The sequence below is a fragment of the Streptomyces sp. NPDC041784 genome (genome assembly GCF_055591025.1).
Genome location: NZ_JBVJAB010000003.1, coordinates 89,354 through 189,500, shown reverse-complemented (window position 1 = coordinate 189,500; position 100,147 = coordinate 89,354). Strand labels below are relative to the sequence as shown.

The window sequence follows — 100,147 nt, the reverse complement described above, 5'->3', positions numbered from 1 at the left end:
AGGTGCGTCAGGTGCGTCAGGTGCGTCAGGTGCGTCAGGTGCGTCAGGTGCGTCAGGTGCGTCAGGTGCGTCAGGTGCGTCAGGTGCGTCAGGTGCGTCAGGTGCGGGCGGGCGTACCGCCCGCCCGCACCGTTCGCTCACCCTTCCCTCACCGTGCTACGGCGTCGCCGCCACCGCCGGTGCCGGGGCGTACCCCGTCGGCCGGGCCGTGAAGGTGCCGCGGCCCTGGGTGCGGCTGCGCAGCCGGGTCGCGTAACCGAACAGCTCCGCCAGCGGCACGGTCGCGGTGACCACGGCCGAGCCGCCGCGCACACCCGAGTCGGTGACCCGGCCGCGCCGGGCCGCGAGGTCGCCGAGGACCCCGCCGACGGCGTCCTCGGGCACGGTGACCGTGACCTCGACCACCGGCTCCAGCAGGACCATCGCGCAGGCCCGCAGCGCCTCTCGGAGCGCGAGCCGACCGGCCGTGCGGAAGGCCATCTCGGAGGAGTCCTTCACATGGGTCGCCCCGTCCGTCAGGGTGACCCGCAGCCCGGTCACCGGGTGCCCGCCCAGGGGACCCTCGGCGAGCGCGTCCCGGCAGCCGGCCTCGACGGCCCGGACGTACTCCTGCGGCACCCGACCGCCGACGACGGCGGACCGGAAGTCGAACCCGTCCTCCAGCGCCTCCACATCGAGCACGACGTGCGCGAACTGCCCTGCCCCGCCGTCCTGTTTGACGTGCCGGAAGACCAGACCGGTCACGCCCCGGCCGACGGTCTCGCGGTAGGTCACCCTGGGGCGGCCGACGTTGACGTCCAGTCCGAGGCTGCGGCGGATCTTCTCCACCGCGACCTCCAGGTGCAGTTCACCCATGCCCGACAGGACCGTCTGACCGGTCTCGGGGTCGGTCCGCACGACCAGCGAGGGGTCCTCCTCGGCCAGCCGGGCGAGCGCCGAGGCCAGCCGGTCGGTGTCGGTGCCGCGGCGTGCCTCGACCGCCACGGAGACCACCGGGTCGGGGACACCGGGCGGTTCGAGGACGAGCGGCGCCTGCGGCGCGCACAGGGTCGAGCCCGCGCGGGCCGACTTCAGCCCCACGACGGCCACGATGTCCCCGGCCACCGCCCGGTCCAGCTGGGCGTGCCGGTCGGCCTGGACGCGCAGGATCCGGCCGATCCGCTCGGTGCGCCGCGAGCCGGACTCCCATACCGCGTCTCCCTTCTCGATCGTTCCCGAGTACACCCGCAGATACGTGAGGCGTCCCGTCGGTGTGGCGCTCACCTTGAACGCCAGCGCCGCCAGCGGGGCCGCCGGATCGGCCGCCCGTTCCTGCTCCGCCCCCTCGTGGGTGCCCCGCACGGCGGGCACGTCCAGCGGGGACGGGAGGTAGGCCACGACGGCGTCGAGGAGCGGTTCGATCCCGCGGTTGCGGTACGCCGAGCCGCACAGCACGACCACACCGTCACCGGTGCGGGTCAGGTCGCGCAGGGCTGCCGCGAGCGTGCCGGCGGAGAGGGTCTCCCGGTCGCAGAACTCCTCCAGCGCGGCCGGGTGACGCTCCGCGACGCTCTCCTCCAGCAGTCGGCGCCGACGCAGCGCCTCCTCCCGCAGTTCCTCCGGTACGACGCCCTCGACGGCGGTGTCACCATCGTCGCCCCAGGTCAGGGCCCGCATGCGAAGCAGGTCGACCACGCCGGTGAAGCCGTCCTCGGAGCCGATCGGCAGCTGGACGACCAGCGGGACCGGGTGGAGGCGGTCACGGATCGACGCCACGGCGGTGTCGAGGTCGGCGCCCGCCCGGTCCAGCTTGTTGACGAACGCGATCCTCGGCACGCCGTACCGGTCGGCCTGCCGCCACACGGACTCGCTCTGCGGCTCCACGCCCGCGACGGCGTCGAACACCGCCACCGCGCCGTCGAGCACGCGCAGCGCCCGCTCGACCTCGTCGGCGAAGTCGACGTGCCCGGGCGTGTCGATGAGGTTGACGCGGTGACCGTCCCAGTCGCAGCTCACGGCCGCCGCGAAGATGGTGATGCCCCGGTCGCGTTCCTGGGGGTCGAAGTCGGTGATGGTGGTGCCCTCGTGGACCTCGCCGCGCTTGTGCGTGGTCCCGGTGGCGTACAGGATCCGCTCGGTGACGGTGGTCTTCCCCGCGTCGACGTGGGCGAGGATGCCCAGGTTGCGCACGGCGGCGAGCTGACGGTCGAGGGTGTCGAGGTGGTTGCGCACGGCCCTTGGCCTTTCGGGTGTTCCGGTGAACGGGCAGCGCGATTGACCGGACGACGGCATGAGGATCAGCACGAAAAGGACACACCGTCACCTGCTGTTGGGTGCGGGACGGTGGTTCGGTGCGCTCAGGCGGTCGTCAGGACATCCGGTGCCGGCCGCGCAGCGGACACCGGACGGCCCGAGACACGAGGATCACCTCGTAGCGGGCACGGGGAGCGACGGCAGCGGTGTGGTCACGCATGGCCGGCTCCCCTCGTTCGTCAGGTGTCGCGCGGCCCCCTGTCGTGGGCGGCGCGTGATCTTCGGTGAGTGTAGAGGCGAACGGGGCCGCCCCGCACGGGATTTATCCGGACCGTGCGGCGCGCCCCCGGGTCTCGCGGTCAGGCGGGCGTGTCCCGCGGCGTGTAGAAGTGGCGTCGCACCCGGCGCAGCCACGCGTCGGCGGCCGTCTCGTCGGGCTGTTCGGGCAGGACACTGCGCGTCGTGCCGAACTTCTCCTCGAAGTCGCGCAGCAGCGGCAGCGCGGCCTCGGGGTCGGCGGCCACCTGCTCGCCGAAGGTGTGGTAGCTCTCCGGGTCCTCGACGCGGATCGTCAGCCGGCCCGTGGCGTACAGCTCGTAGCCCTGGGTGCACAGCCGCTTGAGGTGCCGGGCGTGCTTGGCGGTCCGCTTGGGGATGTCCGCGGAGAGGCCGCCCTCGCCCCGGTTGCGTATCTTGCGGAACTGCTGGGTGGCGTAGCCGAGGTAGGCGTCGCGGACCCGGCGGGCGCTCGGCAGGGTCGCCCGGATCGCGATGAGTTCGTCGCCGAGCGGGGTGCGGACCTCGTACAACTCCTCGGGCAGCCAGACGAGTTCCATCACCGTCGGGTTGCCGCCGAGGGCGAGCCGACACCACTTCGCGGCCTCGTGCAGGGTGCGGTCGGGGGCCGTGGTGACGTGCGAGTCCTGGGGGCGGCGCAGGCCGTGCAGTTCCTCCGTGGGGGCGGCGAACATGCCGAGCCGGTCCACGTCGGAGCCCGGACGGGCGAGCCCGTAGGCGGTCGAGCCGACGATGCCGGACAGCAGGATGTTGGTGACGGTCACAGGTGCCCCCGTTGGTGGTGCCGCGCTCCCGCCCGCACGCCCTCGTGCGTGCCGGTGGGCTCCAGGTGGTGGTGGTCGCCGTCCCGGCGGAGGGGCGACGGACCGCCATGATGCCCCGGTGTGCGGGCCGTCCACCTCACATTTTCCGGGCCCGCGCGGGCACGCGGAGGCCTGCGGGGGGGCCTGCGGGGTGGGCCCGGTGGGGCGGACCCGCTCACCCGTACGGCTCAGTCGGCTGGTCACGCGGGCGGGCCGGTGGTGCCGTGGAGGGACAGGGCCGGCCCGGCCCGCCGGCCGTCCCGCTCCTGGGAGGAAACCTTGCCCGCTCCTCGCCCACCCCGTGCGCCCCGCGCATCGCGCGGCCCCCGTCCGTCCGGGCCGTCACGGCCGCCGTCCCCGGCTCGCCCGTCCGGCCCGTCAGGCCCGCCGGGCCCGCTCCGGCCGACCCGCGTGCCGGGGTAGCCGCCGGCTCCGGCGCCCTGCTCAGCACGGCGTACGCGGCACGTCGTACGCCGTGTTTGGCGTTCGGTGTTCGTTGTTCGGTGTTCGTTGTTCGTTGTTCGGCATTCGACGTGCGGTACGTCCCGCGTGCCACGGGCCCTCCGCCCCGCGCCCGCGCCCGTCCCGTTCCCCCGAATGCGCCGCGCTCCCGCCCTGTTCCCCCGCACAGCGCCATGTGACATATTACTGGCGTGACCAACGGACCCAGCGGTGACGTGGTGGTCGTCGGCGCCGGCATGGTGGGCGCCGCCTGTGCGCTGTACGCGGCCCGTGCCGGGCTCGACGTGATCCTGGTGGACCGGGGCCCGGTGGCCGGCGGCACGACGGGAGCGGGCGAGGGCAACCTCCTCGTCTCCGACAAGGAACCGGGGCCCGAACTCCGACTGGCCCTGCTGTCCGGCCGGTTGTGGGGTGAACTCGCCGAAGAGCTGGGCACGGCGGTCGAGTACGAACCCAAGGGCGGGATCGTCGTGGCGTCCACCCCCGAAGGGCTCACCGCCCTCGCCGGACTCGCCGCCGGACAGCGCGCGGCCGGAGTGGCGGCGGTCCCCGTCGACGCGGCCGAACTCCCCTCCCTGGAACCCGACTTGGCGCCCGGTCTGGCGGGCGGTGTGCTGTATCCCCAGGACGCCCAGGTGATGCCCACCCTGGCCGCCGCCCACCTCGCCCGGGCCTCCGGGGCCCGTCTGGAGACCGGCCGGACGGTGACGCGGGTGCTGCGCGGCGCCGACGGTGCCGTGCGCGGGGTCCGCACCGACCGGGGCGACCTCCTCGCCCCGGCCGTGGTGAACGCGGCCGGAACCTGGGGCGGCGAGGTCGCCGCGCTCGCCGGGGTCTCCCTGCCGGTGCTCCCCCGCCGCGGCTTCGTCCTGGTCACCGAGCCGCTGCCGCGCCGCGTACGGCACAAGGTGTACGCCGCCGACTACGTGGCCGACGTGGCCAGCGACTCCGCCGCCCTCCAGACCTCGCCGGTCGTCGAGGGCACCGCCGGCGGTCCGGTCCTGATCGGCGCGAGCCGCGAACGGATCGGCTTCGACCGCTCCTTCTCCCTGCCCGTCGTCCGCGCCCTCGCGGCCGGGGCGACGCGCCTGTTCCCCTTCCTGGAACACGTACGGGTGATGCGCACGTACCTCGGCTTCCGCCCCTACATGCCCGACCATCTGCCCGCCCTCGGCCCGGATCCACGCGTGCCGGGCCTGTACCACGCGTGCGGGCACGAGGGCGCGGGCATCGGGCTCGCCACCGGCACCGGGCATCTCATCGCCCAGGCGCTGACCGGCAGGACGCCCGAGCTGGACCTCACCCCGTTCCGCCCCGACCGCTTCGCCGAGGAGGCCGCCCCGTGAACCCCCTGGACCTGGTCCGGGCCCGCCCCGGAGCCCCGTTCACCGTCCGGTTCGACGGCCGGGAGATCGAGGCACTGCCCGGCCAGACGGTGGCCGCCGCGCTGTGGTCGGCGGGGGTCACGGCCTGGCGCACCACGCGGGGCGAGGGGCTGCCGCGCGGGGTCTTCTGCGGGATCGGGGTGTGCTTCGACTGCCTCGTCACCGTGGACGGCCGGCCCAACCAGCGCGCGTGCCTGGTTCCCGCCGCCCCGGGCGCCGACATCCGGACGCAACAGGGGACGGGCCACGGGACAGGGACGGGAACGGGAACGGGAACGGGCCACGATGAGTGAGCGCCGCCCGGTCCTCGCGGTGATCGGCGCCGGCCCGGCCGGGCTCGCGGCCACCCTGGCGGCGGCCGCGCGGGGCGTGCGCGTGACGCTCATCGACTCCGCCGCGCAGCCGGGCGGCCAGTTCTACCGGCAGCCCGCCCAGGGCCTCGGCGCCCGTCGCCCGCAGGCGCTCCACCACCGGTGGCGCACCTGGGAACGTCTGCGTACCGGCCTCGACACCCACCTCGCCACGGGCCGCGTCGCCCTTCTGAGCGATCGTCATGTGTGGTGCGTGGAACGGCGGTCGGCCGAAAGCCCGACCACGTCTCCCGCCTTCACGGTCCACGCGTTGCTCGGCCCCGAGCAACGCGAGTCCGTCGCGATCCACGCCGACGGGGTGCTGCTGGCGACCGGCGCCTACGAGAAGGTCCTGCCCTTCCCCGGCTGGACCCTGCCGGGCGTGGTCACCGCCGGCGGCGCCCAGGCCCTGCTGAAGGGCGGACTCGCGCTGCCCGGCCGTACGGCGGTCGTGGCCGGCACCGGCCCCCTGCTGCTGCCGGTCGCCACCGGCCTCGCCGCGGCGGGCGCCGACGTCGTCGCGCTGGTCGAGTCCGCCGCCCCGAGGGACTTCGCCCGCCGGGCGCGCACCCTCGCCGGAGCACCGGACAAACTCGCCGAAGGCGCCGGGTACGCGGCACAACTCCTGCGTCACGGGGTACCGGTGAAGGTCCGTCATACGGTGGTGGAGGCGCACGGCACCGAACGACTGGAGTCCGTGACCGTCGCCGCGCTCGGCCCCGACGGCCGTCCGGCACCCGGCACCGCGCTGTGCCTGTCCTGCGACACCCTCGCCGTGGGCCACGGGCTGCTGCCGCACACCGATCTCGCGGACGGTCTCGGCTGCCGTCTCGACGGACCGGCCGTGTCCGTGGACGACGAGCAGCGCACCGACGTCCCCGGTGTGTGGGCCGCCGGCGAGTCCACGGGCATCGGCGGCGCGGTCCTGTCGCTGGCCGAGGGGCACATCGCGGGACGGTCGGCGGCGGCCCGGCTGCGCGGCACGGCCCCGGACCCCGCGCGGTGGGCCCCGGCCGCCCGGACCCGTACCCGACTGCGCGCCTTCTTCGCGGGACTCAACGGCGCGTACGCTCCCCCGGCCGCCTGGGCGGAGGGGGTGACGGACGAGACGGTCGTGTGCCGCTGCGAGGAGGTCACCGCCGGCGCGGTCCGGGAGGCCGTCGGCTCGCTCGGGGCCGGCGACCTGCGCACGGTGAAGCTGCTGACCCGGGCCGGGATGGGCTGGTGCCAGGGCCGGATGTGCGAACCCGGTGTGGCGGGCGTCGCGGGCTGCGCGCCCACCCCGGCACGCCGACTGCTGGCCCGCCCGGTCCCGCTGGGCGTCCTGGCCGCGCCCACCGACCCCCCGGCGGACCAGTGATCCCCGCGCGGCCCCCGGTGATCGCCCGGGCGGGCGGCGACCAGCTGCAAGTGATATGTCACACGCCACTGTTGAAAGAGAGGCCCTCTGCCATGACCACCCCCCAACCGTCCCGCCCCTGGCGCGGTGTCCTCGTCGCCACCGCGCTCCCGCTGGACGACGACCTCGCCGTCGACCACGACCGGTACGCCGCACACTGCGCCTGGCTCGTGGAGAACGGCTGTGACGGCGTCGTACCGAACGGTTCCCTGGGCGAGTACCAGGTCCTCACGCCCGAGGAGCGGGCCCGGGTGGTGGAGACCGCGGTGGCCGCGGTCGGCGGGGACCGGGTGATGCCGGGAGTCGCCGCCTACGGCTCGGCGGAATCGCGGCGCTGGGCCGAGCAGGCGCGCGAGGCCGGCTGTGGAGCCGTCATGCTGCTGCCGCCCAACGCCTACCGCGCCGACGAACGCGCGGTGATGGCGCACTACGCGGAGGTCGCCGAGGCGGGCCTGCCGGTCGTGGCGTACAACAACCCGATCGACACCAAGGTCGACCTCGTGCCCGAGCTGCTGGCCCGGCTGCACGGCGAGGGGCTCATCCAGGGCGTCAAGGAGTTCTCGGGAGATGTCCGCCGCGCTTACCGGATCGCCGAACTCGCCCCGGAACTCGATCTGTTGATCGGCGCCGACGACGTACTGCTGGAGCTGGCGGTGGCGGGCGCCAAGGGCTGGGTGGCCGGGTACCCCAACGCGCTGCCGAGGGCCTCGGTCGAGCTGTACCGGTCCGCGGTCGCCGGGGACCTCACCACCGCGCTGCCGCTCTACCGGCAGCTGCACCCGCTGCTGCGCTGGGACTCGCGCGTGGAGTTCGTGCAGGCGATCAAGCTGTCGATGGACGTCGTGGGCCGGCCCGGCGGCCCCTGCCGTCCGCCCCGCGTCCCGCTGACGCCGGAACAGGAGGCGGCCGTCCGAGCGGCCACCGAGAAGGCCGTCGCGGCGGGGCTCGCCTAGAGCCGTTCCGGCACCCGGCTACAACTCTCCCGCACAGAAGGGGACTTCATGCGCAGCAAGCTCGTCCTGCACGCCGTCGACTCGCACACCGAGGGCATGCCCACCCGGGTGATCACCGGCGGGATCGGCACGATCCCGGGCGCGACGATGAACGAGCGGCGGCTGTACTTCCGTGAACACCGCGACGACATCAAGCAGTTGCTGATGAACGAGCCGCGTGGCCACTCCGCGATGAGCGGCGCGATCCTCCAGCCGCCCACCCGGCCCGACTGCGACTTCGGCGTCGTGTACATCGAGGTCTCCGGCTATCTCCCGATGTGCGGGCACGGCACCATCGGGGTGGCGACCGTGCTGGTCGAGACGGGCATGGTCGAGGTCGTGGAACCGGTGACCACCATCCGGCTGGACACCCCGGCCGGGCCGGTGGTCGCCGAGGTGGCCGTCGAGGACGGCGCCGCCCGGTCCGTGACCCTGCGCAACGTGCCGTCCTTCGCGGTCGGCCTGGACCGCAAGGCCACCCTGCCCGACGGCCGTACGGTGACGTACGACCTGGCGTTCGGCGGGAACTTCTACGCGGTCCTGCCGCTGGAGGAGTTCGGGCTGCCCTTCGACCGCGCCCACAAGGACGACATCCTGCGGGCCGGCCTGGCCCTGATGGAGGCGGTCAACTCCGAGGCCGAGCCGGTGCATCCGGAGGATCCGTCGATCCGCGGCTGCCACCACGTCTACCTGGCCGCACCCGGCTCCACCGCCCGCCACTCCCGGCACGCGATGGCCATCCACCCCGGCTGGTTCGACCGCTCCCCCTGCGGAACGGGGACGAGCGCGCGGATGGCGCAGCTGCACGCGCGGGGTGAACTCCCGCTGGACACCGAGTTCGTGAACGAGTCCTTCATCGGCACCCGGTTCACGGGCCGGCTGCTCGGCACGACGGAGGTCGGGGGCCGTGCGGCGGTGCTGCCCAGCATCACCGGCCGCGCCTGGATCACCGGCACCGCCCAGTACCTGCTGGACCCGACGGACCCGTTCCCGGCGGGGTTCGTGCTCTGACCCACGCGCGCTCCACCGCCGTAGAGGCCGTGGATGCCGTGAGATGCCGTGAGATGCCGTGAGATGCCGTGGATACTGGTGGCACGTGACATTGCACAGCACCGGGTGCACAGCGCAGTACACGACACAGCCCAGCACCGCCCAGCACGGCACCCGCCTTCGAGGAGACCCGCCATGGCCGCCCCGCGCCCCAGCAGCCAGCCGCCCGCCGCAGCCGAGCCCGGCCCGGCCCTGCCGGTACTCGGCGGCCGGCGCAGCAGCTACCGCGAGCGGGTCGCCGACGCCCTGCGGGCCGCGCTGATCGCGGGCGAACTGCGGCCCGGCGAGGTGTACTCGGCACCGACCCTGGCCGCCCGGTTCGGCGTCTCGGCGACCCCGGTGCGCGAGGCGATGCTGGACCTGGCGAAGGAGGGCCTGGTCGACGCGGTCCCCAACAAGGGCTTCCGGGTCACCGAGGTCTCCGACCGGCAGCTCGACGAGTACACGCACGTCCGGGCGCTCATCGAGATCCCCACGGTGGTGGCACTGGCCACCACCGCCGACCCGGTGTCGCTGGAGGCGCTGCGCCCGGCCGCGCGGGAGATCGTCGCCGCCGCGGTGGCGGGCGACCTCATCGCCTATGTCGAGGCCGACACCCGCTTCCACCTGGGCCTGCTCGCCCTGGCCGGCAACGCCCACCTCGTCGAGGTGGTCCGCGGGCTGCGCGGCCGGGCCCGCCTCTACGGTCTCACCGCCTTGTCCGCGTCCGGCCGACTGCTGGCCTCCGCCGAGGAGCACCTGGAGCTCCTGGACGCCCTGCTGGCCCACGACGAACGGGCCGTGCACGAGATCATGACCCGGCATCTGGGGCATGTACGCGGGCTGTGGGCCTCCGCCCGGGAATGACCGGCCCGGCTCCACCGGTTCCCGGACCCGACACCGACCCGTGAAGCCAGTTCCTCCCGCCGCCTCGACTCCTCCCGCCGTCCCGGCTCCCCCGCCGTCCCAACTCGTCCCGCCGAAACCGACTCGTCCCACCGAACCCGACTCGTTCAACTCGTCCCGTCGCGTCCCCCGTACCCGTCTCCACCTGCCCCGGCACCCGTGCGCCCGCCGCACGTCTGTGATCCTTGTCGCCGTCGGGCAAGGAGTGGGGCGCGTGCCGCATGGGCAGTCAACTGCGGGTGCGCGAAAGGATGGTGTCTTTCCTGTGGGGGAAGCCGTGCGTGTGTGTCTCATCGGTGCGGGTCTGTCGGGGCTCGCGGCGGCTCACGCCCTGAAGTCCGAGGGGCTCGACTTCGTCTGTCTCGAGCGGGCCTCCGACGTCGGTGGCCTCTGGCGGCAGCCCCAGGCCGGCGAGCGCGGCCCGGGCTACCTCTCGCTCCACCTCAACACCAACAAGCGGCTCACCGGTTTCGCCGACCACCCGATGCCGGCCTCCTACCCGGTCTATCCCCGGCACAGCGACTTCGCCGCCTATCTGCGGTCCTTCGCCGAATGGGCCGGCGTCCTCGGGCACATCGAGCTGGAGACGGCCGTCGAGTCCGTACGGCAGGAGCCGGGCGGCGAGTGGACGGTCGTCAGCCGGGACGCCCGAGGGGTGCGCCGCACCCGCGGTTTCGACCAGGTGATCGTGGCCTCGGGGCACAACACCGAGCCGGTGCTGCCCGCGCCCGCGCCCGGCTCCGACACCTTCGAAGGAAGGATTCTGCACGCCCTGGACTACCGGGACGGCAGCGACTTCGCCGGCCGTCGGGTCGTCGTCGTGGGGCTCGGCGCCTCGGCCGTGGACATCGCCGCGGACCTCTCCCGGTACGCCGAGCAGACCGTGCTCTCCGTCCGCCGGGGCCTGCACATCCTGCCCAAGCAACTCTTCGGCATGCCCCTGGACGACGTGGCCGAGGCCTCGTGGTGGACGACCATGTCCCTGGACGAGCAGCGCACGTTCATCGAGCAGGCCCTGCTGGTGGCCCGGGGCAAGCTCGCGGACTACGGCCTGCCCGAGCCGGACCACCGGATCTTCGCCTCGGCCGTGACCATCTCCGACGAGATCCTCACCCGTATCCGCCATGGCGGGGTCACCCCCAAGCCCGCGATCGAGCGCCTGGACGGCGAGCGGGTGGTGTTCACCGACGGCACCTCGGTGCGAGCCGACGCCGTCGTCTACTGCACCGGCTACCGCATGGCGTTCCCCTTCCTGCCCGACGGCTGCCCCTTCGGGGCACAGGGCTCGGTCGAGCTGTACAAACGGGTCGTCGCGCCCGACCGTCCGGGACTGCACTTCCTCGGTCTGGTCCGTCCGCACGGGTCCATCACCCGGCTGGTGGAGGCCCAGGCGCGCTGGGTGGCCCGGGTCCTCGCGGGCAAGGCGGTCCTGCCGGAGCCGGAGGTCATGCGCAAGGAGATCAGCGCCTACCTGAGCGGTATCGCCGGCCAGTACGGGCAGGCGCAGAGCGCGTCGATCCAGGTCGACGTGGCACCGTACCTGGAGGAACTGCGCGCGGAGTGACCGTCGCGCCCGGTGGCGCGTGGAGCGGGAGGGTTCGGTGCGCGGAGGTCTCCCCCCGCGCGGCCGGACCCTTCGCCCTGCCACCGCCCGGGCGGCCGGGGCGGCTCACGCGTCAGGGGCCGTGTTCAGGGGCCGTGGGTGTGGGTGGGAGGGGAGCGGTTCGACAACGTCGGCGTACGGCTCCCCTCGCGCTTCCGGGCTGCGCGGGGTGGGGACTACCGTCCGGCCGTGACCTCGGCGGGGCGGGGTGCGGCAGGCGGGCGGACCTGGTACGCCTCCGAGGAGATGTACGTCATGATCCGGGGCGGACGGCCCTGCTGGTGGGCGAGGCCCAGGTAGGCGACGAGTCCCACGCCGTCCTCGGGCTGCCGCGGGGTGACGGCGGCCAGGGCCTGATGCAGCGGAGCGGGGTCCATGCCGTAGCGCTTGAGCAGGTCCGTGGCGCGGGCCAGGGCCTCTCCGTCGTGGGGGGCGTGGTCCCGTACCGGTACGTAGAGGGTGAAGCCGCTGGGCAGGCCGGCCCTCGTGTTGGTGAAGGCATGACAGGTCTGGAGCGGTCGGCGGACGAGCCGTGGTTCCCTTCCCTCGTCGGCACCGGTGCCGGTGTCACTGCCGGTGGCGATGCGGAGGAACTCCTCGATCTCCGCGGGGCCGGGGCCGCCATCCATCCGGGACAGATCGGCCACACGCGGGGCCGGGAGGTCGTGGTGCGCGAGGTAGACCTTCACCCGTGGCTCGTCCCAGTCGCCGAGGTCCAGGGCGAAGAACAGATGACGGTCGCCGTCGGGGAGTGCCGTGAACGCCTGGCGGTGGCCGAGGCGTTTCAGGGCCTTGCGCACCGTCCTGGCCGCGTGCCGCGTGCCGTTCGCCGCGGGGTTCAGGTACGCCTTGACCCGGGGCACGCCTCCGGGCCGCAGTTCGAGCGCGCACCACAGCGCCAGGGGCCCCTCGGGCGAGGGCGGGAAGAAGAGGTCCTCCAGCTCGTCGAGCCGGCCGGTGGAGAATCCCCAGCGGCCCGCGAGTTCGCGCAGGACCCGCAGACCGGTACGGCCGTTCTCGGCCGGCCCGACGGCATCGGCGCCCGGTTCCAGCAGCACCCGCAGGGTCGGGGCCGCGCCCGGCTCGAAGGAGAGCGAGAACTCCACCGGGGTGTGGTCGTCGGAGATGAAGCTGTCGCTGGGCGGCGGTAGGTGCAGCGGCCGCTCGGCGACGGGGCCCAGCGCCTCGACCAGGGTGCGCGCGTAGACCTTGGAGTCGGCTCCGGGCAGCCCCGCGATCTCCCCGAGCCGCAGCAGCTGCCGGGCCGCGTGGCCGCCGAGCGTACCCACGCCGGGCGTCCCCGTGGCGTCGTATCCGGAGGCGGTCACCGTCCCTCCCCCGCCGGGACGGGGCGGACATGAAGATACCCGCCTGGCGGGGCGGGTATCAGGGGGTGCACGAGGGATGGGAGTGGTATGAAAACGGCGTCGATGACTATGTGGTCCACGACACCTCCTCTGATGTGTGAGCAACACGGAATGCCGCGTTCCTCACTACCCCCGAGGTTGAACTGTCATGCAGTCGTGCAGAGTTGACGGATGTTGTGTGAATCACCTCGTCAGCCAGTTGAGGAACTGGCTCCACACACCCCCTCGTTCGGCCTTGCCACCCCGCGCGGTCCGGTCCTGGTGCGTCTGCGCCTCACCGGCGGCCGGGGCCTGCGGGGCGGGCCGGCGCACCGGCTGGACCGGGGTGAACTTGGCGGGCAGCGCGGCGAGTCCGCGATTGAACGGCCCGGGCCGCCAGGTCAGGCTCTCGGTCGGGACGGCGAGTTCAACGTCCGGGAGCTTGTTGAGCAGGTTCTCGATCGCCGTCACCGTGATCTGCCGGCCGGGCTCCTTCGACGGGCAGGCGTGCGGGCCCGCGCTCCACGACAGATGGGCGCGGTTGCTGCCCGCCTGCCGGGCCGCCGACAGCGCCGGGCCGGTGTTGGCCGCGCCGAAGCTGACCAGCACCAGATCGCCGGCCTGGAGCTTCTGCCCGGCGAACTCCATGTCGGAGGCCGGGTAGTGGGCGGCGAGGTTCTGCATGGGCGGGTTCTCCCACAGCGTGTCGTCGATCGCCTCGTCGATCAGACCGCCCTGGTTGGCGTACGCGTCGTGGGTGAGCAGCCGGTGCAGGGTGTTGCCGATGAGGTTGCGCAGCGGTTCGTTGCCCGCGACCATCAGCAGGGCGAGCTGGTGGACCATCTCCTCGTCGGTCAGCTTCGCCTGGTGCTGCATCAGCCATGAGGTGACGTCGTCCCCGGGCCGGGTCCGCTTCAGCCCCACCAGTTCGCCGATGGCCCCGAACAGCACCTCCATCGCCTTCTCGGCGTTGATGCCGTCGAACATGCCGGTGATGCCGAACACGATCCGGTCACCGATGTCCGCGGGGACGCCGAAGAGTTCGTTGAACACGAACAGCGGCAGCTGCTTGGCGTAGTCGCCGAGCAGGTCGGCCGAACCGCGCGAACCGAACTGGGAGATGAGGAAGTTGGAGACCTGCTCGGTGCTCTGGCTGAGCCGGCGCGAGTCGACGCGTGCCATGCTGTCCGTGATCGCCTGACGCAGCCGCAGATGCTCGGCGCCGTCGGTGAACATGGCGTTGGGCCGGTAGGCGAGCACGGGCGCGATCGGGCTGTCCGGGGGAATCCGGCCCTCGTTGAGGTCCCGCCAGCGGCGCGCGTCCTTACGGAAGGAGCCGGAGTCCTGGAGGAGCTGGAGCGCGGTGGCGTAGTCGGTGACGAGGGTGGCCTCGACCCCCGGGGCCAGCTCGACGGGCGCGGTGGGCCCGTAGTGCCGCAGGAAGGCGTAGTAGGCCTGCGGGTCAGCCGCGAACTCCGGGCCGTGCAGCGGCACTCTGCCGCCGCTGTTGTGCGCCGGGCACCCGGGCGGGGGCACGGGGGCGGTGGGTTGGTCCATTTCTGCTCCTAGTGGGCACGGTCCTGCAGGTGACGGACGAGAGTGATCAGCGCTTCGGCCGACGACCTCTCGTCGCGTGCGTCGCAGGTGACGACGGGGGTGTCGTCGAGCAGGTCCAGTGCGTCGCGCAGGGCCATCTCGTCGCGCAGCGGCGAGCCGTCGAAGTGGTTGACGGCGATGGCGTAGTCGAGTCCGTACTGCTCGATCAGATCGATCACGGCGAAGGAGTCCGCGAGTCGCTCGGGGTCGACCAGCACCAGCGCGCCGAGCGCGCCGCGCGCCATGTCCTCCCACATCTGTACGAAGCGCTGCTGGCCCGGAGTTCCGAACAGGTAGAGCACGACACGGTCGCTGATGGTCAGCCGGCCGAAGTCCATGGCGACCGTGGTGGTGGTCTTGCCCTGGACGCCCTTGAGGTCGTCGACCGACTCGGCGGCCCGGGTCATCGTCTCCTCGGTGGACAGCGGCTCGATCTCGGAGATCGCACCGATGAACGTGGTCTTGCCCACCGCGAAGTGGCCGACCACGAGGATCTTCACCGCCGTCTGTGTGGCGCCCTCACGGACGTACGCGTGCTCATCCAAACTTGGCCCTGAGACCATTCAGCACCTCCTCCAGGATCTCCCTGTCGGCGAGCGGAGCCCGCTGCACGGGCGGGCGGGTGACGAGGTAGCCGCCCTCGGTCAGGGCGGCGAGGAGGATCTTGACCACACCGAGGGGCAGTTGGGTGTGCCCCGCGATCTCGGCGACCGAGAGATAGCCCGCCGAGCACAGGTCGAGCAGGCTCTGTTCCTCGGGGGACAGCCGGGTGGGCCGCTGCTGGTGGTCGGCGGCGGCCGTGACCAGCGTGATGAGGGAGAGCTGTTCCTCGTCGGGCAGTCCGCGTCCCTTGGTGATGACGTACGGACGCACTAACTCCGGCGTCTGCGACTCCAGTTCGTCGAAGCCCGTCATGACCGGGCGCCGAGGTTCTCGCGCGGCGGCGTGGTCAGCGCCTTGCCGAGCTGGCCGACGAGCTGCTGCATACGGAAGGTGATGTCCTGCATGTCGACGTCCGGCGACGCCGAGACGCCGAGGTAGGCACCCTCGCCCGCGGAGATCAGGAAGACCCAGCCGCCGTCGAACTCGACGAGCGTCTGGCGCCACTTCTGGCTCGTGTCCTCGCAGAAGAAGGCGAGCGAGCGGCTGAGCGACTGCACACCGCTCATCGCCGCGGCCACCCGGTCCGCGTCGTCCTTGCCGAAGTCCTGCGTCCGTGCCATCAGCAGGCCGTCGGCGGAGATCAGGACGGCGTGCAGGGCCCCGGGAATCTCCAGGGCGCTGTCAAGCATCCATGACAGATCGTCGTTCACGAGAACTCATGCCCTTCGCTGCTTGCACCACGGGTGCTGCTCGACTGTTCCGCGGGATCCGTCTGCGTGGCCCGGCCCGACTTGGTGCCTCGCTGGAAGGCGCCCATGATGGCGGCCGTCTCCGCGCCCGAGCGGGTGGCGGGGCCGGAACCGTTGGACGCCGTGCCGGGCACGATGGCCATCGGCCGCTTGCGGCGGCGCTTCGGCAGGCCGTCGGAGGTGGTGGTCATAGGCATGGCGGACTCGGGACCACCGCGGCCCTGAGGTGCCACGGCGGGGACGACCGGGGCCGGCTCCTTCTGCTCGGGAGCGCTGGTGAGCAGGTCGTGCGGCAGGAGCAGGACGGCGCGGACACCTCCGTAGGGGGAGCTGGAGTCCACGGACACCTCGAAGCCGAAGCGTTCGCTGAGGACGCCGATCACCGCGAAGCCGAACTGCGGCGGGTTGCCGAGTGCGGAGACGCCCGAGACGCGGTCACTGGTGAGCAGCTTCTCGGCGCGGGCCCGCTCTTCGTCGTTCATACCGACACCCGCGTCGTCGACGACGATGCAGATTCCCTTGGGCACGGTACGAATGTTGATTTCGACGACGGTGTCGGGGCTGGAATAGCTCGTCGCGTTGTCCAGCAGTTCCGCGAGGGCCAGTGCCACGGGTTCCACGGCACGGCTGGTGATACCGAAGTCCACCTGCGAGAGAATCTCCACCCGCCGGTAGTGACGGACCCTGCCCTGCGCGCTGCGCACCACGTCGTACACCGACGCGACATCGCGCTGACGTCCCAGCCAGCCGTCGCAGAGCACGGCGATGGACTGGGCGCGACGGCCGAACTGGGAGTTCGTGTGGTCGATCTCCAGGAGGTCCTGGAGAATCACCGACTCGCCGTATTTGTTCTGGAGCCGCGAGACAATCAACTGCTGTTCCGCGGCGAGACCCTGAAGCGTCCGCATCGCGGACTTCAGGACCGTTTTCGTAGCCTCGTCGGCTCTTTCCTGAGCTGCCTCGACGGATTTCGCGTACCCGTTCTCGAGCTCGGTGTGACGAGCCCGGAGATCTGCGAACTCCTGCCTTAACGTCCGCGCCGCCCTGCGCTGACGAACAATGAGGGCGACGGCGACGAGTACGGCGACGAGGAGAGCCCAGAGTACCGGGTTCTGTATGTAATCAGTCATAAGACTCTCTTCAGGCGACTGACGGCCAGTTGCTGAATTCCCGTCAATTGCGGGTGGACCGGCGGACCGCCCGTACCTGGGTTGCCGCCCGGACTGTCCCCGTAGTCGGAGATGTCGTCTTGCACCCATCCGCCCGCTCTACAAGCGAGCGTGATCGTATCACCACAAGAACGGATCACAGACCGTCAAGAGCGGGGACACTGATGAACATTGACGGTCCGTCAGTCGCACCCGAGGAGGAGTTCCCGAGGCCGCCGAGAGGACATGCGACAGGGCAACCGATAAACGGCCTTCCGGTACATTCGGGCGACAACAGAGCAATCGATGCATACCGGGAACGACAAAACCCGCATCCGGCGGAACGCCGAATGCGGGTATCGAGCACTCACCGAGCGGAATCGCTCGACACGGAGAGTGAGAGTGTCCGAGGGGGGACTTGAACCCCCACGCCCGATAAAGGGCACTAGCACCTCAAGCTAGCGCGTCTGCCATTCCGCCACCCGGACAAGGTGTCTGTCGTGCGGGTTCCCCCGCGGCGACATGGACAACAATACCAAGGTTTCGGAGTGCGTTTCACCTGCATATCCGCCTGCCGGGACCCCCGTCGCCCGGTGGGTCGGGGGATCACCGTGGGTGACCGGGCGGTCACCTCGTCACGGTTCCGGCCGGTGGGCGTGGGGTCAGGGCATCAGCTGGTACTCCGGGAAGTTCCCCGGCAGCCGCTCCCCCGCCGGGCCCCGGGTGACCGCGCGGACCAGCAGCTCGCCGCCGACGAACGCGCCCCGCCAGGACGCGCCGAAGCCGCCGAACAGCTCGTCGCGGTCGCCGCGCGAGCGGGGCCGGCCGTGGCCGACCTTGAAGACGCGGATGTGCGGGGCCAGTCGGTCGTAGGTGGCCCGGTCGTCCGTGGAGAGCGTGGCGACCAGGGCGCCGTTGGACGCGTTCATCGCGGCCAGCAGCTCCGCCTCCGTGTCGACCAGGACGATGGTGTCGACCGGACCGAACGGCTCCGCGTGGTGCAGCGGCGAGGACGGCGGCGGATTGAGCAGCATGACCGGCTGGACGTACGCCGAGGTGTCCTGGCCCGGCAGGAAGCGGGCGTCGGCCAGGCTGCCGCGGTACAGCGGGACCGCGCCGCGGTCGATGGCCTCGGCGACCTGGTCGTGCAGCTCCTTCGCCTTGGCCGCGTTGATCACCGGCCCGAGGTCCAGCCGTGGGTAGGGGTCCGCGCGCTGTTCGACGGCCAGCGGGTGGCCGACCGTCAGGGTGCGCACCGCCGGGAGGTAGGCCGCGAGGAAGGCGTCGAACAGAGTGCGCTGGACGACGAAGCGCGGGTACGCCGTGCAGCGCTGCTTGCCGTAGTCGAAGAGCTTGGGGATCACCGCCCCGAGGGTGTCCCAGTCCGAGTAGTTCCAGATGCCCCAGGTGTTGAGTCCCTCCTGTTCGAGGACGTGCCGTTTGCCGAGGTCGGCGACGGCGGTGGCCACGGCGGCGCCGGTGTCCCGGCCGCCGACGAAGGAGACGCAGCCGATCTCGGGCGCCCGCACCAGCGCCTCGGACAGTTCGCCGCCGCTGCCGCTGACGAGGGTGACCGGGACGCCCTCGCGGGCGGCGAGCGCGCAGGCCAGGGTCAGACAGGCGACCCCGCCGTCGGTGGGGGCCTTGGCGATGACCGCGTTGCCGGCCAGGGCCTGCACCAGCATCGCGTGCACGAGCACGCTCATCGGGTAGTTCCAGCTCGCGATGTTGGAGACCGGGCCGTCCAGCGGGGCCCGGCCGGCCGTCATCGCCTCGATGCCGTCGACGTACCAGCGCACCCCGTCGACGGCCCGGTCGACATCGGCCTGGGCCGACCGCCAGGGCTTGCCGATCTCCCAGACGAGCAGCAGGGCGAGGAGTTCGCGGTGTTCGGCGAGGGCGTCGAGGGTGGCGGCGACCCGGGCCCGGCGTTCGGCCGGCGGCACGTGCCGCCAGGCGCGGTGCTGGTCGAGGGCAGCCCGGACGGCCCGGTGCGCCGTGGCCCCGTCGAGGCGCGGCGGGCCCGCGACGGGGCCGCCGTCGACCGGGCTGGTGGCGGGCAGCGGACGGCCGTCCGCCTGCCAGCCGGCGTTCCAGAGGTTGAGGACCCGGTCGTCCCGGAAGGCCTCCGGGGCGACGGCGAGGCAGCGGCGCCAGGCGTCGGTCCAGGAGGTGCCGGACTTGAGGGTGAGGGTGGTGGCCATGGGGATGCTCCGCTCTCGGTGCACGGTCGAGAGGAATCGAGTCGAGGGAATCGAGTGGAGAGGAATCGAGTCGAGAGGAATCGAGTCGAGAGGAAGTCGATGGGAAAGGACGTTCGAAGGGAGAGGGTGTTCGAGGGGAGACGCGCGTCGGTCGGCGGGACGGGAGGGCCCGGGCGGGCGGCCTCGGGCCCCGCCCAGGTCAGGCCTCTCCCTCCAGTACGGCAAGGGCGAGGCGCGCGGTCTCCGTCGGTGTGCCGCCCACCCGGACGCCCACCGCTTCCAGCGCGGCCTTCTTCGCCCGCGCGGTCCCGGAGGAGCCCGACACGATCGCGCCGGCGTGTCCCATCGTCCTGCCCTCGGGCGCGGTGAACCCGGCGATGTAGCCGACGACGGGCTTGCTGACGTGGTCGCGGACGAAGGCGGCCGCGCGTTCCTCGGCGTCGCCGCCGATCTCGCCGATGAGGACGATCAGTTCGGTCTCGGGGTCGTCCTGGAAGGCGGCCAGGCAGTCGATGTGGCTGGTGCCGACGACCGGGTCGCCGCCGATGCCGACACAGGTGGAGAACCCGATGTCCCGCAGCTCGTACATGAGCTGGTAGGTGAGCGTGCCGGACTTGGAGACCAGGCCGATCCGGCCCGGCTTGGTGATGTCGGCCGGGATGATGCCCGCGTTGGACCGGCCGGGGGTGATCAGGCCGGGGCAGTTGGGGCCGATGACCCGCGTGCCGCGTGCCCGCGCGTACGCCGTGAACGCGACGGAGTCGTGGACCGGGACGCCCTCGGTGATGACGACGGCGAGCCCGATGCCGGCGTCGGCCGCCTCGGTCACCGCCGCCCGGACGAAGGCGGGCGGGACGAAGACGACGCTCACGTCGGCGCCGGTCGTCTCGATGCCCTCGGCGACGGATCCGAGGACGGGGACGGCGCGGTCACCGAAGTCGACGGTGCGGCCCGCCTTGCGCGGGTTGACGCCGCCGACGACGTTCGTGCCGGCCGCGAGCATGCGCCGGGTGTGCTTCATGCCCTCGCCGCCGGTCATGCCCTGGACGAGGACCCTGCTCTCCTGGGTGAGGTAGATGGCCATGGTCTGCGGTCTCCTCAGGCTGCGGTGGCGAGGTGGGCGGCACGGCGGGCGGCGCCGTCCATGGTGGTGGCCTGCTCGACCAGGGGATGCCCTTGGGCGTCGAGGATCGCCCGCCCCCGGGCCGCGTTGTTGCCGTCGAGCCGGACGACGAGCGGTCTGGTCAGCCGTACGGTGTCCAGGGCCCGCACGATGCCCTCGGCGACGGCGTCACAGGCGGTGATGCCGCCGAAGACGTTGACGAAGACCGACCGCACGGCCGGGTCGGACAGGATGACGGAGAGGCCGTCGGCCATGATCTGCGCGGACGCCCCGCCACCGATGTCGAGGAAGTTGGCGGGCCGGGCGCCGCAGCCGGCCACCACGTCGAGGGTCGACATGACCAGGCCCGCGCCGTTGCCGATGACGCCGACCTCGCCGTCGAGCTTCACGTAGGTGAGGCCCTTGGCGGCGGCCACCGCCTCCAGCGGGTCGGCGTGCCCGGCCACGTCGGCGCCCCAACGGGCCTGCCGGAAGGACGCGTTGTCGTCGAGGGTGACCTTGCCGTCGAGGGCGAGGATCCGGCCCCGCGCGGTGCGCACGAGCGGGTTGACCTCGACGAGCAGGGCGTCCTCGCGGACCAGCACCTGCCAGAGGCGGACCAGGACGTCGACGGTCTGCGCCGGAAGGCCGGCCGCCGCGGCGATCTCGGCCGCCTTCGACGGGGTGACGCCCTCCGCGGGGTCGATGGGGATCCGGGCGACGGCCTCGGGCCGGGTGGCGGCGACCTCCTCGATGTCCATGCCGCCCTCGGCGGAGGCGATCGCGAGGAACCGGCCGTCCGCGCGGTCCAGTACATAGGAGACGTAGAACTCGGTCTCGATGTCGACGGGTTCGGCCAGCATCACCGTGCCGACCGTGTGCCCCTTGATGTCCATGCCCAGGATCTGACGGGCCGTGATCTCGGCGGCGGCCGGGTCGGCGGCGACCTTGACCCCGCCCGCCTTGCCCCGGCCACCGGTCTTCACCTGCGCTTTCACCACCACACGACCGCCCAGCCGGCGGGCGATCCCGCGCGCCTCCTTGGGCGAGTCGGTGACCTCCGCCCTCGGCACCACGATGCCGTGTTCCTCGAAGAGTTGCCTTGCCTGGTGCTCGTACAGGTCCATCTCGGCTCCCGTCTAAAAGTGCCGCACGCCCCCTGGACACCACCCACCGGATGCGGGATAACAAGCTTCATACAGTATTCGTCGACTGTATGCAATGTACCGCGAGAGCCTTCCAACCCCCTACGAAGGGACGGGACTTCGCCATGCCCGACGACACCCAGGACGTGATTTCCGGTGGTCATCTCGTTGCCAAGGCACTGAAGGCCGAGGGGGTCGACCGCATCTACACCCTCTGCGGCGGCCACATCATCGACATCTACGACGGCTGCGTCGACGAGGGCATAGAAGTCGTCGACGTGCGCCACGAACAGGTCGCCGCCCACGCCGCCGACGGCTACGCCCGCGTCACCGGCAAGCCCGGCTGCGCGGTCGTCACGGCCGGCCCCGGCACCACCGACGCCGTCACCGGCGTCGCCAACGCCTTCCGCGCGGAGTCCCCGATGCTGCTGATCGGCGGTCAGGGAGCGATCACCCAGCACAAGATGGGCTCCCTCCAGGACCTCCCGCACGTCGACATGATGGCGCCGATCACCAAGTTCTCGGCGACGGTGCCCGACACGGCCCGCGCGGCCGACATGGTGTCCATGGCGTTCCGCGAGTGCTACCACGGCGCGCCCGGCCCCTCCTTCCTGGAGATCCCGCGCGACGTCCTGGACGCCAAGGTGCCCGTGGCGAAGGCACGCGTGCCCCAGCCCGGCGCCTACCGCGCCTCCACCCGCTCGGCCGGCGACCCCGACGCGATCGAGAAGCTCGCCGACCTGCTCGTGCACGCCGAGAAGCCCGCGATCCTGCTCGGCAGCCAGGTCTGGACGACCCGCGGCACCGAGGCGGCCGTCGAGCTGGTGCGCACGCTGAACATCCCGGCGTACATGAACGGCGCCGGCCGCGGCACCCTGCCGCCGGGCGACCCGCACCACTTCCAGCTCTCCCGGCGGTACGCCTTCTCGAACGCCGACGTCATCGTGATCGTCGGCACGCCCTTCGACTTCCGCATGGGCTACGGCAAGCGGCTCTCGCCGGACGCGACCGTCGTGCAGATCGACCTCGACTACCGCACGGTCGGCAAGAACCGCGACATCGACCTCGGCATCGTCGGCGACGCCGGCCTGGTGCTGAAGTCGGTGACCGAGGCGGCCTCCGGACGGATCGACGGCGGCGCCTCGAAGCGCAAGGAATGGCTGGACGAGCTGCGCGCGGCCGAACAGACCGCCCTCGACAAGCGGCTGCCCCAGCTGCGCTCGGACGCCTCCCCCATCCACCCCTACCGGCTGGTCAGCGAGATCAACGACTTCCTCACCGAGGACTCGATCTACATCGGCGACGGCGGCGACATCGTCACCTTCTCCGGACAGGTCGTCCAGCCCAAGTCGCCGGGCCACTGGATGGACCCCGGCCCGCTGGGCACCCTCGGCGTCGGCGTCCCCTTCGTGCTCGCGGCCAAGCAGGCACGGCCCGACAAGGAGGTCGTCGCCCTCTTCGGCGACGGCGCGTTCTCCCTCACCGGCTGGGACTTCGAGACGCTCGTGCGCTACGACCTCCCGTTCGTCGGCATCGTCGGCAACAACTCCTCCATGAACCAGATCCGTTACGGCCAGGCCGCCAAGTACGGCCTGGAGCGCGAGCGGGTCGGCAACACCCTCGGCGACGTCCACTACGACAAGTTCGCCCAGATGCTGGGCGGTTACGGCGAGGAGGTGCGCGACCCCGCCGACATCGGCCCCGCGCTGCGCCGCGCCCGGGAGTCCGGGAAGCCCTCGCTGATCAACGTCTGGGTCGACCCGGACGCGTACGCCCCCGGAACCATGAACCAGACCATGTACAAGTGAGGTGAGCCCGTGACCACGAAGGCCCTCGAAGGCATCCGCGTCCTCGACATGACGCACGTCCAGTCGGGTCCGTCCGCGACCCAGCTGCTCGCCTGGCTCGGCGCGGACGTCGTCAAACTGGAGGCGCCGTCCGGTGACATCACGCGCGGGCAGCTGCGCGATCTCCCGGACGTCGACTCCCTCTACTTCACGATGCTCAACTGCAACAAGCGGAGCATCACCCTCAACACCAAGACCGAGCGCGGCAAGGAAATCCTCACCGAGCTGATCCGGCGCTCCGACGTCATGGTCGAGAACTTCGGTCCGGGCGCGGTCGACCGCATGGGGTTCACCTGGGACCGCATCCAGGAGATCAACCCGCGGATCGTCTACGCCTCCATCAAGGGGTTCGGGGACGGCCCGTACACCAACTTCAAGGCCTACGAGGTCGTCGCCCAGGCCATGGGCGGATCGATGTCGACCACGGGCTTCGAGGACGGACCGCCGCTGGCGACGGGGGCCCAGATCGGGGACTCGGGGACGGGGGTGCACGCCGTCGCGGGGATTCTCGCCGCGCTGTACCAGCGCGAGAACACCGGGCGCGGGCAGCGGGTCAACGTGGCCATGCAGCACGCCGTGCTCAACCTGTGCCGGGTGAAGCTGAGGGACCAGCAGCGCCTGGCGCACGGGCCGCTCGCCGAATACCCCAACGAGGACTTCGGCGACGAGGTGCCCCGCTCCGGCAACGCCTCCGGCGGCGGCCAGCCCGGCTGGGCGGTCAAGTGCGCGCCCGGCGGCCCCAACGACTATGTGTACGTGATCGTGCAGCCCGTCGGATGGCGGCCGCTGAGCGAGCTGATCGGGCGGCCCGAGCTGGCCGACGACCCCGAGTGGGCGACCCCGCAGGCCCGGCTGCCCAAGCTGAGCAAGATGTTCCAGCTGATCGAGGAGTGGTCCTCGACCCTGCCCAAGTGGGAGGTACTGGAGCGACTCAACGCCCACAACATCCCGTGCGGGCCGATCCTGTCCACCAGGGAGATCGTCGAGGACGAGTCGCTGGCCGCCAACGAGATGGTGGTCCGCGTCCCGCACCCGCGGCGCGGCGAGTTCGTGACCGTCGGCAGTCCCCTGAAGCTCTCCGACTCCCCCGTCGAGGTGACCACCTCACCGCTGCTCGGCGAGCACAACGAGGAGATCTACGTGGGCGAGCTGGGCCTCGGCGACGAGGAACTGCGCCTGCTCAAGTCGAACGGGGTGATCTGACGTGATGGCCGAGGACCGGATCCTGCGGGTGCGGACGCTGCTCGACGAGGTGCGGGCCGCGGGACGCACCGCGCTCACCGCGCCCGAGGGCAAGGTGATCGCCGACGCGTACGGGATCGCCGTACCGGGAGAGGAACTGGCGACCGACGTCGAGGAGGCGGTGGCGTACGCGGCGCGGTTCGGCGGGCCGGTGGTGATGAAGATCGTCTCGCCGGACATCCTGCACAAGACCGACGCCGGCGGTGTGGTCGTGGGCGTCGAGGGCGCGGCGGACGTACGGGCCGCGTTCCACCGGATCGTTCGGAACGCGCGGGCCTACGACGGCTCGGCGCGGATCGAGGGCGTGCAGATCCAGGAGCTGCTGCCGAAGGGGCAGGAGGTCATCGTCGGGGCGGTCACCGATCCGACGTTCGGGAAGGTGGTGGCGTTCGGGCTCGGCGGGGTGCTGGTCGAGGTGCTCAAGGACGTCACCTTCCGGCTGGCGCCGGTGGACGCCGACGAGGCGCTGTCGATGCTGGACTCGATCCGGGCGGCGGAGATCCTGCGCGGGGTGCGCGGGCAGGCCGGGGTGGACCGGTGGGCGGTGGCCGAGCAGATCCGCCGGGTGTCCCAACTGGTCGCGGACTTCCCGGAGATCGCCGAGGTGGACCTCAACCCGGTGATCGCCACGCCGGAGGGCGCGGTGGCCGCCGACATCCGGGTGATCCTCGCCGAGTCGCGGCCCGCGCCGCGCCGGACGTACACCCGCGAGGAGATCCTCGTCTCGATGCGCCGGCTGATGCAGCCCGCGTCGGTCGCCGTGATCGGCGCCTCCAACGAGCAGGGCAAGATCGGCAATTCGGTGATGCGCAACCTCGTCGACGGCGGATTCGCCGGCGACATCCATCCGGTGAACCCCCGGGCCGATGACATCCAGGGCCGCAAGGCGTACAAGAGTGTCACCGACGTTCCCGGTGAGGTGGATGTGGCGGTCTTCGCGATCCCCGCCAAGTTCGTGGCCACGGCCCTGGAGGAGGTGGGACGCAAGGGGATCCCCAACGCGGTGCTCATCCCCTCCGGTTTCGCTGAGACCGGCGAGCACGAGCTCCAGGCGGAGATCGTGGCGATCGCCGAACGGTACGGCGTGCGCCTCCTCGGCCCGAACATCTACGGCTACTACTCGACGTGGCAGGACCTGTGCGCCACGTTCTGCACGCCGTACGACGTCAAGGGCGGGGTGGCGCTGACCTCCCAGTCGGGCGGCATCGGGATGGCCGTCCTGGGGTTCGCGCGGACCACGAAGACGGGGGTGTCGGCGATCGTCGGGCTAGGCAACAAGTCGGACCTGGACGAGGACGACCTGCTGACCTGGTTCGGCGAGGACCCGCACACCCGGTGCATCGCGATGCACCTGGAGGACCTCAAGGACGGGCGCGCGTTCGTGGCGGCCGCGCGGGAGACCGTCCCGAGGAAGCCGGTGGTGGTCCTCAAGGCGGGGCGGACGGCGGCGGGCGCGAGGGCCGCCGGCTCGCACACCGGGGCGCTCGCGGGCGACGACGCGGTGTACGACGACATCCTGCGCCAGGCGGGCGTCATCCGGGCGCCCGGGCTGAACGACATGCTGGAGTACGCGCGCGCGTTGCCGGTGCTGCCCACCCCCCAGGGCGACAACGTCGTGATCATCACCGGCGCGGGCGGCAGCGGGGTGCTGCTGTCGGACGCGGTGACCGACAACGGCCTGACGCTGATGGAGATCCCGCCGGACCTCGACGCGGCCTTCCGGGAGTTCATCCCGCCCTTCGGGGCCGCGGGCAACCCGGTCGACATCACCGGGGGCGAGCCGCCGTCGACGTACGAGGCGACGATCCGGCTGGGTCTCGAGGACCCGCGGATCCACGCGCTGGTCCTCGGCTACTGGCACACCATCGTCACTCCCCCGATGGTGTTCGCGGAGCTGACCGCGCGCGTGGTGGCCGAGTTCCGGGAGCGCGGCATCGAGAAGCCGGTGGTGGCCTCGCTCGCCGGGGACGTCGAGGTCGAGGAGGCCTGCCAGTACCTGTACGAGCGGGGGGTCGTGGCGTACCCGTACACGACCGAACGACCGGTGGCCGTACTCGGCGCCAAGTACCGGTGGGCGCGGGCGGCGGAGAGGCTGGGGGGCGGTTCATGACGTGAGCGAGAGGGGGCCGGCCGACGGGTGCGCGTCGGCCGGCCCCGGGACCCGTGCGCGCACGAAAGGCATTGGACAGGGGGCGCTGGCCAGAACTTTCGACGCAAGGGGTGCTACACAGACATGACAACCACCGACTTCTCGACGTCCCTCCCCTACCGGGAGGTGACGGACCGCAACGGCCGCGTGTACCGGATCGGCGAGACCGACCGGGACATCATGGGGCGGCCACGCTGGACCATGGTGCTCTTCCCGTGGATGGGCATGCTCGGCATCAGTTCCTCGGAGTACGCGTTCACCTCGGCCGAGGACACCCTGCACGAGGCCCATCTGTGGAACAGCGGGCACATCTTCTGGCTGATGGGCGTCTGGGTGTTCTTCCAGGCGGCCGTCGCCTTCCCCGCCGGGCAACTGCGGGAGAGCGGCCGGCTCCCCGCGCGGTACGCGATGATGCTGGGCGCGCTGGGCACGGTCTGCGGCTATGTGTCGCTGGCGTTCGCGCCGCATGTGATCGTCGCCTACATCGGCTTCGGCATGTTCAGCGGCATCGGCGCCGGCCTCGTCTACGCGACCTGCGTGAACATGGTCGGCAAGTGGTACCCGGAGCGCAAGGGCGGCAAGACGGGCCTGGTCAACGGCGGTTTCGCCTACGGCTCGGTGCCCTTCGTGTTCCTCTTCACCTCGTACATGGACCTGAGCAACTACCAGGGCGTCCTGGTGATGGTCGGGCTCATCTGCTGCACGGTCGTCGCGGTCGCCGGCTGGTTCTTCAAGGACCCGCCGAAGAACTGGTGGCCCGCGCACGTCGACCCGCTGCGGATGACCGACGACCCGAAGATCCGCCGGGCGCTGGAGAAGAACCCGCCGGCGGTGAAGCAGTACACCCCGAAGGAGGCCGCCCGTACCCCCGTGCTGTGGATGATGTGGTTCTGTCTGCTGTGCACGGCCGGCATCAACATCTTCGGCATCGCCTTCCAGGTGCCGTTCGGCAAGGACATGGGCTTCGCGGGCGGGATCGTGGCCACGGCGATGTCCCTGAAGGCGATCGTCAACGGCACCGGGCGCGGCGTGATCGGCTGGATCTCCGACCGCTACGGCCGCCGCAACACACTGATCATCGTCTGCATCGTGCTGGGCATCGCCCAGTTCGGCGTGCTGGTCTCCGGCCAGATGGGCAGCATGCCGTTCTTCCTGTTCTGCTCCATGGTCTCGGGCTTCGGCGGCGGCGCGATCTTCCCGCTGTTCGCCGCGATGACCGCGGACTACTTCGGCGAGAACAACAACGCCTCCAACTACGGCATGGTCTACAGCTCGAAACTGATCTCGGGCCTCGTGGGGTCCGGGATGGGCGCGGTGGTGGTGAACGCGTGGGACTACGAGGGCGCGTTCGTCATCGCGGGCTCCATCGGGCTGGCCTCCGCCGTACTGGCGCTCTTCCTCAGGGCTCCGGACCGGCCGAAGACCCGGGACGTGGTCCCCAACCCCCAGCCGCTCGGCGAGGAGATGGCGTGACACGTCCTCGTCCGGCGACCGGCTGACGCCGCACGCGCGTGTGGAGGCCCTCCCCCGTGGCACGCCGGGAGGGCCCCACGCGCGCGTGGGGGGGCCCGGGCCCGGTGATCCTGTCAGTCCTTCGCCCGCGCGTGGTACGAGCGGCGGGTGTGTTCCGTGTGCTCGCGCATGAGGTGCGTCGCGCGCTGCTCGTCGTGGTCGGCGATCGCCGCGATGAGGTCGCGGTGTTCGATCCAGGACTGCTGGCCGCGCCGGCGGGCGATGGGCGTGTAGTACCAGCGGACGCGGCGGTCGACCTGGGCCGCGAGTTCGGCGAGGACGGCGTTGCCCGCCAGCTCCATGATCTTGGCGTGGAAGCGGGCGTTGAGGGCGACGGCCGCGTCGACGTCGTCGCCCTCCACCGCGCCCATGCCCAGGGCCAGGATCTCCTCCAGGGCCCCGATGCCGGCCTCGTCCGCGTGCGCGGCGGCGAGTCGGGCCGCCTCGGCCTCCAGCAGCGTACGGACGGTGAGGAGTTGGTCGGCCTCGTCCTCCGTCGGCTCGTGCACGAACGCGCCCTGCGCGGGCCTGAGGTCCACCCAGCCCTCGGTGTTGAGCCGCTGGAGCGCCTCCCGCACCGGCTGCCGGGACACGCCCAGGTGCCCGGCCAGCTCGCTCTCCACGAGGTGCTGGCCGGGCCGCAGGGCCCGGGTGGTGATGAGTTCGAGCAGTGCCTCGTAGACGCGGTCGCGCAGTGGTCCGGGCCGTTCGAGCTTGGGCACCGCACCCTGCGGCAGTCCTGTCGACAACATCGGTCGGTCCCCTCCTGGGCAGCACGCGGGCAACCGCAGCCGGAAAGCCACGTGTTCGGCCGTACGCGGGCCGCCGTACGCGACGGCGCACCGCCTACAGCCGAGTATCGATTGTCTTTCGTCTACAGTCTACGGCGCACCGGGGTCCAGAGCCGGGCGCAGTCGGCTCCGTCACATCACCGGTCAGGGGCAGCGCACGACCTGTCCGGCGTACGACAGGTTGCCGCCGAAGCCGAAGAGGAGCACCGGGTCCCCGGTGGTGAGGACGCCCTGCTCGACGAGCTTGGAGAAGGCCAGCGGGATGCTGGCGGCGGAGGTGTTGCCCGACTCCGTGACGTCCCGCGCGACCACCGCGTTGACGGCACCGATCTTCTCCGCGAGGGGCTCGATGATCCGCAGGTTCGCCTGGTGCAGGACGACGGCCGCGAGGTCCTCGGGCCCGAGCCCCGCCCGCTCGCAGGCCTGCCGGGCGAGCGGCGGCAGCTTCTGGGTGGCCCAGCGGTAGACGCTCTGCCCCTCCTGCGCGAACCGCGCCGGCTGCCCCTCGATGCGCACCGCGTTGCCCATCTCGGGCACCGACCCCCACAGCACCGGCGCGATCCCGGGCTCGGCGCCGTCGGGACAGGCCTCGACGACGGCCGCCCCCGCCCCGTCGCCCACGAGCACACAGGTCGTGCGGTCGGTCCAGTCCGCCACCTCTGACATCTTGTCGGCGCCGATGACCAGCGCACGGGTCGCCGCACCCGCCCGCACGGTGTGGTCGGCGGTGGCCAGCGCGTGGGTGAATCCGGCGCACACGACGTTGACGTCCATCGCGGCCGGGCTCGGGACGCCGAGGCGCGCGGCGACCCGGGCGGCCATGTTGGGCGAGCGGTCGACCGCCGTGGAGGTGGCGACCAGCACCAGGTCGATGTCCCCGGGCGTGAGGCCGGCCGTGGCGAGGGCCTTGGCGGCGGCGTGCGCGGCCAGCTCGTCCACGGGCTCGTCGGGGCCGGCGATGTGGCGGGTGCGGATGCCCACCCGGCTCCTGATCCACTCGTCACTGGTGTCGACCATGCCCGCCAGGTCCTCGTTGGTGAGCACCCTGGCGGGCTGGTAGTGGCCGACTGCGGCGATGCGCGAGCCGTTCATGTGGGAGTCCCCCTCGTTGCCGTGGGTTGCGGGATCCACCAGTCTGATCAGTGACTCACGGGTACGAGGACAGGTGTTGCGACAGGAAACGGGCGCCGGGCTTGTCGGCTTCCCGCTATCCCTCGGACGCCCGAACACTTCCCGAACGCCTGCCCGCGAGCAGCGCGAACGCCGACGGCACGAGACGTCTCGGCCGGTCAGCCGGTGAACAGCTTCGTGGCCTTCTGCACCAGCTCGTACAGACCGTAGGCGAGCGGCAGGCCCACCCACAGCCAGGCGAAAGCGATCAGTGGCCGCCGGTCAGGCGGACTCGGGCTGCTGTCGGGCTGCGACATCGACGGCCTCCTTCGGGGCGGGGACATGGTGGCGGGGGTCGACGGGGCGGACCAGCTCGTTGGCGACGAAGCCGACGGCGAGCAGTCCGATCATGATGAACAGGGACAGGGAGTAGAGGTCCGCGCCGTGCTTGCCGGCCTCCTCCTGCCGGTCGGCGATCCAGTTGACGATCAGCGGGCCGAGCACGCCGGCCGTCGACCAGGCGGTGAGCAGCCGCCCGTGGATCGCGCCGACCTGGTAGGTCCCGAACAGGTCCTTCAGATAGGCGGGGATCGTGGCGAAGCCGCCGCCGTAGAAGGAGAGGATCACCAGGGCGCAGAGGATGAACAGCGGCTTGGAGGAGTCGCCGAGCAGGGCGATCAGGCCGTACGTCAGCGCGCCCGCGCCCAGGTAGACCCGGTAGATGTTCTTGCGGCCGATCAGGTCGGAGGTGGAGGACCAGCCGATGCGCCCGGCCATGTTGGCGGCCGAGAGCAGGGCGACGAAGCCCGCGGCGGCCGTGACGGAGACCGGGGTGGAGGTGTCGGAGAAGAAGTCCGTGATCATCGGGGCGGCCTTCTCCAGGATGCCGATGCCGGCGGTCACGTTCATGCAGAGGACCACCCACAGGCACCAGAACTGCGGGGTGCGCACCGCGGCGGCGGCCGAGACCTGCACCCCCGTCGCGGCGGCCGGTCCCGCCGCGCCGGCCCCGGCCGCCTCGGTCGGCTGGACCGCGCGCGGCACCCGCACCAGCAGCACGCCGAGCGTCATGAAGACCGCGTACGACAGCCCGTGGACGAGGAAGGCGAGCGCGATGCCGGAGTGGTCGGCGCCGAAGGACTCCAGCATCTGCGCCGACCAGGGCGAGGCGATGAGCGCGCCGCCGCCGAAGCCCATGATCGCGATGCCGGTGGCCATGCCGGGCCGGTCGGGGAACCACTTGATCAGTGTGGAGACGGGTGAGATGTAGCCGATGCCGAGGCCGATGCCGCCCACGAAGCCGTAGCCGAGGACGATCAGCCAGTACTGCTCGGTGGCGGCGCCGAGCGCGGAGATCAGGAAGCCGGAGGAGAAGCAGACCAGGGCGACGGTCATCGCCCAGCGCGGCCCGTGGCGCTCGACCAGCGTGCCGCCGAACGCGGCGGACAGCCCGAGCATGACGATGGCGAGCTGGAAGGGCAGCGCGCTCTGCGTGCCGCTGAGGCCGAGCGAGGCCTCCAGCGGCGGTTTGAAGACGGACCAGGCGTAGGCCTGGCCGATGGAGAGGTGGACCGAGAGGGCGGCCGGGGGGACGAGCCAGCGGCTCCAGCCGACCGGTGCGACAGGGGGACTCATGAGTCCCGAACGGTAGGAAGGATCACCGGCGTTGAGAAGGCGGCGCGTCGACCGTATGCGGTGAGCGGTATGCGGACTGCGCCGAACGGTCGGACCGTCCGGTTCGCCTCCGCCTCCGGGACCGCGGTGTGCTCGCGGCCGGTCCGAGACGTCGCTGCGCGAACCCTTGCCGCTCCCACCACCATACTGTAGACAATATTCAGTCGACAGAGTTCGGCAGTTCCTCGGTACCCTCGACCGAACGGAGCTCCCTCACCATGAAAGTCGCAGTCCTCGGCGCCGGTGCGATCGGCGCCTACGTCGGCGCAGCGCTCCACCGCGCGGGCGCCGACGTGCATCTCGTCGCCCGTGGACCGCATCTCGCGGCCATGAGGCGGGACGGGGTGCGGGTGCACAGTCCACGCGGTGACTTCACCGCCCGCGCCCACGCCACCGACGACCCCGCCGAGATCGGCCCGGCCGACTTCGTCTTCCTGGGCCTGAAGGCCAACTCGTACGCGGCGTGCGGGCCGCTGATCGAGCCTCTGCTGCACGACGGCACGGCGGTGATCGCCGCCCAGAACGGCATCCCCTGGTGGTACTTCCACCGGCACGGCGGACCCTACGACGGCCATCGCGTCGAGAGCGTGGACCCCGGCGGCGCGGTCAGTGCGGTGCTCGCGCCCGAACGGGCCGTCGGCTGCGTCGTGTACGCGGCGACCGAGCTCGAAGGACCGGGCGTCGTACGGCACCTGGAAGGCACCCGGTTCTCGATCGGCGAGCCCGACCGCAGCGTCTCGGCGCGGTGCGCCGGGTTCAGCGATGCCATGCGGGCGGGCGGGCTGAAGTGCCCGGTGGAGCCGGACCTGCGCAATGACATCTGGCTCAAACTGCTGGGCAACATCTCCTTCAATCCGATCAGTGCCCTGTCCCGCGCCACCATGCGGCAGATGTGCCTGCACGGCGGCACCCGCAAGGTGATCGAGACCATGATGGCCGAGACGCTCGCCGTCGCCGAGGCCCTCGGCTGCGAGATCGGCGTCTCCATCGAACGCCGGATGGCCGGCGCCGAGAAGGTCGGCGACCACCGCACCTCCACGCTCCAGGACCTGGAGCGCGGCAAGCCGCTCGAACTCGACGTGCTCCTCGCGGCGGTCGTCGAACTGGCGGAGATCACCGGCGTCCAGGTGCCCACCCTGCGCACCGTGCACGCCATCTCGGACCTGCTCGCGCTGAGGAGCGCCGCATGAACGCTGAGGAGCGCCGCATGAACGCTGGGGAGCAGCGCATGAGGAAACGCGACCGAACTCCGAAGACCTACACCCGGCTCACCCACCCCCTGGTGCGCGACTCCCGCGACGCGCCCTTCCGGCCGGCGACCTGGGAGGAGGCCCTGGACCGCGCGGCCTGGGGCCTCGCCCGCCATCGCGGCGCGTTCGGCATGTTCTCCTGCGCCCGGGCCACCAACGAGATGAACTACGTGGCGCAGAAGTTCGCCCGGGTCGTCATGGGCACCAACAACGTCGACTCCTGCAACCGCACCTGTCACGCGCCGAGCGTCGCGGGTCTGACGGCCGCCTTCGGCTCCGGCGGCGGGACGTCGTCGTACGAGGAGATCGAGCACACCGACGTCATCGTGATGTGGGGCTCCAACGCCCGCTTCGCGCACCCGATCTTCTTCCAGCACGTGCTGAAGGGCATCAGGAACGGCGCCCGGATGTACGCGGTCGACCCGCGCCGCACCTCCACCGCCGAGTGGGCGGAGAGCTGGCTCGGGATCGACGTCGGCACGGACATCCCGATGGCACACGCGATCGGCCGCGAGATCATCCACGCGGGCCTGGCCAACGAGGCGTTCGTCCAGCGGGCGACGAGCGGCTTCGAGGAGTACCGGAAGCTGGTCGAGCCCTGGACCCTGTCGCTCGCCGAGAAGGTGACGGGCGTACCGGCCGCCGCCATCAGGGAGTTGGCGCACGCCTACGCCCGCGCCGAGCGCGCCCAGCTGTGCTGGACCCTCGGCATCACCGAGCACCACAACGGCACCGACAACGTGCGGGCGCTGATCAACCTGTCGCTGCTGACCGGCCATGTCGGGCGGTACGCCTCCGGGTTACAGCCGCTGCGCGGGCAGAACAACGTGCAGGGCGGCGGCGACATGGGCGCGATCCCCAACCGCCTGCCCGGATTCCAGGACATCCTCGACCCCGAGTCCCGGCTGAGGTTCGAGTCGGCGTGGGACACCGTCATCCAGCCGCACTACGGGCTGAACCTGACGGAGATGTTCGAGGCGATGGAGGAGGGCACGCTGAAGGCCGTCTACTGCATCGGGGAGAACCCGGCGCAGTCGGAGGCCGACAGCGAGCAGGCCGTACGGCGGATGCGGCAGCTGGACTTCCTCGTCGTGCAGGACATCTTCCTCACCAGGACGGCCGAGCTGGCGGACGTCGTGCTGCCGGCGACCGCCGGCTGGGCGGAGACGGACGGCACCACCACCAACAGCGAGCGGCGGGTCCAGCGGGTGCGCCGGGCCCTCACCCCGCCCGGCGAGGCCCGCGAGGACATCGACATCCTCTGCGAGCTGGCGGGCCGCCTCGGCCACGACTGGAAGTACGCCGACTCCGAGGCCGTCTGGAACGAGCTGCGCTCGGTCTCCCCGGACCACTACGGGATGACGTACGAGCGCCTGGAGGAGCACCAGGGCATCCAGTGGCCCTGCCCGAGCACCGAGGAACTCGAACCCACCTATCTGCACGGCCGGTTGTGGGAGACGGATCCCCGGCGACGGGGCGGGCGGGCGCCGTTCGGGATCGTCCGGCACGATCCACCGGTCGATCTGACCGACGAGAGCTATCCGATCCGGCTGACCACCGGACGGCGGCTCGACTCCTACAACACCGGCGTGCAGAGCGGGAGTTTCGCCTCCCCGCTGCGCCGCGGCGAGTTCGTCGAGCTGTGCCCGGAGGACGCCGAGCGCTACGGGGTCGTCGTCGGCGAGGAGGTACGGGTCGCCTCGCGGCGCGGGGCGGTCGTGGCCCCGGTGTGGATCGACACCGCGCTGCGCCCCGGGCTCGCCTTCATGACCATGCACTTTCCCGACGAGGTGGACACCAACCAGCTGACGATCGAGGCCAACTGCCCGATCGCGGGGACGGCGGAGTTCAAGGCGTCGGCGATCCGGATCGAGAAACTTCCGGTAGTGACCTACGTGAGGTGACGCAAGTGGACCTGCGCTTCGGTGACAGCAAACCCACGGATGACGAACGGGCGGCCGTGGACGCCCTGCTGGGCCCGCCCGAGTCCTCCTGGGAGGGCGCGGACCGCTCCGACGCCGACCTGAGGTGGGCCCGTGGCGGGCGGGCGGCCCGGGACCGCCGCGACCTGCTGCTGCCGGGGCTGCACGCGATCAACGACCGGGTGGGCTGGATCAGCGAGGGCGCCCTCGACTACCTGTGCCGACGGCTGACCGTGCCGCCGGCGGAGGCGTACGGCGTCGCCACCTTCTACGCGATGTTCTCGGTGAAGCCCCGCCCGGCGACCGTGCTGCACGTGTGCACGGACCTCGCCTGCGCGACCGCCGGGGCGAGTGAGCTGTGCGCGGGCGTCGAGTCCCGCCTGGGCCCCGGCAGCGGGGTCGCGGTCGAGCGCAGCCCCTGCCTCGGCCTGTGCGAACGCGCCCCGGCGGCCCTCGCGGTCAAGGCGGGCGACCCGGTGCGTACGGCGGTCTCGGCGCCGGCGACCGTCGAGGCGGCCGTTCTCGCCGCGAGCGCGCCGGACTCGGCGCCCGAGGAGGGGCCGGCGTCGCTGGCGGTCCCCCAGGCGGGGCAGGACGGCCTGGTCCTGCTGAAGCGGGTGGGGGTCGTCGACCCGTCGTCGCTGGACGACTACCGCGCCCACGGCGGCTACACCGCCCTGCGCCGGGCCTTCGCGCTCGGCCCCGCCGGGGTGATCCGCGAGGTCACCGACTCCGGGCTGGTCGGGCGGGGCGGCGCCGCCTTCCCCACCGGCCGCAAGTGGCAGGCCACCGCGTCCCAGCCCGACCGTCCGCACCACCTGGTGTGCAACGCGGACGAATCGGAGCCGGGCACCTTCAAGGACCGGGTGCTCATGGAGGGCGACCCGTACGCGCTGGTGGAGGCGATGACGATCGCGGGGTACGCGACCGGAGCGCACCACGGGTACCTCTATCTGCGCGGCGAGTACCCGCGGGCGCTGCGCCGGATGCGGCACGCCGTCGAGCAGGCGCGGGCCCGGGGGCTGCTCGGCGACGACGTCCTGGGCCAGGGCTACGCCTTCGACATCGAGATCCGGCGGGGTGCGGGCGCGTACATCTGCGGCGAGGAGACCGCCCTGTTCAACTCGATCGAGGGCTACCGGGGCGAGCCCCGCTCGAAGCCGCCGTTCCCGGTGGAGAAGGGCCTGTTCGGCAGGCCGACGGTCGAGAACAACGTGGAGACCCTGGTCAACGTCCTGCCGGTCCTGACGATGGGCGCGCCGGCGTACGCGGCGATCGGCACCGAGAAGTCCACGGGCCCGAAGCTGTTCTGCGTGGCGGGGAGCGTGGCGCGCCCCGGCATCTACGAGCTGCCGTTCGGCGCGACGCTGGGCGAGGTGCTGGAGCTGGCCGGGGTGCGCCCGGGGCTGCGGGCGGTCCTGCTCGGCGGGGCGGCCGGCGGGTTCGTACGGCCCGACGAACTGGCCGTCCCGCTCACCTTCGAGGGCACCCGGGCGGCGGGCACCACGCTCGGCTCGGGCGTCGTCATGGCCTTCGACGACACCGTCCCGCTGCCCCGGCTGCTGCTGCGGATCGCCGAGTTCTTCCGCGCCGAGTCCTGCGGGCAGTGTGTGCCCTGCCGGGTGGGGACGGTACGGCAGGAGGAGGCGCTGCACCGGATCGTGGAGCGCACGGGGGCGGCCGCCGCCGACGACATCGCGCTGCTCAGGGACGTCGGCCGCGCGATGCGGGACGCCTCGATCTGCGGTCTCGGGCAGACCGCGTGGAACGCCGTGGAATCCGCCATCGACCGTCTGGGGGCGTACGAATGACCGTGACACCGCTGGGGATCCCGCGCCGGCTGCTGGAGTTCACCGTCGACGGCGAGGCGGCCCGGGTCCCGGAGGGCTCGACGATCCTCGCCGCCTGCCGGGCGGCCGGGAAGGACGTCCCGACCCTGTGCGAGGGCGACACGCTGCGGCCGAAGAACGCGTGCCGCGTGTGCGTGGTCGAAGTGGAGGGCGCGCGCACGCTCGTGCCCGCCTGCTCCCGCCGCGCCGAGCCGGGGATGGTGGTGCGCACGGACACCGAGCGCGCCCGGCACAGCCGCAAGATCGTCCTGGAGCTGCTGGCCTCCTCGGTCGACCTGTCCACGACACCGATGGTCGCTGAGTGGATCAAGGAGTACGAGGCGAAGCCGGACCGGTTCGGCCCGGACGCGGCCCGGCTGAACGAGGAGCCGAAGATCGACAACGAGCTGTACGTCCGCGACTACGACAAGTGCATCCTCTGCTACAAGTGCGTCGACGCCTGCGGTGACCAGTGGCAGAACACCTTCGCGATCTCCGTGACCGGCCGCGGTTTCGACGCCCGGATCGCCGTGGAGCACGACGCGCCGCTCACCGACTCGGCGTGCGTGTACTGCGGGAACTGCATCGAGGTGTGCCCGACGGGGGCGCTGTCGTTCAGGTCGGAGTTCGACCGGCGCGAGGCCGGAACCTGGGACGAATCTGCACAGACCCGTACCACCACGGTGTGCGCGTACTGCGGAGTGGGCTGCAATCTGACCCTGCACGTGCAGGACAATGAGATCGTGAAGGTCACCTCACCGCACGACAATCCGGTGACCCACGGCAACCTCTGCATCAAGGGCCGCTTCGGCTACCAGCACGTACAGAACCGGGGCTGATCACATGGGACGTGTCACCGAACGACGCAAGGTGCTCCGCATACGCGACGGGGCGGTCTCCACCCGGCCGGACACCCTGGTCGCGGAGGAACCGATGGAGATCCGGCTCAACGGCAAGCCACTGGCCATCACCATGCGCACGCCCGGTGACGACTTCGCGCTGGCCGCGGGTTTCCTGGTCAGCGAGGGTGTCCTCGCCGAGCAGGACGACCTCCAGAACATCGTGTACTGCGCGGGCGCAACCGCCGACGGCTCGAACACCTACAACGTGGTGGACGTGCGCACGGCCCCCGGTGTCACGATCCCCGACATCACCCTCGAACGGAACGTGTACACCACCTCGTCCTGCGGCCTGTGCGGCAAGGCGAGCCTGGACGCGGTCCGTACGACGGCCCGCTGGCCGATCGCCGACACTCCCCCGGTCCGGGTCGAGACCGAGCTGCTCGCGAGCCTCCCCGACCGGCTGCGCGCGGCCCAGCGGGTGTTCGACCGGACCGGAGGGCTGCACGCGGCGGCCCTGTTCGCCGAGGACGGCGAACTGCTCGACGTCCGGGAGGACGTGGGCCGGCACAACGCGGTCGACAAGCTGGTCGGCCGCGCCCTGCAGAGCGGCGCCCTGCCGCTGTCCCGGGCGATCCTGCTGGTGTCGGGCCGGGCGTCCTTCGAGCTGGCGCAGAAGGCCGTGATGGCGGGCATCCCGGTCCTGGCGGCGGTCTCGGCGCCCTCCTCGCTGGCGGTGGATCTGGCCGCCGAGTCGGGGCTGACGCTGGTGGGCTTCCTGCGGGGCAGTTCCATGAACGTGTACGCGGGGGAGGACCGCATCGCCCTGCGGACCGCGGCCGCCCGCGGGTGACCCGGTCTCCCCGCGGCACGGCGGCGGGGCCCCGGCCGGCGGGGAGCGCCCCCTGCGCCGCGGGGCCCCGCCTCAGCCTCCGGAGCCTCCGGTGAGCCGCAGCCGCTCGGCCCGTACGACCGACCCCAGCCGGGGGAAGTCGAGCCGGACCGACGCCTCGTGCTCGGCCTCGGTGAACGCGGTCATCGCGTCCTCGACGAAGACGAGGTCGTAGCCGAGGTCGCCGGCGGCGCGGGCGGTGGACTCGACACCGAGGTTGGTGGCGATCCCGCCGAACACCAGGGTGGTGACGCCGCGTTCGCGCAGCCGGCCGTCCAGGCCGGTGCCCTGGAAGGCGCCGATCGTCCGCTTGACGATCTCCACGTCGCCGGCCCGGAGCAGCCCGGGGACCAGTCCGCTGCCGGGGGGCTGCTCGGCGACCCCGGGGCGTTCGACGCGGACCAGGACGACGGGCGCGCCGGCCGCGCGGAAGGCGTCCGCCAGCTTCTCGGCGACGGACAGCACTTCGGTGCCCTTGTGGGGCGCCAGGGGAAGCGCGACGATCCGGTCCATCAGGTCGACGAGGACGAGGGCGGTGCGCGCGGGGTCGAGTGCGACAGGTGCGGTCATGACGGAACGTTATCCGCCATGAGCCCTCCGTACCGGACATCCGGCTCGAATGTCCGGGAAATCGAATGTGTCCGGGAACCGGAGGCCGTCCGCGTCCCCGACCGGGGTTCCGGCTCACCCCCCGACCGGGTCATGGCGCGTTCCCGAGCGCGTCCCGGCTCACGCCGCGGCACGGGTCCGCCCGGTGACCGGCTCGCGCGGTGGGTCCAGGGGATCGCGGGCCCGCCGCTTGGCGATGACCGCGCACACCATGAGCTGCATCTGGTGGAAGAGCATCAGCGGCAGCACCGCGAGGGAGGCGTGCGCGCCGAACAGGACGCTCGCCATGGGCAGTCCGGAGGCCAGGGACTTCTTGGAGCCCGCGAACTGGATCGCGATCCGGTCCTCGCGGTCGAACCGCAGGGCCTTGGCGCCGTACCAGGTCAGGGCCAGCATCACCGCGAGCATGACGGCCTCGACGGCCAGCAGCCCGCCGAGCCGGACCGGGCTCACCTGGTGCCAGATGCCCTGGACCATGCCCTCGCTGAACGCGGTGTAGACCACGAGGAGGATCGAGCCCCGGTCGACGAGCCCGAGCGCCTTCTTGTGCCGGGCGACGAAGCCGCCGATCCAGCGCCGCGCCACCTGGCCCGCCGCGAACGGCACCAGCAGCTGGAGCACGATCTCCACCAGGGAGTCGGCGGAGAACCCGCCGCCGCTGCCGCCGAGCAGGGCGGCCGCCAGCAGCGGGGTGACGACGATCCCGACCAGCGAGGAGAAGGAGCCCGCGCAGATCGCGGCGGGCACGTTGCCCCGGGCCATCGAGGTGAACGCGATCGACGACTGGATCGTCGAGGGGACCAGGGTGAGGAAGAGCAGCCCCTGGTAGAGCGGCTCGGTGAGGAACACCGGGACCAGTCCGCGGGCGGCCAGGCCCAGCAGCGGGAAGATCACGAAGGTGCAGACCAGGACCGTGAGGTGGAGCCGCCAGTGCCGCAGCCCGTCCAGCGCCTCCCGGGTGGACAGCCGGGCGCCGTACAGGAAGAAGAGGAAGGCGATGGCGGCCGTGGCGGCGCCGGAGGCCACGTCGGCGCCGGTGCCGCGGGCCGGGAACAGGGCCGCGAGCCCGACCGTGCCGAGCAACAGCAGGATGTAGGGGTCGACCGGCATCCGACTCGGCCACGTCAGGCGTTTCACGGTGCTCCACGTACGGATGAGAAGGGGTGCGAAGGCGTTGAGAAGGGGTCGAGAAGGGGTGGGAAGGCGTTGCGTCGGGGGCCGGAGGGCCCCTCTCCATCGTCCTCCTCGGGCCCGTGATCGGGAATCCGGCATACCGTTCTGACTGTCATCACGAATCGCGATCACCAGGGGTACGGTGGCCGGTATGTACGAGCCCTCCCATCTGCGGACGTTCCTCGCGGTGGCGCAGACGCTGAGCTTCACCCAGGCCGCCCGGCGGCTCGGGCTGCGCCAGTCCACCGTCAGCCAGCACGTACGGCGGCTGGAGGACGCCACCGGGCGGACCCTGTTCAGCCGGGACACGCACTCGGTGGAGCTGACCGAGGACGGCGAGGCGATGCTCGGCTTCGCGCGCCGGATCCTGGAGGTGCACGAGCAGGCGGCGGCGTTCTTCACCGGCACCCGGCTGCGCGGACGGCTGCGCTTCGGCGCGTCCGAGGACTTCGTGCTGACCCGGCTGCCGGAGATCCTGGAAGGCTTCCGGTACGACCATCCCGAGGTCGACCTGGAGCTGACGGTGGAGCTGTCCGGGACGCTGCACGAGCAGCTGGCCGCCGGGAAGCTGGACCTGGTGCTGGCCAAGCGGCGCCCCGAGGACCCGCGCGGCGAGCTGGTGTGGCACGACGAGCTGGTGTGGATCGGCGCGGAGCGGCTGCGCCTGGACCCCGAGCGCCCGGTCCCGCTCATCGTCTTCCCGCCGCCCGGCATCACACGCGCACTGGCCCTGGAGGCGCTGGAGCGGCAGGGACGGGCGTGGCGGATCGTCTGCACCAGCGGCAGCCTCAACGGGCTGATCGCGGCCGCCCGCGCGGGGCTGGGCGTGATGGCCCACTCCCGGGGCTTCGTCCCGCCGGGTCTGGTCCGGGTCCAGGAGCGGGCGGGGCTGCCGGAGCTGGGCCAGGTGGACTTCGTGCTGGTGCACGGCCGGCGGCAGGCCTCCGCCCAGGGCGCCGCGGACGCGCTGGCGGCGGCCATCCTGGCGGGCGGCGACCGGCTGCACCGACGGGGGCCGGCCGGTGCGCGAGGGACCGCCCGAGAGACCGGCCGGGGGACCGACCGGTGAGCGGTCCGGGCCCTCGGCGGGCGCCCCGCCCGTGGCCCCGACCGGTGAGCGGTCCGGGCCGTCGGCGGGCGCCCCGCCCGTGGCCGCCGCCGGGCCGTCGGGGGGGGCGTAAGCGGGTCGGGCAGATTCGGTGGAGATTACGGCACCGAAACTTACTCATCCGTCAGTTTCCTGTCCGACCCTTCCCCATGTGGCCCCATTTTCCGGCACTGACCAGCGCAGACGAGAGCATCGCTCGCTTTCCGCCCCCCTCCCGCCCCGCCCGAGGGTGGGGTAGCTTTCACGGCGCTGTGCAGCTATGAGATGCGGGGTGCGGGTTTGCGCGAGTTCACCAACCCTCCGTTGGCGTTGGCACCGCCGGTCGGCGGTCTGGCCGACGTGGTCTTCCAGCACGCCCAGGAGGACCCGCTGCACGTGGCGCTCGGCCGCAAGGACGAGCGCGGCGAGTGGCGGGACGTGACCTCGGCCGAGTTCCGCGACGAGGTCCTCGCCCTCGCCAAGGGCCTGCTCGCCCAGGGCGTCCGCTTCGGCGACCGGGTCGCCCTGATGTCCCGCACCCGCTACGAGTGGACCCTGTTCGACTTCGCGCTGTGGACGATCGGCGCCCAGGTCGTGCCCGTCTACCCGACGTCCTCGGCCGAACAGTGCTTCTGGATGCTGTACGACGCCGAGTGCACGGCCGCCATCGTGGAGCACGAGGACCACGCGATGACGATCGCCACCGTCATCGACCGCCTCCCCCGGCTGCGCCGGCTGTGGCAGCTGGACTCCGGCTGTGTGCAGCAGCTGTACGACGCGGGCGCGGCCATCGAGGACGAGGTGGTGCACCGGCACCGGGAGGCCGTCACCCCCGACTCGGTCGCCACCGTCATCTACACCTCGGGCACGACCGGCCGCCCCAAGGGGTGCGTGATCTCGCACGGCAACTTCATGTTCGAGGCGGACACCGTCATCGACCGCTGGGAGCCGGTGTTCCACTCCAAGAAGGGCGACGAGGCGGCGACCCTGCTGTTCCTGCCGCTCGCGCACGTCTTCGGACGGATGGTGCAGATCGCCGCGGTCCGCGGCAAGGTCCGCTTCGGCCACCAGCCCCAGCTGCACGCGGCCGCCCTGCTGCCCGACCTGGCCGCGTTCCGGCCGACGTTCTTCCTGGCCGTGCCGTACATCTTCGAGAAGGTGTTCAACGCGGCCCGCCGCAAGGCGGAGCGGGAGGGCAGGTCGGGGCCGTTCGAGAAGGCGGTCGAGGTGGCCGTGGCCTACGCGGACGCGGTGGAGGCGAAGGCGTGGGGCATCGGGCCCGGCCCGTCGGCGGGGCTGCGGATGCAGCACCAGTTCTTCGACAAGGTCGTCTACTCCAAGGTGCGCGCGGCGATGGGCGGCCGGGTCCGGCACGCCATGTCGGGCGGCTCGGCGATGGACCGCCGGCTGGGCCTGTTCTTCGCGGGCGCGGGCGTGCAGATCTACGAGGGGTACGGCCTGACCGAGTCGACGGCGGCCGCGACCGCCAATCCGCCCGGCCGCACCCGCTACGGCACCGTCGGGCAGCCCATTCCGGGCATGACCGTGCACATCGCGGACGACGGTGAGATCTGGCTGCACGGCGACAACGTCTTCCAGGGCTATCTGAACAACCCCAAGGCCACCGACGAGACCCTGCACGACGGCTGGCTGGCCACCGGCGACCTGGGCGCCCTCGACGAGGACGGCTACCTCACCATCACCGGCCGCAAGAAGGAGATCCTCGTCACCTCCGGCGGCAAGAGCGTCTCGCCGGGGCTGCTGGAGGAGCGGGTGCGCGACCATCCGCTGGTCAACCAGTGCATCCTCGTCGGCAACGACCGGCCGTTCGTCGCCGCCCTGATCACCCTCGACCCGGAGGCCGTCGAGCACTGGCTCCAGATGCGCGGCAAGCCGCCGCTGCCCCCGGCCGAGCTGGTGCGGGACGCGGACCTGGAGACGGAGGTGCGCCGGGCCGTGGTGGCCGCGAACACGCTGGTCTCCCAGGCCGAGTCCATCCGCACCTTCCGCATCCTCGCCCAGCCCTTCACCGAGGAGCACGGCCTGCTGACCCCGTCGCTGAAGCTCAAGCGCAAGGCCATCGAGAACGCCTACGCGGACGAAGTGGACGCCTTGTACCGCACGTGAGGCTCTGGGGTACGAATTCCGGGGTCAGGAATGCATCACGGGCCGTGATCGTTGACGATGGCAGTACCACTTTGACGGCCAACCGAAGGATCAAGAGCTCGTGAGCAGCAAGGTCCCCCCGATCATCCTCAACAACGGCGTCGAGATGCCCCAGCTGGGCTTCGGTGTCTGGCAGGTGCCGGACGACGAGGCGGAGCGGGCGGTCTCCACCGCGTTGGAGGCCGGGTACCGCAGCATCGACACAGCGGCGATCTACGGCAACGAGGAGGGCACCGGCAAGGCCATCAACGCCTCCGGCGTGCCCCGCCAGGACATCTTCGTCACCACCAAGCTCTGGAACAGCGACCAGGGGTACGACGCCACGCTCCGCGCCTTCGACACCTCGCTGGAGAAGCTGGGCCTGGACTACCTCGACCTGTACCTGATCCACTGGCCGCTCCCGGCGCGCGAGAAGTACGTGGACACGTACAAGGCGTTCGAGAAGCTGTACTCCGACGGCCGGGTCAAGGCCATCGGTGTCTCCAACTTCCTCCCCGAGCACCTCCGGCGGCTGATCGAGCAGACGTCGGTCATCCCGGCGGTCAACCAGATCGAGCTGCACCCGCACCTCCAGCAGCACGCCCTGCGCGAGCTGCACGCGGAGCAGGGCATCGCCACCGAGGCCTGGTCCCCGCTCGGCCAGGGCAAGGGCCTCCTGGAGGTCCCGGCGATCGTGGCCATCGCCCAGAAGCACAACCGCACCCCGGCCCAGGTCGTGCTGCGCTGGCACCTCCAGCTGGGCAACGTGGTGATCCCGAAGTCCGTGACGCCGTCGCGGATCCAGGAGAACATCGACGTCTTCGACTTCAGCCTGGACACCGAGGACCTGGCTGCGATCAGCGCGCTCAACGAGGACCGGCGCATCGGCCCGGACCCGGGCACCTTCGACATGGGCTGACCGGACGGACCGGACGGACCGGACGGACAGAGCGGGGGCGTGACCGTCGGGTCACGCCCCCGTCCTCGTCCGGTGCGCGTCAGTTGGGCTGCCCGATCGGCCGTACGACGACGGTGTTGACGTCGACGCCGTCGGGCTGGCGGATCGCCCAGACGACCGAGTCGGCGATCTGGTCGGCGGTGAGGAGATGGCCGGGCGGCAGGCTGCCGTAGCTGTCCCAGAACGGCGTCTCCACGCGGCCGGGCGCGATCAGGGTCACGCCGACGCCCCACTCGGTGACCTGGCGGCGGGTGTTCTCCGCGAGCCCGGTGACCGCCCACTTGGTGGCGCCGTAGAGGTTGCCGGGCGTGGGCACGAACCCCGCGACGCTGCCGACCAGCACGATCCGGCCCCGGGTCTCCTTGAGGGCGTCGATGGACGCCCGGACGAGGAGGGCGGGGCCGAGGACGTTGGTCAGCACCATGTCGGTCCAGCCGGCCGGGTCGCCCTCCGCGACGGAGTCGTGGGTGGCGGTGCCGGCGTTGGCGACCACGGTGTCGATCCGGCCGAACTCCTTCAGCGTGACCTCCACCGCCCGCCGCACGTCCGTGTACTCGGCCGTGCTGCCGGCCAGCGTCAGCAGGCCCTCCGGGTCACCGAGGTCCGCGGCGAAGGCGCGCAGCCGCTCCTCCCCCCGGCCCGTGACGGTGACCCGGTACCCGTCGTCCAGCAGCCGGCGCGCGACGGCGGCGCCGATACCGCTGCCGCCGCCGGTGATCAGTGCGACCGGAGAGTTGCTGCTCATGATGTACCCCCATGGTGTTGCGTGGACGGCGGGAGTCCATCACTTGGAGCGCTCTCGAAGTCAAGTCACCTTGTTCTAGACGGACTTCACCGCGGTGTGGACGGTGTGCGCCGCCAGCACGAAGAGGTCCGCCCTGCGGTTGACGCCCGCCGGGTCCGCCGGGTCGAGCAGCCGGTCCAGCGTGGCGCGGTCCTCGGGGTCCATGACGTCGCCGAAGCCGTCCCGCAGCCGGGACAGCGACGCGGCGACATAGGCGCGGGCCCGGTCGGAGGCGGGGGCGGGCAGGTCGAGCAGGAAGCTGCGGCTGCGGGCGTGCCGCAGTCCGGCGGCGGCGAGCAGGGCCGGCCAGTCCTCGACCTCGTCGACCGTGCCGGGCAGGTCGGCGCGCATCCGCGCGAACCACTCGGCCTCCAGGGCGTCGAGCCGGGCCTCCAGGCCGGGGCGGCCGATGCCGAGGTCGCGCGGCAGGAACCGGGACGGCAGACCGCCCTCCATGATCGCCAGCGTGCCGCCGGGGGCCAGCCGCTCCGCGAAGGCGGCGAGGGCGGTCCGCTGGTCGCCCAGGTGGTGCAGGCTGTGCCCGGCCCAGAGCAGGTCGGCCGGGTAGTCCAGCTCGCCGAGCACACCGGGCAGATCACCGGCGAGGGTGCCGAAGCGGTCGGTGTACCCGAGCCGGGCGGCCCGCTCATCGGCCCGCTGGAGCAGCGGCTCGGAGCCGTCGACGGCCAGCACCCGGGCGCCGGGGAAGGTCTCGGCGAACAGACAGGAGACGACACCGGGCCCGCTGCCCACGTCGACGATCAGTCCCGGCTCGGTGACCTCCTTGGCGAGCCAGGTCAGGGCCCGCTCGTACAGGGGGGTGAACAGTTCGGCCTGGGCTTCGAGATGCTGGGCCATCTCGGCCCAGTCGATGTCGGTGTCGTGGCCGTGCCCGTGGCTGTGGCTGTGGCCCTGCCCTTGGCCTTGGCCGTGACCAGGGCCGTCACCGTGGCCGTGGCCGGGGGCGTCGTCGTGTGCGTGCGGGTGCGGGTCGTGCGCCATGGGGTCAGCCTCTCGCTCGGTGTGCCGACAGCGTGCGCCGACGCACCGGACGAGGGCCACTCCTGTTGCCGGGACGGCAAAATACTCCCTCCCCCACGGCAAAAACGCGATCCGCCGGGGACCGACCCGGGAGGGCCGGGCCCCGGCGGCGCAACCCGCTACGGCAGCGGCGGGTAGGCGTTCTGCATCAGCTGCTGGAACTGCGCCGAGAACCAGTGCCCGGACAGCGGGGCATTGGCCAGGGCACCCGACAGGTTGTTGCCGTTGCGCGGGTTGCCCGTGTACGTCGGGTCGCACATCCGGTCGAAGCCCTTGCCCTCGTCGTTCGGGATGGCGGAGCTGGAGCCGTCCGACTCGCCCGGCGGCTTCATCCACACATAGGCGTCGATCCCGGTGGCCGGGGCGGCCTGCGGGCGCTCGCCGAGACCGGCTCCGGACTGGTTGCACCAGTTGCCGATGTGGATCCGGCGGTCGTAGCGGCCGCCCTCGACATAGGTGTCGACGCTGGTCGTGGCGCCCGGTCCGGTGGGCCGGGCGGTGCCGCCCCAGCCGTTGCGGGAGGTGTCGATCAGCATGCCGATGGTCGACCGGAAGCCTGCCGTGACCAGCTGGCCGCGGAAGGCCTGGGCGTACGACAGCTCGTCGACGTACCGGTTCCAGTCCACCCACTTCGACTCACGGACCGACTTGCCGGCCACCGAGTCGTTGATGGTGAAGTTGTTCTCCTTCAGGGCGCTGTAGTTCGCCGTGTTGGTGATGAACCCGTGCACGTCGTCGACGGTCGCACCCTCGGCCGTGGCGGCCTGGTGGAAGAGCTGGGCGGACGGGGCGAAGTTGTCGTCCCAGCCGAGCCAGCCGTGGTGACCGGCGTCGATGTAGTTGTAGATGTTGGGGATCGCGCCGAGCTTGTTCAGCGCGTAGCCGACACCCTTCACGTAGTTGCCGTTGGCCTTCATCGTGTCGCAGGCCGCGGTGGCGGTGGGCCGGCTGCCCGTGTTGGTGACCAGGTTGGGCAGCGAGTCGATCTCGATCGTGGTGACGATCCGCAGCGAGGCGTACTTGCTGTCGGCGAGGATCGCCGCGATCGGGTCGATGAACTGCGTCTTGTAGCGGTCGATCTCCGTCGGGCCCAGCTCACCGTTGGAGGCGAGGGCCGAGCAGTCGCGTCCGGGCAGGTCGTAGACGACCAGCTGGACCACTTCCTCACCGCTGCCCTTCTGGGCGAGGGCGGCGTCGAGGTGGTCGCGCAGGCCCATACCGCTGCCCACGCCCTCGATGGCGGCGATCCGGTCCAGCCAGACACCGGTGGGCTGGTTGGAGATCCGGCTGCCGCCCGGCTCGGCGGCGGCCTTCGCGGACCACTCCGGGTTCACGTACACCTTGGCGCCGGAGTACGGGTTGTCGACCCGGGTGGAGGGGGTGCCCGGGTCGGTCGGGCCTGGGTCGGTGGGTCCGCCGGTGCCGCTGTCGACGTTGCACGTCACGCCGTCGAGCGTGAACGTCGTCGGCAGCGCGTTGGTGCCGCTGTAGGAGGCCTGGAACCCGAAGCTGACCGAACCGCCGTTCGCCAGCGTCCCGTTGTAGGACTCGTTGTTGGCGGTGACGGCCGTGCCGGACTGGCTGATCTTCGCGTTCCAGCCGTTGGTGATCTGCTGGTTGCCGGCGTACGCCCACTTCACCGACCAACTGGTCTTCGCGGCCGAGAGGTTGGTCACGGTGACGTTGGCGGTGAAGCCGGTGCTCCACTGGTTCTGCACCTGGTAGTCGACGGTGCACGGGATGGCGGCGATGCCCGGGTCGCCGGGGACCACCGCCAGCGCGGTCCCGGAGGCGCCGGCGACCAGCGCCAGCGCGGCGAGTATCGGTGTTCTGCTACGGCTCATGAGTGCGGGTTTCCTTGTCCGTTGCGGGTGTTGTGCGTTGCGGGTGTTGTGCGTTGCGGGTGTTGTGCGTTGCGGATGCTGTGCGTTGCGGATGCTGTGCGTTGCGGGTGTTGTCCGCCCGGTCGGTCGGCGGTGGCGCCTGTCCGTCGAGGGCGCGCAGACGGTCGCGCAGCCCGATGCCGAACGCGGTGGGTGTGCCGTCGTAGCCGGAGATCAGGGCCGGGCCCGAGGAGCAGTCCCAGGTGTTCCAGGTCCAGCCCAGGTACGACAGCGCGCGGTCGTCGAACCAGCGCATGACCTGGTCGACGAACCCGTGCGCGCAGGTGTTCTCCCCGATCTCCCCCGCCACGAGCGGCACCTGGGCGGCGACCGGGGCGAGCGTGGAGTTCCAGCAGCTCTCGCCCACACAGGAGTTGAAGTTGTAGACGTGCCAGGCGGCACCGAGATTGCCGGCCGGGTCGGTGGGCCGGTATGTGAGCCACTGGCTCAGGTCGTTGGAGTACGCGAGTCCGCCGGCCAGGATCACGTTGCGCGCGCCGGTGGCCCGGACGGCGTCCACGAGGTCCTGCATCCCGGCGACCTCATAGCCGATGCCGGGGCAGCTGCCGCCGTCCCGCCAGCACTGCCAGGCCTGGGCGGCCGTGGCGGTGGCGCGGTCCGGGTAGGGCTCGTTGAACAGGTCGAACACGACAGCCCGGTCGTCCTTGAAGGTGTTCGCCACCGAGGTCCAGAACGCCGGTGTGTACTGCATGTTCGGCATCGGCTTCTGGCAGCTCGCGTGCACGTCGGAACAGCCGGCCGAGTTGCCGGTGTACTGCCCCCAGGACCAGTGCAGTTCGACGACCGGTGTCATGCCGTGCGCCTCGACCCGGGCGACCAGCGTCACGGCGCCCTGGAAGCCGGTGTCCCACTGGCCGGTGACGGCGTACTCCACCGTGCACGCGGGCGTGGCTCCCTGCGCCGCCATGACCGGCCACGTCACGCCCGTCCCGAGGGCGAGCAGGCCGGCCACGGCTAAAAGCACTGAACGAGGGGGATGTCGCATGAGCGACTCCTTGCAGCTCAGCGCGTCGTGACGGACGCGTCGACTGATGGAATCGCTCCCACTGGTGTCTCGAAGTTAGCGCCAAGTGCTGGCAAAGAACAGGGGAGTTGCTGACTTTCCCTCAACAACGCACGTCGAATCTTTTCGACTCTTCAAGCACCTTGACCGCCCTCACCCCCGTCCCCACTATGGGAGCGCTCCCACTGGTTCAAGGCTTGTTGCTCCTCCCCCCACTCCCCGAGCCGCAAGGAGGAACCAGCACCATGGATCCCGTACGCGGACGCCGCGGGGCGCGGCGCCTGTGGACCGCCGTCGTGGCGGCCCTCGCGCTCCCCCTGGCCATGCTGAGCGCCACGTCGACCCCCGCCCAGGCGGCGGCGCTGCAGTGCAGCGTCGACTACCGGACCAATGACTGGGGGTCCGGTTTCACCGCGGACCTCACCCTCACCAACCGCGGGACGGACCCGATCAGCGGCTGGGCCCTGACGTATTCCTACGCGGGCAACCAGAAGCTGACGAACGGCTGGAACGGGACCTGGTCGCAGTCCGGTCAGCAGATCACGGTGAACAACGCCACCTACAACGGGACGATCGCCGCGGGCGCGGCGGTGAGCACGGGCGCGCAGTTCACCTACAGTGGCGCCAACGCCGCCCCCACGAGCTTCGCCGTCAACGGCACCACCTGCGTCGGCGCACACCAGCCGCCGGTCGCCGTGCTGACCAGCCCGGCCGCGGGCGCCGTCTACACGCAGGGGGACGCGGTGCCGCTCGCGGCGACCGCCGCGGCCGCCGACAGCGCGACGATCACCAAGGTCGAGTTCTACGACGACACGACCCTGCTGGGCACGGACACCGGCGCGCCGTTCACCCTGTCGGCCACCGGGCTCACCGCGGGCAGCCACTCCCTGGTGGCGAAGGCGTACGACAGCCTGGGCGCGTCGGCGTCCTCGACGCCGGTCGGCATCACGGTCGCCTCGGGACCGGCGGTCGTCGCCTCCGCCACCCAGCTGGCCGTGCAGCAGGGCAAGACGGGCAGCTACCAGCTGCGCCTGTCCACCCAGCCGTCGGCCAACGTGACCGTGACGACCGCCCGCACCGGCGGCAACACCGGCCTCACGGTGACCGGCGGGGCGTCCCTCACCTTCACCCCGTCGAACTGGAACACCGCGCAGACGGTGACCGTCACCGCCAACGCCTCCGGCACGGGCGCGGCCACCTTCGAGTCGACGGCGACCGGGCACGCGAAGGCCTCGGTCACGGTCACCCAGATCGCCGGCGCCAAGGTGTACGACGCCCGGTTCCTGGACCTCTACGGCAAGATCACCAACCCGGCGAACGGCTACTTCTCCCCCGAGGGCATCCCGTACCACTCGGTCGAGACGCTGATCGTCGAGGCGCCGGACCACGGCCACGAGACCACGTCGGAGGCGTACAGCTACCTGCTCTGGCTCCAGGCCATGTACGGCAAGATCACGGGCGACTGGACCAAGTTCAACGGCGCGTGGGACCTCATGGAGAAGTACATGATCCCCACCCACGCCGACCAGCCGACCAACTCCTTCTACAACGCGTCGAAGCCGGCCACCTACGCGCCGGAGCTGGACACTCCGAACGAGTACCCGGCACGGCTCGACACCGGGGTCTCGGTCGGCCCCGACCCGATCGCGGCGGAGCTGAAGTCCGCGTACGGCACGGACGACGTGTACGGCATGCACTGGCTCCAGGACGTCGACAACGTCTACGGCTACGGCAACTCCCCCGGCAAGTGCGAGGCCGGCCCGAGCGACACCGGCCCGTCGTACATCAACACCTTCCAGCGGGGCGCGCAGGAGTCGGTGTGGGAGACGGTGCCGCAGCCGACCTGCGACGCCTTCAGGTACGGCGGCACGAACGGGTATCTGGACCTGTTCACCGGCGACGCGTCCTACGCCAAGCAGTGGAAGTTCACCAACGCCCCGGACGCCGACGCACGGGCCGTGCAGGCCGCGTACTGGGCGGACGTCTGGGCCGAGCAGCAGGGCAAGGGCGGTGACGTCGCCGCGACCGTGGGCAAGGCCGCGAAGATGGGCGACTACCTGCGCTACTCGATGTACGACAAGTACTTCAAGAAGATCGGCAACTGTGTCGGTCCGACCGCGTGCGCGGCCGGCACCGGCAAGGACGCCTCGCACTATCTGATGTCCTGGTACTACGCCTGGGGCGGCGCCACCGACACCAGCGCCGGCTGGGCCTGGCGGATCGGCTCCAGCCACGCGCACGGCGGCTACCAGAACCCGCTGGCCGCCTACGCGCTCAGCTCCTACGCCGACCTGAAGCCCAAGTCGGCGACCGGACAGGCGGACTGGGCGAAGTCGCTGACCCGGCAGCTGGAGTTCTACCGCTGGCTCCAGTCCGACGAGGGTGCCATCGCGGGCGGGGCGACCAACAGCTGGGCGGGCCGCTACGCGACTCCGCCGGCCGGGAAGCCGACCTTCTACGGCATGTACTACGACCAGCAGCCCGTCTACCACGACCCGCCGTCCAACCAGTGGTTCGGCTTCCAGGCGTGGTCGATGGAGCGGGTCGCCGAGTACTACCAGCAGACGGGGAACGCGCAGGCCAAGGCGGTCCTCGACAAGTGGGTGGACTGGGCGCTGTCCAAGACCACGGTCAACCCCGACGGCACCTACCGGATCCCCTCCACGCTCCAGTGGTCGGGTCAGCCCGACACCTGGAACGCGTCAAGCCCCGGCGCGAACACGGGACTTCACGTCACCGTCGCCGACTACACCGACGACGTCGGCGTGGCCGCCGCGTACGCCAAGACCCTGACGTACTACGCGGACCGCTCCGGTGACACCCGGGCGGCGACGACCGCCAAGGCGCTCCTCGACGGCATGTGGAGCCACCACCAGGACAGCCTGGGCATCGCCGTCCCGGAGACCCGTGCCGACTACAACCGCTTCGACGACTCGGTCTACGTCCCGAGCGGCTGGAGCGGCACCATGCCGAACGGCGACCCGGTCAACGCGTCGTCGACCTTCGACTCGATCCGCTCGTTCTACGAGGACGACCCGGCCTGGTCGAAGATCGAGAGCTATCTCGCGGGCGGTGCCGCGCCCGTGTTCACGTACCACCGGTTCTGGGCCCAGGCGGACATCGCCCTGGCCATGGGCTCGTACGCGGAGCTGCTCGAGTAGTCCCCGCTGGGCCCGTCGGCCGGGCCCGGCTCCGCGTACCGCGCCGGGCGGCCCTTCCCGCATGGGGGCCGCCCGGTCGTCGCACGTCCCGCACCTCTCGCACCTTCCCTCTCCCCCCGCACACATGGCTTCGCGAGGAAGGACCCCACCGTGCGAAGAACCCGCATCCTCACGGCCGTACTGGCGCTCGCCGCCGGCCTGATCGCGGGCAGCCCGCCCGCGCTGGCCGCGGACGGCACCCCGAAGACGACGCTGGCGGCAGAGTCGTACACCTGGAAGAACGCCCGGATCGACGGCGGTGGATTCGTGCCGGGCATCGTCTTCAACCGCAAGGAGAAGAACCTCGCCTACGCGCGCACCGACATCGGCGGCGCCTACCGCTGGCAGGAGTCGGGCAAGACCTGGACGCCGCTGCTGGACTCGGTCGGCTGGGCGAACTGGGGGCACACGGGCGTGGTGAGCCTGGCCTCCGACTCCGTCGACCCGAACAAGGTGTACGCGGCGGTCGGCACGTACACCAACAGCTGGGATCCCGGGAACGGGGCCGTGCTCAGATCCGGTGACCGGGGCGCGAGCTGGCAGAGGACGGACCTGCCGTTCAAGCTCGGCGGCAACATGCCCGGCCGGGGCATGGGCGAGCGGCTCGCCGTCGACCCGAACCGCAACAGCGTGGTGTACCTGGGCGCGCCCAGCGGCAAGGGCCTGTGGCGGTCGACGGACTCGGGCGTCACCTTCTCGCAGGTGACGAACTTCCCCAACGTCGGGAACTACGTGCAGGATCCGAGCGACACCAGCGGATACGCGTCCGACAACCAGGGCATCGTCTGGGTCACCTTCGACGAGTCGACCGGTACCTCCGGCACGGCGACGAGGACGATCTACGTCGGGGTCGCGGACAAGGACAACGCGGTGTACCGCTCGACGGACGCGGGCGCGACCTGGTCGCGGCTGGCCGGACAGCCCACCGGATACCTGGCGCACAAGGGCGTCCTGGACACGGTCGACGGCCACCTCTATCTCGCCTACAGCGACAAGGGCGGTCCGTACGACGGCGGCAAGGGCCGGCTGTTCCGGTACGCGACGGCGACCGGCACCTGGACGGACATCAGCCCGGTGGCGGAGGCCGACACCTACTACGGCTTCGCCGGGCTGACCCTCGACCGGCAGAAACCCGGCACGGTCATGGCCACCGCCTACAGCTCCTGGTGGCCGGACACCCAGATCTTCCGCTCCACGGACAGCGGCGGCACCTGGACGAAGGCGTGGGACTACACCTCGTACCCCAACCGCGCCAACCGGTACACGATGGACGTCTCCTCGTCGCCCTGGCTGACCTGGGGCGCGAACCCGTCGCCGCCCGAGCAGACCCCCAAACTCGGCTGGATGACCGAGGCGTTGGAGATCGACCCGTTCAACTCCAGCCGGATGATGTACGGAACGGGCGCGACGATCTACGGCACCGAGAACCTCGCCAACTGGGACAGCGGCGGCCAGTTCACCATCAGGCCGATGGTGCAGGGGCTGGAGGAGACGGCGGTCAACGACCTCGCCTCGCCCCCGACCGGGGCGCCGCTGCTGAGCGCGCTCGGTGACATCGGCGGCTTCCGCCACACGGACCTCACCAAGGTGCCGTCGATGATGTTCACCTCGCCGAACTTCACGACGACCACCAGCCTGGACTACGCCGAGACCAACCCGAACACGGTGGTCCGCGTGGGCGATCTGGACGCGGGCCCGCATGTGGCGTTCTCGACGGACAACGGCACCAACTGGTTCGCGGGGACGGACCCTTCGGGCGTCAGCGGCGGCGGGACGGTCGCCGCGGCGGCGGACGGCAGCCGGTTCGTGTGGAGCCCGGCGGGCACCGGCGTGCAGTACACGACCGGTTTCGGCTCGTCCTGGGCGGCGTCGAGCGGCATCCCGGCCGGTGCGACCGTCGAGTCGGACCGCGTCGACCCGAAGACCTTCTACGGCTTCAAGTCCGGGAAGTTCTACGTCAGTTCGGACGGCGGGGCGACCTTCACGGCGTCCTCGGCGACCGGCCTGCCCAGCGGGGACAGCGTGCGCTTCAAGGCGCTGCCCGGCACCAAGGGCGACATCTGGCTTGCGGGCGGCGCGAGCGACGGGGCGTACGGGCTGTGGCACTCCACCGACTCCGGCGCGACCTTCACCCGGCTGTCGACGGTCGAGCAGGCCGACACCATCGGCTTCGGCAAGGCGGCGGCCGGCGCCTCGTACCAGACGCTCTACACCAGCGCGAAGATCGCCGGCGTGCGTGGCGTCTTCCGCTCGACCGACAAGGGCGCGACCTGGACCCGGATCAACGACGACGCCCACCAGTGGGGCTGGACGGGCGCGGCCATCACCGGTGACCCGAGGGTGTACGGCCGCGTGTACATCGCCACCAACGGGCGGGGGGTCGTCTACGGCGACACCTCCGACACCAGCGGGGGCGGAGGCGGGGGGACCGACCCCACGGACCCCACCGATCCCACCCCGACCGGTGCCTGTGCCGTGACGTACACCGTCACCAACCAGTGGTCGGGCGGCTTCCAGGCGGACGTGAAGCTCGCCAACACGGGCACGAGCGCCTGGTCCGGCTGGAGTCTCGGCTGGTCCTTCGCCGACGGGCAGACGGTCTCGCAGCTGTGGAACGCCGACTTCACCCAGTCGGGCGCGGCGGTGACGGCGAAGAACGTCGGCTGGAACGGGAACGTGGCGGCCGGGTCGTCCGTGAGCTTCGGGTTCACGGGCAGCTGGTCGGGATCGAACACGGAACCGACCGCGTTCAAGCTGGGTGATCAGAGCTGCACGGTCGTCTGATCACCCAGGACGGTTGAGTACGCCTACTCATGAGGAGGTGCTCTCCTGTCGCGCAGGCTGGTCGCACACACCGACGACAGGGAGTCACCCGTGCGTATGACCAGCCGCCCCCGCCTGCTGCCGCTCCTCGCCCTGGCCGGTCTGACCGCCGCCCTGACGACCGGCTGTTCCCTGCAGCAGGACGCCGTCTGCGCCGGCGGCCAGTACCCGGTGCTGGCCGTGAACGACGCCGGATCCGACTGCGTCGACGACGGCCGGGAGCCGGCGCAGGGCTGGGCCCGCTATCCGCAAGGCAAGGTCCCCGAGCACGTCGGCGACGAGTGGTACGAGTACTGGCGGACCCGGACCCTCGACGAGAACGGCCGGATCGTCGCGGCGCCCGAGGTGTGAGCGGCGCACCAGCGCCAGCCGACCAGGTTGCCGCTGTCGGTGTGGACGCTGACCACGCCCCGGTCGAGGGCCTCGACCTGGCGGGCGGTGGCGGCCTCGGCCTTGCCGGTGCCGAGGGCGGTCAGCCCGGCGGCGACGAGGGCGGTCGCCGCGGTCGCCGCCGCGAGGAGGGCTCGGCGGCGGCGGTGCGCGTGCGGGGGCCGGTGCGGGTGCGGGTGCTGCACGGGACGAACCTCCAGAGAGGACGGACGGGTTCCGCCCCTCAGTCGCCGCCGGCTTCGGCCACGTTGCCGTATCTTTCGGCCAACTCCGCCACCGTACGGGCGATGCGCCGGCGCAGCTCGGCGGGTTCCAGGACCTCGACGCCGGTGCCGAGGCGCAGGAACTCGCCATGGGCGTGGTCCACGGACTCGATGGGGACCGTGGCCCGCACCCAGCCGTCCGCGTCCGCCGGCCCCTCGACCGTCACCGGGCGTCCGAGCGTCACGCCCGGCGCCAGCCGCACCACCGCCTGTGCCGTGTGGAGGCGCTGGTGGAAGTCGCGCTGATGGGCACTCCAGTGGGCGGCCAGGTCGAAGTCGCCCGGGCGGGTGAACTCGGCTTCGGTGACGGTGAGTTCGAGGATCTGGTCGACGCGGTAGGTACGCGGGCCGGGCCCGGCGACGACGTACCAGCGGCCCGCCTTGAGGACCAGGCCGTACGGTTCGAGGCGGCGGCGCACATCGGTGGGCTCGCGCCAGCGGCGGTAGGAAACATCCAGAACGCGGTTGTTCCACACGGCGTCGGCGACCGCCGGCAGATGCGGCACCTCGTCGGCGTCCGCGTACCAGCCCGGCGCGTCGAGATGGAAGCGGCCGCTGATCCGGTCGGCGTGCTCCCGCAGCGGCGCCGGCAGCGCGGCCCGGACCTTCAGCCGGGCGGCCGCCAGCACCGGGCCGAGGCCCAGGTCGGCGGCGGGTCCCGGCGCCCCGGCGAGGAAGAGGGCCTCGGCCTCGGCCGTGGTCAGGCCGGTGAGACGGGTGCGGTAGCCGTCGAGGAGCCGATAGCCGCCGGCGTGCCCGGCGTCGCCGTACAGCGGGACGCCCGCGGCGGCCAGCGCCTCGACGTCCCGGTAGACCGTGCGCACCGAGACCTCCAGTTCCCCGGCGAGCTGGGCGGCGGTCATCCGGCCCCGGGTCTGGAGCAGCAACAGGATCGACACGAGTCGGCTGGACTTCACTGACACAGGATGTCAGTGGAGCAGGCCTAGCGTCCCGCCATGACCTCCACGACCTCCACGAACTCCGCGGCTTCCACAGCCTCCACGGCCTCCACGGCTTTCCAGGAGAAGCTGCTGACCGTGCCGCCGCCGATCCAGGTGGCGGGGCGGTGGATCAAGCGCTACCACGTCACCGCCGACCCGGCGGGCATCGCGCCCGAGGTGGAACGGGCGGCGTACGCGATCCTGCCCGAGCTGCTGCCGGAGCCGGACGACACCCCGCCGGCCACGTTCGTCGTGCTGCACCGGGGCGGGGACACCGGCGCCTACCTCAACGCGTACAGCTGGGTGTGGGACAACGTGCTGCACTTCCGGGGCGCGGCGGCGGGCCAGCCGGTGCTGGGCTGTCCCGACCTCGACCCCACGCGTTTCGTCCGCCACGACCTGCCGTGGATCGGCTGCGTCTGGGAACTGCCACCCGTCCTGCACGAACGGGACGCGTGGGTCCGCCACGTGCTCTCCACCGACGTACCCGACCTTCAGGCCTACGTGGCCGACACCCTGCCCGACGGAACCACGGGAGACCGCGCATGAGCAGCCCGCACGACTTCGACTTCCTGCACGGCGAGTGGCATGTCCACAACCGCCGCCGCACCGATTTCCTCGACCCCGCCGGCGCGTGGGAGGAGTTTCCCGCCACCACCCGCTGTCTGCCGCTGTTCGACGGGGCCGCGAACCTCGACGAGATCGACATGCCGCACCTGGGCTCGAAGGGGCTGACGCTGCGGCTGTTCGACCCGGCGAGCCGCACCTGGTCGCTGAACTGGTCGTCCAGCACCACGGGAACACTGTTTCCGCCGGTCATGGGGCGCTTCGAGGGCGGGCGGGGGCTCTTCCACGGCGACGACACCTATGACGGGAAGGACGTGCGGGTGCGTTTCGTGTGGTCCGGGATCTCCCCCGGCGCCGCTCACTGGGAGCAGGCGTTCTCGGTGGACGGCGGAGGGATCTGGGTGACCAACTGGACCATGGCGTTCAGCCGCCCGGCTTCCGGAACGCGCGCAGGGTGAACTCCGGTTCCGGGCGCGGGCGTTCCTGATCGGGGAGGGCCGCGAGCCGGGCGGCGAAGTCGTCGGCGAGGGGGTGGCCGGGCGGGAGGGTGACGAACCAGCCCCGGCGCAGGTCGGCGATCGCGCGGCGTGGACTGCGGCCCTGGCCCCGGCCGGGGAAGCGGGCCTGCCCGGCCGGGAGCAGCCCGCAGTCGGCGGCGTACCCCTCGACCAGGGCGGACGCGTCGGACGCGGCCCGGCGGGGCCGGGAGGAGAGGACGACATCGATGTCGCTTCCCACGTTGTGCGAGGCGCCCTTGTCGACCGTGGTGACGTAGACACCGCCGGGCCGCAGCACCCGGGCGCACTCGGCGACGATCCGCCGTGCGTCGCCGGCGTCCTCGACGAGATGCAGCAGCCACACACTGCTGACGGCGTCGAACCCACCGCCGCGGAAGGGCAGTCGGCGGCTGTCGGCGCGCACGATGGTGCCGGGCAGCCGGGCGGCGGCCTGCCCGGCCATCGCCGGGGACAGGTCGACGCCGGTCACCCGCAGGCCGGGCCGGCCGGCCGCGAGCCGCCGGGTGACGATGCCGGTGCCGCAGGCGACGTCCAGCAGTCGGCCGGCATCCGGCGGCAGCAGACCGAGGACGGCCTGCGCGGCGGCGGCCGCCCGGGGCTCGCCGCCACGCAGGCCGTCGTAGCGTTCGGCTTCCTTGTCGTAGTCCAGCACGCGCGCTCCCCCTCCGCTCCCCCTGTCCCCCCGCGGGTCAGCGCGCGCCGTGGGCGGGCGCCGCCGCCTCCACCCGACGGGCGAGCCCGACGTCGAGGTCGGTGACGGCACCGCCCGCGCTGTGGGTGTGCACGGCGAGCGAGACCGTGTGGTAGCCGAGGGTGATCTCGGCGTGGTGGTTCAGCTCCTCCTGGATCCTCGCGACATGGACGACCAGGGCGGTCGCGGCGAAGTGGGAATCCAGCCGGTAGGAGCGGGTGAGCCGGCCGCCCTCCAGGGACCAGCCGGGCAGCTCGGACAGGCGGTCCTCGATCTCCTTGTGCGAGAGCGCTTCCACGGCCATGACCGGACTCCCTTCGTGGGTGTCGCGTACCTGTCCAGCGTGCCACAGGTGGGCGGCGACGGCCCTGGTCAGATCGCCCGCGGGGCCCGGCGCACGGGGCGCACGGAAGCCCGGCCCGCGGCCCGCCGCGCGCGGGGCGCGGGCGCACGCGGGCGGGGTCCGGGGCCGCACGGGGCCGCCCTGGGCTTGTAGTGCACGCGATGCCTCTCGACCGCCCGGGGTGTACGAGATCCCGCTCGGCTACGGTCGTACGCATGGCCTCCGTCGCGACCGGTACGCACGCCCCCCACACCGCCCCCGCCGCCCCCACCGTCTCCGCCGCCTCCGCCGCCTCCGCCGCCTCCGCCGGCCCGGGTGTCGGCCCGCTGCTGCGGGCCTGGCGGGAGCGGCGGCGGATCAGTCAGCTGGAGCTGGCGTTGCGTGCCGACTCCTCCGCCCGGCACATCAGCTTCGTCGAGACGGGCCGCTCCCGGCCCAGCGAGGAGATGGTGCTCCGGCTGGCCGAGCACCTCGACGTCCCCGTCCGGGAGCGCAACGCGCTGCTCCTGGCCGCGGGGTACGCCCCGCACTACCCGGAGACACCGCTGGACGACCCGGCCCTGGAGGCGCTGCGGGCCGGGGTGGAGCGGCTGATCCAGGGCTACGAGCCGTACCCGGCGCTGGTGGTGGACGCGACGTACGACGTGGTCGCGGCGAACCAGGGGATCATGATGCTGCTGGACGGCGTCCCGGAGTCCCTGCTGGCGCCGCCGCTCAACGCCATGCGGCTGACCCTGCACCCCCAGGGGCTCGCGCCGCGCATCCTCAACCTCCGTGAGTGGCGCGGCCATCTGCTGCACCAGATGGAGCGGCAGATCGCCCTGCACCGCTCGGCGCCGCTGCGCCGGCTGTACGAGGAGGTCGCCGCGTACCCCGTTCCCGAGGAGCCGGCGGACGAACCGGCCGAGCCCGTCCCGCACTTCGCGCTGCCGCTGCGCATCGAGCACGGGGGCCGGACCCTGTCGTTCGTCTCGTCGATCTCCACCTTCAACACACCGATGGACGTGACGGTCGCCGAGCTGGCCATCGAGACGTTCCTCCCGGCCGACCCGGCGACGGTCAAATACCTTCATTCACTGACCGATTGACGCACCCTCAGGAAACGCGACGGTAAAAAGACCGGGTTCCGGAGCGGAGTGCGCCGGCCCGGAACCCGGTGCCTCCACGATCCCGCCCCCGGGGCCCGCCCGTCGATTACCTGCGACGTCATGCCCGTGGCCGCGAGCGGGCGGCCGCACCCGGCGGAACGCTCCGCTCCGCACGTGGCGAGGACCTCATTCCCGTGCCGGTGAGGGCACAGCCGGAACATGACACACTGGCCCGCGTGCTTCGACACGTAGGGGAGACGTGGCGTGAGTGAACGACGGCCCGCGCCCACGGTGGGCCAGGTGGTTCTCGGCAGACGGCTCCAGGAGCTGCGCGAGGCGGCAGGACTGGGCCGCGAGGAGGCGGCCCGCGCCCTGCGGGTGGCCCCCGCGACGGTCCGGCGCATGGAGACGGCCGAGGTCTCGCTGAAGATCCCGTACGTGCAGGTGCTGCTGGACACGTACGGCGTACCGGCGGGCGAGGCGGCCGCGTTCGTCACGCTCGCCGAGGACGCCAACCGGCCCGGCTGGTGGCAGCGGTTCCACGACGTGCTGCCGGAGTGGTTCAGCCTGTACGTGAGCCTGGAGGGCGCGGCCCGGCTGATCCGCTCCTACGAACCGCACTTCGTGCCGGGCCTGTTGCAGACCGAGGACTACGCCCGCGCCGTGCTGGAGGCCGGGACGGTCGGCCGGACCACCCCCGAGGCGATCGAGCGGCACGTGTCGCTGCGCATGGCCCGGCAGCGGCTGCTGGACGGCCCCGACCCGCCCCATCTGTGGGCGGTGATGGACGAGACCGTGCTGCGCCGCCCGGCGAGCCTGGAGCCCGGGGTGATGGCCGCGCAGCTCGACCGGATGCTGGAGCTGGCCGAGCGGGACCGGATCACGCTCCAGGTCGCCCGGTTCGCCGACGGTCCGCACCCGGGCACGTCCGCGCCGTTCTCGCTGTTCCGGTTCGCCGAGCCCGAGCTGCCCGACATGGTCGTCACCGAGTATCTGACCGGCGCCCTGTACCTCGACTCGCGCAAGGAGGTCTCCGCGCATCTGGAGGTCCTCGACCACATGACCACGCACGCCGCGTCCGCCCAGCGCACCACGGAGATCCTGCGGGAGGTCCGCGAAGGCCTCTGAGGTCCGCGAGGATCTCCGAGGTCCGCCGCCCCGTCCTCACCCCACGCACCAGGTCCCGCCCCGCACCGCGTCCCGCCCCGAGCACCACCGCCCCGCACCGCGACCGCGTCCCGCCCCACGCCCGAGGAGAAGACCCAGCATGACCGAGTCCGCAGCGCCCCGCATCGACACCAGCCGACCGCACCCGGCCCGCGTCTACGACTGGTGGCTGGGCGGCAAGGACAACTACCCCGTGGACGAGGAGCTGGCCCGGAAGATCCTCGCCGTCGACGGCACGGTGCTGCGCGGGGCACGGGCCAACCGCCGCTTCATGATCCGGGCGGTGCGGACGGCCGCCGAGGCCGGGATCCGCCAGTTCCTGGACATCGGCACCGGCATCCCCACCGAGCCCAACCTGCACCAGGTCGCGCAGGGCGTGGCGGCGGAGGCGCGGGTCGTGTACGCGGACAACGACCCGATCGTGCTGCGGCACGCGGAGGCCCTGCTGCACGGCTCGGCCGAGGGGTCCACGCAGTACGCGCACGCCGACGTCCGCGACCTCGACATACTGCTCGAACAGGCGGCCGAATCCCTCGACCTCGCGCGGCCCGTCGCGCTGTCCCTGGTGGCGCTGACGCACTACCTGGACGACGCCGCGTACGAGCTGGTGCGGGAGTACATGGCGCGGCTCGCCCCGGGCAGCTGGCTGATCCTCTCCCAGGTGACCCCGGACCTCAGCCCGGAGGCCATCGAGAAGGCGGCGAACGCCTTCCGCCGCAGCGGCACCCCCTTCTATCCGCGCTCCCTCCCCGAGTTCGCCCGCTTCTTCGACGGCCTGGAGCTGCTCGGCCCGGGCCTGATCCCGGTCTCCGGCTGGCGGCCGGACCCCGAGGACGTGGCGATCCAGGCCGAGGGCATCGTCCCGGTGTACGCGGGGGTCGCCCGCAAGCCCTGAGCCCTGAGCCCTGCACCCCGCCGCCCTGCGCCCTGCGCCCTGCGCCCTGCGCCACGGCACCCGTACGGGTGCCGTGAACGGGTGCGCTCCCGCGCCCGCCCCTAGCGTCGTAGACCGGGGCGAGCAAGGGAGCGCAGGTGACCGACACGCGGATACCGCCCACCGAGCCGGGCGCGGCACTGCTGCGGGAGAAGCTCGCCGCGATGCGCTCCCGCCTGCGGGCGACCGACCTCGGCAGGGGCGCGCCGCGCCGGCGGCTGTCGACGGACGACCCGAAGGAGGCGTGATGCCCTCGGACGCCGTGCTGTACCAGGCCGCCGCGCTCTGTCTGACGTACCCCGACGAGGATCTGCTCGCCCGGCTGCCGCTGCTGCGCGAAGCGGCCCCGCAGCTACGGGAGTTCGCCGACCACGCGGCCGTCACGCCGTTGCGGGAGCTGGAGGCGCAGTATGTGCGGGTCTTCGACTTCACGCACCGGCACAGCCTCCACCTGAGCCGGTGGCGGGACGGCGACACCCGGCGGCGCGGTGTGCCGCTGGTCCGCTTCAAGGACCTCTACCGGGCGCACGGTCTGACGTTCACCGGCGAGGAACTGCCCGACTTCCTGCCCGCGGTGCTGGAGTTCGCGGCCCGCACCGGGGACACCGGGCTGCTCACCGAGCACCGCGACGGCCTGGAGAAGCTCCGCTCCCGGCTCACCGACGCCGGCACGCCGTACGCGTCCGTCCTGGACGCGGTGTGCGCCGCGCTGCCGACCGCGAACACCGGAACGCGCCCATGACAGGCCCTCAGGCGGCACCAGTTGGGGCATCAGCTGCGGCGGGTGTGGGAGCGGATCGGCGACCGACGCTCCGGTAGCATCGGCGGCTGCGAAGGATCGGCACGTCCGGACGAGCGCTGCGGGGAAGGCGGGCATGGTCAGGCGGTACGTGGTCGCGCCGCACGGGGGCTGGGGCGTCTACGCCGACATCACCTCCGCCCTGCGGTCCGCCGAGCGGGGCGGACCGGCGCGCATCGAGATCATGCCCGGTCGCTACGACGAGCCGCTCACCGTCCACGGCACGGTCGAGCTGGTCGCGCTCGGCGAACCCGGCTCGGTGGTGGTGAGCCCCTCGCAGGGCGGCGCGCTGACCGCGTCCGGGGCGGTGGCGGTGCGCGGTCTGGTGCTGGTGGGCCGTGACGCCGACGTGGTCGACTGCCACGCGGGCACCCTCACCCTCGACCGGGTGGAGGTCCACGCCCACGGCGGGCTCTCCGTGCGCGCCCGGCGGGGCACCTCCGTGGCGCTGACCGGCGGCGAGTTCCGGTACGGCCGGACCCTGTTCGCCGGGGCGACCGGCGTCGTCGAGCGCTGCCGGTTCGTGGACGCCGCCGACAACGCGCTGGCGGTGATCGAGGGCGCCCGGGTCACCGTGCGCGACTGCCGGTTCGACGGCAGCCGGATCCACGGCCTGCGGGTCAGCGACGCGTGGGCCTCGGTCACCGGGTGCGAGTTCACCGGCACCGAGAAGGCGGCGCTGGCCGCGGACACCCGGGCGGAACTCGTCGTGGGGCACTGCACGATCACCGGCGTGCACGCCGACGCGCTGTACTTCGTCGAACAGGCCCGGGGCCTGGTCCACGACACCCGGGTCACGGACGCGGAGATCGGGATCTCGCTGGAGAGCGGCGCCGACCCGGTGGTGCGCCGCTGTGTGTTCACCGGCTGCCGGGACAGCGGGATCAACGTGCAGTCCGCGGGCCGGGGCACGTTCGAGGACTGCGAGGTCGTCGACGCGGGCGGTGTCTCGGTGTTCTCGGCCAAGGGCGCCACGCCGCGGGTCGACGGCTGCCGCGTCTCGGGGGGCAATGTCGGCGTCGCCGTGGTCGACAAGGGCCGGGGCCATTTCGCGCGGATCGACGTCGAGGATCTGACGAGCGTCGCCCTGCGGGTGCGGGAGGGGTCCCGGGCCGTGTTCGAGGGAGTGGACGTCCGACGGTGCGCGGTGGGGCTGGAGACGCTGGGCGACGCCGCCACCACGGTCGAGCTGGCCGACGGGCGGTTCAGCGGGTGCGCCATGGGCTCGGTGACCGCCGGCGGTCAGTCCCGGGTCACGCTCCGGGACGTCTCCGTGGAGCGCGGGCTGTTCGGCTTCGCCGCCGGCGACGAGTCCCAGCTGCAGCTGCGCGACTGTGCCGTCACCCGGGCGCGGGTGGGGGCCGTCGCGATCGGCTCGGCGATGCTCCACGCGCGCGGCCTCGACGTCACCGACGCGGAGGCCATCGGCCTGCTGGGCCGGGACTCCGCCTACCTGGACGTGGCCGGGAGCCGGTTCGCCGACTGCGCCGTCGTGGGGATCGCCGCCCAGGGAGCGAGCGGCGGCCGGCTGGTGGACTGCTCCGTGCCGGGAACGCGGGGGCAGGCCGTGCAGCACAACGGCCGGATCGACCTGGAGTCCCTCGACACCTCCCTCGCCGTCGTCGAGACCGAGCCCGAACCGGCCGAATCCTCGCCGGCGACCGTCATCAACCAGACCAATCACTACTACGGGCCGGTGATCAACGCCGCCGTCCACAACGCCCAGTTCGCCTGGAACAACGCCCAGGTCACCCAGATCCAGCAGATCGACCAGAACGGAGCCGGCGCGTGAGCGAGCCGCAGCACGTGAACAACTACGACGGCCCGGTGTTCAACGGCCCCGCCTCGGGCAACCAGTTCGCCTGGAACAACGAGAACGTCACCCAGAACCAGCAGAACAACGCCACGGTCGCCCCCGGCTTCGAGGCCCTCGCCGAGCTGGTGGCGGACCTGCGCCGCCGGCTGCCCGAGTCCGGCCTCGCCGACCAGGACCGCCAGGACGCCGACGCGGCGGCGCAGGAGGTGCTCGCGGAGATCACCGGGACCGACGCCCCCGAGCCCGGCCGGCTGCGCCGCGCGCTGAACGGCCTCAGGGGAGCCCTGGCCCCGGTCGCGACGGGCGCCGCGGCCGGCGCGACGGTGGGCGCGCAGGAGTGGGCGCAGGAGGCGATCCGCGGGCTGACGGGCCTGCTCTGAGCCGCCGGGGAGCCGCTTGCCTGCCGGCGGCCTCCCCGGTCCGGCGCCGGTGGCTGGGACCTGTCCTAGGCGGCACCCCCGCGGCTGTCCCGTTCGTCGTCCACGATCTCCGCGTCGACGACCTGGTCGTCGTCCTGGGCCGCCGTGTGGTCCTCGGTGGGCCGGGCGGTGGCGTCCTGCTGCGGCTGGGCGTACATCGCCTGGCCCATGCGCTGGCTGACCGCGGCGAGTTTCTCGACGCCGGCCCGCAGGGCGGTGGTGTCGGCGTCGCTCCGCAGCAGTTCCTTGAGTTCGTCGGCCGCGGCCCCCACCTCCGACCGGGTGTCGGCCGGCACCCGGTCCTCGTTCTCCCGGACGAACTTCTCCGTCTGGTAGACGAGCTGCTCGGCCTGGTTGCGGGTCTCGGCGGCCTCCCGGCGTGCGCGGTCCTCCTCGGCGTACTGCTCGGCGTCCCGCATCATGCGGTCGATGTCGTCCTTGGGCAGCGCCGAGCCGCCGGTCACGGTCATCTTCTGCTCGCGGCCGGTCGCCAGGTCCTTGGCGGAGACGTGCATGATCCCGTTGGCGTCGATGTCGAAGGCGACCTCGATCTGCGGGACCCCGCGCGGGGCCGGCGGCAGCCCCGTGAGGTCGAAGACGCCGAGCTTCTTGTTGTACGCGGCGATCTCGCGTTCGCCCTGGTAGACCTGGATGCCGACGGAGGGCTGGTTGTCGGCGGCCGTGGTGAAGATCTCCGAACGCCGGGTGGGGATCGTGGTGTTGCGCTCGATCAGCTTCGTCATGATGCCGCCCTTGGTCTCGATGCCGAGGGACAGCGGGGTCACGTCGAGCAGCAGGACGTCCTTCACGTCCCCGCGGATGACACCGGCCTGGAGGGCGGCGCCGACGGCCACCACCTCGTCGGGGTTGACGCCCTTGTGCGGGTCCTTGCCGGTCAGCTCTCGGACCAGGTCGGTGACGGCGGGCATCCGGGTGGAGCCGCCGACCAGGATGACGTGGTCGATCGCGGACAGCTTCACGTTCGCGTCCTTGACCGCCTGGTGGAAGGGGGTCCGGCAGCGGTCGAGGAGGTCGGCGGTGAGTTCCTGGAACTGGGCGCGGGTCAGCTTCTCCTCCAGATGGAGGGGGCCCTGCGCGGTGGCGGTGACGTAGGGCAGGTTGATGCTCGTCTCGGAGGACGAGGACAGCTCGATCTTCGCCTTCTCGGCGGCCTCGCGCAGCCGTTGCACGGCCATCTTGTCGTTGCCGAGGTCGATGCCGTGCTGTCCCTTGAACTTCTTCACGAGGTACTCGACGACCCGGTGGTCCCAGTCGTCGCCGCCGAGGTGGGTGTCCCCGTTGGTGGCCTTGACCTCGATGACGCCGTCGCCGATCTCCAGCAGGGACACGTCGAAGGTGCCGCCGCCGAGGTCGAAGACCAGGACGGTCTGCTCCTCGCCGCGGTCGAGGCCGTAGGCGAGGGCGGCGGCGGTCGGCTCGTTGATGATCCGCAGCACCTTCAGGCCGGCGATCTCCCCGGCCTCCTTGGTGGCCTGCCGCTGGGAGTCGTCGAAGTAGGCGGGCACGGTGATCACCGCGTCGGAGACGTCCTCGCCGAGATAGGCCTCGGCGTCCCGCTTCAGCTTCTGGAGCACCCGCGCGGACAGCTCCTGGGCGGTGTAGCGGGTGCCGTCCACGGCGCCCTGGTCCGGGAACCGCCAGGCCGTGTCGCCCATGTGCCGTTTGACCGAGCGGGCGGTGCGGTCGACGTTGGTCACCGCCTGCCGCTTGGCCACCTCGCCGACGAGCACCTCGCCGTTCTTGGCGAAGGCCACCACGGACGGGGTGGTCCTGGCGCCCTCCGCGTTGGCGACCACGGTGGCTTCGCCGCCCTCCAGGACGGCGACCACCGAGTTCGTGGTCCCGAGGTCGATCCCGACCGAGCGTGCCATCGCTGTCCCCTTCCGCCAGGAGGCCCTCAGCCGGGCCCTGTGCCGGGCAGTCTCCGCCCGGCGGCCGTCCGCCCGGAGGCTGCCGCGCCGCCGGAGTTCCAGGACAGAACGTGAGCGGTCGGCTGTCAATGGGACAGATGTCCCGCCGGGAGCGTGCGGCGCGGTTCTTTGCGCAGTTCCACGGCCCGCCGGGGCCGGTCGGTGACCACGACGTCCACGCGGGCGTCGGCGAGGAAGGTCCGCAGGCCAGGGTCGTCGTTGACCGTCCAGACCATGGTGAACAGCCCGTGCCGGGCGGCCCGGCGCAGCACGGTGGCGCGGGCGAGCAGCCGGTGCACGGCCACTCCGTGCGCCCCGCAGGCCCGCAGCCGGCGCAGCGGGAACAGTTCGCTCGCGCGGGTGGCGGCCAGCCGGGCCGCGCCGACCTCCCGGCGGTCGCGGCCCAGCGAGAGCGCGGTGCGCACGCCGGGGAAGGCCCGGGTGATCGCGGCGACGGACCGGTCCTCCAGGGTGGTGGCGACGAACCCGTCCCGGCCGAGCAGGGCGATCGCGCGGTCGATCAGCTCATGCTCGTAACCGGTCTCCTTCAGATCCAGATGGCCCACGAGCTTGCCGGCGACCAGCGCCATGACGTCCTCGACGACGGGGACGGCGTGTCCGGCGCGCCGGCACAGTTCGGCGTGGCCGATCCGGTGCAGGGGCGGTCCGGCGGGGCCGCCGGCGCGGGGGTCGTGGTGGACGACGAGGACGCCGTCGGCGGTGCGCCGGACGTCGAACTCGACGTACTCGGCACCGCAGGCGAGCGCGTCCTCGTACGCCGCCCAGGTCGCGGCGCCGAAGCGTTCCGTGCCGCCGCGGTGGGCGGAGACGGCGGGGCGGGGCGGTGGCACGGTCATCGGCTCCCGGACACGGGGCGGGCGCACCGGACCCGCCGGAGCGCCGTCGCCCGGGTGGGGCGGGGCGCGTCCGGCGGGCCGGTGGGGCGGGTCAGGCCAGCTTGGCCGTCAGGGTGATCGTCGTGCCGGTGAGGGCCTGGCTGACCGGGCAGTTCTTCTTGGCGTCCTCGGCGGCGGCGAGGAAGGCCTCCTCGTCGATGCCGGGGACGGTGCCCTCGACGGTGAGGTGGATGCCCGTGATGCCCTCCCCGGGCTGGAAGACGACGTCGGCGGAGGTCACGAGCTTGGTGGGCGGGGTGCCCGCCTTGTCGAGGATGTTCGAGAAGGCCATGGAGAAGCAGCTGGAGTGGGCGGCGGCGATCAGCTCCTCCGGGCTGGTCTTTCCGTTCGCGTCCTCGGCGCGCGACGCCCACGTCACCGGCTGCGCGGCGATGCTGCCGGAGGAGTCGAAGGTGACGACGCCGTTGCCCTTGAACAGGTTGCCTTCCCACACGGTGTGTGCGGAGCGCGTGGTTGCCACGGTTCTTCCTTTCGCGGGGTCTTCCCCTCGGACGGGTTTGCGTGCCCCATCCGATCACACTCCCGCTCACCGCACCCGGAAGACCGGCCCACGCGGGGTGAACGGCAGGCGTCGGCCCTGCGGGATCAGGTAGGCGTGTTCCCGGCGGATCCGCAGGACGTCGCACCAGCCGTCGGTGATGACCAGCACCGGTGCGCCGGGCGGGAAGTCGTCGGCGCGGTGCAGCAGGTCGACGCCGGGCTGGAGGACCGTGCCGCCGCGGCCGTGCACGCGGACCCGGCCCGCGATCTCGGTGACCGGCAGATAGCCGGCGTCGTGCGGCGCGGCGTCGCAGAACACGACCCGGGCGGCGGGCACGTCGCGGGCCTCGGCGTAGGAGGCGATGGCGCCGAGGGCCTTGCCGAGGAGGGTGCGGTCCATGGAGCCGGAGGTGTCCAGGACGACGCCGAAGGTGCAGCGGGCGATCTCCTCCGGCGGGAAGTACCGGCCCGCGCGCGGGATGTCGGGGGTGGAGGCCTGGCGCCGCGAAGGCCGGGCGTACGACCGCAGCGGCACCGGGCGGGGTACGAACTCGTCGAACCAGCGGGCCAGTTGAGCGTCCCACGGCAGGGGCGGATGGCTGAGCGCGCGGATCTCCTCGACCAACCCGGCGGGCAGGTATCCGCGTTCCTGGCGGTGGTGCAGGTCGAGGCCCTGGGCGAGCCCGCGCCGGTAGAAGCCGTCGAGGTCGACGCAGTCCCGGGGAGAGCCGAGCGGGGTGCCGAGGACGTCGCCGGCGCCCCGGCCGCGCGGGGTGGCCAGCCGGCGCATCCGGCGCAGGTCGCCGGCGATGCGGTCGTAGACCTCCTCGGCGGACAGGCCGGTCAGCTCCGGGTCGTACAGCAGTCCTTCGGGCATGGTGCCGACGCGCATGGCGCGCAGCCAGTCGTTGACGACGTAGTCGCAGGCGACGTTGAAGAGGTACGGGTCGCGGGCGCCGAGGCGGTCGCCGTGGCGCAGGGCCGCGTGCAGCATCTCGTGGGCGAGCACGAACCGCCATTCCTCGTCGTCGAGCCGGTACAGCGGGTTGACGTAGATCTCGCCGGCCTCGGCGTTGACGGCGGCGATCTGGATGCCGTGGGCGCGGGCGAGTTCGGCGTCGGCGACGAGCCGGATGCCGGCCGCGATGGCGCCGAGCAGCGGGTAGGAGGAGATGAACCAGCTCAGCGCGCGTTCCCAGGGGCGCGTGGGCTCGAGGTCGGCGTCCAGGGAGGCGCGGCGGCCGCCCGCCATGTCCATCGCGGCGGACACGGTCCGGGTCAGGGCGGTGGCGAACGCCAGCTGCCGGTCGGGGGGCTGCCCGTTGCGCCGGGTGTCCCAGGGCAGCAGCAGCTGGTCGGGCTCCGGGCCCGCGGTGCCGCAGCGCTGGCATGCGGCCGGGAGGCCGGTGCGGCGCCAGCGGGCGGCGAGCCGCTCCTCGTCGCCGTCGGGGTGGGTCAGCGGGTGGTCCTCGGGCGCCGTGCCCACCGGCAGCGTCAGCAGAAACCGGTTCACGACCGTGCAGCGGGCGGCGAGGTCGTAGCGGTCGGGCTGGACGCGGGCGCCGGGGGCGGCCGGGAGGTGGCCGAAGCCGAGGTGGAGGGCGGCGTGGGCGAGGGACCAGGCCCACAGGGCGGGGTCGGCGATGCGGGCCGGGTGGACGTGGACCGTGCCGTCGGAGTCGACGCGCACGAGTCCGTCGCGGGGCGCCAGCGCGCACTCCTCGCTCCGGCAGACGCCGAAGGAGACGGCGTTCAGCGCGGAGTTGCCGCGTGTCAGTGCGAGGCCCGTCTCGAACGCCTCCTTCGCGAGGTCGCGCTTCTTCTTCGCGCGTTCGGCCCGGCTCACCGGCGCGCCTCGACCAGCCGGGGCATGTCCCGGGCCGCCTCCACCAGGAACCAGGCGGGCAGCACGGGGTTGCCGTCGGCGTCGGAGGCGATGACGGTCTGGGCGACCTCGACGGAGATCTCGGCGAGCTGGACGAGCAGCGCCTTGGCGCGGTACGCGATCTGCCGGCCGTTCGCCGACATGTGCTCCTTGGACGCGGGGAGTTCCTTGACCAGCCGGCCGCGGAACGAGTCGGCGAGGTAGTAGAGCAGGTCGCGGTCCTCGACGCGGTGCGGCCAGGAGGCCTCGCCCTTGAGGACGGCCTCGATGCCGTACCGGCTGCGGACGATCTTGACGTAGCCGCAGAAGGCGGTGGCGTGCGCGGGCGTCAGCGTGCCGTGGGCGAGGACCTTGAGGGTGTCCTCGTCGAGGTCGCGTCCGAAGGAGTGCAGGGCGTCGGAGAGCATGTGCCAGGAGCGGGGCGTCGAGAACGGCTCCTCGGTCTTCGGCGGCTTGGACCACAGGTGGTCGGGGCGGTCGGTGAGGTGGTCGAGGATCCACGGGTGGATGCCGTGTCCGGCCGCCCAGGCCAGCCAATCCCTCGGGGACGCCTCCAGGTGCACATGGGCGAGGCGGTTGACCAGCGCGGAGGCGATCGGCCGGGCGAGCGCGTTGTCGGTGGCCCGGTTCCCGGCGCCGATCACGATCGAGCCCTTGGGCAGCTCGTAGGTGCCGATCCGGCGGTCCAGGATCAGCGAGTAGAACGCTTTCTGCACGTCCGGCGTGGCCGCGTTCAGCTCGTCCAGGAACAGGCAGTACGGCTCGTCGCGGGCGATCGCCTCCGGCGGGCAGAACACCGACCGTCCGTCACGGATCTGCGGGACGCCGATCAGGTCCTCCGGCGCCAGCTGGGTGCCGAGCAGGCTCACGCACTCCAGGCCCAGCGACTCGGCGAACTCCCGGACCAGGGAGGACTTTCCGATGCCGGGAGCGCCCCAGAGGAACACCGGCCGGACGGTGGCGAGGCCGAGGAGGAGTTCGGGGACGCGGGCGGGAGTGACCGTGACGGCTGCCTGCAAAGGAGAGGCTCCTTGGAAGGGAGGGGAGGGCGACACGGTCAGTGTGTGCGTACGGCCCCGTGGACGCAGCCGATTTTCAGGCGGCCCGCTCCTCCGGCGCCGTCTCCAGCGGTACCTGGGGCCCGTCGGACTCGCGCAGCCAGCGGCGCAGCACGCGGTGGATGTGCTCGGCGCCGGCCAGCACCTCGCCGTCCCCGACGGGCTCGGACAGGGCGAGCGGGGACAGCAGGAACGGCCGGGACTGGGCGCCGCCGAGCCCGCCGTGGGAGCCGATCTGCTCCTCGAAGGCGAGGACCTCGCCGTCGGCCGGGTCGTGGAAGGAGTTGACCATGATGTCGGCGGTGTGCGGGAAGGAGTGGGTGCGGCGTACGGCGTCGGCGGCGCCGGGCCCGAACGCGGCCAGCGGGCCGGGGGACTCGTCCAGCCGGTCCAGGGGGATCTCGGCGGCCTGCGCGCCGAGGACGAGCCCGCCGTGCTCTTCGCTGCGGACCAGCAGGAAGCCGATGCCGGGGTGGTTGGCGAGGGTGGCGAGCAGGGCGGGGTGGCGGGCGTCGATCTCCTCCTTGCTCATCCGGTGCGGGACGTCCGGGAAGGAGATCAGGCCGAGGTTGCCGGAGGCCAGCACGATCGGCTCCGAACGGCGGGACGGGCGGTGCTTGTCGCCGCCCTCCTCCACCGGCCGGCGCAGGGCCGCGCGGACGGCGGCGCGGGCCTCGGCACCGCTGTGGGTCCGCTCGGCCCTTCTCGGCACGGGCAGCCCGCAGCCGGCCCGGACCAGGTCACCGAGGGTGAGGCCGTAGCGGGCGTGGAAGGTCTCGCCGGGGCTCTGCCCGTGGTCGGACAGGACGACGATCCGGTACGGGCGGGGGGCGTGCTCGGCGACCTTCTCGATGAGGGCGAGCGCCCGGTCGAGGCGGCCGAGGACCTGTTCGGTGTCCCGGCCGAGCGGCCCGGAGTGGTGCGCCACCTCGTCGTAGGCGACCAGGTCGGCGTAGACGGCGCTGCGGCCCGCGAGCAGGTCGCCCGTCACAGCCGCGACCACGACGTCCCGTTCGACGACGGTCGCGAAGGCGCGCACCAGCGGGTAGAGGCCGCCGCGCTTCACGCGCGGGCGTTCCTCGCGCAGCCGGGCCCGGGTGGACTGGCCGATCTCGCGGGCCACCTCGGCGACGAAGGACAGCGCGGTGCGCACGGCGTTGGCCGGGTCGGAGAAGTAGGCGAAGTAGCCGGCCCGGGAGCGGGTCTCGCGGCTGCGCCGGCGGGCGGCGATGGAGAGCACGAGGGCCTGCTCGTCGGCGCCGCCGCTGAAGAGGTTGCCGCGGCTCGCGCCGTCGACGGTCAGCAGGCCGCCGTCGCCGGTGCGGGCGACGGCGCGGCGCTGGAGTTCGGCGGCGCTGGTGGGCCGGTTGCAGACCATGACCTCCCGGGTGTCCTTCTCGTACCAGCGGAAGGCGGGGACGTCGTGGCTGCTGCCGTGCAGGATGCCGAGCTGGCTGGCGCCGGTCTGGCTGGACCAGTCGGTGTGCCAGGGGGTGAGCCGGTGGGTGGGGCGGTGGGCGGGGCTGTGGGCGGGGAGCCCGCCGGGGTCCCCGGGGTCCTCCCCCAGCCAGCGGGCGACCGTCGGCATCAGGCCCTTGTGGACGGCGGCGGCCAGCACGTCGTGGCCTACGCCGTCGAGCTGGAGAAAGACGGTGCCGGGGGTGGCGGGGCAGGGCGGCCCGCCGCGGCGCCGGCGGTCGGCGAGCCGGTACAGCCGCCGGCGGTAGGCGTCGTCGTCGCGGACGGCCAGGGCACCGCCGGTCGCCGAGGCGACGGCGGACATCACGGCGGCGACGATGACGGCGGTCTCGGGCGCGGCCTCGGTCTGCCCGGAGGGCGTCAGCCGCAGGGCTATCAGCAGCAGCGAGCCGTTGAGGAAGAACACCAGCAGGCCCAGGACCAGCGCGGGCACGAGCAGCAGCAGCCGGACCAGCAGCGGCCAGACCAGCGCCGACAGGACACCGAAGACGCCGGCGCCGACGGCCGCGGTGACGGCGATGGTGGTGGCGCTGTCGCCGTCGGCGGACTGGAGGCGGAAGTCCGGAAGGATCCCCGCGAGCACCAGCATCGTCAGGGTGGAGACGGCCCACACCGTGAGACTCCGCCCGATCTGGCTGACGGCCCGCCGCCACCGCACCCCACGCACGCCCCGTCCACCTCGCGTTCCGGCCCCGACGCCCGCGGGGGCCGTCCCCACCCTGTCACACCGGGCCGGCGGGCACCCGCGGTCAGCGGCCGTCGTACCCGGCGGTCGGCATCGACAGGCGCCGGTGCACGCGGGCCTTCATCTGCGCGTCGTAGGCGGGTTCGGCGTACCCGACGGTCTCCACCCGCACCCCGCGCCGGGCGCACTCCTCGGTGAACTCCTCGACGTCCGACAGGGCGCTCTCCAGCACGCGGCGGCTGGGCGCGACGAACAGGTCGACGCCGGGCCGGACGCCGTCCCACAGCACACCGTGGTCGGCGCGCAGCCCGCGCACCAGCAGCTCCCGGCTGACGACGTAACCGCGCTGGGCGGCCCAGCGCGAGCACATCGCGTGCTGGCTGCGGGAGTCCACCAGGAAGGGATCGTCGTCCAGTTCCTCGAGCGGCGTCAGACTCGCGATCGCCGTGACCCGCACCGGTCCCATGGCGTCCCCCTCACCTCCGGGTTTCGCCGCCGACCCTACTCCTGCCCGTAGGCTTCGGGGGAGTCGCGCGAAGGAGGCAAAGAGGTGCCGGTGGAGATCACCTGGTGGGGTCACGCGACCTGCACGGTCGAGGATTCGAACGTGCGCGTGCTGACCGATCCTCTGTTCGCCCGCCGGCTCGCCCATCTGCGCCGCCGCCGAGGTGCGCCGCCCCCGCCCGAGGCCTGGCGCGCGGACGTGGCGCTCGTCTCCCATCTGCACGCCGACCACCTCCATGTGCCCTCGCTGGCGCGCCTCGCGCCGGGCACGCGCCTGCTGGTGCCCCGGGGTGCCTCGCGCGCCGTCCCCGCGCTGCGCCGGCTGCGCCATCTGCGGGTCGGCGAGCTGGCGCCCGGTGACGTGGTCACCGTCGGCGGCCTGCGGATACGGGCCGTACCCGCGCGCCACGACGGGCGGCGGCTGCCGGTCGGCCCGCACCGCTCCCCCGCGCTCGGGTACGTCGTGGAGGGCGAGGCACGGACGTACTTCGCCGGGGACACCGGCCTGTTCGAGGACATGGCCCGGGAGGTCGGGCCGGTCGACGTGGCGCTGCTGCCGGTGGGCGGCTGGGGTCCCTACCTCGGCGAGGGGCATCTGGACGCGGGGCGGGCGGCGGAGGCACTGGCCCGGCTGGCGCCGCGCAGCGCGGTGCCGGTGCACTACGGCACATACTGGCCGATCGGCATGGACGCCGTGCGCCCCCATGAGTTCCATGCGCCGGGCGATGAGTTCGTGCGCCTCGCGGCGGAGCGTGCGCCCCGGGTGGCGGTGCACCGGCTCGGGCACGGGGAGAGCGTGCGCCTGGAGGTCGCGCGGTGAGGTGGTGGCTCGCGGCCGCCGCGACGACGGCGCCGACGGCGTCCACGCAGGCGCTCGGCTATCCCTCGCTGTTCCTGCTGGTGCTGATCGGGGCGCTGGTTCCGGTGGTGCCGACGGGGGCGCTGGTGAGTTCGGCGGCCGTGGTGGCGTTCCATCAGGCGGAGCCGTTCTCGCTGGCGCTGGTGTTTCTGACGGCGTCGCTCGCGGCGTTCTGCGGGGACGCGACGCTGTACTGGCTGGGGCAGCGCGGGATGCGCTCGCGCAACGGCTCGCGCTGGCTGGAGGCGATCCGGTCGCGGGCCCCGGAGGAGCGGCTGACGGGGGCGCAGGACAAGCTCGCCGAACACGGGACCACGGTGCTGGTGCTGTCCCGGCTGGTGCCGGCCGGCCGGATCCCCGTGATGCTGGCCTGTCTGATGGCCGAGTGGCCGCTGCGCCGCTTCGCGCGCGGCAATCTGCCGGCCTGTCTGGCCTGGGCGGTGACCTACCAGCTGATCGGGATCGTCGGCGGCTCCCTGTTCGCCGAGCCGTGGGAGGGCGTGGTCGCGGCGGTCGCACTGACGGTACTGATCAGCGCGGCCCCGAGCGTGTGGCGACGCCTGCGGGGGACGCGCGCCGTCTAGGAAACGTCCTGCGCGGAAGGGCCGGTTCGGTCGCCGCGCGGGGTGGCTCCCGCCGCGGTGAGGGCGGCGGCCGTCTCCGGGTGGGGGCCGTGCTCGGCCCACTCCAGGGGCGTCCAGCCCGTGCCGTGGTCCTCGGGCAGGTTCGGGTCGGCGCCTGCGGACAGCAGGACGCGCACGGTCTCGGTGTACCCCCAGCAGGCGGCGCCGCACAGGGGCGTGCCCTCCGAGCCGTGCCCGCTCTCGGCGTCCGGGTCGGCGCCCGCCGCCAGGAGCAGGCGGGCGGTCTCCGCGTCCCCCTGCACGGCCGCCTGGTACAGCGGGGTGGTGCCGTCGGCGTCGGCGCGCCGTGGGTCGGCCCCGGCCCGCAGCAGCGCCTTCACCTGCGACACGTCGCCCAGGAGGGCCGCTGTGACGAGTCTGCCGCTGAGTTTCTTGCCGCGCCGCCGGTTCATGATCCGCGATCCTCCAGGGCTCCGGGCGGCTCGCGCAACGCGTTATCCGAGCACCCGTGAGGCCCCCACCGGCAGGTCCCACAGGTCCTCGCGGTCCCGCCCGGCCCGCGCCCAGGCCGCCCGCACCCGGTCGAGGGGTTCCAGGACGGGCTCGGCGGACAGCACGAACGTCCCCCAGTGCATGGGGGCCATCCGGCGCGCCCCCAGGTCGAGGGCGGCCCGCACGGCCTCGTCCGGGTCGCAGTGGACGTCGCTGAGCCACCAGCGGGGGGCGTAGGCGCCGATGGGCAGCAGGGCGAGGTCGATGCCGGGGTGGCGCTGTCCGATCCGGGAGAACCAGTGACCGTAACCGGTGTCGCCGGCGAAGTACACGCGTCGCCCGTCGGGCGCGGTGAGGACCCAGCCGCCCCACAGCGAGCGGCAGGTGTCGGTGAGGGTGCGCTTGGACCAGTGGTGGGCGGGGACGAAGTCGAAGCGTACGCCGGACAGTTCGGCCGCCTCCCACCAGTCCAGCTCGGTGACGCGGGTGAACCGGCGGCGGTGGAACCAGCGTCCGAGCCCGGCGGGCACGAACACCGGTGTGTCGCGCGGGAGCCGGCGCAGCGTCGGCGCGTCCAGATGGTCGTAGTGGTTGTGGCTGATGACGACCGCGTCGACGGGCGGCAGCGCCCGCCAGGGGATGCCGACGGGGGTGATCCGGGCCGGGGTGCCGAGGATACGGCGCGACCAGACCGGGTCGGTGAGGACGGTCAGACCGCCGACGTGCAGCACCCAACTGGCGTGCCCCGCCCAGGAGACGGCGACGGCGCGGGCGTCCACGCGGGGCAGCGGAGCGGGGGCGAAGGGCAGCCGGGGGATGTCGGCGAGGCCCTCCTTGCCGGGGCGTACCGAGCCCTCGCGAGCGAAGCGGGCGAGGGCTCTGAGGTCGGGCAGCGGGGCGGTCAACCGGTCGTGGAAGGTGCGCGGCCACACCCGCCGTTCGCCCGGCGGGCGGGGTTCGGCGAGCGGCGGGAACGGGGGCATGAGGGGGGACGGCGGGACGGCGGGGAGGGCGGTGTCCCGGGTGGTCACCGCGCTGGTCGTGGTCGGCTCGGACCGCTGCGTCATCGAGGAGGCTCCCATCGCCGGGCGTCGTCACGGAGATCGTCGAAGACCGACTTCAGATGCGTCAGCGCGCGGTGCACGTGCGGCAGTTCCAACGGCGTGGGGGACGTGAGGCATTCCGCGCGCAGCGCGTCGGTGGCACCGAGCAGCGCGCCGGTGGACAGGCGCACGCGCAGCGCCGCGAGGTCGTCCCCGAAGCGGTGGCCGCCCGGCGCGGGCATCCCGAGCCGGGCGGAGAGGAAGTCCTCCAGGTCCTGCGCGTCCCCGACACCGCGCGGGGACAACGCGTCGCGCAGGGGTTCGAGGTCGACGTACAGATGCCGTCCCGCTTCGGGCGGCCGGACGAGGGCGCCCGCGCCGGCCACGGCCGCGTGCGCCGCCTCGGCCACCCGCGCGTGCAGGCGTACGGCGGCGGCGACCCGCTCGGTGACCGGCGCGGGCTCGGTCAGGGCGTGCGCGGCGGCCGCGGCGACCGGGGCGGCCACGCGCGCGTCGAGGGCGGTGAGGACGTCGAGCACGCGCGCGTGCAGGTCGTCCCCGGCGGCCGAGGCGGGGAAACGGGCGACGGCGGCCGGCCAGCCGACGGGCAGCAGGGCCCCGGCCAGGTCGGTGACGACGGTGACCCCTTCGGGCAGCATCTCGGCGGGGCTGACCAGCACCGTGTCGTGCGGGGCGTGCACGGTGTCGCGCCAGGTCTCGTCGCTGACCAGGTGCAGCCCCTCCCCGGCGGCTGCCTCCACGGCCTCGTGCAGCACCTCCGGCGGCGCCACGGTGGCGGTGGGGTCGTCGGCGACGGAGAGCACCAGCAGCCTCGGGTCGCCGCCCTCGGCGCGCACCCGGCGCACGGTCTCCAGCAGCGCGTACGGGTCGGGGACGCCGCCGCACTCGGCGGGCGTCGCCACATGGAACAGCGGCCGGCCCAGCAGTCGCGCGTACGGCGCCCACCAGGCCGCGCACGGCCGGGGCACCAGGACGTCACCGCCGAGCGCGGCGGTCAGCGCGAGCAGCAGCGGGGGCGCGCCGGGACCGGCCACGATCCGGGCGGGCGCGGCGGGGATGCCGCGCCGCTCCCAGTAGCCGCCCGCGGCCTCCAGCAGGCCCGGGCCGCCGCCGACGCGCTCGCCGTCGCCGCGGTGGGCGGCCTCGGCGAGGACGGCGGCGAGTTCGGGCGGCACGGGCAGTCCGTCCGAGGGGAGCGGGGGGCCGTAGCGGACCGGCCCGTGGCCTTCCGGTTCCGTGCGCCGCATGGGGTCCTCCGCGCAGTCCGTCCCTGATGCCCTGTGCCTGGTGGTGCGTGACCTGTCGTCCGGGGCCGGGTGGGGCCCCGGGGCTGTGCGTACGCCGTGGGGCCCCGCCCCCTGGCCGCCCGATCGCGTCGCGCCGGTCACAGCGCGGGCCCGGCCGGCGGCTGGGCGCGGTCAGGCGTCTCTCGCGGAGCCGCGGCGGCACAGCCGGTGCACGGCGGCGCCCAGCGCGCCGGCGATCAGCACACCGCCGGCGACCAGGGCGGGCACGGAGTCCGCGAAGGTGCCGCCGGTACCGGCCCGTACACCGTGCTCGACGGTCGCCGGGGCACAGGGGTCGGTGCGGGCCGCGGTGCCGTAGGGCTGCGCGGAGGGGGCGCACGGGTGGTGGGTGGGGGCGGGCGTCGGGCAGTCGGCGGGGTGGGCGCAGGTGTGGCCGGTCTCGCAGGACGAGCCGCTCCGGTCGTACGCCGGTGTGCAGGGCTGACTGCCACCACCGCCGGCCCGGGTGATGTCGAAGGTGGCGCTCCAGGGGCTGCCCTGTCCGCCGGGCGGCGCCGGACAGGTGCCGTCGACGGTCCAGGCGGTGTCCGGGCCGACCCCCTCGTCCGCGTCCGGGTCGGCGGCGGGGCCGCTGCGGGCGGTGCCGGTGTAGGCGGGCCCGGCGGCCGTGTCGTCGGTGCCGGTGACCCGGTTGAGGCGGACGGTGCCGTCCGCGAAGGCCAGGGAGGAGGCGTCGATGGTCTCGGGGGCGGGGCCGCCGAGCGGGTCGCAGGACACCGAGACGGTGACGCTGCCGCCCGGGTCGACGCTGCCCGGGCTGACCTCCGCCGCCGGATCCGCGGACGCGACCGGGCCGGCGGCGGCCAGCAGGGCACCGGCCAGGGCGACGGCGGACAGAAGTGGGGCGGTGCGGCGCATGGAGCGGCTCCTTCGGCCGACGGCTGCGGGCGGGGGCGGCGTGACAGCCCCGCGACCATCACAGCCCGCACCGGCCCGTGCCGCGCGCGGCCGGACCCCATTCGCGGGACGGGGCCCGCCATGCGGGTGACGTTCCGGGAGCGCCCGGACAGGCGCCAGGACAGGCCCCAACCGCCCGTCCGGCGGTCCTTGGGAGCCAGTCCCTGCGAGCCGGTCTCTGGGAGCCGGCCCCTAGGAGCCGGTGCCGCTCGTCGGCTCCCGGCCCCACTTGCCGACCGGGGTCTCGGCCCGGCCCGCCGGGGCCCGGCGGGCGCCGTCGCACGCGGCGGCGCGGTCCCGGGCTCCCTCGCGGGTGCGGCCCGGGGCCACGAAGCGGCGCGGGTTGCGGCGCAGGTACTCGCCCTCGAGCCGGGCCATACGGTCGTTGTGGGCGCGCAAGGCGTCGTTCGAGCCGTACAGCAGGGTGTCGTGGCGCGTGCGGTGGATCGTCTCCAGCTCTTTCATGAGCTGCTGGTCGTCCAGCCGGTCCGGGTCGACTCCGGTCATGGTGGTGCCCCGCTCGTCGTTCCGAGTTCTGCCTCCACTGTACGAACATTCGCACCGGTGGGCCCCCGCACGGAGCACGGCGTCCTACCTGGCCCGCTCCACGCGCCGCTCGTCCCACACCGGCTCCGGGGTCTCGCGGACCCGGCCGTCGCTGCCGAAGACCAGGTAGCGGTCGAAGGAGCGGGCGAACCAGCGGTCGTGGGTGACGGCGAGGACCGTGCCGTCGAAGGCCTCCAGGCCTTCCTGGAGCGCCTCGGCGGACTCCAGGTCGAGGTTGTCGGTCGGCTCGTCGAGGAGCAGGGCGGTGACGCCCTCCAGTTCCAGCAGCAGGATCTGGAAGCGGGCCTGCTGGCCGCCGGAGAGCCGGTCGAAGGTCTGCTCGGCCTGCTGGGTCAGCTCGTAGCGGCGCAGCCGGGACATGGCCGCGCCCCGGTCCTGGGAGTGCTCCTGCCAGAGGATGTCGAGGAGGGGGCGGCCCTGGAGTTCGGGGTGGGCGTGGGTCTGGGCGAAGTGCCCGGGGACGACCCGCGCGCCGAGCTTCCACGCGCCCGTGTGCGCCACGTCGTCGCCGGCCAGCAGCCGCAGGAAGTGCGACTTGCCGGAGCCGTTGGAGCCGAGGACGGCGACCCGCTCGCCGTAGAAGACCTCCAGGTCGAAGGGTTTCATCAGGCCGGTCAGTTCGAGCCCCTGGCAGGTGACGGCCCGTACCCCGGTGCGGCCGCCCTTGAGGCGCATGGTGATGTCCTGCTCGCGCGGCGGCTCCGGCGGCGGGCCGGCCTCCTCGAACTTGCGCAGCCGGGTCTGGGCGGCCTGGTAGCGGGAGGCCAGCTCATGGCTGATGGAGGCGGCCTGGCGGAGGTTCAGGACGAGCTTCTTCAGCTGGGCGTGCTTCTCGTCCCAGCGGCGGCGCAGCTCCTCGAAGCGGGCGAAGCGTTCGCGGCGGGCCTCGTGGTAGGTGGCGAAGCCGCCGCCGTGCACCCAGGCGTCGGCGCCGGTCGGCGAGGGCTCCACGGAGACGATCTTCTCGGCGGCGCGGGAGAGGAGTTCGCGGTCGTGGGAGACGAAGAGGACCGTCTTGCGGGTCTCCTTCAGCCGCTCCTCCAGCCACCGCTTGCCGGGGACGTCGAGGTAGTTGTCGGGCTCGTCGAGCAGCAGCACCTCGTCGGTGCCGCGCAGCAGCGCCTCCAGCACGAGCCGCTTCTGCTCACCGCCGGAGAGCGTGCGCACCAGCCGGAACTGCGCCTTGTCGTACGGCATGCCGAGCGCGGCCGTGGTGCACATGTCCCACAGCGTCTCGGCCTCGTAGCCGCGCACCTCGGCCCAGTCGGAGAGGGCCTGCGCGTACTGGAGCTGGGCTGCCTCGTCGTCGACGGTCATGATCGCGTGCTCGGCCTTGTCGACGGCCTTCGCGACCTCCTGGATGCGCGGCGAGGACACCGACACCAGCAGGTCCCGTACGGTCGTCTCGTCCCGTACGGAGCCCACGAACTGGCGCATCACGCCGAGTCCGCCGCTGACGGTGACGGTGCCGCCGTGCGGCTTCAGCTCTGCGGAGATCAGCCGCAGCAGGGTGGTCTTGCCGGCGCCGTTGGGTCCGACCAGGGCCACCACGGCCCCTTCGCCCACCCGGAAGGAGACGTCGCCGAGCAACGCCCTCCCGTCGGGGAGGTAGTACTCGAGGTGCGCGGCTTCCAGATGTCCCATGAGGAGGCATTCTGCGGTCCGGCCACGACCGGCGGCAAACCGATAAGCGGCCGGGAGCAGGGAGCATGCGGCCGGCACCAGGGTCCTGCGGCCGGGATCCGACGCGCCGCGGCCCGCTTTGCGGATTCAGCCGCGCGCCGCCAGGCCCTCCCCCGCCGGTCCGCTCTCCCCCGTCGGTCCGCTCTCCCGCGCCGGGGTCACCGTGGCGCCCGCCCAGCTGAGGGCCTTCCAGCCGTCCGTCGGGGAGCCCTCCAGGATCACCGTGCCGGTGTTGGCGAGGCGGTGGGCGGCGGCGAAGGCGACGTCGACGTTGTCGGCCCGGGCGGCGGCCCAGGCACGGATCGCGGCGCCGTGGCTGACCAGGGCGACCGTGCCCGCGCCGCTCGCCGCGGCCTCGGCGACCACGGCGTCGTAGCGCGCCAGGAACTCCACGCCGGTCTCCCCGCCAGGCATGCGCAGCTCCACGTCGCCCGCGGCCCAGGCGAACGCCGTACGCATGTACCGCCCGCTCTGCGGTGAGTCGCCGGGCGCCATCTCCAGGTCGCCGGCGGAGATCTCCCGAATGCCGTCGCGGACACGCACGTCGAGGCCGTGGGCGGCGGCCAGCGGCGCCGCGGTGAGCTGGGTGCGCACGAGGGTGGAGGCGTACAGGGCCTCGACGTCCTCGCCGGCGAGGGCCTGCGGCAGGGCGGCGGCCTGCCGTTCGCCCAGCTCGGTCAGACCCGGTCCGGGGACGGCGGTGTCCAGCAGGTACTCCACGTTCGTGGGGGTCTGGCCGTGGCGGACGAGCAGCAGTCGCATGCAGTGACCCTCCGGAGTCGGATACCGCGGATGCCGCGGACACCGCCCCCGCGCCCGGAAACGGCCACCTCAGCGTACCCGTCGGGACCGGCGCCGGGACAGGCGCCGAGACACCTCCGCCGTCCGCATCGTGAAACAAACGGTCTCAGTATGCGGCCATGAGCGTACGGTGACCTGTGTCGCCCGGGCCTCCCCGGAGGCCGGGTCCGGTACGCCGAGAAGGGGTAGAGCCATGCCGAAGGCGCAGGAGACCGCCGTCTACACGCACGGGCACCACGAGTCGGTGCTGCGATCGCACACCTGGCGGACCGCCGCCAACTCCGCGGCCTATCTGCTCGGCGCGCTGAAGCCGCACATGCGGATCCTGGACATCGGCTGCGGGCCGGGCACCATCACCGCCGACCTGGCGGCCCTGGTCCCCGACGGGCACGTCACGGGCGTCGACCACGCGCCGGGCATCCTGGACCAGGCGCGTGCCACGGCCGCCGCCCGCGGTCTGGCCAACATCGACTTCGCGGTCGCGGACGTGCACGCCCTGGAGTACCCGGACGACACGTTCTGCGTGGTCCACGCCCACCAGGTGCTCCAGCACGTGGGCGACCCGGTGCTGGCGCTGCGCGAGATGCGGCGGGTGACCAAGCCGGGCGGGTACGTGGCCGTCCGCGACGCGGACTACGCGGCGATGACCTGGTACCCCGCGTCCCAGGGGATGGACGACTGGCTGGACCTGTACCGCCGGGTGGCCCGGGCCAACGGCGGTGAGCCGGACGCGGGGCGCCGGCTGAGGTCCTGGGCGCTGGCGGCCGGGTTCACCGACATCACGGCGACCTCCGGCACCTGGACGTTCAGCACCGCCGAGGAGCGGGCGTGGTGGAGCGGCCTGTGGGCCGACCGCACCCTGGCCTCCGCGTACGCGGAGCGCGCCACGGAGGGGGGTCACGCCACCGCGGACCAGCTGCGGGCGGTGTCACGGGCGTGGCGGGAGTGGGGCGAGCGCGAGGACGGCTGGTTCAGCGTCCTGCACGGGGAGATTCTGTGCCGGAAGGACGCCTGAGCCGCGGAATCGCAGTCACCCATTCACGCATTCACGCGGCCACGCATTCACGCGGCCACGCGGTCACGCGGCCACGCGGTCACGCATGCACGTCGTCCACGAAGGATTCCACGAAGGAATAGGCCGCCCACGGACCGGCGAGGTCGACGCGCGCTCCCGGAGCCTCGCCTCTCGCGCGGTCCACGATCTCGACGAATTCCTCGGATTTCATCCGGGGCACGAGATAGGCGGCGTCCAGGACGCTCTGCGGGACATCCGCCGGGGCGGTGATGCGCGTCGGGCGGAGCCGGGCGGCCTCGGCGTGCGCGGCGAGGGTCTCGTGCAGGCGGTCGGCGAACCCCTGGACCTGCTCCGTCCCGGCCCCGGACTCGCCGTACACCCGCACACCCCACTCGACCCGCCCCTCCAGCCGGTCCAGGGTGCGCCGGAAGTCCTCCTCGTGGTCCTGCATCATCACGCGCACCCCGCTGTCGTCGGGGAACACGGTGGCGGGGCGCAGCGGCAGCGGGGTGGTGACGGCGGTGAGCGCGTCGACCACCTGCTCGTGGGCGCGGGCGGTCTCGGTGAGCCAGTCGTGGTCCGCGAGGTGGTCGTGGAGCGGCTGCTCGGCGAAGTCGCGCTCCGGCACATGACTGACGACGGCGATCAGACCGTGGTGGGTGAGCGGACGAGGCGGATCGCCCGCGACGCCGGTGAGATCGGCCTGGAGAGGCGCGGCGAAAGGCCGGCAAACGGCGTAGACGTACCGCAGTCCCGTCATGACGACTCCTCCCGAACGTCCTCCCGGGCCTTGCGTGCCACGCGGCCCCGCCGGTCCGCGTGGCACCGGCCGCCCCGCCCCGCGGTCGAGCCCCGCTCCGTTCCGTCACGTCCTTCTCGTCCTCATCGTCCTCCCGGCCGCCGCCGGGCGCGAGCGCGCGGCGCTCACGGTACGACCGCGTGTTCCACCAGCAGCCGGGCGGACGCGGCGATGGAGTCGGCGTCGAGGCCCGCGGCGCGCAGCTGCTCCCGCGGGGACGCCGAGCCGGGCATCGTCCGGACGGCGAGCCGCACCAGGCGGGGCACGGGCCGTCCGTCGGTGAAGGCGTCGAGGACGGCGTCCCCGAGGCCGCCCTCCTCGTGGTGGTCCTCCACGGTCAGCAGACAGCCGGTCTCCTCGGCGGCCCGCCGCAGGACGGCCCGGTCGACGGGCTTGACCGAGTACAGGTCGACGACCCGCACCTCGATGCCCTCGCCGGCGAGGGCGTCGGCGGCCCGCAGCGCCTCGTGCACGGTGACGCCGGCCGCCACGACGGTCAGCCGGTCCCGGTCGGAGGAGCGCAGCACCTTGCTGCCGCCGACCGGGAACTCCTCGTCGGGCCCGTACAGCACCGGTCCGGCGCCGCGCGAGGTGCGCAGATAGCGGATGCCGTCGAGCCCGGCCATGGCGGTGACGAGCCGGGCGGTCTGGTGGGCGTCGCACGGATACAGCACGGTCGAGCCGTGCACGGCCCGGAACATCGCCAGGTCCTCCAGCCCCATCTGCGACGGCCCGTCCTGACCGATGGCCACTCCGGCGTGCGAGCCGACCAGGTTGATCCCGGCCCCGCTGACCGACGCCATCCGCACGAAGTCGTACGCCCGGGTCAGGAAGGCCGCGAACGTGGAGGCGTACGGCACCCAGCCGCGCGCCGCCATCCCGACGGCGGCGGCGACGAGCTGCTGCTCGGCGATGTAGCACTCGAAGAACCGCTGCGGGTGTTCCTTGGCGAAGTACTCGGCGCGGGTGGAGTCGCTCACCTCGCCGTCGAGGGCGACGACGTCCTCGCGGGCGGTGCCGAGGGCGGCGAGGGCCTGCCCGTAGGCGTCGCGGGTCGCGACCTCCTCGCCCTTCTCCCAGCGGGGCAGGTCGAGGCGGCCGGTGGGGACGGAGTGCAGCAGCCGGGCGGGCGCCGGTTCGTGCACCTGGACGCGCAGGTCGCGGATCCCGCCGAGTTCCGCGATCGCCTCGTCGGGCTCGGGCAGCGGCTTGCCGTGCAGGCCCTCGCGGTCCTGGACGGAGGCGACGCCCCTGCCCTTGAGGGTGCGGGCGAGGATCGCGGTGGGCTGTCCCCGGGTGGCGAGGGCCTCGCCGTAGGCGCGGTCGACGGCGTCCACGTCGTGCCCGTCGACCTGCACGGTGTGCCAGTCGAAGGCCTGGAAGCGGCGGGCGTAGGCGGCGAGGTCGTGGCCGTGCCGGGTGGGGCCGCGCTGGCCGAGCCGGTTGACGTCGACGATCGCGACGAGATTGTCCAGATGCTCGTGCCCGGCGTGCTCGGCCGCCTCCCACACGGAGCCCTCCGCCAGTTCGCTGTCCCCGCACAGCACCCACACCCGGGCGGCGGAGTGCTCCAGCCGTTTCACGGCCAGCGCGATGCCGACGCCCACGGGCAGGCCCTGGCCGAGCGACCCGGTGGCCGTCTCGACCCACGGCAGCCGGCGCGGGGTGGGGTGCCCTTCGAGGCGGCTGCCGAGGGTGCGGAAGGTGAGCAGTTCGTCGTCGTCGATGGCGCCGGCCGCCTTGTAGGCGGCGTAGAGCAGGGGCGAGGCGTGGCCCTTGGACAGGACGAAGCGGTCGTTGCCCAGGTGGGCGGGGCGGTCGAAGTCGTAGCGGAGGTGGTGCGCCAGCAGGACCGCCATCAGGTCCGCGGCCGACATCGAGGACGTCGGGTGCCCGGATCCCGCGGCGGCGGATGCGCGCACACTGTCCACGCGCAACTGCTGTCCGAGGTCGCTGAGTTCGGCGGTGTCCATCGGCTACCGGTCTCCTTCCGAGGGGGTGTCGGGTCGGGCCTTCGCGGGGGCGGGTGTCGGGGAGACGATCGGCCCGGAGTCGTCCTCCTCGCCGCCGTCGGTGTCCGGCTCGTCCTCGGCGGTGTCCGGCGTCGGCGCGACGATCGGCCCGGAGTCGTCGCCGTCCCCACCGGTCTCCTGCCCACCGGTCTCCTGCCCACCGGTCGCGCCCCCACCGATCGCGCCGCCGTCGTTCACGTCCTCGGCGACGGCCGCGCCCGGACCGGAGACGGTGGTGCGGTCCCGCCCCGCGCCCGGCACCCGTGCCAGCTCCGGCGACGCCGTGTCGAGCGGCACCGACCAGGACCGTACGAGGCCCAACTGGACGGACTGGCGCGGCAGTACGGCGTCCAGCAGCCAGTCGGCGACGACACGGACACGGTTCCCGGGCAGGGCGGCGAGATGGTAGCCGCGGGTGACCAGGCTCGCCGGAATCCCGGACAGGGGCACGCCCAGCGGATCGGCGGCGGCCTTGACCCCGCCCAGGTCGACGACGAACCCCAGGTCCTTGTGCCGGTAGGGCCGCGCCTCGCCGTCACCGAGCGACGCGGCCACGTTCCGCGCGGCGGTCTTCCCCTGCCGCCAGGCGTGCTGGGCGGTCATCGGCGTGTACTGCCCGGGATTCTCCAGATCGGGTACGGCGGCGGCGTCACCGCAGGCGAACACCTCGGGCCTGCCCGGAAGCTGGAGGGTGGGCTCGACGAGGAGCCGGCCGCGTTCCAGGGGCAGTCCGAGCGACTCGGCGAGCGGATCGGGCCGTACGCCGACGCACCACACGAGGGTGCGGGTGCCGACGAACTCGCCGTCGGTGAGCTGGACTCCGTCGGGTGTGGCCTCCCGCACGGAGGTCTCCGTGCGCACCTCGACGCCCCGCTCGCGCAGCACCCGGTCGGCGGTGCGCGAGAGCCGTTCGCCCAGTTCGGGCAGGATGCGCGGCGCCACGTCGAGGAGCAGCCAGCGGGGCCGCATACCCCGGCGCAGGGGGTGGGCGCGCACCAGGGCGTCGGTGAACAGCCGCCCGTGCGCGGCGACTTCGGTGCCGGTGTATCCGGCGCCGACCACCACGAACGTACAACGCGCCATGCAGTCGTCCGCGTTGTCGGCGGAGGCCGCCAACTCCACCTGTCGGGTGATGTGGTCGCGCAGGTAGAGCGCCTCGGGCAGGCCCCGGAAGCCGTGGGCGTGCTCGGCGACCCCGGGAATGGGCAGCAGCTTGTTGACGCTGCCGGCGGCGAGCACGAGCCGGTCGTAGGCCAGGGCGCCCGCGCCGCCCTCGGGGTCGGTGTAGTGGACGGTGCGTCCGTCGAGGTCGATCCGATCGGCCTCGCCCAGCACCAGCCGCACGTCGCGCAGGGTGCCGGACAGGGAGACGGTGACCCTGCGTGGTTCGAGGATCCCCGCGGCCACCTGGGGCAGCAGCGGCAGGTACAGGAAGTAGTCGGTCGGGTTGAGCAGGGTGATGTCGGCCCGCCCCCTGGCCTCCCGGGCCAGCGTACGAGCCGTCCGGTACCCGGCGAATCCAGCTCCGACGATCACGATTCGGGCTCGCCTCACGGTGCGCCTCCGATCGGGTTCTCCCACGCTCTCGGCGCGGTGGGGTCGTGGCGTGCACGGGTGACGGGGCGGTGCGGAGCCCCGGGGGAATGGCCCGGACCGTCCCGGAGGTCACCGCGTCCCCCTGCCCGGGGCGACCAAACGTCCACCCCGGATCGGGCCACATCGGACGGGCCGAACGGCACTGCCCTGCCGAGGCCGCCGCACCGCTCCGGGCCGCGCGTCGCGTCTCGCGCCTCACGTGCGGTGGCGCGGGCTCGGGTTCTCGGGGTCGATGTCGTCCGTGCGCGGTGCGTGGCCGGGCGGCGGTGTCCGGGTGCCGGGGGCGGTGGGCGGCAGGGGCGGGTACGGCATGCCGAGACCGCCGGGCGGGCCGGCGGGCGGCGTACCGCCGACGACCCGGCCGGAGCCCGCGGGGGTGCCGGGCCGGGCGGCACCGCGCAGGGCGTACGCCACGGCGCCGAGCACCACCGCGGTGATCAGCGCGGCGGCCCAGCCGGGCAGGCCGGTGTCGAGGGCCAGGCCCAGGGCGAGGGCGACGGCCGCGCCCGCGTAGAGGGCCACGGCGCCGGACGCCGCGTACAGCGTCGCCTTGCGCCGCTGCCCGCGGGTCTGCTCGCGCAGCTCGTCGCGGATCGTCTCGCGTGCCACCTGGGCCAGCTCGTCGACGAGGTGCTTGTCGAGGTGCTCCAGATGATCAAGGTGGTCCAGGTGCTCCTTGCGTTCCATGGCGCGGCGGGTACCCACCGGCCCGGGGCCTTAACGTGGCGGCCCGGGGCGGCCCACGGCTGCCCGGGAAGGGGATCGCGTGAAGGGATCACCTCGCCCGGACCGCTCCAACTAGGCTTGCCCGTATGGACATTCTGGGAGCCACACTGCGTGTCTGCGTCGACGATCTGGAGGACTCGGTCGCCTTCTACGAGCGGCTCGCGGGCACCAGCGCGCTGCGTTTCGAACGCGGCGGCGTGGCGGTCGCCGCGGTCGGCTGCTTCCTGCTGATGAGCGGGCCGCGGGCCGAGCTGGAGGTGCTGCGCAAGGTGGCGGCGACGATCGCGGTCACGGACGTCGACGAGGTGCACCGGACGCTCACCGAGCTGGGCGCGGACGTCATCGCCGGCCCCGTGGCCACCCCGGTCGGCCGCAACCTGATCGCCCGGCACCCGGACGGCGCGGTGTACGAGTACGTGGACCGCCGCCAGGCCTGACGGACCCGCTGAAATTCCGTGGGCGCCGCGTCCTCACCGCCGTAGAGTCGGCCGTCCGACGACCGGCGCGAAGGAGCGAATGTGAGCGAGCAGCACACCTACCGGGTGATCGTCCGCGGCACCTGGGACGGGCTCACCGAGGAGGCCCGTGCCCGGCTGCTCGCCGAAGCCGCCGACCACGGTCCGGCCGGCATGCGGTTCACGCCGGAGGGCACGCTGTCGTACGAGCCGTCGCCGCTGAAGCACTTCTCGATGCGCTACGTGGTGGTGTCGGACGCGGCGGACGGCCCGGAGATGGCGGGCGCGCTCGCCGAGGACCGGGCGGAGACGGCCCTGCGGGAGCTGGGCTACGGCTGCACCGGGCTGCGGTCGACCGTCACGGACCTCGACACCATGAAGATCAACCGGAAGTCGCCGTCTCGGCGGTGATCGCCCACCGCTCGTGGTCGCGCCACTCCCCGTCGATGTAGATCATCCTCGGGGAGTAGCCCTCCAGCCGGAAGCCGCAGGAGCGGGCGAGGGCGATGGAGGCGGCGTTCCCGGGCTGCACGTTGATCTCCAGCCGGTGCAGCCGCATCGGTCCGAACGCGTACCCGACCACGAGGCCGAGCGCCTCGCGCATCAGCCCGCGCCCCGCCGCGTGCGCGAACGCGCCGTAGCCGAGGGCGCCGCACTGGAAGCCGCCGTGGACGATGTTGTTGATGTTGACGAACCCGGCGATGGCCCCGTCCCTCGCCCCGCCGCCCTTCTCGCACACCAGGAACCCGGCCTTCGTCGGATCCTCGATCAGCCGGCCGGCGTACGCGTGGTACGTCTCGGGGGTGGCCGGCGGGAACAGCCAGGGGCGGTGCAGCTCCTCGCTCTCGCGGGCCCGGGCGGTGAACTCGTCCCCGTCCGCGTAGGTGAAGTGACGTATGCCCACGCGGGGGCCCTCGGCGAGGTAGCGGGATGCGGTGTGCGGCATTCGGCCACCCTAAAGCGGCAGGCTAGCGGCGGCGCCTCATGAAGTACGCCCCGCACAGCGCGCCGACGAGCGCCGTGGCGAGCAGGGCGGCCCACAGCGGCATGATCACTTCGGGGATCAGCAGTCTGATCTTGGTTTCGTCGGTGTTCTGGAAGATGAAGATCAGGGTGAGGACGGCGAGCACCACCATGGTGATCCGGGCGGGCGTCACTTCCATGCGCCTGCCGCCGTGCTTCCCGCCGCGCTCGGAGGTCTTCGAGGTCTTCGGGCTCATACCCCCAGGGTGTGCCCGCGGCGGCCGTCACGCACGGTGAGAACGGCCCGCGGGTGACGGCTCAGCGCAGCGCGGGCTCGTCGAGCGTGAGCGTCCCCGTCTGCGCGTCCAGCTCGGCACTCACCCCGAAGGGCACGGTCATCGCGCCCTCGCAGTGGCCGAACCCCAGTTCCTCGACGACCGGGACGCCCAGCGCGCCGAGCCGGTCGGCGAACACCGGCCGCAGCTCCTCGTAGGGCCCGCACCGGTCCCACGAGCCGAGCCCGACCCCGGCCACGCCGTCCAGCCAGCCGGTGCGCAGCAGTTGGGTGAGGGCGCGGTCGACGGCGTACGGCGGCTCCGCCACGTCCTCGATCAGGAGCAGCCCGCCGCGCGCGCCGGCGCGGGTGTGGGGGGTGCCGTATCCGGTGGCGAGCAGCGCCAGGCAGCCGCCCAGGGTGACGCCCCGGGCCCGGCCGGGGGCGAGGGCGGTGCCGGAGGAGGTGAGGGTGCGGACCGTCTCCGGGGCGAAGAGGGTGGCCTTCAGGTGGTCCTGGGCACGGGCGTTCTTGACGAGGTCGACGCCGGCGGCGACGGGGCCGTACAGCGTGACCAGGCCGAGGCGGACGGCGAACGCCTCGTGCAGTGTGGTGCTGTCGCTGAAGCCGACGAACACCTTGGGTCCGGCCGCCCGCATCGCGTCCCAGTCGAGCAGGTCGACGACGCGCTGGGCGCCGTAGCCGCCGCGGGCGCAGATCACGGCGTCGACGGACGGGTCGCACCAGGCCCGCTGGAGGTCGGCGGCCCGGTGGGCGTCGGTGCCCGCGAGATAGCCGAGGCCTGCGGCCCGGTCGAGCACATGGGGCGCGGGCACCGGGTCGAGGTCCCAGCCGCGCAGGAGGTCGAGGCCCGCCTGGAGCCGCTCCTCCACCACGGGTCCGCTGGGCGCGACGACGGCGACCCGGGCGCCGGGGGCGAGCCGGGACGGCCGGACCAGGTTCTTCACCGCTTCAGCTCCAGGGTGGGGACACCGGGCGGGCGCAGCCCGAACACCTGAGCGTACAGGGACAGCTCGGCCTCCAGCGCCCGCACCGTCGTCGCCGCCAGCCGGAAGCCGTGCCCCTCCCCTTCGAAGGCGAGGTAGGCGTGCGGTACCCGTCGTCCGGCGAGCCGGGCGAGGAACCGTTCGGCCTGTACGGGCGGGCAGATCACGTCGTCCAGGCCCTGGAGCAGCAGGAACGGCACGGTGATCCGGTCGGCGTGCTCGACGGGGGAGCGCTCCGCGTACCGGGCGGGCACCTCGGCGAGCGGTCCGACGAGCCCGTCGAGGTAGCGCGACTCCAGGTCGTGGGTCTCGCCGCCGGCCCAGCCGGCCAGGTCGAGGACGGGGTAGCTGATGGTGCCGCAGGCGTACACGTCGGTGCCGGTCAGGGACACGGCGGCGGTCCAGCCGCCCGCGCTGCCGCCCCGGATCGCCAGCCGCGGGCGGTCGGCGGTGCCCTCGTCGGCGAGCGCCCGGGCGACGGCCGCGCAGTCCTCGACGTCGACCACCCCCCACTGCTCGCGCAGCCGCTCCCGGTACTCCCGCCCGTACCCGGTGGACCCGCCGTAGTTGACCTCGGCGACGCCGATGCCCCGGGAGGTGAAGTAGGCGATCTCCAGGTCCAGCACGAGCGGCGCCCGGTCGGTGGGCCCGCCGTGCGCCCACACCACGTACGGCGGCAGTTCGTGGCCGGGGGCGGCACAGTCCGGGTTGTGCGGCGGGTAGACGTGGGCGTGGATCTCGCGGCCCTCGGGGCCGGTGAAGGTACGGATCTGCGGTTCCGGGTAGTACGCCGGGTCGACCGCGTCGTCGTGCGCGGCCCCGGTCACCCGGGTCCGGCCGGTGCGCGCGTCCAGCTCCACCACCTCGTGGGCGCTGCGCGGGGAGGCCGCCACCGCGACGACGCGTTCGCCCCGCACGGCGAGCGTGGCGGCGAACTCCGTCCACGGGCCGGCCGCGTCGACCAGTTCGCCGGTCTCCGGGTCGAGGACGCCGAGCGCGGTGGCGCCCCGGCCGTGGACGACGGCGACCCGCCCGTCGGCCAGCGGCGCGAACCACTGGTGGCCGAGCTTCCACAGCGCCCCGCCGAACTCCTCCTCGCGCGGACACACCGGCTCGTGGTCGCGGTACAGGTTCCACCAGCCGCCGCGGTCGCTCACGTACAGCAGGCCGCCGTCCGCCGCCCAGTCGGCCTGCGCGACGGACTCCCGCGGTCCGCCCGCCACCACGTGCGGGCCGCTCAGGGTCCCCTCGGGCGTGACGTCGGCGACGACCACCTCGGTGCCGTCCCACGGCATCCACGGATGGTCCCAGGCCAGCCAGACGGCCCGCCGTCCGTCCGGCGAGAGCCGCGGACCGGTGACGAACCGCCGCCGGTCGTCGCAGAGTTCACGGACGGCCCCGCGGTCCGCCGCCGCCGAGCCGTCCAGCGGTACGGCGGCCAGGACCCGGCGTACGTCGGTGGGCGCGTCGCCGGTGAACTCCTCCAGCACGCACCACACTTCGCCGCCATCCAGGAGCAACTGCGGCTCCACCCAGCGCAGTCCGCCGCCCACCGACGAGACCGGAGTGAGCGGACGCGGCTCGTGCCCGGGTTCGAGGGCGTACAGCCGCTGGTCGGCGAAGTTCACGAACACCACCAGGGGTCCGTCCTCGCGCACGGCTCCCGTCCAGGGCCGGCCGCCGTACTCGACGACCCGGCTGCGGACGTTCCAGGGCGCGGGCAGGACGGACTCCTCGGTGCCGTCCAAGTGCCGGCGCACCAGGGTGCGCCGGCCGCCTTCGGCGGGGCGGGGCACGGTCCACCAGATCTCGTCGCCGACGAAACCGACGTACTCGGGCCGCCCGCCGTGCGCGGCGGCGAGGCCGGCGCCGATGGGTGAGGGCCAGGAACCGTACGGCAGGATGTGCACGTTCTCCCCCGCTCGCCTAGGCCGTGCGCAGGAAGCGGTCGAGGACGCGGACACCGAACCGCAGCGCCTCGACGGGGACGCGTTCGTCGACGCCGTGGAACATCGCCTGGTGGTCGAAGCCCAGGGGCAGCCGCAGCGGCGCGAAGCCGTAGCCTGTGATCCCGAGCCGGGAGAACTGCTTGGCGTCCGTGCCGCCGGACATGCAGTACGGCACCACGTGCCCCTCGGGCGCGAACTCCTCGACGGCGGCGCGCATCCTGGCGTAGATCGGCGTGTCCAGCGGCGCCTGGAGGGCGACTTCGCGGTGGTGGAACTCCCAGTCGACGTCGGGGCCGGTGAGTTCGTCGAGGGTCGCGCGGAACTCGTCCTCGCCGCCCGGGAGATACCGGCCGTCGACGTAGGCCACGGCCTCCCCCGGGATCACATTGATCTTGTAACCGGCGTTCAGCATGGTCGGGTTTGCGCTGTTGCGGACCGTCGCGTCGACGAGGGCGGCGGCCGGGCCGAGCTTCGTCAGCAGGCCGTCCACGTCCGGCGGGCCGTCCGCGCCCGTCAGGTCGGTCTCGATGCCGTACAGCGCGGCGAGTTCGGTGAGCGCGGCACGCACGGTGGGGGTGAGCCGCGGCGGCCACTCGTGTTCGCCGATGCGGGTGACGGCGGCGGCCAGCCGGGTCACCGCGTTGTCCCGGTTGACCTTGGAGCCGTGCCCGGCGCGGCCGCGCGCGGTGAGCTTCAGCCAGGCGGTGCCGCGCTCCCCGGCCGCGATCGGGTAGATCTCGTGCCCGGCGCCGTCGTGGAAGGTGAACGCGCCGGACTCGCCGATCGCCTCCGTGCAGCCCTCGAAGAGCCCGGCGTGCCGGTCGGCGAGGAACCCGGAGCCGTCCTCGGCGCTGGCCTCCTCGTCGGCGGTGAAGGCGAGCACGAGGTCGCGGCGCGGCCGTACGCCCTGGCGGGCCCAGGCGCGCACCACCGCCAGGATCATCGCGTCCATGTTCTTCATGTCGACCGCGCCGCGCCCCCACACCACGTCGTCGCGGACCTCCCCGGAGAAGGGGTGCACGCTCCAGTCGGCGGCCTCGGCGGGGACGACGTCCAAGTGGCCGTGGACGAGCAGCGCGTCGGCGGTGGGGTCGGTGCCCTCGATCCGGGCGACGACGTTGGTCCGCCCCGGGGTGCGTTCGAGGAGCGTCGGCTCCACCCCGGCGTCGGCCAGCAGCGCGGCCGCGTACTCGGCGGCCGGCCGCTCGCGGCAGTCGCCGGCGCCGCGGTTGGTGGTGTCGATGCGGATGAGGTCGGAGGTGAAGCGGACGACCTCGTCGCTCGCCTGTGGGTCAGCCATGGTGCTCCTCAGCCATACTGCTCCTCGATCGCCGCGGAGGCGATCGTGGTCACCGCCTTGAAGGTGCGGATGCCCTCGTACATCGTGCCGCTGGTGTAGGCGATCCTGCGTTCGCCGGCCCGGGTCACGCCGGGGACGACGGTGACGGCCCGCGCGAGGTGCTCGGCGTCGAACTCCACCGCGACGGTGTACGGTCCGCCGCGCACGGGTTCCCGGCGGACGGCCAGCGCGGCGGCCTCCTTCGCGGCGGCCCGGATGTCGGCGGCGGTACGGGCCGGCGTACGGCACACGGCCGCGTACCGCGAGACATGGTCCTTGACGGCGACCTTCAGCGCCTCGGGCGCGTAGCCGAGGGCGTCCTCGCAGGCCACGTCGTCGCCGGTGACGAGGACGACCGGGACGCCGTATTCGGCGACGACATGCGCGTTGAGCAGGCCCTCGCTGGCCCGTACATCGTTCAGCCAGACGCCGGTGATGGAGTTGGCGAGGTAGGTGTGGGCGAGGACGCCCTCCATGCCGGCGCCGGCGTGGTAGCCGACGAAGGCGATGCCGTCGACGTCGCCGTGCTGCACGCCCTCGACCATGGAGAGGTCCTTGTGCTTGCCGGTGAGCATCTGCGCCCGCTCGTCGAGCCGTTCGAGGAGCAGGTTGCGCATGGTCCAGTGGGCCTCGTTGATCAGCACCTCGTCGGCGCCGCCGTCGAGGAAGCCGAGGACGGCCGCGTCGACGTCCGAGGTGAACATCGCCCGGCAGCGCTCCCACTGCGGTGTCCCGGGCAGCACGTCGGCGGGCCAGGTGACGCCGGTGGCGCCCTCCATGTCCGCGCTGATGAGGATCTTCATGCCCGGGCTCCGTCCTGATCGGGTCCAGGAGGCCCCCGAGCTTAGCGGGCCGTGCCCGGATTGCCCGGGGTGCGACTCCGCTCGTGGCTGAGCTGTTTCACCTGACGGAGGGTCAGCGCTCGGGGACGCGGTGCCGCCCCCCGCCCGTGAAGGCCCTCGACCACCCCACCACCACCCTCCTGAATACCCCTGGGGGTATCTGTTACGGTGGAGGACAGATACCACGGGGGGTAATTTCTCAGCGAGGGAGAGCGCCATGTTCTTTGCCGACGTCCTGGAGACCGAGGGGCTGGGCAACCGCAGCCATCTGGCGGGCGGCGCCCGGTCGGCGGTGGTCGTGGACCCACCGCGCGACATCGACCGGGTGATCGCCGCGGCGGCCCGGCGCGGGGTGCGGATCGTCGCGGTCGCCGAGACCCATGTGCACAACGACTACGTGACCGGCGGCCTGGAGCTGGCCCGGCTGACCGGGGCCCGCTATCTGGTGCCGGCCGGCGCCGAGGTGGCGTACGCGCGCGTGCCGGTCGCCGACGGGGACGTCGAGCCGGTCGACGAGGACCTGGTGCTGCGGGCGGTGGCCACACCGGGGCACACCCCGCACCACACCGCGTACGTGCTGGAGGAGTCCGGCCGGCCTGTGGCCGCCTTCACCGGCGGCTCGCTGCTGATCGGCAGCGTGGGCCGCCCCGACCTGGTCGAACCCCGGCTGACCGAACGGCTGGCCCGGGCGCAGCACGCCTCCGTGCACCGGCTCGCGGACGGCCTGGACGACGACGTCGCCGTACTGCCCACGCACGGCTTCGGCAGCTTCTGCTCCTCGTCGCGGGCCGAGGGCGAGCACAGCACGATCGGCGCGGAGAAGGCGTCCAACCCGGTGCTGGTGCAGGACGTGGACACGTTCGTGAAGGAGCTGCTGGCCGGGCTGGACGACGTCCCCGCGTACTACGCGCACATGGGCCCGGCCAACGCCGGCGGCCCCGCCCCGGTCGACCTGACCCCGCCCCGGCGCGCCGACGCGGCCGAGATCGTCCGCCGGCTGGCCGCCGGTGAGTGGGTGGTGGACCTGCGCAGCCGGACGGCGTTCGCCGACGGGCATGTGGCCGGGTCGTTCAACTTCGAGGTCGACGGGCAGCTCGCGACCTACCTGGCCTGGCTGATCCCGTGGGGCAGGCCGGTGACGCTGCTCGCCGGGAGCGCCGCGGACGTCGCCCGCGCCCAGCGTGAACTGGCCCGGGTCGGCATCGACCGTCCGGCCGCCGCGGCCGTCGGCTCCCCCGCCGACTGGCTCGCCGGCGGGGCCCGGCCGGCGTCCTTCCCCCGGTCCACGTTCGCCGGCCTGGCCGCCACCCTCGCGCGCCGCGAGGACGTGGTCGTCCTCGACGTCCGACGGGACGGCGAGCGGGCGGGCGGCTGGATCGAGGGCAGCACACACATCCCGGTCCACCAGCTCCACCGGCGGCTGGCCGAGGTGCCGGCGGGCACGGTGTGGGTGCACTGCGCGGGCGGGATGCGCGCGGCCATCGCCGCGTCCCTGCTCGACGCCGCCGGCCGGTCGGTGGTCGCCGTCGACGACGGCTACGCCGCGGCGGCCGAGGCCGGCCTCCCCCTCGTCGCCCCCGCCTCCCGCGGCTGACCGCGCACGCACCCCAGGACCGACGAACACCGAGGAACACCTACGATGCCGCACTCCCGCGTCACACCCGCCCGGGCCCACGAGCTCCTGCGCAGCGGTACGGCCGTCCTGCTGGACGTCCGCGAGCCGGACGAGTTCCGGGCCGGGCACGCGCCCGGCGCCGTGCACCTGCCACTGGCCGCGCTCGCCGACGGCACCGCGAGCGTCCCCGCCGGCCGGGACCTCGTACTGATCTGCCGCTCCGGCAACCGTTCCCGGCGGGCCGCCGCCCTGCTCGCCGAGCGGGGCGTGGCCTCGGCCGACGTGACCGGCGGCATGCGCGGCTGGGCGGCCGAGGGGCTGCCCGTGGAGAACGCGCGCGGGGCCGCCGGGACCGTCGTATGAGCGCGCTGGTCCTGGCGCTGCTCGCCGGCGGTCTGGTCGGGCTGGCCCTGGGCGCGCTGGGGGCGGGCGGCAGCATCCTGACCGTGCCGGCCCTGATCTACCTGCTCGGCTTCGACCCGGCGGCGGCCACCACCGGCGCCCTGGTCATCGTGATCGTCACCTCGGTCACCGCGCTGCTCGCCCACGCCCGGGCGGGGGCGGTGCGCTGGCGGGCCGGTCTGCTGTTCGCGGCGGCCGGCGTGCTCCCCGCCGCCACGGCCGGCGTCCTGTCCGCCCGGATCCCCCAGGGCGCGCTGACCGTGATGTTCGCGGCGCTGGCCGCTCTGGCCGCCGCCCGGATGCTCCGCCGCCGCGCCCCGCGCGGGGACGGCCGGGTCTCGGGGGTGCGTGCGCTGGGCGCCGGGGCCGGGCTGGGCGCGGTGACCGGATTCCTCGGGGTCGGCGGCGGCTTCCTCGCCGTACCGGCGCTGGTCGGGGTGCTGGCCGTGCCGATGGACGCGGCGGTGGGCACGAGCCTGCTGGTGATCGTCGCCAACGCGCTGGTGGCCCTGGGCGCCCGGGCGTACACGGCCGTGGACCTGGACTGGGCGCTGATCCTGCCGTTCCTGGCGACCGCCGTCCTCGGGGCGTGGGACGGCAGGCGGCTGGCCGCGAAGGTGTCCGCCGCGACCCTCCAGCGCGTCTTCGGCGCGGTGCTGCTGACGGTCGCGGCGGGGATGGGGCTCACGGCCGTCCTGTGAACGGCCGAACGGCCCTCGCACCCCAGCCCTCACACCCCAGCCCTCACGCCCCGGCCTCGCACGCGGGCCGGCGCCGGTCAGGCCAGCGACAGGAAGAGCTTCTCCAGCCGGGCCCGCATCTGCGCGGAGTCCCGGACCTCCGGGTCCTCACTGGTCATGCACTGTTCCAGCCCGGTCGCGATGATCGAGAAGCCGGCCCGGTCCAGAGCCCGGGAGACCGCGGCGAGCTGGGTGACCACGTCCTCGCAGTCCCGCCCCTCCTCGATCATCCGGATCACTCCCGCGAGCTGCCCCTGGGCACGCCGCAGCCGGTTGAGCGCCGACTTCAGCTCCTCGGCCGACATGTCGAGTTGCACGATTCCTCCTCCTATACCCCCACGGGTATCCTACCCGTGCGGGACAACACCCCACCGAGAGGTTCTGTTCCGTGACCCGTCCCATGGCCGTCCCGGCCCGTGTCACCCCCGCCGAGGCGAGCGCCCGGTTCGCCGAGTTCACCGTGGTCGACGTCCGCACGCCCGGCGAGTACGCCGGCGGCCGGCTGCCCGGCGCCCACAACGTCCCGCTGGACCGGCTCGACGAGGCCGCGCCCGCGCTGACGGCGGCCGCCGCCCGCGGGCCGCTGCTGATCGTCTGCGCCTCCGGGGCCCGCTCCGCCCAGGGCTGCGAGCGACTGGCGGCGTTGGGCGTCGAGGCGGCGACCCTGGAGGGCGGCACCAGCGGCTGGGCTTCGGCCGGCCACCCCGTGGAGCGCCCGGCCGGATCGCGGCCGCGCTGGCCGATGGACCGTCAGGTCCGTCTGGTCGCCGGCTCCCTGGTCCTGACCGGCTTCGTCGCGGGGCTCGCCTGGCCGCCCGCGCACTGGCTGTCCGGGCTGATCGGCGCGGGCCTGGCCTTCTCCGGCGCGACCAACAGCTGCGGCATGGCCGCGCTGCTCGCCAGGCTGCCGTACAACCGGCCGCCGAAGGACGCCCGTTCCTTCGAGGAGACGCTGGCGCGGCTGACCGCCTGAGGGCTGCGCGCGCCACCGGCCCCGTGTTCTGATCTTGTGGGCGCGACCGCACCACAGCGACCACCGCAGCGACGAACGGGGACCAGTCATGATCACGCACACGCTGCCGCCGGAGCGGTTCGAGGCGGACCGGCAGCGTCTGCGGGCGGTCGCCTACCGCATGCTCGGCTCGTCGGCCGAGGCCGAGGACGCGGTGCAGGAGACCTGGCTGCGGGCGGCCGGGGCCGACATCGGCGCTGTGGAGAACCTCGGCGGCTGGCTGACCACGGTGCTGGGCCGGGTGTGCCTGAACATGCTGCGCGCCCGCCGGACCCGTCCCGAGGTACCGCTCGACGCGCAGGCCGACGAGCCCTCGGTGGCGGGCGGGGACCCCGAGGAGGAGGCGCTGCTGGCGGACTCCGTCGGGGTGGCCCTGCTGGTCGTCCTGGACACCCTCTCCCCGGCCGAGCGGCTGGCGTTCGTGCTGCACGACCTGTTCGCCGTGCCGTTCGACGACATCGCCCCGCTGGTCGAGCGGACACCGGCGGCGACCCGGCAGCTGGCCAGCCGGGCCCGCCGCCGGGTACGCGGCGGTCCGGCGCCCGAGGCCCCGGCGGCCGGACCGGACCGGGCCCGGCAGCGGGCGGCCGTCGGCGCGTTCCTGGCGGCCACGCGCGGCGGTGACTTCGAGGCGCTGCTGGCGCTGCTGCACCCGGACGTCGTGCTCACCGCCGACCGGTTCGTGGTGCCGACGCCGGGGCCCGTCACGGTCACCGGTGCCCGGCCCGTCGCCGAGGGGGCGATGGCGGCGACCGGCCGGGCCCGGTTCACCGGTCTCGCCCTGCTCGACGGCCGGATCGGCCTGGCGATGGCGCCCCACGGCCGACTGCGGCTGGTGCTGCTCTTCACGGTCACGGAGGGCGGGATCACCGCGATCGACGTGGTGGCGGACCGGGCACGGCTGGCGGGACTGGAGGTGGCGGCGGTGCCCGACGGGCCGACGGCCGGCGGGTGACAGACGGCCGAGGGGCGGTGGGTGACAGACGGCCGAGGGCCGGCATGCGACAGACTGCCAACGGCCGGTGGGTGACAGACGACCGAGGGCCGGCATGCGACAGACTGCCAACGGCCGGTGGGTGACAGACGACCGAGGGCCGGCATGCGACAGACTGCCAACGGCCGGTGGGTGACAGAACG

General features: G+C 72.9%; 89 protein-coding genes, 1 tRNA gene and 1 pseudogene. 41 read left to right on the top strand and 50 right to left on the bottom strand.

What is annotated here, in order from left to right; genetic code table 11:
* Positions 1 to 156 precede the first annotated feature (156 nt).
* Together fusA and ACZ6D7_RS07610 are read right to left on the bottom strand one after the other, a co-directional pair.
* A complete protein-coding gene (gene fusA, locus ACZ6D7_RS07615; protein ID WP_469485014.1) occupies positions 157 to 2,211 on the bottom strand; it encodes an elongation factor G in 2,055 nt (684 codons plus the stop codon).
* A 380-nt stretch (positions 2,212 to 2,591) separates the two neighbouring features.
* A complete protein-coding gene (locus tag ACZ6D7_RS07610) occupies positions 2,592 to 3,293 on the bottom strand; it encodes a nucleotidyltransferase domain-containing protein (protein WP_469485012.1) in 702 nt (233 codons plus the stop codon).
* Between the two features lie 692 nt (positions 3,294 to 3,985).
* Here ACZ6D7_RS07610 and ACZ6D7_RS07605 point away from each other — a divergent pair.
* The 7 genes from ACZ6D7_RS07605 to ACZ6D7_RS07575 all read left to right on the top strand — a co-directional run bounded on the left by ACZ6D7_RS07605 (position 3,986) and on the right by ACZ6D7_RS07575 (position 11,419).
* Positions 3,986 to 5,140: an NAD(P)/FAD-dependent oxidoreductase gene (locus ACZ6D7_RS07605; protein ID WP_469485009.1), complete on the top strand. Its 1,155-nt coding sequence runs from the start codon at positions 3,986 to 3,988 to the stop codon at positions 5,138 to 5,140.
* Positions 5,137 to 5,472, top strand: coding sequence for a (2Fe-2S)-binding protein (locus ACZ6D7_RS07600; protein ID WP_469485007.1), 336 nt, complete (start codon positions 5,137 to 5,139; stop codon positions 5,470 to 5,472). The genes ACZ6D7_RS07605 and ACZ6D7_RS07600 overlap by 4 nt, the downstream gene beginning before the upstream one ends.
* Positions 5,465 to 6,889 carry an FAD-dependent oxidoreductase gene (locus ACZ6D7_RS07595; protein ID WP_469485005.1) on the top strand — a complete coding sequence of 475 codons (1,425 nt, stop codon included), beginning with the start codon at positions 5,465 to 5,467 and terminating at the stop codon, positions 6,887 to 6,889. The genes ACZ6D7_RS07600 and ACZ6D7_RS07595 overlap by 8 nt, the downstream gene beginning before the upstream one ends.
* 92 nt (positions 6,890 to 6,981) lie before the next feature.
* A complete protein-coding gene (locus ACZ6D7_RS07590) occupies positions 6,982 to 7,881 on the top strand; it encodes a dihydrodipicolinate synthase family protein (protein WP_469485003.1) in 900 nt (299 codons plus the stop codon).
* Positions 7,882 to 7,929: 48 nt separating this feature from the next.
* On the top strand, positions 7,930 to 8,931 hold the full coding sequence (locus ACZ6D7_RS07585) for a proline racemase family protein (protein WP_469485000.1): 1,002 nt from the start codon (positions 7,930 to 7,932) through the stop codon (positions 8,929 to 8,931).
* A gap of 174 nt (positions 8,932 to 9,105) precedes the next feature.
* The gene (locus ACZ6D7_RS07580; protein WP_469484997.1) at positions 9,106 to 9,816 is read left to right on the top strand and encodes a GntR family transcriptional regulator; all 711 of its coding nucleotides are present in this window, start codon (positions 9,106 to 9,108) and stop codon (positions 9,814 to 9,816) included.
* Between the two features lie 316 nt (positions 9,817 to 10,132).
* Positions 10,133 to 11,419, top strand: a complete 1,287-nt coding sequence (locus ACZ6D7_RS07575; RefSeq protein WP_469484994.1) for a flavin-containing monooxygenase — start codon at positions 10,133 to 10,135, stop codon at positions 11,417 to 11,419.
* A 215-nt stretch (positions 11,420 to 11,634) separates the two neighbouring features.
* Here ACZ6D7_RS07575 and ACZ6D7_RS07570 read toward each other — a convergent pair whose 3' ends face one another.
* The 10 genes from ACZ6D7_RS07570 to sucC form a co-directional block, all read right to left on the bottom strand.
* Positions 11,635 to 12,786: a tryptophan dimethylallyltransferase family protein gene (locus ACZ6D7_RS07570; protein WP_469484991.1), complete on the bottom strand. Its 1,152-nt coding sequence runs from the start codon at positions 12,784 to 12,786 to the stop codon at positions 11,635 to 11,637.
* A 222-nt stretch (positions 12,787 to 13,008) separates the two neighbouring features.
* Positions 13,009 to 14,361 carry a cytochrome P450 gene (locus ACZ6D7_RS07565; RefSeq protein WP_469484988.1) on the bottom strand — a complete coding sequence of 451 codons (1,353 nt, stop codon included), beginning with the start codon at positions 14,359 to 14,361 and terminating at the stop codon, positions 13,009 to 13,011.
* An 8-nt stretch (positions 14,362 to 14,369) separates the two neighbouring features.
* The gene (locus tag ACZ6D7_RS07560) at positions 14,370 to 14,963 is read right to left on the bottom strand and encodes a GTP-binding protein (protein ID WP_469484985.1); all 594 of its coding nucleotides are present in this window, start codon (positions 14,961 to 14,963) and stop codon (positions 14,370 to 14,372) included.
* Positions 14,938 to 15,315 carry a DUF742 domain-containing protein gene (locus ACZ6D7_RS07555; RefSeq protein WP_469484982.1) on the bottom strand — a complete coding sequence of 126 codons (378 nt, stop codon included), beginning with the start codon at positions 15,313 to 15,315 and terminating at the stop codon, positions 14,938 to 14,940. The genes ACZ6D7_RS07560 and ACZ6D7_RS07555 overlap by 26 nt, the downstream gene beginning before the upstream one ends.
* A complete protein-coding gene (locus tag ACZ6D7_RS07550; RefSeq protein ID WP_469484979.1) occupies positions 15,312 to 15,713 on the bottom strand; it encodes a roadblock/LC7 domain-containing protein in 402 nt (133 codons plus the stop codon). Before ACZ6D7_RS07550 ends, ACZ6D7_RS07555 begins: the two co-directional genes overlap by 4 nt.
* Complete coding sequence (locus ACZ6D7_RS07545; protein WP_469484976.1) at positions 15,710 to 16,882, bottom strand: ATP-binding protein; 1,173 nt, start codon at positions 16,880 to 16,882, stop codon at positions 15,710 to 15,712. The genes ACZ6D7_RS07550 and ACZ6D7_RS07545 overlap by 4 nt, the downstream gene beginning before the upstream one ends.
* Positions 16,883 to 17,303: 421 nt before the next feature.
* Positions 17,304 to 17,388: transfer RNA gene (locus ACZ6D7_RS07540), tRNA-Leu, on the bottom strand.
* 174 nt (positions 17,389 to 17,562) lie between these two features.
* Positions 17,563 to 19,104, bottom strand: coding sequence for an aldehyde dehydrogenase family protein (locus ACZ6D7_RS07535; RefSeq protein WP_469484974.1), 1,542 nt, complete (start codon positions 19,102 to 19,104; stop codon positions 17,563 to 17,565).
* A gap of 199 nt (positions 19,105 to 19,303) precedes the next feature.
* Positions 19,304 to 20,188: a succinate--CoA ligase subunit alpha gene (gene sucD / locus ACZ6D7_RS07530; RefSeq protein ID WP_469484971.1), complete on the bottom strand. Its 885-nt coding sequence runs from the start codon at positions 20,186 to 20,188 to the stop codon at positions 19,304 to 19,306.
* Between the two features lie 14 nt (positions 20,189 to 20,202).
* Positions 20,203 to 21,333: an ADP-forming succinate--CoA ligase subunit beta gene (sucC, locus tag ACZ6D7_RS07525; RefSeq protein WP_469484968.1), complete on the bottom strand. Its 1,131-nt coding sequence runs from the start codon at positions 21,331 to 21,333 to the stop codon at positions 20,203 to 20,205.
* Positions 21,334 to 21,476: 143 nt separating this feature from the next.
* Here sucC and ACZ6D7_RS07520 point away from each other — a divergent pair, with 143 nt between their 5' ends.
* From ACZ6D7_RS07520 to ACZ6D7_RS07505, 4 genes are all read left to right on the top strand, one after another.
* Positions 21,477 to 23,159: a thiamine pyrophosphate-binding protein gene (locus tag ACZ6D7_RS07520; protein ID WP_469484966.1), complete on the top strand. Its 1,683-nt coding sequence runs from the start codon at positions 21,477 to 21,479 to the stop codon at positions 23,157 to 23,159.
* 9 nt (positions 23,160 to 23,168) lie between these two features.
* Positions 23,169 to 24,401, top strand: coding sequence for a formyl-CoA transferase (gene frc, locus ACZ6D7_RS07515; protein ID WP_469484963.1), 1,233 nt, complete (start codon positions 23,169 to 23,171; stop codon positions 24,399 to 24,401).
* A 4-nt stretch (positions 24,402 to 24,405) separates the two neighbouring features.
* The gene (locus tag ACZ6D7_RS07510; RefSeq protein ID WP_469486005.1) at positions 24,406 to 26,550 is read left to right on the top strand and encodes an acetate--CoA ligase family protein; all 2,145 of its coding nucleotides are present in this window, start codon (positions 24,406 to 24,408) and stop codon (positions 26,548 to 26,550) included.
* Between the two features lie 123 nt (positions 26,551 to 26,673).
* The gene (locus tag ACZ6D7_RS07505; RefSeq protein WP_469484960.1) at positions 26,674 to 28,062 is read left to right on the top strand and encodes an OFA family MFS transporter; all 1,389 of its coding nucleotides are present in this window, start codon (positions 26,674 to 26,676) and stop codon (positions 28,060 to 28,062) included.
* Between the two features lie 113 nt (positions 28,063 to 28,175).
* Here the strand turns inward: ACZ6D7_RS07505 and ACZ6D7_RS07500 are convergent, their stop codons facing one another.
* The 4 genes from ACZ6D7_RS07500 to ACZ6D7_RS07485 form a co-directional block, all read right to left on the bottom strand.
* The gene (locus ACZ6D7_RS07500) at positions 28,176 to 28,853 is read right to left on the bottom strand and encodes a GntR family transcriptional regulator (protein WP_469484958.1); all 678 of its coding nucleotides are present in this window, start codon (positions 28,851 to 28,853) and stop codon (positions 28,176 to 28,178) included.
* 183 nt (positions 28,854 to 29,036) lie between these two features.
* Positions 29,037 to 29,984, bottom strand: a complete 948-nt coding sequence (locus ACZ6D7_RS07495) for a beta-ketoacyl-ACP synthase III (RefSeq protein ID WP_469486002.1) — start codon at positions 29,982 to 29,984, stop codon at positions 29,037 to 29,039.
* A 197-nt stretch (positions 29,985 to 30,181) separates the two neighbouring features.
* Positions 30,182 to 30,319 carry an MFS transporter small subunit gene (locus ACZ6D7_RS07490; protein WP_469484955.1) on the bottom strand — a complete coding sequence of 46 codons (138 nt, stop codon included), beginning with the start codon at positions 30,317 to 30,319 and terminating at the stop codon, positions 30,182 to 30,184.
* Positions 30,285 to 31,637 carry an OFA family MFS transporter gene (locus tag ACZ6D7_RS07485; RefSeq protein ID WP_469484953.1) on the bottom strand — a complete coding sequence of 451 codons (1,353 nt, stop codon included), beginning with the start codon at positions 31,635 to 31,637 and terminating at the stop codon, positions 30,285 to 30,287. Before ACZ6D7_RS07485 ends, ACZ6D7_RS07490 begins: the two co-directional genes overlap by 35 nt.
* Positions 31,638 to 31,894: 257 nt before the next feature.
* On the opposite strand from ACZ6D7_RS07485, the gene ACZ6D7_RS07480 reads away from it, so the two are divergent.
* From ACZ6D7_RS07480 to fdhD, 5 genes are read left to right on the top strand one after another with little or no spacing between them, the layout of a single operon-like run.
* Positions 31,895 to 32,866, top strand: coding sequence for a 2-dehydropantoate 2-reductase (locus ACZ6D7_RS07480; protein ID WP_469484950.1), 972 nt, complete (start codon positions 31,895 to 31,897; stop codon positions 32,864 to 32,866).
* 38 nt (positions 32,867 to 32,904) lie between these two features.
* Positions 32,905 to 34,830 carry a molybdopterin oxidoreductase family protein gene (locus tag ACZ6D7_RS07475; protein WP_469485999.1) on the top strand — a complete coding sequence of 642 codons (1,926 nt, stop codon included), beginning with the start codon at positions 32,905 to 32,907 and terminating at the stop codon, positions 34,828 to 34,830.
* A gap of 5 nt (positions 34,831 to 34,835) precedes the next feature.
* Entirely contained in the window at positions 34,836 to 36,659 is a 1,824-nt protein-coding gene (locus tag ACZ6D7_RS07470; RefSeq protein WP_469485996.1) for an NAD(P)H-dependent oxidoreductase subunit E, read from the top strand.
* Positions 36,656 to 37,516 (top strand): 2Fe-2S iron-sulfur cluster-binding protein, encoded by an 861-nt coding sequence (locus tag ACZ6D7_RS07465; RefSeq protein WP_469484948.1) that lies wholly within the window; start codon positions 36,656 to 36,658, stop codon positions 37,514 to 37,516. The genes ACZ6D7_RS07470 and ACZ6D7_RS07465 overlap by 4 nt, the downstream gene beginning before the upstream one ends.
* A gap of 4 nt (positions 37,517 to 37,520) precedes the next feature.
* Positions 37,521 to 38,369: a formate dehydrogenase accessory sulfurtransferase FdhD gene (fdhD, locus tag ACZ6D7_RS07460; RefSeq protein WP_469484945.1), complete on the top strand. Its 849-nt coding sequence runs from the start codon at positions 37,521 to 37,523 to the stop codon at positions 38,367 to 38,369.
* A gap of 72 nt (positions 38,370 to 38,441) precedes the next feature.
* On the opposite strand, the gene ACZ6D7_RS07455 is transcribed toward fdhD, so the two are convergent.
* Both ACZ6D7_RS07455 and ACZ6D7_RS07450 read right to left on the bottom strand, forming a co-directional pair.
* Positions 38,442 to 38,978, bottom strand: coding sequence for an isochorismatase family protein (locus tag ACZ6D7_RS07455; protein WP_469484942.1), 537 nt, complete (start codon positions 38,976 to 38,978; stop codon positions 38,442 to 38,444).
* A gap of 159 nt (positions 38,979 to 39,137) precedes the next feature.
* Complete coding sequence (locus tag ACZ6D7_RS07450) at positions 39,138 to 40,154, bottom strand: bile acid:sodium symporter family protein (protein WP_469484939.1); 1,017 nt, start codon at positions 40,152 to 40,154, stop codon at positions 39,138 to 39,140.
* 187 nt (positions 40,155 to 40,341) lie between these two features.
* On the opposite strand from ACZ6D7_RS07450, the gene ACZ6D7_RS07445 reads away from it, so the two are divergent.
* From ACZ6D7_RS07445 to ACZ6D7_RS07435, 3 genes are all read left to right on the top strand, one after another.
* Positions 40,342 to 41,259, top strand: coding sequence for a LysR substrate-binding domain-containing protein (locus tag ACZ6D7_RS07445; protein WP_469484936.1), 918 nt, complete (start codon positions 40,342 to 40,344; stop codon positions 41,257 to 41,259).
* Between the two features lie 318 nt (positions 41,260 to 41,577).
* Positions 41,578 to 43,404 (top strand): AMP-dependent synthetase/ligase, encoded by a 1,827-nt coding sequence (locus ACZ6D7_RS07440; RefSeq protein WP_469484933.1) that lies wholly within the window; start codon positions 41,578 to 41,580, stop codon positions 43,402 to 43,404.
* 100 nt (positions 43,405 to 43,504) lie between these two features.
* On the top strand, positions 43,505 to 44,341 hold the full coding sequence (locus ACZ6D7_RS07435; RefSeq protein ID WP_469484930.1) for an aldo/keto reductase: 837 nt from the start codon (positions 43,505 to 43,507) through the stop codon (positions 44,339 to 44,341).
* A 79-nt stretch (positions 44,342 to 44,420) separates the two neighbouring features.
* Here ACZ6D7_RS07435 and ACZ6D7_RS07430 read toward each other — a convergent pair whose 3' ends face one another.
* The 4 genes and pseudogenes from ACZ6D7_RS07430 to ACZ6D7_RS07415 form a co-directional block, all read right to left on the bottom strand.
* Positions 44,421 to 45,125, bottom strand: a complete 705-nt coding sequence (locus tag ACZ6D7_RS07430; protein WP_469484927.1) for an SDR family oxidoreductase — start codon at positions 45,123 to 45,125, stop codon at positions 44,421 to 44,423.
* Between the two features lie 75 nt (positions 45,126 to 45,200).
* Positions 45,201 to 46,166: a class I SAM-dependent methyltransferase gene (locus ACZ6D7_RS07425; protein WP_469484924.1), complete on the bottom strand. Its 966-nt coding sequence runs from the start codon at positions 46,164 to 46,166 to the stop codon at positions 45,201 to 45,203.
* Between the two features lie 158 nt (positions 46,167 to 46,324).
* On the bottom strand, positions 46,325 to 48,049 hold the full coding sequence (locus ACZ6D7_RS07420; protein ID WP_469484921.1) for a glycoside hydrolase family 6 protein: 1,725 nt from the start codon (positions 48,047 to 48,049) through the stop codon (positions 46,325 to 46,327).
* A gap of 142 nt (positions 48,050 to 48,191) precedes the next feature.
* Positions 48,192 to 48,938 (bottom strand): annotated as a pseudogene (locus ACZ6D7_RS07415) (cellulase family glycosylhydrolase); the annotation flags it as partial.
* A gap of 419 nt (positions 48,939 to 49,357) precedes the next feature.
* On the opposite strand from ACZ6D7_RS07415, the gene ACZ6D7_RS07410 reads away from it, so the two are divergent.
* The 3 genes from ACZ6D7_RS07410 (at position 49,358) to ACZ6D7_RS07400 (ending at position 55,486) form a co-directional block, all read left to right on the top strand.
* Positions 49,358 to 52,273, top strand: coding sequence for a glycoside hydrolase family 48 protein (locus ACZ6D7_RS07410; RefSeq protein ID WP_469484918.1), 2,916 nt, complete (start codon positions 49,358 to 49,360; stop codon positions 52,271 to 52,273).
* Positions 52,274 to 52,423: 150 nt separating this feature from the next.
* On the top strand, positions 52,424 to 55,096 hold the full coding sequence (locus ACZ6D7_RS07405) for a cellulose binding domain-containing protein (protein ID WP_469484915.1): 2,673 nt from the start codon (positions 52,424 to 52,426) through the stop codon (positions 55,094 to 55,096).
* Between the two features lie 96 nt (positions 55,097 to 55,192).
* Entirely contained in the window at positions 55,193 to 55,486 is a 294-nt protein-coding gene (locus ACZ6D7_RS07400) for an SCO0607 family lipoprotein (RefSeq protein ID WP_469484912.1), read from the top strand.
* A 262-nt stretch (positions 55,487 to 55,748) separates the two neighbouring features.
* Here ACZ6D7_RS07400 and ACZ6D7_RS07395 read toward each other — a convergent pair whose 3' ends face one another.
* Positions 55,749 to 56,705 carry a helix-turn-helix transcriptional regulator gene (locus ACZ6D7_RS07395; protein ID WP_469484909.1) on the bottom strand — a complete coding sequence of 319 codons (957 nt, stop codon included), beginning with the start codon at positions 56,703 to 56,705 and terminating at the stop codon, positions 55,749 to 55,751.
* 39 nt (positions 56,706 to 56,744) lie between these two features.
* Here ACZ6D7_RS07395 and ACZ6D7_RS07390 point away from each other — a divergent pair, with 39 nt between their 5' ends.
* Complete coding sequence (locus ACZ6D7_RS07390) at positions 56,745 to 57,278, top strand: hypothetical protein (RefSeq protein WP_469484906.1); 534 nt, start codon at positions 56,745 to 56,747, stop codon at positions 57,276 to 57,278.
* The gene (locus ACZ6D7_RS07385) at positions 57,275 to 57,754 is read left to right on the top strand and encodes a hypothetical protein (RefSeq protein ID WP_469484904.1); all 480 of its coding nucleotides are present in this window, start codon (positions 57,275 to 57,277) and stop codon (positions 57,752 to 57,754) included. The genes ACZ6D7_RS07390 and ACZ6D7_RS07385 overlap by 4 nt, the downstream gene beginning before the upstream one ends.
* On the opposite strand, the gene ACZ6D7_RS07380 is transcribed toward ACZ6D7_RS07385, so the two are convergent.
* Both ACZ6D7_RS07380 and ACZ6D7_RS07375 read right to left on the bottom strand, forming a co-directional pair.
* Positions 57,720 to 58,466, bottom strand: a complete 747-nt coding sequence (locus ACZ6D7_RS07380; RefSeq protein WP_469484901.1) for a class I SAM-dependent methyltransferase — start codon at positions 58,464 to 58,466, stop codon at positions 57,720 to 57,722. The two genes, ACZ6D7_RS07385 and ACZ6D7_RS07380, sit on opposite strands and share 35 nt — an antisense overlap.
* Before the next feature lie 37 nt (positions 58,467 to 58,503).
* Positions 58,504 to 58,809: a 4a-hydroxytetrahydrobiopterin dehydratase gene (locus ACZ6D7_RS07375; protein WP_469484898.1), complete on the bottom strand. Its 306-nt coding sequence runs from the start codon at positions 58,807 to 58,809 to the stop codon at positions 58,504 to 58,506.
* A 254-nt stretch (positions 58,810 to 59,063) separates the two neighbouring features.
* On the opposite strand from ACZ6D7_RS07375, the gene ACZ6D7_RS07370 reads away from it, so the two are divergent.
* The 7 genes from ACZ6D7_RS07370 to ACZ6D7_RS07340 all read left to right on the top strand — a co-directional run bounded on the left by ACZ6D7_RS07370 (position 59,064) and on the right by ACZ6D7_RS07340 (position 65,032).
* Entirely contained in the window at positions 59,064 to 59,936 is an 873-nt protein-coding gene (locus ACZ6D7_RS07370) for a helix-turn-helix domain-containing protein (RefSeq protein WP_469484895.1), read from the top strand.
* Positions 59,937 to 60,200: 264 nt separating this feature from the next.
* On the top strand, positions 60,201 to 61,064 hold the full coding sequence (locus ACZ6D7_RS07365; RefSeq protein WP_469484892.1) for a helix-turn-helix domain-containing protein: 864 nt from the start codon (positions 60,201 to 60,203) through the stop codon (positions 61,062 to 61,064).
* A gap of 139 nt (positions 61,065 to 61,203) precedes the next feature.
* Complete coding sequence (locus ACZ6D7_RS07360) at positions 61,204 to 61,998, top strand: SAM-dependent methyltransferase (RefSeq protein ID WP_469484890.1); 795 nt, start codon at positions 61,204 to 61,206, stop codon at positions 61,996 to 61,998.
* Positions 61,999 to 62,135: 137 nt separating this feature from the next.
* Positions 62,136 to 62,285: a hypothetical protein gene (locus ACZ6D7_RS07355; RefSeq protein ID WP_469484888.1), complete on the top strand. Its 150-nt coding sequence runs from the start codon at positions 62,136 to 62,138 to the stop codon at positions 62,283 to 62,285.
* A complete protein-coding gene (gene narJ / locus ACZ6D7_RS07350) occupies positions 62,285 to 62,779 on the top strand; it encodes a nitrate reductase molybdenum cofactor assembly chaperone (protein WP_469484885.1) in 495 nt (164 codons plus the stop codon). The genes ACZ6D7_RS07355 and narJ overlap by 1 nt, the downstream gene beginning before the upstream one ends.
* Positions 62,780 to 62,912: 133 nt before the next feature.
* Positions 62,913 to 64,628 (top strand): right-handed parallel beta-helix repeat-containing protein, encoded by a 1,716-nt coding sequence (locus ACZ6D7_RS07345; protein WP_469484883.1) that lies wholly within the window; start codon positions 62,913 to 62,915, stop codon positions 64,626 to 64,628.
* The gene (locus ACZ6D7_RS07340) at positions 64,625 to 65,032 is read left to right on the top strand and encodes a hypothetical protein (protein ID WP_469484880.1); all 408 of its coding nucleotides are present in this window, start codon (positions 64,625 to 64,627) and stop codon (positions 65,030 to 65,032) included. Before ACZ6D7_RS07345 ends, ACZ6D7_RS07340 begins: the two co-directional genes overlap by 4 nt.
* A gap of 65 nt (positions 65,033 to 65,097) precedes the next feature.
* Here the strand turns inward: ACZ6D7_RS07340 and dnaK are convergent, their stop codons facing one another.
* The 7 genes from dnaK to ACZ6D7_RS07305 form a co-directional block, all read right to left on the bottom strand.
* Positions 65,098 to 66,963 carry a molecular chaperone DnaK gene (gene dnaK / locus ACZ6D7_RS07335; RefSeq protein ID WP_469484877.1) on the bottom strand — a complete coding sequence of 622 codons (1,866 nt, stop codon included), beginning with the start codon at positions 66,961 to 66,963 and terminating at the stop codon, positions 65,098 to 65,100.
* Between the two features lie 125 nt (positions 66,964 to 67,088).
* Entirely contained in the window at positions 67,089 to 67,859 is a 771-nt protein-coding gene (locus tag ACZ6D7_RS07330) for a glycerophosphodiester phosphodiesterase family protein (RefSeq protein ID WP_469484875.1), read from the bottom strand.
* A 91-nt stretch (positions 67,860 to 67,950) separates the two neighbouring features.
* Positions 67,951 to 68,379, bottom strand: coding sequence for an OsmC family protein (locus tag ACZ6D7_RS07325; protein ID WP_469484872.1), 429 nt, complete (start codon positions 68,377 to 68,379; stop codon positions 67,951 to 67,953).
* A 66-nt stretch (positions 68,380 to 68,445) separates the two neighbouring features.
* Positions 68,446 to 70,245 (bottom strand): vWA domain-containing protein, encoded by a 1,800-nt coding sequence (locus ACZ6D7_RS07320; protein WP_469484867.1) that lies wholly within the window; start codon positions 70,243 to 70,245, stop codon positions 68,446 to 68,448.
* Positions 70,242 to 71,303 (bottom strand): ATP-binding protein, encoded by a 1,062-nt coding sequence (locus ACZ6D7_RS07315; protein ID WP_469484864.1) that lies wholly within the window; start codon positions 71,301 to 71,303, stop codon positions 70,242 to 70,244. The genes ACZ6D7_RS07320 and ACZ6D7_RS07315 overlap by 4 nt, the downstream gene beginning before the upstream one ends.
* A 76-nt stretch (positions 71,304 to 71,379) precedes the next feature.
* The gene (locus ACZ6D7_RS07310) at positions 71,380 to 73,434 is read right to left on the bottom strand and encodes a phage holin family protein (protein WP_469485993.1); all 2,055 of its coding nucleotides are present in this window, start codon (positions 73,432 to 73,434) and stop codon (positions 71,380 to 71,382) included.
* Between the two features lie 136 nt (positions 73,435 to 73,570).
* Positions 73,571 to 73,972 carry a hypothetical protein gene (locus ACZ6D7_RS07305; protein ID WP_469484859.1) on the bottom strand — a complete coding sequence of 134 codons (402 nt, stop codon included), beginning with the start codon at positions 73,970 to 73,972 and terminating at the stop codon, positions 73,571 to 73,573.
* An 84-nt stretch (positions 73,973 to 74,056) separates the two neighbouring features.
* Between ACZ6D7_RS07305 and ACZ6D7_RS07300 the strand changes: the two genes are divergently transcribed.
* Positions 74,057 to 74,830, top strand: a complete 774-nt coding sequence (locus ACZ6D7_RS07300; RefSeq protein WP_469484856.1) for an MBL fold metallo-hydrolase — start codon at positions 74,057 to 74,059, stop codon at positions 74,828 to 74,830.
* Complete coding sequence (locus ACZ6D7_RS07295) at positions 74,827 to 75,453, top strand: DedA family protein (RefSeq protein ID WP_469484853.1); 627 nt, start codon at positions 74,827 to 74,829, stop codon at positions 75,451 to 75,453. Before ACZ6D7_RS07300 ends, ACZ6D7_RS07295 begins: the two co-directional genes overlap by 4 nt.
* Here the strand turns inward: ACZ6D7_RS07295 and ACZ6D7_RS07290 are convergent.
* The 7 genes from ACZ6D7_RS07290 to ACZ6D7_RS07260 form a co-directional block, all read right to left on the bottom strand.
* Positions 75,450 to 75,905 (bottom strand): ankyrin repeat domain-containing protein, encoded by a 456-nt coding sequence (locus tag ACZ6D7_RS07290; RefSeq protein WP_469484850.1) that lies wholly within the window; start codon positions 75,903 to 75,905, stop codon positions 75,450 to 75,452. The genes ACZ6D7_RS07295 and ACZ6D7_RS07290 overlap by 4 nt on opposite strands.
* Positions 75,906 to 75,947: 42 nt before the next feature.
* Positions 75,948 to 77,012, bottom strand: a complete 1,065-nt coding sequence (locus ACZ6D7_RS07285; RefSeq protein WP_469484848.1) for an MBL fold metallo-hydrolase — start codon at positions 77,010 to 77,012, stop codon at positions 75,948 to 75,950.
* Positions 77,009 to 78,256 carry an aminotransferase class I/II-fold pyridoxal phosphate-dependent enzyme gene (locus tag ACZ6D7_RS07280; protein WP_469484845.1) on the bottom strand — a complete coding sequence of 416 codons (1,248 nt, stop codon included), beginning with the start codon at positions 78,254 to 78,256 and terminating at the stop codon, positions 77,009 to 77,011. Before ACZ6D7_RS07280 ends, ACZ6D7_RS07285 begins: the two co-directional genes overlap by 4 nt.
* Before the next feature lie 171 nt (positions 78,257 to 78,427).
* Positions 78,428 to 79,174, bottom strand: coding sequence for a hypothetical protein (locus ACZ6D7_RS07275; protein WP_469484842.1), 747 nt, complete (start codon positions 79,172 to 79,174; stop codon positions 78,428 to 78,430).
* A gap of 231 nt (positions 79,175 to 79,405) precedes the next feature.
* The gene (locus ACZ6D7_RS07270) at positions 79,406 to 79,720 is read right to left on the bottom strand and encodes a DUF6158 family protein (protein ID WP_469484839.1); all 315 of its coding nucleotides are present in this window, start codon (positions 79,718 to 79,720) and stop codon (positions 79,406 to 79,408) included.
* Positions 79,721 to 79,804: 84 nt separating this feature from the next.
* Positions 79,805 to 81,424 (bottom strand): ATP-binding cassette domain-containing protein, encoded by a 1,620-nt coding sequence (locus ACZ6D7_RS07265; RefSeq protein WP_469484835.1) that lies wholly within the window; start codon positions 81,422 to 81,424, stop codon positions 79,805 to 79,807.
* A 126-nt stretch (positions 81,425 to 81,550) separates the two neighbouring features.
* On the bottom strand, positions 81,551 to 82,225 hold the full coding sequence (locus ACZ6D7_RS07260; RefSeq protein ID WP_469484833.1) for a histidine phosphatase family protein: 675 nt from the start codon (positions 82,223 to 82,225) through the stop codon (positions 81,551 to 81,553).
* A 232-nt stretch (positions 82,226 to 82,457) separates the two neighbouring features.
* On the opposite strand from ACZ6D7_RS07260, the gene ACZ6D7_RS07255 reads away from it, so the two are divergent.
* Positions 82,458 to 83,279: a class I SAM-dependent methyltransferase gene (locus tag ACZ6D7_RS07255; protein WP_469484831.1), complete on the top strand. Its 822-nt coding sequence runs from the start codon at positions 82,458 to 82,460 to the stop codon at positions 83,277 to 83,279.
* Positions 83,280 to 83,358: 79 nt separating this feature from the next.
* Here the strand turns inward: ACZ6D7_RS07255 and ACZ6D7_RS07250 are convergent, their stop codons facing one another.
* The 4 genes from ACZ6D7_RS07250 to ACZ6D7_RS07235 all read right to left on the bottom strand — a co-directional run bounded on the left by ACZ6D7_RS07250 (position 83,359) and on the right by ACZ6D7_RS07235 (position 88,355).
* Positions 83,359 to 84,039, bottom strand: a complete 681-nt coding sequence (locus tag ACZ6D7_RS07250) for a GvpL/GvpF family gas vesicle protein (protein WP_469484828.1) — start codon at positions 84,037 to 84,039, stop codon at positions 83,359 to 83,361.
* A 164-nt stretch (positions 84,040 to 84,203) separates the two neighbouring features.
* The gene (locus ACZ6D7_RS07245; RefSeq protein ID WP_469484826.1) at positions 84,204 to 86,051 is read right to left on the bottom strand and encodes a transketolase; all 1,848 of its coding nucleotides are present in this window, start codon (positions 86,049 to 86,051) and stop codon (positions 84,204 to 84,206) included.
* Positions 86,052 to 86,054: 3 nt separating this feature from the next.
* A complete protein-coding gene (locus tag ACZ6D7_RS07240; RefSeq protein WP_469484823.1) occupies positions 86,055 to 87,644 on the bottom strand; it encodes an NAD(P)/FAD-dependent oxidoreductase in 1,590 nt (529 codons plus the stop codon).
* Between the two features lie 237 nt (positions 87,645 to 87,881).
* The gene (locus ACZ6D7_RS07235; RefSeq protein WP_469485989.1) at positions 87,882 to 88,355 is read right to left on the bottom strand and encodes a phage holin family protein; all 474 of its coding nucleotides are present in this window, start codon (positions 88,353 to 88,355) and stop codon (positions 87,882 to 87,884) included.
* Between the two features lie 143 nt (positions 88,356 to 88,498).
* On the opposite strand from ACZ6D7_RS07235, the gene ACZ6D7_RS07230 reads away from it, so the two are divergent.
* Entirely contained in the window at positions 88,499 to 88,849 is a 351-nt protein-coding gene (locus tag ACZ6D7_RS07230) for a VOC family protein (RefSeq protein ID WP_469484820.1), read from the top strand.
* 81 nt (positions 88,850 to 88,930) lie between these two features.
* Positions 88,931 to 89,278 (top strand): DUF6204 family protein, encoded by a 348-nt coding sequence (locus ACZ6D7_RS07225; RefSeq protein WP_469484818.1) that lies wholly within the window; start codon positions 88,931 to 88,933, stop codon positions 89,276 to 89,278.
* Here the strand turns inward: ACZ6D7_RS07225 and ACZ6D7_RS07220 are convergent.
* From ACZ6D7_RS07220 to ACZ6D7_RS07195, 6 genes are all read right to left on the bottom strand, one after another.
* The gene (locus tag ACZ6D7_RS07220) at positions 89,250 to 89,813 is read right to left on the bottom strand and encodes a GNAT family N-acetyltransferase (protein ID WP_469484814.1); all 564 of its coding nucleotides are present in this window, start codon (positions 89,811 to 89,813) and stop codon (positions 89,250 to 89,252) included. The two genes, ACZ6D7_RS07225 and ACZ6D7_RS07220, sit on opposite strands and share 29 nt — an antisense overlap.
* 22 nt (positions 89,814 to 89,835) lie before the next feature.
* Positions 89,836 to 90,087 carry a DUF1049 domain-containing protein gene (locus tag ACZ6D7_RS07215; RefSeq protein ID WP_469484812.1) on the bottom strand — a complete coding sequence of 84 codons (252 nt, stop codon included), beginning with the start codon at positions 90,085 to 90,087 and terminating at the stop codon, positions 89,836 to 89,838.
* A 61-nt stretch (positions 90,088 to 90,148) separates the two neighbouring features.
* Positions 90,149 to 91,072, bottom strand: coding sequence for a S66 peptidase family protein (locus ACZ6D7_RS07210; protein WP_469484809.1), 924 nt, complete (start codon positions 91,070 to 91,072; stop codon positions 90,149 to 90,151).
* Positions 91,069 to 93,021 carry a S9 family peptidase gene (locus ACZ6D7_RS07205; RefSeq protein WP_469484806.1) on the bottom strand — a complete coding sequence of 651 codons (1,953 nt, stop codon included), beginning with the start codon at positions 93,019 to 93,021 and terminating at the stop codon, positions 91,069 to 91,071. Before ACZ6D7_RS07205 ends, ACZ6D7_RS07210 begins: the two co-directional genes overlap by 4 nt.
* 16 nt (positions 93,022 to 93,037) lie before the next feature.
* Positions 93,038 to 94,360, bottom strand: coding sequence for a M20/M25/M40 family metallo-hydrolase (locus ACZ6D7_RS07200; RefSeq protein WP_469484803.1), 1,323 nt, complete (start codon positions 94,358 to 94,360; stop codon positions 93,038 to 93,040).
* A gap of 8 nt (positions 94,361 to 94,368) precedes the next feature.
* Entirely contained in the window at positions 94,369 to 95,202 is an 834-nt protein-coding gene (locus tag ACZ6D7_RS07195) for a M55 family metallopeptidase (protein ID WP_469484800.1), read from the bottom strand.
* A gap of 256 nt (positions 95,203 to 95,458) precedes the next feature.
* Here ACZ6D7_RS07195 and ACZ6D7_RS07190 point away from each other — a divergent pair, with 256 nt between their 5' ends.
* From ACZ6D7_RS07190 to ACZ6D7_RS07180, 3 genes are read left to right on the top strand one after another with little or no spacing between them, the layout of a single operon-like run.
* Complete coding sequence (locus ACZ6D7_RS07190) at positions 95,459 to 96,835, top strand: MBL fold metallo-hydrolase (protein WP_469484797.1); 1,377 nt, start codon at positions 95,459 to 95,461, stop codon at positions 96,833 to 96,835.
* A 45-nt stretch (positions 96,836 to 96,880) separates the two neighbouring features.
* Entirely contained in the window at positions 96,881 to 97,219 is a 339-nt protein-coding gene (locus tag ACZ6D7_RS07185) for a rhodanese-like domain-containing protein (RefSeq protein ID WP_469484794.1), read from the top strand.
* Positions 97,216 to 97,959 (top strand): sulfite exporter TauE/SafE family protein, encoded by a 744-nt coding sequence (locus ACZ6D7_RS07180; protein ID WP_469484789.1) that lies wholly within the window; start codon positions 97,216 to 97,218, stop codon positions 97,957 to 97,959. The genes ACZ6D7_RS07185 and ACZ6D7_RS07180 overlap by 4 nt, the downstream gene beginning before the upstream one ends.
* A 77-nt stretch (positions 97,960 to 98,036) precedes the next feature.
* Here the strand turns inward: ACZ6D7_RS07180 and ACZ6D7_RS07175 are convergent, their stop codons facing one another.
* On the bottom strand, positions 98,037 to 98,315 hold the full coding sequence (locus ACZ6D7_RS07175; RefSeq protein ID WP_030789151.1) for a metal-sensitive transcriptional regulator: 279 nt from the start codon (positions 98,313 to 98,315) through the stop codon (positions 98,037 to 98,039).
* Positions 98,316 to 98,398: 83 nt separating this feature from the next.
* Here ACZ6D7_RS07175 and ACZ6D7_RS07170 point away from each other — a divergent pair, with 83 nt between their 5' ends.
* Both ACZ6D7_RS07170 and ACZ6D7_RS07165 read left to right on the top strand, forming a co-directional pair.
* On the top strand, positions 98,399 to 98,971 hold the full coding sequence (locus ACZ6D7_RS07170) for a rhodanese-like domain-containing protein (protein ID WP_469485987.1): 573 nt from the start codon (positions 98,399 to 98,401) through the stop codon (positions 98,969 to 98,971).
* A gap of 88 nt (positions 98,972 to 99,059) precedes the next feature.
* Positions 99,060 to 99,965: a sigma-70 family RNA polymerase sigma factor gene (locus ACZ6D7_RS07165; protein WP_469484783.1), complete on the top strand. Its 906-nt coding sequence runs from the start codon at positions 99,060 to 99,062 to the stop codon at positions 99,963 to 99,965.
* Positions 99,966 to 100,147: the final 182 nt, after the last annotated feature.

What these genes read in the sequence shown, in the direction of transcription:
- ACZ6D7_RS07535 (WP_469484974.1), bottom strand. Translation starts at nt 19,104, where the DNA reads ATGGCCACCACCCTCACCCTCAAGTCCGGCACCTCCTGGACCGACGCC.
- sucD (WP_469484971.1), bottom strand. Translation starts at nt 20,188, where the DNA reads ATGGCCATCTACCTCACCCAGGAGAGCAGGGTCCTCGTCCAGGGCATG.
- ACZ6D7_RS07565 (WP_469484988.1), bottom strand. Translation starts at nt 14,361, where the DNA reads ATGGACCAACCCACCGCCCCCGTGCCCCCGCCCGGGTGCCCGGCGCAC.
- ACZ6D7_RS07545 (WP_469484976.1), bottom strand. Translation starts at nt 16,882, where the DNA reads ATGACTGATTACATACAGAACCCGGTACTCTGGGCTCTCCTCGTCGCC.
- ACZ6D7_RS07180 (WP_469484789.1), top strand. Translation starts at nt 97,216, where the DNA reads ATGAGCGCGCTGGTCCTGGCGCTGCTCGCCGGCGGTCTGGTCGGGCTG.
- ACZ6D7_RS07290 (WP_469484850.1), bottom strand. Translation starts at nt 75,905, where the DNA reads ATGAACCGGCGGCGCGGCAAGAAACTCAGCGGCAGACTCGTCACAGCG.
- ACZ6D7_RS07165 (WP_469484783.1), top strand. Translation starts at nt 99,060, where the DNA reads ATGATCACGCACACGCTGCCGCCGGAGCGGTTCGAGGCGGACCGGCAG.
- ACZ6D7_RS07345 (WP_469484883.1), top strand. Translation starts at nt 62,913, where the DNA reads ATGGTCAGGCGGTACGTGGTCGCGCCGCACGGGGGCTGGGGCGTCTAC.
- ACZ6D7_RS07260 (WP_469484833.1), bottom strand. Translation starts at nt 82,225, where the DNA reads ATGCGACTGCTGCTCGTCCGCCACGGCCAGACCCCCACGAACGTGGAG.
- fdhD (WP_469484945.1), top strand. Translation starts at nt 37,521, where the DNA reads ATGGGACGTGTCACCGAACGACGCAAGGTGCTCCGCATACGCGACGGG.
- ACZ6D7_RS07220 (WP_469484814.1), bottom strand. Translation starts at nt 89,813, where the DNA reads ATGCCGCACACCGCATCCCGCTACCTCGCCGAGGGCCCCCGCGTGGGC.
- ACZ6D7_RS07200 (WP_469484803.1), bottom strand. Translation starts at nt 94,360, where the DNA reads ATGGCTGACCCACAGGCGAGCGACGAGGTCGTCCGCTTCACCTCCGAC.
- ACZ6D7_RS07375 (WP_469484898.1), bottom strand. Translation starts at nt 58,809, where the DNA reads ATGGCCGTGGAAGCGCTCTCGCACAAGGAGATCGAGGACCGCCTGTCC.
- ACZ6D7_RS07420 (WP_469484921.1), bottom strand. Translation starts at nt 48,049, where the DNA reads ATGAGCCGTAGCAGAACACCGATACTCGCCGCGCTGGCGCTGGTCGCC.
- ACZ6D7_RS07520 (WP_469484966.1), top strand. Translation starts at nt 21,477, where the DNA reads ATGCCCGACGACACCCAGGACGTGATTTCCGGTGGTCATCTCGTTGCC.
- ACZ6D7_RS07490 (WP_469484955.1), bottom strand. Translation starts at nt 30,319, where the DNA reads ATGTCGCAGCCCGACAGCAGCCCGAGTCCGCCTGACCGGCGGCCACTG.
- ACZ6D7_RS07390 (WP_469484906.1), top strand. Translation starts at nt 56,745, where the DNA reads ATGACCTCCACGACCTCCACGAACTCCGCGGCTTCCACAGCCTCCACG.
- ACZ6D7_RS07505 (WP_469484960.1), top strand. Translation starts at nt 26,674, where the DNA reads ATGACAACCACCGACTTCTCGACGTCCCTCCCCTACCGGGAGGTGACG.
- ACZ6D7_RS07330 (WP_469484875.1), bottom strand. Translation starts at nt 67,859, where the DNA reads ATGACCGTGCCACCGCCCCGCCCCGCCGTCTCCGCCCACCGCGGCGGC.
- ACZ6D7_RS07195 (WP_469484800.1), bottom strand. Translation starts at nt 95,202, where the DNA reads ATGAAGATCCTCATCAGCGCGGACATGGAGGGCGCCACCGGCGTCACC.
- ACZ6D7_RS07285 (WP_469484848.1), bottom strand. Translation starts at nt 77,012, where the DNA reads ATGACGCAGCGGTCCGAGCCGACCACGACCAGCGCGGTGACCACCCGG.
- ACZ6D7_RS07585 (WP_469485000.1), top strand. Translation starts at nt 7,930, where the DNA reads ATGCGCAGCAAGCTCGTCCTGCACGCCGTCGACTCGCACACCGAGGGC.
- ACZ6D7_RS07455 (WP_469484942.1), bottom strand. Translation starts at nt 38,978, where the DNA reads ATGACCGCACCTGTCGCACTCGACCCCGCGCGCACCGCCCTCGTCCTC.
- ACZ6D7_RS07215 (WP_469484812.1), bottom strand. Translation starts at nt 90,087, where the DNA reads ATGAGCCCGAAGACCTCGAAGACCTCCGAGCGCGGCGGGAAGCACGGC.
- ACZ6D7_RS07230 (WP_469484820.1), top strand. Translation starts at nt 88,499, where the DNA reads ATGGACATTCTGGGAGCCACACTGCGTGTCTGCGTCGACGATCTGGAG.
- ACZ6D7_RS07400 (WP_469484912.1), top strand. Translation starts at nt 55,193, where the DNA reads ATGACCAGCCGCCCCCGCCTGCTGCCGCTCCTCGCCCTGGCCGGTCTG.
- ACZ6D7_RS07430 (WP_469484927.1), bottom strand. Translation starts at nt 45,125, where the DNA reads ATGAGCAGCAACTCTCCGGTCGCACTGATCACCGGCGGCGGCAGCGGT.
- ACZ6D7_RS07360 (WP_469484890.1), top strand. Translation starts at nt 61,204, where the DNA reads ATGACCGAGTCCGCAGCGCCCCGCATCGACACCAGCCGACCGCACCCG.
- ACZ6D7_RS07270 (WP_469484839.1), bottom strand. Translation starts at nt 79,720, where the DNA reads ATGACCGGAGTCGACCCGGACCGGCTGGACGACCAGCAGCTCATGAAA.
- ACZ6D7_RS07275 (WP_469484842.1), bottom strand. Translation starts at nt 79,174, where the DNA reads ATGCGCCGCACCGCCCCACTTCTGTCCGCCGTCGCCCTGGCCGGTGCC.
- ACZ6D7_RS07410 (WP_469484918.1), top strand. Translation starts at nt 49,358, where the DNA reads ATGGATCCCGTACGCGGACGCCGCGGGGCGCGGCGCCTGTGGACCGCC.
- ACZ6D7_RS07495 (WP_469486002.1), bottom strand. Translation starts at nt 29,984, where the DNA reads ATGAACGGCTCGCGCATCGCCGCAGTCGGCCACTACCAGCCCGCCAGG.
- ACZ6D7_RS07255 (WP_469484831.1), top strand. Translation starts at nt 82,458, where the DNA reads ATGCCGAAGGCGCAGGAGACCGCCGTCTACACGCACGGGCACCACGAG.
- dnaK (WP_469484877.1), bottom strand. Translation starts at nt 66,963, where the DNA reads ATGGCACGCTCGGTCGGGATCGACCTCGGGACCACGAACTCGGTGGTC.
- ACZ6D7_RS07485 (WP_469484953.1), bottom strand. Translation starts at nt 31,637, where the DNA reads ATGAGTCCCCCTGTCGCACCGGTCGGCTGGAGCCGCTGGCTCGTCCCC.
- ACZ6D7_RS07190 (WP_469484797.1), top strand. Translation starts at nt 95,459, where the DNA reads ATGTTCTTTGCCGACGTCCTGGAGACCGAGGGGCTGGGCAACCGCAGC.
- ACZ6D7_RS07245 (WP_469484826.1), bottom strand. Translation starts at nt 86,051, where the DNA reads ATGGACACCGCCGAACTCAGCGACCTCGGACAGCAGTTGCGCGTGGAC.
- ACZ6D7_RS07595 (WP_469485005.1), top strand. Translation starts at nt 5,465, where the DNA reads ATGAGTGAGCGCCGCCCGGTCCTCGCGGTGATCGGCGCCGGCCCGGCC.
- ACZ6D7_RS07555 (WP_469484982.1), bottom strand. Translation starts at nt 15,315, where the DNA reads ATGACGGGCTTCGACGAACTGGAGTCGCAGACGCCGGAGTTAGTGCGT.
- ACZ6D7_RS07265 (WP_469484835.1), bottom strand. Translation starts at nt 81,424, where the DNA reads ATGGGACATCTGGAAGCCGCGCACCTCGAGTACTACCTCCCCGACGGG.
- narJ (WP_469484885.1), top strand. Translation starts at nt 62,285, where the DNA reads ATGCCCTCGGACGCCGTGCTGTACCAGGCCGCCGCGCTCTGTCTGACG.
- ACZ6D7_RS07280 (WP_469484845.1), bottom strand. Translation starts at nt 78,256, where the DNA reads ATGCGGCGCACGGAACCGGAAGGCCACGGGCCGGTCCGCTACGGCCCC.
- ACZ6D7_RS07425 (WP_469484924.1), bottom strand. Translation starts at nt 46,166, where the DNA reads ATGGCGCACGACCCGCACCCGCACGCACACGACGACGCCCCCGGCCAC.
- ACZ6D7_RS07475 (WP_469485999.1), top strand. Translation starts at nt 32,905, where the DNA reads ATGAGGAAACGCGACCGAACTCCGAAGACCTACACCCGGCTCACCCAC.
- ACZ6D7_RS07385 (WP_469484904.1), top strand. Translation starts at nt 57,275, where the DNA reads ATGAGCAGCCCGCACGACTTCGACTTCCTGCACGGCGAGTGGCATGTC.
- ACZ6D7_RS07445 (WP_469484936.1), top strand. Translation starts at nt 40,342, where the DNA reads ATGTACGAGCCCTCCCATCTGCGGACGTTCCTCGCGGTGGCGCAGACG.
- ACZ6D7_RS07185 (WP_469484794.1), top strand. Translation starts at nt 96,881, where the DNA reads ATGCCGCACTCCCGCGTCACACCCGCCCGGGCCCACGAGCTCCTGCGC.
- ACZ6D7_RS07510 (WP_469486005.1), top strand. Translation starts at nt 24,406, where the DNA reads ATGGCCGAGGACCGGATCCTGCGGGTGCGGACGCTGCTCGACGAGGTG.
- ACZ6D7_RS07305 (WP_469484859.1), bottom strand. Translation starts at nt 73,972, where the DNA reads ATGGGACCGGTGCGGGTCACGGCGATCGCGAGTCTGACGCCGCTCGAG.
- ACZ6D7_RS07560 (WP_469484985.1), bottom strand. Translation starts at nt 14,963, where the DNA reads ATGGTCTCAGGGCCAAGTTTGGATGAGCACGCGTACGTCCGTGAGGGC.
- ACZ6D7_RS07480 (WP_469484950.1), top strand. Translation starts at nt 31,895, where the DNA reads ATGAAAGTCGCAGTCCTCGGCGCCGGTGCGATCGGCGCCTACGTCGGC.
- ACZ6D7_RS07580 (WP_469484997.1), top strand. Translation starts at nt 9,106, where the DNA reads ATGGCCGCCCCGCGCCCCAGCAGCCAGCCGCCCGCCGCAGCCGAGCCC.
- ACZ6D7_RS07590 (WP_469485003.1), top strand. Translation starts at nt 6,982, where the DNA reads ATGACCACCCCCCAACCGTCCCGCCCCTGGCGCGGTGTCCTCGTCGCC.
- ACZ6D7_RS07370 (WP_469484895.1), top strand. Translation starts at nt 59,064, where the DNA reads ATGGCCTCCGTCGCGACCGGTACGCACGCCCCCCACACCGCCCCCGCC.
- sucC (WP_469484968.1), bottom strand. Translation starts at nt 21,333, where the DNA reads ATGGACCTGTACGAGCACCAGGCAAGGCAACTCTTCGAGGAACACGGC.
- ACZ6D7_RS07500 (WP_469484958.1), bottom strand. Translation starts at nt 28,853, where the DNA reads ATGTTGTCGACAGGACTGCCGCAGGGTGCGGTGCCCAAGCTCGAACGG.
- ACZ6D7_RS07465 (WP_469484948.1), top strand. Translation starts at nt 36,656, where the DNA reads ATGACCGTGACACCGCTGGGGATCCCGCGCCGGCTGCTGGAGTTCACC.
- ACZ6D7_RS07170 (WP_469485987.1), top strand. Translation starts at nt 98,399, where the DNA reads ATGGCCGTCCCGGCCCGTGTCACCCCCGCCGAGGCGAGCGCCCGGTTC.
- ACZ6D7_RS07250 (WP_469484828.1), bottom strand. Translation starts at nt 84,039, where the DNA reads ATGACGGGACTGCGGTACGTCTACGCCGTTTGCCGGCCTTTCGCCGCG.